Below are 108,923 nucleotides of genomic sequence, written 5' to 3'. Positions count from 1 at the left end.
CAAATAACTTCCATTCCAAGTCGCTCAACCCCTCAAACCTACCTGCCATTTTCCTTCTTCTTTGTTCTGTCTATTTCTCCTTTACGTTGATTCTAGCTCAGATTTTTATATTAGTGGGATAGGCTCGGCATTGAGAAATTTTTCGTAGGTCATTTGCTCTGTTGGCGCAATCCCAAATAATGCTTTACAGCGATCTGTCCACACCAATTCATTTTGGGGGATATTCCAGAACCACATCCCTAAATCGGCGGCTTCAGTTGCCATCCGCGTCTGCTCTTCCCAAAAGCGATCGCTAGTATAGATCGATGTATCGCTGCCGTCGGCGTGCATGACATCCCGATCGATTGCCCCTGGAATATTGGCGGCGAGTTGCTGGAATCGGGAATGGCTCTGTTGCAGAGCGATCGTAGTAGCAGCTTGCTCTTTATCCATCTGCTGGAATTTCAGCTTACTTTGCCTCACTACTAATAGCAACGCTACCAGCAATAAGACAGCAATAACTGAAACGATCGCCAAGGCAACAATTAGCATGAGGAATTGCTCTTTTCGTGCAAGAGGTTAATAATCGCGGACACCAATACTTCTGGCTCGACGGGTTTGCTGAGGTGACGGTCAAATCCAGCTTGGCGCGATCGCTCTTCATAAGTTGCACTAGCATAGGCAGTAAGCGCGATCGCGGGAATATTGCCCTCAAGCTGCGATTTCATCTGCTGCACCAACTCATAACCATTGCCGTCTGGCATGGCAATGTCAGAAATTAAAATGTCTGGTTTGAACTGGCTCAAGCTTTCCAGCGCCGCAGCAATTGTAGTTACCGCTTGCACTTCTGCTCCTGCTTCCTGCAACACAAAGGTAATTAGATCGAGCATATCAGGTTCGTCATCAACCGCAAGCACGCGAATTTTGTCAAGCTTGCCTGGGAGGTTTGGCTTTTGTGGCATCGCAGGCGCACTTAATAGCGGCAATCGCACCGTAAAAGTTGCTCCTTGCCCGATGCCTGCACTTTCTGGGGCGATCGTCCCTTGGTGGAGTTCGACCAAGTGTTTGACGATCGCAAGCCCCAATCCCAACCCATCTTTCGAGTTTGTATTTTTCTGCCCTTGGCTGAATCGCTCGAATATCTGAGGCAAGAACTCAGGTGCAATGCCTTTTCCAGTATCGCTGACACGCAGTTGCACTTGCTCGTCTACTTGTTTTAGCTCGATCTCAACTCGCCCCTGCTGTGGTGTGAACTTAATTGCATTAGTCAGAAGATTCACAACAATTTGCTGGAGACGGTTTAAGTCACCGGAAACTAGAGGTTGTCCTACGATCTGGGAATTTAGCTCAATATGTTTGGCTTGTGCTTGAGGTAGCACTATGTCAATCGCCGATTCAATTACCGTTGCTAAATTCACTGGCGCTAGCGTCAGATGCAAGCTACCTCTTACCATCCGCGAAATGTCGAGCAAGTCTTCAATTAGTTGCACCTGCGTTTGGGTATTGCGCCAAATCGTATCGAGTGCTTTTGCCTGCGTTGCTTCGTCAAACTTGCGGGTTTGCAGCAGTTTTGCCCAGCCTGCGATTGAGTTAAGGGGCGATCGCAGTTCGTGGGCGATGACGGCAACAAAATCATCTTTACTGCGGTTTGCCTCTTCTGCTTCCGCGCGTGCGGCTTCTGCTGCTGCTAACAACCGATTGCGCTCAATTTCATCTCGTTTGCGCTCGGTAATTTCCTGCACCATAATATTGATGCCGAGGATCTGTGCGTCTACTGCAATCAACGGGTAATAGTTGACTAGCCAGTAGCGCTCTATATCTGGTTGCGCTGGAGTTGTCCCCTGAACTTCAACATCCAAAACGGGGATGCCTGTTTGCAACACTTGCTCGAAGATCTGTGCTTGAACTGCTGCAAGTTCCGGTAAAACTTCTTGTACGGTTCTGCCCAAATGTTCGGACACAGACAAGCCATTAATTTGTGCTAGGCGCTCGTTTAGTTGTACGAATCTTAGTTCTCGGTCTAAAAAGCACAAGCCAATCGGCGCACTGGTATAAATCGCTTCTATTTGCGCTAATTGTTGCTGAATTGTTGCTTCATAATGTTTGCGATCGGTAATATCGATCGCTGCTAAAATCGCATAGTCTGGGCGCGGGCTGTTGCTGGAATCGAAAAATACTTTTTTTTGCACGCTCAACCACCGCACTTCGCCATTTTGCCAAACTACGCGGTGGTCGAGGGTAAACCACCCCGAACCTGCGGGATCGATGACCTGCTCGATGATTTGCGCTAGCATTGTCCGCTCGTCAGGGTGAAATGTGGCATGGAGGCGATCGCGCGTAACGATTGTTGCATCTGAGGAAATCCCGTATAAAGCAGCAGCTTCAGGCGAAAGCGCAACGGTATTTGAGGCGTAATCAAATCTTGCTAGGGCAACACCTGCTACTTGAATTCCTAATTGCAACTGCTCTTGAGATTCGCGCAAGCGTTGTTCGTCCCGTTTGCGATCGCTAATGTCACGAAAGTAGATTCCTAAGCCTTCGGAGGCAGGATAGGCATGAATTTCAAACCAATCTTCGCTTGGCTCGTACAATAGTTCAAAGTGGATTGCAACCTGCTGTGCCATTGCCCTGCGATAGTTTTGTTCGACGATTTGACCAACCGACCAAGGAAAAACTTCCCAGTGGGTTTTGCCCAAAAATTCTGCTGCTTCCTGATGTGTCAATTGGCGAATTACTTGGGTGGCAACTGGATTGGCGTAGACAATTCGCCACTCGCGATCGAGCATGATATAGGCATCGGTCATGCTTTCCCATATCTTGACAATCCGCTTATTTGCTTGGTGAAGCGCGATTTCAGCTTGTTTGCGTGCTGTGACATCTCGCCAAGATGCGACAATTCCATCTCCCAACTTAGCAACACGTAAGTCGTAAGCTCTGGTAAGACGCTCAGTGCCAAAGACATCGCTATAAATTAGGTCTTCCTTAATTAAGGGTTCTCCAGTTTCTACGACGCGGCAGTATTCCTGAAATAAGCCTGTCTCTCGGTGTGCTGGCAAGACTTGACATAGTGTTTTACCTAAGTCAGCCTGTGTCATCTGATTGCTTTCTAAGGCTGCGGCATTGAGGTAATCAAAACGAAAGTCGACAATTTGCCCCGATTCATCGCGCATCGCTGAGTAAATGCCAAAGGAGTCCAGCATATTCTCCAGCGACACCCGAAAGCGATCGTCACTTTGCCTCAGTTGCAGTCGCAGTCGCGCGTTCTCAATTGCGCTTCGCATCGTAAACTGCAATATTTCTGGGGTAAGACGCTGTTTGACTAAATAATCTTCTGCACCTAGCTTAATTGCTCGAACTGCGATCGCTTCGTTGCCTTGTCCTGTCACCATTACTACAGGCGGACGCTCGATATTACTCTGCGCGTGGAGCAATTCTAAGAACTGTAAGCCATCAGCATCAGGCAGCAAATAATCGATCAAAATGGCATCAATTTTTTGTGTCCGACACAGTTCTAGCCCTGTTAAGACTGAATCTGCTTCCAATAATTGGTAATTATAAGTTGAATCAGACAGCAGATAGCATTTATACAGTTCGCGATCGGGCAAGAAGGATTCAATCAGCAGTAGCGTTTGAACTGGGCGAGACATGAGCATACGTTAGAGACTGCAAGATGAAATTTTTAGCTGGAGTGCAATTAAGTTTTGTAAGCTGTATTGCTTTTTGAATCCGCAGGTGAAACTGTTTTTAGCTTGTTGGCATTATTGCAGCTAATGCTGGAATTGGGAAAAAGCGCTTCTGGTTTAATTAGACTTTTTGCAAAAGTAGGCAAGACTCAATAAAATTAACAATCCTATCTTCTTCCGAACTCCTCCTTGTCTTCCTTGTCCGTCGAATTATAAACTTATGCAAGATGTTTACTGATTGCCAGCCTCTAATTGGGCTAATTGCATAGGGATCGATTACACCCGCTCAGGATAAGAATATAACTTTAGTAGGAAGCCAAAGTATTTCTAGAGAGGTAGTAGCCGTTAAATTTAGATTTTATTAAGCTTTCAGCAAGCATAAACTAACGCCAGTGGCGCTAGTTCGTGTAGATTGTGTACGTGTTTAGGACTATTAAGATGCTATAAGTTCTTTACTACACGTTAAATCTAAATAGCAATACATCACCTTCCTGGACTACGTACTCTTTACCTTCGCTGCGAACCAAGCCTTTTTCTTTGGCTGCACTCATCGATTTATTTGCTACCAAATCTTTATAAGCCACAGTTTCAGCACGAATAAAACCCCGCTCAAAATCTGAGTGAATTACTCCTGCTGCTTGCGGCGCTAGCATTCCTGCGTTGATAGTCCACGCGCGAGTTTCTTTTGGTCCTGCTGTAAAATATGTCCGTAAACCTAAAAGCTCGTAAGTAGCACGAATTAAAGACTTCAATCCGCCTTCTTCTACACCTAAAGATGCAAGAAAATCGGCTCTATCTTCATCTGGTAATTCAACTAATTCTGCTTCTACTTGAGCAGAAACTACCACAACTTGAGCCTTTTCAACAGCCGCAATTGCTCTTACTTGTTCTACCCATTGATTACCAGTTGCTAATTCTTCCTCAGATACATTAGCTGCGTAAATTACTGGCTTATCAGTTAGTAAACCTAATCCTTGAATTACCTCCGATTCTTCCTCAGATAAACTTACTTGACGCACTGGTTTCCCTTCGTTCAAAGCTGCGCTTAATTTCTCTAAGACAGTTAATTCAGCTTGTGCTTCTTTGCTAGCGCGTGCTTGCTTGCGAGTGCGGTCTATTTTGCGTTCAATTTGACCTAAATCAGCTAAAGCTAACTCCAAATTGATGATTTCAATATCTCTTGCTGGGTCTACCGAACCTGCTACGTGGATAATATCGTCATTCTCAAAACAACGTACCACATGAACGATCGCATCTACTTCGCGGATATGAGACAAAAATTGATTGCCTAGTCCTTCACCTTGACTTGCACCTTTAACCAAGCCTGCAATATCGACAAATTCAATCCGAGTAGGAACAATTTGCGCTGAATTAGAAATATCAGCTAAAACCTGCAATCGCTCGTCTGGTACAGATACAACACCAACATTTGGTTCAATCGTACAGAAAGGGAAATTGGCAGCTTCAGCTTTGGCATTAGCCACCAAAGCGTTAAATAAAGTTGATTTTCCGACATTAGGAAGTCCGACAATTCCGGCTCTGAGCATAACACAAGTTCACAAATATATCTCCTGAGCTTAGGATATCAAAAGTAATAGAGCAATTTGTAATTCCAACTTTTCCTAGGTTTTCAGTGACCATATAAGCAGTAACAAAGAATTAACTGGTCACTGGTCACTGGTCACTGGTCACTGGTCACTGTTAAACAGGTCCAGGGATAGGTTGAGGTATTGGTGCTGGTACGGGCTGAGGTATTGGTGCTGGTACTGGTTCGGGTACTGGTCCTGGTACTGGTTGAGGTGCAGGAGTAGGTACGGGTTCGGGTGCTGGTCCCGGTATGGGTTCGGGTACTGGTGGCTGGGGATTTGGTTCGGGAAGTGGTCCGGGATTTGGATAGATCACGATCAGCTTACTTAAATAATTCCACTATTAAGGTTAAATAGCAACTGATAAATAAACATCCTTCAAAATAATTACATCGTGTTAGACCAAGCGAAAACACCGCTCCTTGATGCTCTTAAAGCATATATCAGTAGCAGCCATGCTCCTTTTTATACTCCAGGACATAAAAGAGGGCGAGGAATATCAGCAAAATTAGCACAGTGTTTTGGTACGAAAGTCTTTCAAGCTGATTTACCAGAACTACCAGAGTTAGATAATTTATTTGCGCCGCAAGGTGTCATTCAAGCAGCGCAAGAACTAGCAGCAGATGCATTTGGAGCGTCTTCTACTTGGTTTCTAGTTAATGGTTCTACTTGCGGAATTACAGCGGCAATTTTGGCTACTTGCACTGCTGGCGATAAGATTATTTTGCCGCGTAACGTGCATCAATCGGCGATCGCTGGCTTAATTCTTTCTGGAGCTACGCCAATATTTGTTAATCCCCAATACGACCCCCTCTTAGATATTACTCACAGCATGACTCTAGAGGGCGTAGAAGCTGCCTTAAAGCAACATTCCGACGCAAAAGCTGTGATGATAGTTTATCCAACTTATAACGGCGTTTGTGGAGATGTAGAAGCAGTTGCCAATCTTACCCACAAATATAATATTCCACTATTAGTAGACGAAGCACATGGCGCTCATTTTGCCTTTCACCCCCATTTACCCAAATCTGCTTTAACAGCAGGCGCAGACTTGACCGTACAATCAATTCACAAAACATTAGGAGCATTGACGCAAGCTTCGATGCTGCACGTTCATCCTAGTAGCAGGATTGATATCGATAGGCTAAGTAAATCGTTGCAGCTAGTTCAATCTACCAGTCCTAGCTACCTACTTTTAGCTTCTTTAGATGCAGCACGTCAGCAAATGGCTACACAGGGAAAACATCTCATGTCCCGCACTTTGCAGCTAGCTGAAATAGCTAGAAGTAAAATTAGTCAAATTTCAGGCTTGTCTGTTTTAGAACTGAATAATCCTATACCTGAATTTGTCGATTTAGACAAAACGCGGCTAACTGTTAATGTTTCTGGTTTGGGATTAACTGGCTTTGCTGCTGATGAGATTTTAGTCGAACTTGATGTCATAGCCGAACTACCATCTCTGCAAAACCTGACATTTATTCTCAGTTTGGGTAATACAGAAGCAGATATAGAGAAGTTGGTGCAAGCATTTACAACTCTGGCGACAGAATATAAACAAGATAAACAGATAGTGACAAGCCGCACCTACAACAACATTGCACCATTAGCAATTACGCCGCGCCAAGCGTTCTATGCACCTACAGAAACTTTACCAATAGAACAAACGTGCGATCGCATTTGCGGAGAATTAGTTTGTCCTTACCCTCCAGGAATCCCAATTTTAATGCCTGGGGAAGTTGTTACCGTTGAAGCAATTGCTGAACTGCAAAAAATACAAAACTTGGGTGGGTATATTAGCGGGTGTGCTGATTCTAGCCTTAAAACATTAGTAGTTATAACTGGTCACTGGTAACTGGTAACTGGTCACTGTCTAAGCTTAGGCGGCTTTATTAGCGGATGCGCCGATAGCAGCTTGAAAACCTTGCAGGTAATTCGTTAAACAAAAGCTAGATTATCCTCCTCAATTAAGACACTATCAGCTATTTGGGCGATCGCTTTATCAATTATTTCTAATCCCTGGTTGACTGTCTCAATTGTGCTTAATTGTCCGCGCAACTCCGCCGCACCGCTAAAACCTTTAGCGTACCAAGTCATGTGCTTGCGGGCTTGACGAACACCGCGATCGCCTTTATATTCCCATAAAGCCTGTAAGTGTTCTCTAGCGCATTCTAAACGCTGTACGGGTGTAGGTGGAGCTAATAATTGTCCAGTTTTGAGAAAATGGTCAACTTCCCCTACCAAAAATGGATAACCCAAAGTTCCCCGCGAACACATTACCCCATCTGCGGCAGTCACTTCCAAACACTTTACCGCTGCTTCCACTGAGAAAATGTCACCATTTCCAATTACAGGAATCGTTAGCACTTCTTTCACCTTGGCAATCCATTCCCATTTCGCTGCACCATTGTACCCTTGGGCGCGGGTACGTCCGTGAACGGTAATCATTTGCGCCCCCGCATCTTCCATGCGTTTGGCAAAGTCTATAATTGTAATTTCCCTGTCATTCCAGCCGATGCGAGTTTTGACTGTAACTGGGACATCTACAGCTTTGACAACTTCTCGCACAATTGCTTCTGCTACTTCAGGCTGACGCAATAAAGAAGAACCGCCGCCATTTTTAGTAATTTTATTCACAGGGCAGCCCATATTAATATCTACAGTATCCGCGCCTTCTCTTACTGCCATTTGTGCGGCTTCTGCCAAAAAATCAGGACGACAATCAAATAGCTGTATGCTAATTGGTCGTTCGTTGGCTTCTATCTCCATAATTTTCGGCAACTGCTTGACGTAATGCAAGCCCGTTGCATTCACCATTTCGGTGTACATCATTGAATCGGGCGCATAGCGACGCACTAGGCGACGAAATACTAAATCCGTTACGCCAGATAAGGGCGATTGTAATACTCTGCTTTTGACCTCAAAAGAGCCTATTTTTAGTGGTGTTGAGAGTCTTGCTTGCAAAGTAGGAGATAGAGCAATCATGGGGGTTAAGTAGCGGAAATCTAGCTTTTCTTATTTTAAGAGCGATCGTAGGCACAATGCATTAAACTTCTACGAACGCAGATGCACGCAGATACACGCAGATGAATTCCTGGTTGATTGCGGTTGCTATTAAGAATCTAAGCGCCAAACTTTGACCGTTTTATCGCCGCTACCGCTAATTAACATCGTTCCGTCAGGGTTGAATTTGACAGAATTTACATTATCCAAATGCCCTGTTAGAGTGCGTAGCAATCTACCATCTCTATTCCATAGCTTAATTGTGCGATCGTCGCTAGCGCTAGCAATTGTTTGACCGTCTGGGCTAACAGCGACAGAGTTAATATACCCTGAGTGTCCAGTCAGAGTATGCAGTAGTTTTTTATTGGGTAAATCCCACACTTTAATAGTTTTATCCCAACTACCAGAAACTAAAGTTTGTCCGTCTGGGCTAAATGCAACTGTTCTTACTCTATCCAAATGTCCTGTAAATGTATGTAAAAGCTCTCTGCTACGTAAATCCCATAGCTTAATTGTTTTATCTGAGCTTGTACTAGCCAGCATTTGACCGTTATGACTAATAGCTACCGACCAAACTTTGCCTTGATGACCGACAAGGTTATAACGCAATTGCCCTGTAGGTAAATCCCACACTTTAATTGTGCCATCTTCGTTACTACTAGCTAGTGTTTGATTGTCAGAACTAAGCGCTACTGACCAGACACGACCTGCATCTTTAAATACACTAGAACGAAGTTCGCCAGTAGGCAAATTCCAAGTATGAATTGCATTATCAGTAGCATAGCTGCTGCTGACAAGAGTGCGATCGCCAGCAGCTAGAGCAACGTCTAAAACATAGTCTGTATTTCCGCTGATGGTACGCAGTAGGTCGCCTGTAAGCAAGTTCCAGACTTTAATTGTTTTGTCTCCACTACTGCTAACAATGGTTTGACTATCAAAGCTAGGAGCAACTGACCAAACTACATCTGCATGACCTTGAAGAGTACGAACTAAAGATACATCTTTTAAAGCATTTTTCTTGATGGCGACAGCAGAAGCTAAAGACTTTTCAGCTTTTAAGCTAACAGCAGGCATTTGTAAAAGGTAGTATGTTGTAGCTATTAAAGCCAATACAGAAGTTACTCCTACTGTTAAGCCGAGCGATAACGTAAATCGATGAGCGTAGCTATTTTTAGCAGTATTGCGCTCTAATTTTGGCTGAACGAGCTTATTGTTGTGCCTTACAGCGATAGCTGGTTCCAATTTCTCAATTGGCGAGATGTGACGCGCAATTAGTGGCTGAAGTGCTTGTAAGGCTTCGCTAGCAGATTGATAGCGGTCTTTGAAGTGATAGCGTACCATTTTATCGAGAACGATCGCCAGTTCATTGCTAACTACGCTGTGTTGTTGCCACAGAATTTCACCTGTGTCTGAGTCTTCGCGTAAATCAGTAGGACTTAAACCTGTTAATGCGTACAGCGCAATTGTTCCTAAAGCATAAATATCGCTGCTAGGACGCGGTATTCCCCGTTCTTGTTCGGCTGGCATATATCCTGGCGTACCAATTGCGATCGTTGCACCTATACCTGTAGCAAAAACATTATAGGTTCTTTCTCTGTCTGTAACTACTTGAGTCCAAGCTTGCTTAACTGCGCCAAAATCAATCAAAACTAATTGGTCGTCGCTGTCTCTTCTAATTAAATTGCTCGGTTTGAGGTCGCGATGAATTAAGCCGTGACTGTGAATAACTTCTAAAATTTCTAATACTTCTTGCAGCAGTTGAATAACTTGGCGTTCCATCCAGCGACAACCAGGGTAAATCTCCATACTGAGAGAATGCCCTACAATTAATTCTTGGACTAAGTAAAATTCTCCATCTTCTTCAAAACGATCCAAAAGACGAGGAACGCGGTCATAATCGCCCAATTTTTCTAAAGCTTCTACTTCTCTAGTAAATAAATGCTGGAGATTTGGTAGCGATTTAGAGTAATTGCTAGTTGTCGGTAATAAATGTTTGATAATACAAGTAGGGCGATCGCTCAAGATAATATCTTCGGCTAGGTAAGTTTGACAAAACCCGCCTGCACTTAGAATTTGACCGATCTGGTAACGCTGATTTAATATCTTGCCTAACATAAGCTGACGCGCAAGCATACTACCGTTATATTGAGGCGAAAAGCCTATAAAACGGCATTTACTAAGGATAAATAGTTAGTTACATAGATGAGACTATTAATCTCTACGCTATCAAAGTAAATAGAACGGCAAATGATAAATATTTAGGTAATAGCGTTGAGTTTTCTTACAAACATCTACTATCTAATCGCAACTGGTTAGTGGTCACTGTAAAACTGGTCGCTGTTAAACCTGCCCAGCGATCAGATTTATACTCAGTGCTAGAATTACCGTATTGAAAAAGAAAGTGATAATTCCATGTCCTAAAGCTAATCGTCTCATCTCTTTTGACACGATCTGCACGTCGCTTACTTGACACGTCATCCCAATTACAAACGAAAAATATAGAAAGTCCCAGTAATCCGGCTGAGTGTCTTGAGGAAAATCCAAGCCTCCAACTTGCGGGGAATTTGCATCTTGGCGATCGCTCATGTAATATCCATGTGCGTAGTGCAAAGCAAATATTGTATGCATCAGTAACCAAGATGTGACAACTGTTAAGCCTGCAAGCCCTAAATGCAATGTCAATACTGATGCAGGTAGCCCTTTATTGTCTTTAAGCATAAATCCAATCGCTAAAAGGCTAATGCAAGCAGCAATAATTACAAGTGCCAAAATTGTCCAGCGCCCTTCATCTTCCATTTGCGCTCGACGACGCATCCGTTGGGGGGTAGCTTGATGAATTAGCAATCCTACCAAAACTAAAAAACAAATTGCCCCACAATCCCAAGCAACGATAACACGGGCTGACAAGCGCAACCAATCTGGGAGGAAGATAAATACTAATCCAGCAACGCCAATAGATGTCAACAATCGCGGTCGGGCAGCTAGGACCTTAAAAGACCTAATCTTAGAGGTAGAACGCACAGAATATCTCTATCAAAGCCAGATTTTAGTATATATTGTGTTCTATTTCTGCTAGCTAACCAAAAGAGCTAACTTTTAGCTCGTATCGAACGTACTTATTTTATCTCCCCAACTAGAAGGATGCAATTTCTATGTTCGCCAAGATAAAGATGTATTGATACGTGAGAAATGTGCCATGAAACGAGAGTCTGCAGGCGATTCTATAGTTAGTATTGTGCTGCCTGTATCTTTAATTTTTGGGTTAGTTTTATTACTCAGCCTCAGTGCGGGACAAACTAGCAGCGAAGCAATATCAGAAACCCCTTTAGAGTCGTGGTTAAAAATTATTGTCGATTATCTTGCCGCAGGTGCAGAAATTGCTGGCACTGTAGTAATTGGAGTTGCAGTCTTTCGAGGTATTTTTGCCTATATGCGTCAATTGCTGTATTACTCTAGGCAACATATTGATGCTACTGAATCTATCCGCCTAAAATTGGGACGAGTGCTAACGCTGGGGTTAGAATTTACCGTTGCTAGCGACATTTTACGGACGGCGGTTGCGCCTACTCGCCAGGATATTTTAAACCTGGGGGCGATCGTGTTATTAAGAACTTTGCTTAACTACTTTTTGGAACGCGAAATCCAGCAGGTAGAACAAAATCGTGCTAACAACAGGGATGATTAGATCCCTCTGTAGTCCTGCTTGTCCCACCAAATAACAGACTTATACCAGAGATCTAGCGATCGCGTCCATCAGGGTGATATCCACAGTCAAGTTTTGCTTGTTTGAGGTATCTTAGCCTTTTTGCCTCAGCCCAACCACTACCGATCCACTGTTTTTGTTCGGCTGTTAGGTCTGGTGCTTGCATAACTATAAGCTGCATCAAGTCTTCATAACTGATTTTATCTGGCACAGCGAACATATATTTAATGTCTTATTACTACTGTGTTTAGCTTTCCCAACGCAAGCGTCATAATTGCAGGCTTGGCTTTTGTCTTCTTACAATCTTTGCAATGCTATAAATTTTTAGTAAACAGCTTACAGTTAATCGTTTGTATTCTTATTACCACCTTAGTAAGCTCAAGCTCAATTAATTCTCAAATTCAGATAAAACATTCTCTTCATAAAAATCAATACGATCTTTACCTATCGTTTACCTAACTACTAACTTTCTTTAATAAGCTATTGAATATATAACTTAATAACTAAGTTAAGTGCGATCGACTACTGTAATGTCTGCAAAGACAATATTAACCAAATTATGGAGCGAACTAATTATCAGAACATTTTTGCCAACGTATTAACTATCTGCAACTTAATTTTATTAGTTCTAATTTCTTGGCAATTAACTCAACCATTCAAATGCAGCGTAGATAGTAATTTCTCAGCCGAGCGGTATGTCGTAATTAAATAATTTAGTTACTTACAACTAACGAAAGAGAAACTAAATTGAATTATGCAATTGTTTATCGTTGCTCAACTTCATTTGCAAGTGCAAAAACCAGTATAAAAAGGTAAAAGTAGGTAAAAAACTATGAAAAATTTTACAATTCTCACAAATGTACGGATGGCTTCAGACGTTGTTGATGGTCCAGGCTGGGCAGATGATGCAAATGATGCCAACGACAACAATAAACCGCAACATCGTTCTCAGTCTAAAGCAAAAACTGGCGATCGCAGCAAAAAAAACGCTGAGGTGTAGATAAAAATCAATCGAAGTTGTTGTCCAATCCCAGCTTGTTTTTATTTACCGATATCTGCTTGGAGGCGTTTGAGTAAATCGGGGTTGCTAGCTCCAGAAATGCGTGTAGGTTTAGCATCATCTTCTTGGCTGTAGGTTGTAGTGCTAAGACGACTTTGGAAGTATTGCGCGGATGTAATATACTGGCATTGGCTGGAAACGGAAAGGTAAAACCAATGGCGATCGCAGCTATGGGGTAAATAATTGCAGATATTACCTACCAAACTAGAGTCATGCGAATTGCTCTAGTAGTATATCTAGCTATAGACATTAGAACCGCTCCGGTTGAAAAACGACAATAAATAAGTAGCCCACAAGTACCACAGTCAGTAAAAGTAGGATGCCAATTGCCCAAGCTGCTTGGCGTTCTAAAGTACCGCTAGCTGCTGCATATATAGCTGGAGCAAACAGCAAATTCGCACACAGCAAGGCAAAAGCAATAAGCGGGAACTTCTGTTTGTACCACCGCTCCCAGATAAAACTAAATGTCCTAAGGATCGATCCCACACTACTAATTTGGCTCATTTTTTCTCCACTGCTCGTTTTCAAGCTAATCCCACTGCTGCAACTACCGAATCAATCGCTTTAATAGCTATAAATGGAGCTATGACACCACCCAATCCATAAATAAGGATGTTGCGCTGTAACAATCGATTGGATGTCAAAGGTCTAAATTCTACGCCCTTAAGCGCTAAAGGAATCAAAGCTGGAATAATCAAAGCGTTATATATCAGTGCTGACAAAATAGCTGAATTAGCACTTGCCAAACCCATCACATTTAGACTGCCAATTCCTGCTGCTGCAAACATGGCGGGAATAATAGCAAAGTATTTGGCAATATCGTTAGCAATCGAAAATGTCGTGAGTGCGCCGCGAGTAATGAGTAACTGCTTGCCTATTGATACAATGTCAATCAGCTTGGTAGGATCGGAGTCCAAATCGACCATATTTGCCGCTGCTTTGGCTGCTTGAGTACCTGTATTCATAGCTACGCCGACATTTGCTTGTGCTAATGCTGGAGCATCATTTGTACCGTATCCTGTCATTGCAACTAACTTACCTTCCGCTTGTTCGCGTTGAATGACTGCGATTTTGTCTTCTGGCGTAGCTTCAGCAATAAAGTCGTCAATTCCTGCCTCTTGGGCAATTGTTTCGGCGGTAATGCGATTGTCGCCAGTAAGCATCACAGTTTTTACACCCATGCGCCGCAACCGATCGAAGCGATCGCGAATTCCTGGTTTTATAATGTCTTTGAGATAAATTACGCCGTAGATATCGTTATTAAGAGCTACTGCTAAGGGCGTACCCCCTAACCGTGAAATTCGTTCGTATGCTGCATCAAGTTCAGTATTATTGCTATTAGCTATATTTCCCGTACTACGAGAACGGACAAAGCCCTTAATTGCATCTACTGCGCCTTTTCTTGCCTCGTCGCCATCTGGTAAATTTGTGCCGCTAATTCGTGTTTTGGCGCTAAATTCAATGCCTTCGGCTTGGCTGCGATCGCATGATACTGATGCTCCTAACTTTTCTGCTAGCATAACGATAGATTTACCCTCCGGCGTATTGTCGAATACGCTTGCTGCTAAAGCTACTTGCGCTAAATCTACTAGCGCATGACCGTTTACGGGAATCAACTCTTCTGCCAAACGGTTGCCTACCGTAATCGTACCTGTTTTACCCAAAACTAAGGTGTTAACATCGCCACACGCTTCTACCGCCCTCCCCGAAGTTGCAATTACGTTAAATTGCGCTACTCGCTCCATCCCAGCTATGCCAATTGCACTGAGTAAGCCACCGATTGTTGTGGGCATCAATGCTACTAATAAGGCAATCAACAACGTTACGCTAACTGGAGTATTGACATAGTTTGCAAGTGCAGGAATTGTTACTACGACAAATAAAAAGACTAACGTTAAGACTGCAAGTAATACAGTAAGGGCAATTTCATTCGGTGTTTTAGATCGTTTTGCTCCTTCTAATAAAGAAATCATCCGATCGATAAATCCTTTACCTGGATCGGAACTAATTTGAATAGTTAATTCATCTAAGCCAATTCGCGTATCACCTGTAACAGAGCTTGCTACGTCGTCCGAGCCTAGTTTGAGTACGGGAGTAGATTCGCCTATAATTGCCGATTCATCTACGGACGCGACTCCTGAAATTACTTCTCCATCGGCGGGGATTACTTTAACCACATCACCTCGATGCAGAGTAGTTGAAGATACTTCTTGGCTTGTACCATCAGGTAATAATTTACGAGCGATCGCATCTGACTTGATAGAACGCAAAACATCTGCTTGAGCTTTCCCGCGTCCTGCGGCGACTGCTTCAGCAAAATTAGCAAATACAACAGTAAAAAACAAAATTAAGGTAACTAAGCCATTAAAAAGCCGAAGATTGTTGCCGTGTGGACCAAATAAATAAGGGTCGATTGTGAGTAATGCAGTCACAATAGTTCCTACATAAACTACAAACATGACCGGATTTTTCAGCATCACGCGCGGATTGAGCTTGATAAAAGCTTGCTTAACAGCGTTTTGGTAAAGCTTTTGGGCTTTGATAGAATCCATTGGTTTAAGAGAACTACAGAGGAATCAAAACAAAAAAGTAAATACAGGAATTTATTAAAATTCTTCAAACACCAATTACGAATTACGAATTACGAATTACGAATTAGTTGAAAGGCTTCGGCGATAGGACCTAAAGCTAGAACTGGGAAGAATGTCAATACTCCCAAAATTAAGATTGTTCCGGCTGTAACTCCTGTAAATAGCAATGTATCGGTGCGTAATGTTCCAGGCGTTTCTGGTACTGGCTGCTTGTTTGCCATACTGTCGGCTAGTAGTAAGAGGGCAATAATTGGCAAGTAACGCCCTGCAAGCATACTCATACTGGTGCTTAAATTCCACCACAGTGTTGCATCTTTTAACCCCTCAAAGCCAGAACCATTGTTAGCCGCCGCCGAGGTATATTCGTAAATTACTTGGGAAATACCGTGAAAGCCTGGGTTGCTGATACCTGCTAGCGTGTCAGGAAAAGCTAGAGCGATCGCACTAGGAATTAAAACTACAATGGGGTGAACCAGTAAAATTACACTAGCTAGGACAATTTCTCGCTTCTCAATTTTGCGTCCCAAAAATTCTGGGGTTCTACCTACCATTAAACCTGTCAAAAATACCGTGAGAATTAGGTAGATAAATAAGTAAGCCGTACCCGTTCCCTGTCCGCCCCAAACCATCTGCACGAACATATTAAATAGAGTCGCAAAGCCGCCTGTAGGCATCAAGGCATCGTGCATTCCATTGACTGCACCGCACATGGTTGCAGTAGTTAAAACCGCCCACAATGCTGTTTGCGCCCAGCCGAAGCGAACTTCTTTGCCTTCTAGGTTTGGTTGTTGTCCGATTATAGTGTTAACTAACGGGTTGCCTTGATATTCACCGATAGCAGCGATCGCCACTAATACTGCAAAAATGATAAATACCATCCAAAACAGCAGCCATGCTTGCTTTTTGTTGTCTGCAAAGATGCCGTAGGTAATTATCAGCGATGCAGGAATGCACGCCATGAGGACAATTTCTAAGAGATTAGTAAAGGCGTTAGGATTCTCGAACGGGTGGGCGGAGTTGATGCCAAAAAAGCCGCCGCCGTTTTCTCCTAATTGTTTGATGGCTTCAAAATGCGCTACTGGTCCTCTAGCGATATACTGGGTTGCACCTTCTAACGTGGTGACAGTCGCTGGAGGGCTTAAAGTTTCTGGTACGCCAGCTACAAGTAGGGCGAGCGCGCTAATTAGCGATATTGGTAGTAAGATGCGCGTAATTGATAGCGTCAAATCTACATAAAAGTTTCCTAGCCTTCTACCTGTCAAGCCGCGAATAAAAGCTATACCTACAGCTAACCCCGTAGCCGCCGAGACGAACATCAAAAACCCCAGCGCTAGCATTTGACTTGCATAACTATAGGTAGTCTCGCCTGAGTAATGTTGCTGGTTGGTATTAGTGATAAAGGAAATTGTTGTGTGCAAGGCTAAATCCCAACTAGGCGCACTTAAATTAGTTGGATTTAAGGGCAAAACTCCTTGCAAAATGAATATTAGGTAGACAAAAATGCCCATGACCAGATTGCTGTAAAGTATTGCTCTGATATATTGCCAAAGCGTCATCTCTTCTTTTGGCTGTACTCCAGCTAATGCATAAATTACCTTCTCGACTTTCCCCATCACGGGATCGAGTAATGTTTTTTGTCCTAAAAATACTCTTGCTATGTATCTTCCGAGTATTGGGGCGATCGCTACTACTATTAGTAAAGTTAAACCAATCTGAAAAAAACCTTGCCACATAAGGAATCTGCGATCGCATATATATTATCTGTGACGATCTAAACAACCAATATAAGACAATCGTCCAGTTCCAAAGCAATTGACAAGAAATTTTATCTAATTGCAGCGAAACTCTTGCAAGAACGCGGTTAGTGGAGTTTTGAGCGATCGCACCCTAGACCTAATTGCCTTAGTCTATATATTCCTTTGGTAATGCCTAAAAAATGTATCCTAAGTTACAACACGTATAAAATTTTTTGTGGTAATCCTAACAATTGAGTTTACTAACATTCGGTAAACCGTAGGTAAAGACAATGGCAGTTGCAACCATTTCTGCCCTACTAGAAGCAGTTAGGAAGAATCTGTCCGACCTGACTAAAGCCTGCAATCTCAAGTAGATTGGGCTGTTTTTAGTCGCGATATTACCTATTTATTAGCCAGGGAAGGCTGACAAAGGAGAGTTTAAGTCAATGACATCGCACGAACCCCTAATTGTAATTGGTGGCATCAATCGCCGTAAATTTATTAAATATGGCTCAATAGCGCTTGGTACTGGCGTTCTAGCAGCCTGTTCGGGTGGTGGAGAACCTGCTGCTGATAGTGGTAGTTCCGGTGGTTCTAGTCCCGCTGCGGCTGGGGCTGATGCGATCAAAGTCGGAGTAATGTATTCTACAACTGGGACGATCGCCATTGTAGAAAAATCCTTGCAAGATGCGACATTTTTAGCACTCGATCAAATTAATGAAGGTACAGGACCCTGGAAAGGCGGTAAGGGAATCAAGGGTAGGCAAATCCAAAGAGTAGTAGTAAACCCCGACTCTAACTGGGATTTGTACAACCAAATGTCCAAGCGCTTGATTGACGAAGATAAAGTTTCCTGCGTTTTGGGTTGTTATACTTCAGCAAGTCGCAAATCTGTATTACCTGTATTTGAAGAGAAAAATGCTATTCTTTATTACCCAGTTTATTACGAAGGTAATGAATGCAGTTCCAATGTCTTTTATACGGGTGCTGCACCGAACCAGCAAATTACAGATTCAATTCCCTACGCTGTCAAAAACTTTGGCAAAAAAGGATTTTTCATCGGTTCGGACTATATCTACCCCAAAGAAAGCAACCGCATTGCTAAAGCCGAACTTGTCAAAGCAGGCGGTGAAGTTGTCGGGGACGAGTATGCTGCTTTAGGAACAACAGAATTTATCACCATCATTAATAAAATCAAGCAAGCCAAGCCAGATTTTGTCCTTAGCAATTTAGTAGGCGATAGTATTCCAGCATTCTACAGACAGTATAAAGATGCAGGCATTACCGCCGAGCAAATTCCGATCATGGCTTATCCAACAACTGAAGAGGAAATCCAAGCAATGGGACCTGAATATGCCGAAGGTCACTATAGCAGCTTCAACTACTTCCAAGCTGTAGATACGCCAGAAAACAAAGCTTTTGTAGAGCAATTTAAGGCAAAGTTCGGTCAAGACAGAGTAACTAACGGCGTAATGGAAGCAGCGTACTTGCAGACTTTCTTTATGGCGCAAGCAATGGAGAAGTTGCTAGATGAAGGTAAAGAAATTACCCCAGATAATTTGCGCGAAGCTACTCGCGGTCAAGTTTTCAACGCGCCTCAAGGTACGGTAAAGATTGATAATGATAATTATCACACTTACCTCTACTCAAGAATTGGCAAGTGGAAATCAGATGGTCAAGCAGAAATTGTTTTTGCTACTCCTGCTGCTGTCAAGCCGATTCCTTGGAGTCAAGCACTGTATAAGGGTCGCGTTTGCGTTCATTCAGTTCCCGACAAGCGTGCTGGCGATTCTATCAAGGAAACTAAGACTGATTTGAAAACTGAATACTTAAAGGTTTAAAACATAAACTGCAATCCCTAATTGGTACCAATTAGGGATGTTTAGTTATTTTGAAATTTATAGGGCAAAAAATTGCTAATAACCTTTATAGCGCAAGCAGCAGGAAAAGAATTTGATATAGTTCCATTTATCAATCAGTTGTTAAATGGAATTGGCATTGTCGGAGTTCTGTTATTAACTGGCTTAGGATTGGCGATTACTTTTGGAGTAATGCGAATTATCAACTTAGCACATGGTGAGTTCATCATGTTAGGTGCGTATACTACCTATTTGATGCAGTCCAATTTTAAAATGGATTTAGTGCTAACAATTCCTTTTGCTTTTTTAGCAACAGCTATTATTGGCGCAATTACAGAACTAACTATTATCAGGCGGCTTTACGGTCGTCCTCTGGAGACTTTGCTAGCAACTTGGGGACTTAGTATTGTGCTTCAAGGTGTAGTTAAGTTGATTTTTACCGCACAATTGAAGTATGTAAGAGCGCCTCGTTATATATCAGGAAATTTAAACTTATTTACAAGTGCTGATAGCGGTGCAAGTATCACAATTTCTTACTATCGCTTATTTATTATTGCAGTAGCACTTGCACTACTCGCTTTGACTGCATATCTACTTTACAGTACAAGTTTAGGACGACAAATTAGAGCCGTAACCCAAAATAGAGAAATGTCAAAATGTTTGGGTATTAATACTAGCTTTGTTGATATGGTAACGTTTGCTTATGGTTGCGGTTTGGCTGGTGTTGCTGGCGCAGTAATTTCCTCATTGAAAAGTGTCGCGCCGCCAATGGGACAAGATTATTTGGTAGATGCTTGGATGGTAGTTGTCACAGGTGGAGTAGATAAGATAATTGGCGTTTTAGCAGGTGCATTTTTGATCGGAGAATCTAATGCGGCGATCGCATTTTTACTCAACGATCCGATAGCGCGGGTGTTAGTCCTAGCTGCTGTAATCATCTTAATCCGCTATCGTCCTGAAGGCTTGTTTACAGTCCAAAAACGAGCCTAAGTCTAAGTTAAAAATCAATTAGGGAAAGGGAAAAGATGACAGACGTACTAGGTGGCGTGCGCCGCTCTACTATACCAGTTAAATTGTTAACAAGTACAGGAATTATCCTGCTCTTACTAGCAATTTTGCCTTTTGTACTAGGAGAATTTCAAACTGCTTTGATGGCAAAATTATTGCTATTTGGCGTTTTAGCAATTTCTCTAGACTTAGTTTGGGGATTTACAGGTATTCTTAGTTTTGCACATGGCGTTTTCTTTACATTAGGTGGATACGCGATGGCTTACTTTTTAAAGCTGAATTTATCATCAGCAGCGAATACCTACGGCGGGGAATTGCCTGATTTTATGGTGTGGAATGGCTTAAAAGAACTACCTTGGTTTATCGCACCATTGAAGTTTTTTCCCATAGCAGCGATCGCAATGATAGCCGTTCCTGCTGCTTTTGCCTATATTATCGGCTGGTTTATTTTTCGCTCCAAAGTTAGCGGCGTGTATATTACCATTATTACTTTAGCGATCGCATCAGCACTAACTACTTTTTTCGTCAGTCAGCAAGCTTATACAGGTGGTACAAACGGAATTACAGATGTATCTCGCCTAAGTTTTTTTGGTACTGACATTCCCTTGTTAGGTTTGTACTATATCATCTTGGCTTTTACCACATTTGTCCTTGCAGGTAGTTGGTGGCTAACACAGTCAAACTTCGGCTTAATCTTACGTTCCATCAAAGAAAACGAGCAACGCATTTCCTATCTAGGTTACGATGTAGCCAGTTTCAAGATATTTATTTGGACGCTTTCGGCTGGAATTGCAGGATTAGCTGGCGGATTATTCGTACCACTAAACAGATTTATTTCCCCAGTATATTTAGCCGTAGCTTTTGGTACGCAAGTAGTAATTTGGGTAGCAATTGGTGGAAGAGGAACATTAATCGGTCCATTAATTGCAGCTATTTTACTAGGTCAAGTACAAAACTATGCCGAAAGAGTAACTCAAGACTGGCAATTAATTGTTGGAGTCTTACTACTGGTTGTAGTTTTATTTGTTCCAGATGGGTTAATGAGTTTAATTCCCAAACGATTTAACTTAGCCAATCGAAGTAGAGTATAATCTACAACAAAACTGAGTATTAAATTGTGATAGCCTAAGCAAAAATAGTTGAAAACTAAATATGAATCCGATATTATCCGTTCAAGATTTAAGAGTAGTATTTGCCGGATTTCAAGCTCTTAAAGGCATCGATTTAGAAGTAGGCAAAAGAGAAATTGTCACCATTATCGGTCCTAACGGCGCTGGCAAAAGTACGCTATTAGACGCTATCGTTGGTAAATCTCCAGTAGCATCAGGTCACATTTACTATCGCGGTAAAGAAATTACCAATAAAAGTCGGTATGAAGTTGCACGAATGGGAATAGGACGCAAGTTTCAAAACCCAAATGTTTACAACGAATTAACTGTATTTGAAAACATTTTACTAGCGCTAAAAGGAGCGCATGGAGTAGTTGCAGCGATTAGAGCGAAACTAACTAGAGTAAAAAAAGCTAGAATTGAAGCGATTTTAGAGCGAATTGGTCTATTAGAGAAAGCTTATACTAAAGTTTCTTCCCTATCTCACGGACAGAAACAATGGGTAGAAATTGGTATGGTTTTAGCTCAAGATCCAACAGTAGTTTTGCTAGACGAACCAACAGCAGGAATGACTTCTGACGAAACGCATCTTACAGGCGAAATCATCAAATCTATTGCCGAAGATCGTTCAGTAATTGTAATTGAACATGACATGGAATTTGTCAAGCAAATAGCACAAAGACTTGTCGTTCTCCATCAAGGCGAGAAACTAATAGAAGGTTCAGTGCAAGAAGTTCAAAATAATGCAAAAGTTATCGAGGTTTATTTAGGTCGTGAACGAATCGATGTCGCTGCTTAAACTGACAAATGTATCTGCTGGTTACGGGCAAACTCCTGTTTTAACTAATGTCGATATGACAATAGATAAAGGAGATATTGTCTGTTTGTTAGGTCGCAATGGAATGGGAAAAACTACACTTTTGCGAAGTGTAATTGGTCTAAATAAAGTTATTAAAGGCGATATTGTTTTTGATGCTGACGATATCACTAACGTCCCAACTTATAAAAGGTCGCGCTATGGAATTGCATTTATCCCGCAAGGACGCGAAATTATCCCATATCTATCAGTTTTAGATAATCTCAAATTGGGATTAGCAGCAAGTCGCAAAAAGCTCAAAAAGATTCCCGACGAAATATTTGAGTTTTTCCCCATGCTCAAACAGCACCTCAAACGTCAAGGAGGACTGTTAAGCGGCGGACAACAACAGCAACTTGCGATCGCTCGCGGACTGATGTGCAACCCCCAAATCATGCTCTTAGACGAGCCTACAGAAGGCATCCAGCCATCAATCGTGCAAGAAATAGATGAAACCCTCAAACGCATCAACCGCGAGAAAGGCGTGACGCTATTAGTAGTAGAGCAGAAGATTGATTTTGCCAAACAATTAGCGCAAAAGTTCTTCATTATGGAGAAAGGAGCGATCGCAGCTAAAGGCAAAACTGCCGAACTAACCGATTCATTAGTAAGGCAGTATTTAACAGTTTAGTGACCGATCGCCCAAGGTCTTCCGCGATGTTGGTGGTTATGGTGAGAATGGTCGTGTTTTGCAGTGCGTTGGACTACACGCGGTTCTGCACTTTGCTCTACTCGCTGGCTTATAGCTGATGGCGTTTTGACTACTCCCACTGCTGAAATAATCCGTTTAGCTACAGCTTGACAACTTGGGCAAGGTATGGGGTTGCTTGCTTCTGCAATACTGCGTTTTTGCTCAAATACTCCGCAAGTTTGGCAGCGAAAATCGTAAAGAGGCATTATTTTATAGTTCCTGAATGACTGTCGCAACTAACTATCTATGTAGGCAAAACATTCCGCTCAAAAATTGCTGTAGGAAATGCGATCGTACAACAAGCATTAGGAATATCGACAATGCCGCTGATTCTACCTTCTATCGGCGCAGAACCCATCAAAAGATAAATCTGTTCGCCTGTATAACCAAATTTCTTGAAATACTCAATGGCATTTAAACAAGCACGACGATAGGCAACATGAGCATCTAAATAATACTGCTTGCCCGAAAACTCATCTACCGATATGCCTTCAAATACCAAAAACTCAGAATACTGAGGCTGAACGGGACCTGGTTTAAATATAGGGTTAACTAGCCCGTATTTTTCTACCCCACCCTTAATTATCTCGACGTGCAAATCTAGGTATCCAGCCATCTCAATTGCGCCGCAAAAAGTAATCTCTCCATCACCTTGCGAAAAGTGAATATCGCCCATCGACAGCTTCGCACCATCAACATAGACAGGAAAATAAACCTTTGAACCCTTAGATAAGTTTTTGATGTCACAATTTCCTCCATGTTCGCGGGGAGGAACTGTCCGACAAGCTTCTTGGGCTACTCGTTCAAATTCTCCGCCTTTAAGAGAACCCAAAATGGCATCAGATGGATTTGGCAACAAAGCTAAAGGTGGTACTCTGTCGGGGGCTGTTGCTACTAACTCCGCTTCGCGCTTATTCCAAGTATCTAGCAATTCATGAGAAGGAGCGCAACCAATTAACCCAGGGTGCGGAATTCCAGCAAATTTGACATCAGGGATGTGACGACTACGCGCATATATACCTTGCAAGTCCCAAATCGCTTTTTGAGCCGTAGGAAAATGCTCGGTCAAAAAGCCGCCGCCATTTTCTCTAGCAAAAATCCCTGTATAACCCCACTCGTATGTAGGTAGAGTTCCTACATCTAAAATATCTACTACAAGTATGTCGCCTGGTTCTGCACCGTTAACGTGAATCGGTCCGCTAAGTACATGAGGAATAGTTAAATTGACTGTGCGGATATCTTCGGGACTATCGTTGTTGTGAATCTGTCCATCTGTCCAGTCTTTACACTCAATCCGAAATACCGTTCCTGGATTAACAGATGCTACAGCCGGAATATCAGGATGCCAACGGTTGTGTCCGACTACATCCTGTTCCGCCATAGCTTTGTTCAAGTCAACTTTAAACAGAACTTCTGGCATAATACACTCCTGTTTGTTTGCTTGTGGCGATCGCTAGCCTAATTACAGACATTAAATTGCTGCTACTAATTTTTAGCAAGATTTTCTAAATTAGCAGCTACAAAAACTTAATTAACTATTTTTGGCTTGCTATTTTTTAACTAACAAAAATTTGTTCACGATCGATCAAAGCAAAAGCCTTAAAAATAAATTGTATTATTGAACACAAATTCATATACTTCGATTAATTTGTTTAATTAATTTCAACAAATCAGCAAAATTTAAATAATATTTAATATCATTTCCCACCAAAATATGCTTCAGATATTAGGATACAAGATTTGAATTAAGCGGCTTGCAGTCAGCTTTAAAAAATCAAGCCAAATAAATATAAAAATACAAAACCCTACTTTTATGACAAAAGTAGGGCTAAGATAAACTGCCGAAAAATACAAATTTATTACATTTGCTGCAAAACTTGATGAATAGTATCTGACGGTACTTTATCAGTTATTTCTACTGCGCCAATTTGAGTTGGTAGCACAAATCGTACCTTACCTGCTTTAACTTTTTTATCAGTTTGCAAAGCATCGACGATCGCATCAATATCAATTCCTGCAGGTAGCTTAGTTGGCAAGCCAGTTTTTTGCATCAAATTTACCTGCCGCTCTTGCGACTTTTCATCCCATAACTTCAGTTCTACAGCTATTTGTCCGGCGGCTACCATGCCAATTGCTACACCTTCGCCATGATTTACAGTACGATAACCTGTCAAACTTTCTATAGCATGACCGATAGTATGCCCGTAATTAAGAATTGCCCGTAATCCAGCTTCTTTCTCATCTTTGCTAACCACATCAGCTTTAGCTTGACAAGAACGTTCCAGAATAGTTTGCACTAGGCTTTCAGGAATATAGCGCATTTGGTCTAAGCGATCGCAATTCTCCATCTGTGCAAACAAATCAGCATCCCAAATTACACCGTACTTAATTACTTCTGCCATTCCCGCTCGAAATTCGCGGATGGGAAGAGTTTTCAGCACTTGAGGATCGATTAAAACTAGCCTTGGTTGATGGAATGCACCAATTAAATTTTTGCCCTGAGGATGATTGACACCAGTTTTACCGCCAATCGAAGCATCTACCATTGATAGCAAAGTAGTTGGTACTTGCACAAAGTTAATACCTCGCAGCCATGTAGCCGCCGCGAAGCCTGTCATATCGCCGACAACGCCTCCACCCAAGGCAACCATAGTTGAGGAGCGTTCTAGGCGGTTTTCTAGGGCTTTGTCGTAGACTTTTTGAATAGAGGATAAGTTTTTGTAGCGTTCGCCAGCGCCCAGAGTGCAGTTAGTTACGTCAAAGCCAGCATCTTTGAGAGAATTAAGCGCTCGTTCTCCATAATGGCGAAAAATTGCTGGATTAGAGACTAATAATACTTTTTTGCCCAAATTGAGACTAGCCATTTGTGCGCCTAGCTTGTCTAAGTTGCCAGGTGCGATCGCAATGTCGTAAGACTCGGATGGTAAATTTACTTTGATAACAGCAGACATATAACTTGGTGGCAACTCTGGGCTGTATTCTACTCTAACTAAGGTTTAATATCTTTAATAGTTGTAATGGAGCGATAAAAATGTTTGCTGTCTTTTCTTATATTTTGCTGCTTGGTGCTTTTTTTGCTTTAGCTGTAGGGCTGCTATTCGGTCTGCGTGCCGTTAAACTGATCTAAAAAAGTAGAAAAGCGATATTGGGCTGCGATAAGCAAGCAACAATCCGACAGCCTAATGTCGTCTAACAAATAATACTGCCAAGTAAGTTTTGACTGTTTACCCCAACGTGCGATCGCTTCAGAGGGTTGCTTGAGGTGTTGGCTGTACGGCGCTAGTTAAGGTATGAGATGTACCGCAATACCTAAAAGACAAAGAGATAGCCAGCCGTAGATAAATACAACGCAAATAAGTTTGGCGAACCTAAGACTCTCTTGCTTGATTACATCCGTTCTGCGTTCAACTGAGTGAGAACTAGAACGTACATTTTTATATACTCTTTTGACTTGGAAATCCTTTAAGTCTTCATTTTGTAGCACTTCATACTCTTTTTCTCCCCATTTATTGATGATAGCGATCGCTCCATCAATAGAAGGTTTTATAAGTATAGATGTAACAATACCAAGAGCAGGAAGTATTATACATACGCCCAACCTGAAATAGATATTTGAATTTCCCATTCCTGACGAGAACGCAATAATCAGGAACGATTGACAGGTTACATACCAACTTACTCGCTGTCCTAGCAGACTGTACTCGTGTCTAGTCTCTGTGCGGTAATATTGTAGCTTCGTCAAATTATCCATTTTCACCTTATAGCAACTGAGCTTTGCGTAGCAGATTGAGCAAGCATTTTCAATAATTAGTTTCTCTTCTTCAACATACTTTTAAACTAGAATTTGGTATTAATTAAGTCTTTATTGATGCTTGAGCAGCAAACTAAAATACATAGCAGTGACGGGCAACAAAAATTGTATAGCAATCGATAATTAGCGCGAACTCTATTCATCTATATTATTTAAAAAAGTAGTTGCAAGAATAAGCTATTTTAAAACAACCAAGTGTATATTTTGCTTGTTAGTTTTTTGCCAAATAAGTTTTAGCTCTTACAGGCTTGTCGTTGTTCAACTTCGATTTACTAATTTTGTAATAATTTATACAACAAAAAGTATTTATCTATCTTCATATAGATTTTTTAAGGCTGATTTATGTATTTATATTAATCAAAACATCTTAGTTGTAAACACTCATAAAACCTACCAATTAGTTTTTATAAACTTGTATTTGCAAGCACACAATAAGTTAAACATAATATCTCTCTGTAGTTATAAGTTAGCGCGAGTAATGGATAGTTAATTATTAATTCAAGAGCAAAGAATTCAGTATCATGCATAGGAAATAATAAAAGCAAATCTGCGCCAACTGCTCGAACTTAGGTAGCCAAAGTAGATGCAAATATTACTCAAGTCTTAATGGCAAGGAGAGTTAATGACTGCACAGAACTTACAATCGCAAAGACCAAAACCGCCGTTTCCCGAACAACAACAACAAGTGCCAGGACTAGAGTCACAAATGGACCCGAAGCCAGACTACGGCGAAAATTCCTATCGTGGTTCTGGCAAACTGCAAGGTAAAGCCGCCATCATTACAGGTGGCGATTCTGGCATTGGGCGGGCAGTAGCACTGGCGTTTGCCCGCGAAGGTGCAGACGTATTGATTGCTTATCTAAACGAAGAAACAGACGCTCAGGAAACCGTTCGCATTGTTGAAAAAGAAGGGCGCAAGTGCGTAGCTATTGCAGGTGATATCCAGCAAGAAGCGCACTGCAAACAGATAGTTGAACGGGCGCAAAGCGAGTTGGGCAAGATTGATATCTTGGTCAACAACGCTGCTTTTCAGATGACGCGAGAAAGTATTGAAGAGATCCCTTCAGAAGAGTTCGATCGCACCTTCAAAACTAATATCTACGCCATGTTCTACCTGTGCAAAGCCGCAGTACCCCACATGGAGCCAGGTAGCGCCATTATCAACACTTGCTCAATTAACGCAGCCGAGCCAAAACCGAAGTTACTAGCGTATTCTGCAACTAAAGCAGCGATCGTCAACTTTACTGGCGGGTTGGCACAGTCGCTAGCAGAAAAAGGCATCCGAGTTAATAGCGTCGCCCCAGGTCCGGTGTGGACACCCTTAATTCCAGCAACCATGCCTAACGAACAGGTAACGCAGTTTGGGCAACAAGTACCAATGAAGCGTGCCGCACAGCCAGCAGAACTCGCACCAGCATACGTGCTGCTTGCTTCTGAAGATGGTAGTTACATTTCGGGCGCAGTTATTCCGGTAACAGGCGGTCAGCCTGTTCTTCCCTAGCGCTTTGAATCAAAAACAAGAACATCCTAAATTCTGGGGCTTGTAGTTATGTTGCAGCTAAATCTGCCTTGACATTCACAAAGTTTTGCTGAGAACTGCTGGCAAATTAATCTAGTGAAGTAAGAGTAAATTTACAAAAACCTAATATGGAACAAAAAGATAACTTTAAAAAACCTTCACGCCGTCAAGTTCTCGGCGGAATATCTATTGGCGTTGTTGCAGCGCAAGCAGCACCAGTGTTGGCGCAAAAATCATCTACCCCAGCAAACCGACAGGAGACATCCAGCCAGGAAACACCCAAACAAGAAACGCCCAACCAGTCTGTTAAGCAGAACCCAGTTAATCAATATCCAAAACCGCCCTTTTCCAGGCAACCCCAGGAACCACCTGGACTTGCCAGCAAAATGACCCCGCGACCAGATCATGGTGAGACAAGCTATCAAGGTTCTGGGCGGCTAGTAGGACGCAAGGCGCTAGTAACAGGCGGAGATTCTGGTATTGGTCGGGCAGCAGCGATCGCATTTGCGCGTGAAGGGGCTGATGTAGCAATCAACTATCTACCCGTTGAAGAGCCGGATGCCCGTGAAGTAGTTCAACTAATTCGGGCAGCAGGAAGTAAGGCAGTAGCGATTCCAGGCGACATTCGCGACGAAAAATTCTGCAATCAGCTTGTCGCCCAGGCAGTGCGCGAACTAGGCGGACTAGATATTCTAGTTAACAATGCTGGCAAACAGCAGGCTGTGGACTCAATTGCCGATCTTACTACCGAGCAGTTTGACTCAACATTCAAGACAAACGTTTACGCGATGTTTTGGATTACCAAGGCTGCTATACCGCACCTTAGACCTGGCGCGAGCATTATCAATACTTCCTCAGTCCAAGCCTACGACCCTAGCGAGAACCTGCTCGACTATGCCCAGACAAAATCAGCGCAGGTTGCTTTTACCAAGTCATTAGCAAAGCAGTTGGCAAAGAGGGGTATCCGCGTAAATGCAATCGCGCCTGGACCTTACTGGACTCCGCTCCAAGTTAGCGGCGGGCAACCGCAAAGTGCGATCGTGCAGTTTGGTAGTGACTCACCGATGGGACGACCCGGACAGCCAGCGGAGCTTGCGCCTACTTACGTGCTACTGGCTTCGCAGGAGTCAAGCTACGCTACTGGGCAAGTGTACGGAGCGTCAGGCGGCAGCGGGAATCCTTAATGCTCGCTTATACTGATGCGATCGCGACAGCAACTAAGGGACACGAATGAACTGGTATCCAATCAAATTAACCGCTTACACCAACGCTTATGTTTTCGGCGGTCGTCTGATTCAGGAGCGACTCGGCAAGAAAAATCTCCCAGATGGTATTGTTGCTGAGACCTGGGAAATTAGCGACTATGAAGATAAAACTGGCACTGTCACTAATGGCAACTTTGCAGGTCGTACCCTCCACGATTTAGTAGAGACATACCCAGACGAGCTAGTAGGCGAAAACTGGCGCGGACCTCACTTTCCCATGTTGCAAAAGTTTATTAGTGCTTCTAGTCGCTTGCCAATTCACCTGCATCCCGACGACGAAACTGCCCAACGTCTGTATCGCAAACCGAACGGCAAAACTGAAGCATGGCATATTTTATGGACAGCGCCAAATGCAAGCATCTTGGTAGGGATAAAACCTGGTTTGAAGAGCGAGCAATTGTTTGATGCCTTCAAAAAGCAAGACTATGACGCAGTAATGCCACGCTTCCCAATTAAAGCAGGCGATACCGTTTACGTGCCTAGCGGTATCATACACAGCTTTGGACCTGACACTTTGATTTTCGAGGTCGAACAAACCTCTGACCTTTCCTCTGATGTAATGCCAATCGATATGCAAGGCAATAGCCGCAGTCAAGATGAATGGGAAAAGTGCATCAACACAACTCTCGACCAACTGCGTCCTCATTACCAGCCACGTCCTTTTGCTGGACTTTCGCGGCAAGAAGGGGATAACCGTTACCTAGTTGCCTGCGCTGGACCTTACTTCGCGCTAGAGCGCTGGACGCTGAACGCACCGCACGATGAGCCAGAACACCCCTGGCGTTGCCTGACGCTTTCAAATGTGGGAAAGCCAGTGCAAATTGAGTACCAAGGTGGAAGCGAGATGCTGGCTACAGGTGAATCATGCATTATCCCTGCGACCTTGAGCAAAGTGCGAATCGTGCCTACTCAGGAGCAGTCAGGCGCAGCAAGTTTGATTGCCTGTTACGTACCAGATTTAGAGCGCGACGTAGTTATCCCACTAAAAGAGAGCGGTTATTCAGATGAGGAAATCCGCGCGTTAGGTGAAGTTGACATTCTTTAGGTAGTCGCAACGGTGTAATTAATCCTATTTCTGCTGAACTAGCAATAGAGGTATTTTATGAAAGCAGTTGTTTTTCACGGTATTGGCGATATTCGTTTAGATAGCGTCCCCGAACCGAAGATTGAAAAATCAACAGATGCGATCGTGCGTCTAACGGCAAGTGCTATTTGTGGCACAGATTTGCACATGATTCGCGGTACTTTTCCAAACATGATTCCAGGGACAATATTAGGTCATGAAGGCGTAGGAGTAGTTGAGGAAATCGGCTCAAACGTGCGGAATTTGCAAGTAGGCGATCGCGTAGTTATTCCTTCTACCATCGGTTGCGGTTCCTGCTCCTACTGTCGCTCCGGTTACTACTCCCAGTGCGATACGGCAAATCCCAACGGACCTCAAGCTGGAACTGCTTTTTTTGGTGGACCTGAACCTACTGGACCTTTTAACGGTTTGCAAGCGGAGTATGCCCGCATTCCCTACGCCAATGTCGGGTTAGTCAAACTCCCAGATGGAGTAGATGACGATCGCGCAATTATGTTATCCGATATTTTTCCTACAGCTTATTTTGGTGCTGATATTGCGGAAATTACTCCTGGCGACACTGTTGCAGTCTTTGGCTGCGGTCCTGTCGGTCAATTTGCGATCGCTAGTGCCAAGCTGTTTGGCGCGGGCAGAATTATTGCTGTTGATACTATTGCTTCGCGCTTAGAAATGGCACGGATGCAGGGTGCAGAGGTAATTGACTTTAATGCTGAAGATCCAATCGAGATTATTCAGCAACTTACAGGCGGTATCGGAGTCGATCGGGTAATTGAAGCGGTGGGCGTTGACGCTACTCGCCCTCACAGTGGTCCTGCTGCCAAGCAAGCAAACCAACAAGCACAGCAATTTGAGCAAGAATTACAACAAATTGCCCCGCAGGCAAACCCACAGGGCGACAACTGGCATCCTGGCGATGCACCATCTTTAGCTCTAAATTGGTGCGTTCAAGCACTAGCAAAGGCAGGAACATTGTCAATTATTGGTGTTTTTCCCCTAACCCATAAATTTTTCCCAATTGGGATGGCAATGAACAGAAACCTGACAATAAATATGGGTAACTGCAATCATCGCAAATATATTCCTACCCTTGTTGACATGGTACAAAATGGCACTGTAGATCCAAAGCAAGTGCTAACCCAGGTAGAACCACTTATTTCTGTTATTGATGCTTACAAAGCCTTCGATGCACGCAAACCTGGATGGGTAAAGGTAGAGTTAAAACCAGGAGCTTAATCGACTTGTAATAGATGGGGAACGAGGAGAAAGAGATTGTAATTGCTATTTAGCCAGCTTGGTAGGGTGCGTTTTGAAAACGCATCCTACTGCTTCCTTTGGAAAGTTAAATAGTCATTGAGCTTATTAGGCGAGATATAAGCTGCAAGTCTTATATCTCGCAGCTTGAATTAACTAGCCAAAACAGTTGTAGGGGTATCTTCGCGATCGCTCGTGTTAGCTGGCAATTCCCGATTTTGAGCTAAAAACTCCTCTAACTGACTTTCTATTTGATCGCGCACGATTTGGCGGTATTCCATAAAATGCTCGATATGGGCGCAAGCAGCTAGGTAATGTTCGGCTACGCCTGGGTTGCGCTTGATAATGCTAAACAAGTGATGCCAGAACTTCCAGCGCGTACTGCGTTTGATTCCTTGTCGCCAAATAATAATTGCTAAGGCTTTGACAACTACCCACTCTGGCATTTTAAACGGTGCTTTCCAACTAGGCGCACCCATCATCAGAAAACATTGGTAGGTACGATCTAAATATTTCTCAGGTTCGTACAGAGCACAGAATGCTTCAATATATTCTCTAGCAATATCTTCCAACGGACGAGTAGGAATAAAGTTCATCAAAGTCGTCTGGTTAATATTACCGTCTTTATCTTCCCTAAGCCTGCCTTCTTTACTCAAACGATGCCATAGTGCAGTATTAGGCAATGCTTGCAACATTGCAAATGTGGTAGAAGGGATATGTGCAAGTTCGGCAAAACGGACAATGCGATCGCCTGCACCTGCTTTTTCGCCATCAAAGCCAATAATAAACCCAGCCATCGGGCGCAATCCTGCTTTAATAATTGCTTCTACTGATTCAGTTAAGGAACTGCGCGTATTTTGAAACTTTTTAGTCAATTGCAAGCTATCTTCATCTGGTGTTTCAATACCCAAAAATACTGCCGCAAAGCCGCACTCAACCATCAATTCCATCAATTCGGGATCTTGCGCCAAGTCAATTGAGGCTTCAGTATCAAAGCGGAAAGGATATTGATGTTCTTGCATCCAACCTTTTAACTCTTGCAGCAATAATTTGACATTGCGCTTGTTGCCAATAAAGTTGTCATCTACCATGAAAACACCGCGCCGCCAACCCAAGTTGTAGAGTGCATCTAATTCAGCAAGTAGTTGTGCTGGGGTTTTTGTGCGTGGTTTGCGTCCGTAAAGCACAATAATGTCGCAAAATTCGCATTGAAAAGGACATCCGCGCGAAAATTGAATCGACATCATATCGTAGGCTTTAAAATCTAGCAGATCGAAGCGAGGTACTGGCGTAGTTGTCACATCCGGTTTTTCTGTTGCTCGGAATATCCCTGAAGTCTCCCCGCGTTGCACTGCTTCGATAAACATGGGCAGAGTAATTTCCCCTTCATCTAAAATGAGGAAATCCGCGCCTGCTTTTTGTGCTTCTCTAGGTACGGATGTCACATAAGGACCACCAACTGCAACTAATTTGCCTCGTTGTTTGGCAGCTTTAATTTGATCGATCAGGTCGTCTTTTTGCACGATCATCGCGCTAAAAATGCATATATCCGCCCATTCCCATTCTGCTTCTGTAACGGCGCGGATATTGCGGTCTACTAACTTAAATTCCCATTCTTGGGGCAATATAGCTGCAACTGTAACTAATCCTAATGGAGGAAGTAGAACTTTGCGGTTTACCAGTTCTAAGATTTTTTCATAAGACCAAAATGTTTTAGGAAATATTGGATAAACCAGTAAAACTCGCATACACTGTTAACCTCACACTATATAGTTGTTAGACTAGCTTAAATTTATCAACCCCGACTTAAAATTCGGTTTTCACCAAAAAGTAATTTTTGCTTAAATTGCTTTGTATTATAGACTAATCAAGCCTTCGGCAATCGGTCAACGCAGTATTTTCAAGATGAGTATTTTTTAGATTAGACTGCAAGGCAAACTAAATTGTTCTCGATTTTTCTATTTTTAAACGCTAGCGATCGCTAAAATCGATTGCTAGCGTTTAAATGTATCAATTTATACGAGTATTGATTTTCAACTTAAATTCGTCAAACTTCATGACCTCTGCATCCGGCTTGAGCGTATCAAAACGATAGCTAATAACGCTACCAGTAGCAGTATCTAAAATACTAAATGCTGTAATGTCGTTACTGGCAAGATAAGGTAGTTTTTGACCGTTTTTGTCTAAAAGGGGTGCTATAGAAGGTGCGATCGCTTCTAGCCCATTAGGATCGCCTGTGGCTGCATAATTATCATTACCTTCTGGTACATCACGCTGCTTATCGCCTAGTGCAGCACCGTAGGAATTACCAACATTAGAAGTTTCTAAAAAATGCATCCCGCTACTACTAATAAAGCGGTTCCATAAATGAGAATGTCCGTAAAATACTAATTGCGCGTTAGCAGCTTCTAACAACGGCACAATATCGCGGATGATGTAATCTTGCTCTAATGGGTACTCGTAGCGTACAGATTTACCTGGCTCAATTATTTGCACTGGATTGGTGTAAGCAGGAACAATATTATCTCCCAATGAGTGCGGCGGATGGTGCAACATCACAACTTTGTATTTTGCTTGTTGAAACTGAGGACTATTTAGTTCTTCCTGTAGCCAACTGTATTGAGGACTTCCCACAGAAATATCCTCAAATATATGCTGTCCGTATCCCCACTCATTAGGGTTATTTATGTCTTGTTGGCGTTCTTGATATTTGCCTTTAGCTGACTTATCTAGGCTAGGAGTACGCCAGATATTAGTTGCATAAAGTACAACTAAACGCACGTCGCCAAAGGTAACAGCATAGTATTTTTTGCCACCCTTCTCGCTTTGGGGTAGGGTAAATATCTCTTCGTAGGTATCGGTATTAAATGAATAATCTTTGACAAAGGCGCGATCGCCTCCAGCACTATGCTCCGCGCGATCGCTTTTTTGCTTAAGTAACTGCGCTATTGCAGCTTGGCGGGGATAAGCATCGCCAAATTCATCATTCAAGCTACCAGTTTTTTGATAGCGTCCCATTACTTCATGATTGCCGATCGCTGCATACAATGGAGCGTGTTGGATAATTTCGCCGCCAGTATAAGTAGTTTTGAGATTATTTTTCTCTAGTTGAAACTTAGCACGACCTTGAAGACAAGGAAAAAATGCGCCACCTCTATTATCGTCAAACCATTCTGACGCGCGATCGGGAATATTTACCAAATCTCCCGCGAAAAACACCGCATCTACTTTCCCTACAGTTTCGACTACTTTTTGCAGATTAGCCGCTGTCATTGGTTTAAGCTGGTGATCTGAAGTAAGTAAAATCTTTAATGGCTTCCCTGCTGCTGGTTTTGCAGCTAAGGTAAATTCACCGCTACTTACACTTTTACCGTCTTCTCTTACACTTGTTACTCGATAAGGCAAGCGGATATTAGAATTAAGCTGAGTAACTTCTGCTTCGTGTCGCCAAATGTTGCGAATAGTCGGCTGTTTGTATTGAATATCTACTACAGATTTTTGGTCTTCACGAGTGCGACTGAGTTTAGTTGTTGTAGCGATCGCACTTTGATTAAAATCTTTGCCATAACTAACAGTATGCCTAGATCCAGCAAACTCAGTAAACCAAACAATCCTTACTGAATTTTCTGTTGGTAGTTGCAAAAATGGATCGCTAAGTAGCTGAGGTACAGAAGTCATAAGTGTTTGTTCAGCCGCAGTTGACTTCACTACGATAATGCAGATTGCAGCCAGAAATGCAACCACAAGCCAGCGAGTAATGCTGTTAAAGTTAAGCATTATTTATTACTTAAAGAGCTACTTATTGCTTTCCTTCTTCAAGATTTGCTGCATTCGTTCCTCACTCCATTCTTCGGGTTCAATAATGGCAATAGGAGGTTTTTGTTGCATTCGATCTACATAAGCATAAAATGCTACTGTATCTTGTCGATGAGCAAGCACATAAGTTCGTAACTCTTCATCAGTCATTGCAGAAAAATTTGGGTTATTCATCGAACTGTTCTCCTACCACTGCGGTCAATTTCTATTTCAAGTGATTTGCCTGCCAAAATTACTATATTGCTAGTGCGCTCGTCAATTCTTACTAAGTTTATATTGATATAGCTATTAGTAAGAAACACGCTGTCTCGAAACAAAGCCAAAAATTGTGCTTGGGTAGGCATTACTTATTTTAAGTGCGATCGCTCTAGGTACAGACTACTATTTATACAATGCGATCTTTAAAATCCTTCCACCCATAATATTTTCTTATTTGGCTCCATCTCTTTTCTACAATCAAATAACACCAATCTACCTACTATGATGAGTCTACGGTGCTAACCAATGACTCCGCAAGCCATACAGTATTAGGTGTTTCATATAAGGGTTTTGTTAAATCGGAACGTTGGGATTTGAACCCAAGACCTCCACTACCCCAAAGTGGCGCGCTACCAAGCTGCGCTACGCCCCGTCATCAGACAAACTATATTAACACAATATCAATGACAAAGTATTAGTTATTCTAAAAAACTTGCAGCATTTGCGCGGCATTTACTAAATCTGTTACTGCTGTTTCCATCCAGCAACCTTCCGCGCCACGTCTAGTATGCAAGATAAAGTGTAAACTGTAAGCATGAGGATAGCCTGATACTTCCATCCACATTAATTCACTTTGGGCTTCGCAAGTTATTTTCTCTTCGTCCATCAATTCACTTGCCATCTGACTCATGGTGTCTGCTATTTGCGCTGATAACCGACAAAAATCATGCAACTCGGCTTGTGTAAGTTCGATCGCCCAATCATCAGTACCAACCAAACCCTTGAATTCTGCTGCATCCGGATTCCAGCCAATCCGCCAACCTTTACCAGTTTTTAAAACACGCGCCATCAAAAATTAAAAATAGAGGTTGTAATTAATGTAGAGACGTAGCAGTGCTACGTCTCCAAACACCCAGGAACATTAAGTATGTACTGTTGCACCAGAATAAATCAAACCCCTTTGCATATCCAGAGTTAAAATTGCCCCATCGCGAATTACTTTGGTTGCGTGTTTCACGCCGACAATTACAGGTACGCCAAGCCGTAAACCAATAATTGCTGCATGGCTAGTCAGGCTGTCATCTTCAGTAACAATACCTCCAGCTTTGCGAATTGCCTCAATAAAGTCTGCACTCGTGCGCGGTGCTACTAAAATTTCTCCTGGATTAAAATTGCCCACATCTATAGCGTTATGAGCTACCCTAGCTCTACCGCTTACAGAACCTAATCCTAAGCCTACACCTTGACCTAGTACCGCTGTTACTACCTCAACTTTAATCAAATCTGTCGAACCTGCTACGCCTTGCAACGCGCCTGCACTCATTACTACCAAATCGCCCTCAGAAAGTAATTGCTTTTCTTGAGCGACATTAATAGCAGCTTGAAATGTTTGCCCTGCTGAAGGCAAATCTAACACCAGTAAAGGTTTTACACCCCACACAAGTTGCAATTGCCTGGCAACATCTACGTGTGGAGTTACTGCCAAAATTGGGTTTTTGGGGCGGAACTTAGAGACATTACGCGCAGTAGAACCAGTTTTAGTCAAAGTCATAATTGCCGCTGCATCCAGTTGTTCGGCAATTTGCCCTACTGCTTGACTGATGGCATTGGGAATCGAGTGACGAGTCTCTTTGACGCTAGCATGAGTTACTCCAAGTCCCTGTTCTCGTTCTATGCGCGTAGCTATCCTTGCCATTGTCGCTACAGCTTCAACAGGATGTTTGCCTACAGCCGTTTCGTTAGAAAGCATGACTGCATCTGTGCCATCAATAATGGCATTTGCCACATCTGACACTTCAGCGCGAGTAGGGCGGGGACTATGCACCATACTATCGAGCATCTGCGTTGCTGTAATAATCGGGATGCCTAAGCGATTTGCGGTGGCAATTAGCCGCTTTTGTAGTATGGGTACATCCTCAGCAGGCAATTCAACGCCTAAGTCACCTCTAGCTACCATTACACCATCGCTGAGAGCTAGAATTGCCTCCATTTGCTCGATCGCTTCGTGCTTTTCAATCTTGACAATTACTGGTACTTGTTTGCCTGCATTAGATATTAGTTCTTTGATTTCTAGTACGTCTTGAGGATTGCGAACAAATGATAGCGCGATCCAATCTACACCTTGATCTAACCCAAAGATCAAATCTTCTCGGTCTTTTTCAGTCAACGCCCTAATAGATAAATAAACGCCAGGAAAGTTAACACCTTTATTATTAGACAGCGTGCCGCCAACGACAACGCGACAGTGCAGTTCTTTATCCGCACGATTTATTTCCTCTACAACCATTTCTACTCGCCCGTCATCGAGGAGAATAGTTGCGCCGCAAGGGACTTCTTCTGCTAGTAAATCGTAAGTAACGCAACTAATATTTTGCGATCCAATCACAAAGTCACTGGTTAAGGTAAAGCGATCGCCTTTTTTGACTTCGATCGATCCATTTTCAAATTTCCCCAACCGAATTTTCGGTCCCTGCAAGTCTTGCAAGATCCCTACTGGTTGATTGAGTTCAAAGGCAGTTTGCCTAATCAACCTCACGCTACGCTGATGATCTGCATGGCTACCATGAGAAAAATTCAACCGCAGCGTAGTTGCACCTGCTTCAATCAATGCCTTTAACACCTCTGGGCTACTGGTGGCTGGACCTATCGTGGCGACAATTTTTGTCCGGCGTTGAGAATCTTTTGGTTGCATTTAGGCTAATGAAGAATATAGGGTAGGGCGAAGATTTGCTTCGCAATTATATCGTTATTGCGCTACCTCTTTAGAAGTAACTAAGATGACTTAGGCGACACAAAACTTTATTATTTGATTAGGCTTACTATAGAATACGCGATCGCTAATTTACAAAGGAGTTCAAAATGCTGATGTCGGAGGCACAGAAGCCACTGACAGTTCCGAGGGAATTCTTGAGTCCCCCTGGCAACCCCAATCCAACTTTGCTAATGTTTATAGCTGCGGTCTGTGCGATCGTGCTATCCAATTTTGGTTACTGGCTTTGGGAGTGGCCCCACTGGTGTTGTTTTGTGACCAATACGATCGCTTTGCATATCTGCGGCACAGTAATTCACGATGCTTGTCACAATAGCGCCCATCGCAATCGGACAATTAATGCCATATTAGGACACGGTAGTGCGTTGTTATTAGCTTTTGCTTTCCCTGTATTTACGCGGGTGCATCTGCAACATCACGCTCATGTCAACGATCCCGAAAATGACCCCGATCATTATGTTTCTACTGCTGGACCTTTGTGGTTGATTCCCGTTCGTTTTCTCTATCACGAAGTATTTTTCTTTAAGCGCCAGTTGTGGCAAAAACATGAATTATGGGAATGGTTCTTTAGCCGCTTGTTAATTGCTGCTATTTTTTATGTTTCCATTCAATACCACTTTTTGGGATATATTCTTAACTTCTGGTTTATTCCTACAGCCATAGTGGGCTTGGCTTTAGGGTTCTTTTTTGATTATTTACCCCATCGCCCCCATCAAGAACGCGATCGCTGGAAAAATGCCAGAGTCTACCCTGGTAAAGTTTTAAATATTCTGATCATGGGGCAGAACTATCACTTAATTCATCACTTATGGCCCTCTATTCCTTGGTATAACTACCAAAACGCTTATTATGCTACTAAGCCATTATTAGATGCCAAAGGCTGTCATCAAACTTCAGGGTTGTTAGAAAAAAGACAATTTTTGAGCTTTCTGTATGACGTTTTTATTGGTATTCACTCGCACAAAAAAGAGACGATCGCTTCACCAGTAGAACCAGGAAGCGTCAAGGGCGCTTAAACGCGCAAGGGGAAAGGTTTTTTGTCCTTTACCCTTTGCCTACCAGGGCTTTAATTAAAGTAATTAAAAAATTGGGGAAGGCGATAGCACAATTGGTTGAGGTAAATTCCAATCAGGGCGTAAATGTCTTGCCTCGCGCAAGTAGGTATGGCAAACTTTGCCACCAGAAGTAGGAATATTTACCAAAATCAAAAAGCGGATGCAACGCTGCAAGCTACCTTCAACGTGCATCTGCTGCACGTCTAACATGGGTACGTTGTCCCAGTAAGGACGGTGGCGGGCGATCGCAGCCGGAAATATAGCATCTAAATCGCGGGTAACGGAGAAAGTTGCGCTAATAATTTCAATCGGATCGATTTGATTGCGCGTTTCTGTCTCATCCAAAAGTTCCGTTACTGCTTCTGTAATTGCCTCAATTGTATTTTCAGTAACAGTTGTTGCCCCGCGAATTGCTCTAAGTCGCCACTCCACGCCCAAGCCCCCCTTAAATTAATATCAGTTTTTACTTTTTGTTGTTATGTTATCCATTTTCCAGTTTAATGAGGTGTCAACGCGCTATCTAATTTTGGAGGTTTCCTCCAAAATCCGCGCGTCAATGTAACTTACGCTTCACATCTGTACTGAAATTATGGTCTATATAGCCATAACGGTAGTCCGCTAGTGGATAGCTCAAACTCTAACCAATCAAGCCCCATCGCCAAACCTGATAATTGACGGTTGTTTAGAATTTGGGGAAGAATCCTTTGTTCGGTGCTGCTATTAGATAGCAAGCGCGTCAATAGTGGTTTGCGTTCTTCCAAGGTGTAGCATTTTGTTTTCTCAGGGTCAAGTCCGACTAATTCTGCAGCCCAGCGACGAGCATCTTCTTCTGTTCCCAAGCGATCGACAACGCCTAACTCTACAGCTTGTTGTCCGGTAAAGATGCGCCCGTCAGCAAAGCTTCTTACTGTTTCCAACGTTAAGTTTCTAGCCTCGGCGACTGTTTGCACAAATTGTTGGTAGCTAGTATCAATTAATTCCTGCAGAATATGCTCTTCTGGCTCAGTTAATTGGCGATCGAATGCCAAAATGTCTTTATAAGGACCAGATTTGACTACTTTAAACGATACGCCAACTTTATCTAACAAGCGCTCTAAGTTATTGCCCCGCAAAATTACGCCAATACTGCCTGTAATTGTGCCTGGATTTGCCATAATATGTTCTGCACCCATGCCAATGTAAACACCGCCAGATGCGGAAATATTGCCGAAACTAGCAACAATTTTGACTTTGGAGCGCAGACGCTTCAAGGCGCTATAAATTTCTTGGGAATCTCCTACCGTACCGCCAGGGCTATCGATGCGGAGTAATAAAGCTGGAAACCGCTTTTCCTCAACTGTTTTTAGTGCTTCTAATACTTGTTTGCGAGTCGCACTACCGATCGCGCCATTTACTTCAATCCGAGCAATTTGTTTTTGAAACCGAGGCTTAAAGGGCCAAACCATGTGCAGTCAAACCAGAAATTCTTAAATAATAGGATGCAGCAAATTTGCTGTCTTTCTCTAGTTTGCCTTATTTACACCCCTCTAGTTTGGTAACGCAGCTAGCAGAACCTTAATAAAAATACATAATTAGATAGAATTGAAGGAAATGCCTTGCCCGAACTTCCATGCAGCTAAAAGATACCCATTTGCGATCGCCTCTATTACTCATTGCGCCCTTTTTCCTCTGGGGGACGGCAATGGTAGCAATGAAAGGAGTAATACCCCATACAACGCCTTTATTTATGGCAGGAGTGCGTTTAGTACCAGCCGGAATGCTAGTTCTGGCGTGGGCAGCGATCGCTGGTAGACCCCAGCCGAAAAGTTGGCAGGCTTGGCTGTGGATTGCCTTATTTGCTTTAGTAGACGGGGCAATGTTTCAAGGCTTTCTCGCCGAAGGATTAGTTAGAACTGGGGCGGGTTTGGGGTCTGTGATGATTGATTCTCAGCCATTAGCAGTGGCTTTACTATCATTATGGTTATTTGGCGATCGCATTGGCTTATGGGGTTGGCTAGGACTCGCTATCGGCGTAACTGGCATTAGTTTGATTGGCTTGCCCGATGCTTGGATTTTGAACTTGTTAAATCAAGATGCGATCGCCATTGTGGGCAGTTGGCAGCAATTATTTACCAACGGTGAATGGTTGATGCTATTAGCGGCGTTGTCGATGGCTGTAGGGACGGTATTTATTCGCTTTGTCTGCCGCTACGCCGATCCGGTAGTAGCGACGGGCTGGCACATGATTTTGGGCGGCTTACCGCTATTTGTATTGTCTGGTAGCTGGGAATCTGGGCAATGGGCGCAAATCGATTTAACTGGGTGGCTGGCGCTAGGATATGCGACTATATTCGGGAGTGCGATCGCTTATGGCTTATTTTTCTACTTCGCTGCTAGCGGTAGCTTAACAAGTCTGAGTTCGCTAACTTTCCTGACACCTGTATTTGCCTTATTATTTGGCAACTTGTTTTTAGGCGAATTTCTCAGTCCTTTGCAGTGGATGGGAGTTAGTTTGACATTGGTAAGTATTTATTTAATTAATCAACGCGACTTCTTGGCTGATTTAGGTAACAAAGTTACAGATATTAATCCCGACTCGCGGCGCGTTCTCGACTCTTCTGCTGTAAATGTCTCGATTAAAAAATCAGAACCAGAAGTTTTGTAATCTGCCCGTATCCACATCCATGCTAAAGCTATAGACTTTTTAACAAGTGAAAAGTCTATATTGGGCATCAAATAATGAATGAAAGCACTGCTTCTACTGTAGTTTTGCCTGCACTGCCCCTACCCCAGTGGAAAGACACTTACTACACGCTGCATATGTGGACGCAAATTGTGGGCAAAATTCGGCTGACACTTAGTCCGAAGCTAAACCACTGGTGGCAAGTACCGCTATATGTAAATGCACGCGGACTTACTACATCGACGATTCCTTACCAACAGCAAAATTTTGAAATATTATTTGACTTCATCGACCATCAATTAGTAATTCATACTAGCAGTGGAGCGATCGCCCATATAGCCTTAGAACCCAAATCTGTAGCTGAATTTTACCAAGAATTGATGGCTGTATTGCAGTCTTTGGGAATCGAGGTAAAAATTCGCGCCCTCCCAGATGAAGTACCAAATCCGATTCCCTTTGCTGAAGATCGCCAACATAGTTCTTATGACAGGGAATATGTCGAGCGCTGGTGGCAAATACTCATGCAAACAGACAAAATATTTAAAGAGTTTAGAGCGCGATTTATTGGTAAATGCAGCCCCGTACATTTTTTTTGGGGTAGTTTTGACTTAGCAGTGACGCGCTTTTCCGGAAGACGCGCCCCAGAGCGCGCCCAAACAGATGCTATTACGCGTGAAGCCTATTCCCACGAAGTAATTAGTCACGGTTTTTGGACTGGTAGCGGTCCTATTCAAGCACCAGCTTTTTATTCTTATACTGTGCCAGCGCCACTAGGGTTAGATAAAGAGCTAATTCGCCCTCATAATGCATTTTACAGTGCAGAAATGTCAGAATTTATATTGATGTATGACGATATGCGCCAAGCAGAATCGCCGCAGCGGGTACTACTAGAATTTATGCAGAGTACATACGAAGCGGGAGCAAACCTAGCTAACTGGGATCGTCAAGCATTAGAGCGTTGAGTCTTAACAAGAAGATACTGGCGCATTCATAATTATTTAGGAACAAGCTTGACGCTTTTAAAGTACGAATTATTTTGACTACTAATTCTCAAAACATCCTCAAATTACTATTTGTCTCTACTCCAGTTGGACCTTTAGGTACAGGAGTAGGCGGCGGAGTTGAACTAAGTTTGTTTAATATCGCTCAAGAAATGCTGCGGCGCGGGCATACTGTGCAAATTGTCGCGCCTATTGGTTCTAAGTTTCCTCAACTGCCGATAGTCGAAATTCCTGGTAACGTGCAGATTATTGCCCAAAGTCAGGAACGCAATACGCCGATTATGATGCCCGATAATTCCCTGCTAGCAAATATGTGGGAATACGCGCGGCAAGTCCAAAACGAGTATGACTTAATTGTTAATTTTGCTTACGATTGGCTGCCGTTGTATCTGACACCTTTTTTTGGCGTTGCGATCGCCCATTTTATTAGTATGGGTTCTTTGTCTGAAGCGATGGACGAAATTGTGACTAAAGTTGCTAGCGATTTTCCTGGAACGATTGGCTTCTATACACCTTCTCAGGCGGCAACTTTTAACCTCCAGCAATGTCCTTGTTTGAGTAGCGGGATCGATTTGTCTTTATATCAGTTTTGCCCAGAACCCGAAAATTATTTAGCTTGGTTAGGTAGAATTGCCCCAGAAAAAGCCTTAGAAGATGCAGTCGAGGCGGCGCAAATTGCGAATACGCCGCTAAAAATTATGGGCAAAATGCAGGATGAGGATTATTGGCAACAAATTTGTCAAAATTACCCCGATGCACCAATTGAATACTTGGGGTTTTTGTCTACTACGGATATGCAGCAGCAATTACGCCAATGTAAAGCATTGTTAATGACTCCCCGTTGGGTAGAAGCTTTTGGCAATGTAGCAATAGAAGCGCTAGCTTGCGGCGTTCCTGTTATATCTTATCAGCGCGGAGGTCCAGCGGAGATCGTCCAAGATGGTAAGACGGGGTTTTTGGTGGAACCCGACAGCGTTGCTGGGTTAGTTGAGGCGATCGCCAATTTATCAAAAATCGACCGCTACACCTGCCGCCAGAGTGCGGAAACAGAGTATTCTGTAGAGGCATTAGGCGATCGCTTCGAGCAATGGTTTAGAGACATCATCAATACACCTGTTGCCCAAGTATAGTATTTCATCTGCGTTCATCTGCGTGCATCTGCGTTCGATCAAAATTTCCCCACCATTTGCGGACGAACTAACAATAATTGCTAGATTCAGCCGCCACCAGTGGGGAAGCAAGTAAAAAGTTTAGAATTTTAGTGTAACAAGCTAAAAAATTTAGCCGCGTACACATTTATCACAACAGCTTCTTAACCATGTTCAGCCTTACGACATTGACTGAATAATGTAATCAAAGTAAGGTGCTGCTTCGGCTGCATCTTCAGCGCTCATCAAGTCTAAAGCCGCCGTTTTCAAACAGCGAATAGACTCTACCATCCCAGGTACGGGAACGCCTAAGGAATTATACATTTCGCGCACGCCGATTAAACCGATTTTTTCGATTGGTTCTTTGTCCCCAGCCAATACGCCATAAGTAATTAGGCGCAAGTACCAACCGTAATCGCGCAGACACAAAGCTCTTTGCCGTTCGCCATAAGCGTTACCGCCAGGAGCAATAAAGTCAGGGCGCTTTTGCCAAAGCTGTTTGCTGGCTTGTTGGACAATTTTTTTCTCGTTTTCAGCCAGGGTAGCGGCAATTCGCATCCGCTGTTCGCCTGTCTGTAAAAACTCTTTGATGCTCTTGAGTTCGCCTGTGCTAGGGTAGCGAAGCTCGTCGTCGGCTTGAAGAATAAGTTGGCTAACTACACTCATGTTAATTTTGCTAACTGAATATCATTTGTAGTTTAACTAAGTCTACGTACACAAATAAAGAGAATTTAACACTATGTCTTTAACTCCGTTGTCCGATCCCCATGCTCCAAGTCATCAAGATTGGCAGCAAGGCAAATTAATAGAGTTAGATATTAACGATTTGAGCGATTCTGGCGATGGTGTGGGACGCTATAACGATCGCGTTGTATTCGTACCGGATACAGTTCCAGGCGATCGCATTTTAGCTCGGCTCGTCCGTGTCAAGGCGCAGTACGCCCACGCCAAGATACAAGAAATTTTAGTTCCATCTCCCCACCGCATCCGCCCTAGCTGCATTGTGGCTGATAAGTGCGGCGGCTGTCAGTGGCAGCATATTAACTACGAATATCAGCTAGAAGCGAAGAAAAATCAAGTTATTCAAGCTTTAGAACGCATTGGCGGGTTTACCAATCTACCTGTACAACCCGTCCTTTTACCGCCTGTGGCTTTAGGCTATCGCAACAAAGTTACTTATCCATTAAGTAGATCCTCTCAGGGACAAGTGCAAGCAGGTTATTACCAAAAAGGCACTCACCATTTAATTAATCTCAATCAATGTCCGGTGCAAGATGAACGCCTAAATCCGCTGCTCAAGGAAATAAAGCAAGATATTTACAAGCGGGGATGGTCAATATACAACGAAAGCCGCCATCAAGGCAAGTTGCGTCATTTGGGGCTAAGAATTGGTCGGCGTACTGGGGAAATGCTGCTAACTTTGGTAGTTACAGACTGGAATTTACTTAATATTACAGAGCAAGCCCAAGAATGGTTGGATAGATATCCGCAATTGGTAGGTGTGGCGCTTAATTGCCAGAGCGATCGCACTAATACTATATTTGGGCAAGAAACTCGTTGTATTGCTGGGCAGCCGTATTTGTTAGAGGAATTTGCTGGTTTAGAATTTCAGATTTTGCCCGATACATTTTTCCAAGTATATACAGAGTCGGCTGAGGCTTTGCTAGAAGTAATGAAGCAACAACTCAATTTGCAAGGACATGAGGTGTTAGTCGATGCTTATTGTGGTATTGGCACGTTAACTTTGCCGTTGGCGCAATATGTAAAACAGGCAATTGGGTTAGAAGTGCAATTAGCTGCTGTAGAACAAGCTAGAGTCAACGCCCAGCAAAATCAGATTACCAACGCAACATTCCAGGTAGGAACGGTAGAAGAGTTATTACCGCAGTTGAATGTGGCTCCAGATATAGTTTTGCTCGATCCCCCGCGTCAAGGATGCGATCGCGCAGTTATTGATACTTTAATTCAAACTGCGCCGGAATGTATTGTCTATGTTAGTTGCAAAAGCGCTACTCTAGCTCGCGATCTCAAGTTGCTATGCCAATCAGGTAAATATGAGTTGACTTATGTCCAACCTGCGGACTTCTTTCCCCAAACGGCTCACGTCGAATGTGTAGCCTTCGTGAAGAAAGTATTTGGGGATTAATGCAAGCAATGCTAAGATAAAAATAGTCTGCAACGAATCAGTCAGACAAGTCTACAAAAGTAGATAATTCTAGTCACCGGACAAGATATCTACTACAAACACTGGCAGATACCCCTGGTTTACCATGCTTTTGCCATTTAGAAATTTAGTTAATGACTGCATATTTAACATTCAATTTTGGCGAAGAACAAAACGCCCAGGGTTTTTATTACTTCTGCTCAAATATTTGCTATTTGCAAGATTTAGTAAAGCATGATAGATATGCAGTCATGTTGCATACCAGTACGCTAGCAAATTAATGTCTCGCCAAAAGCTACGGGGTTGTTGTAGTGATTACCATTTCACCGCGTCCAGTTGGGCGCAATTGCGGAACTATTAGCTTTGCTTCTACTTTGTACCTTTGTCCAATTCTAGATTTACTACTAGCAGACGTGCCGGATAAATGGCACGCCGAGCTTAGATTAGGACTCCAGGAAGCTTTGGTAAATGCTGCAAAACACGGCAATAATCTCGATCCCAGTAAAGTTGTGATCGTCCGCTTTTTTATCGTTGACGATCATTACTGGTGGGAAATTTGCGATCAAGGTTGCGGTTTCAATCCTCCAACTGAGTATAACTGCGATCCCACAGAATACCTACCGCCAGAAGTGTCGGAAAACGGTCGCGGGATGTGCATTCTTAAGACTATTTTTGACCAAGTGGAATGGAATTCAGCAGGGACAGAGTTGAGGTTGGGTAAGCAAGTTTCGCGTTTTCGTTTCCCGTTGGTTCATTAGCGAACGCAGATGCACGCGGATGGACAAGGCAGTGCGTTGGGGAGACAGCGCTGTGGGCGGGTTTCCCGACTTGAGGCGACTGTCGTCGGCTTTGCCGACTTGTAGCACCTGCCGCGCATGGATATACGATTATTTGTCTGAGGCTTGAGAGCCGTGTGTAGGGCAGGGTGGGGCAGAAATAGAACGATCTAGCCAGCCTGTTGCTTGTTGCAGTCTTAAGAGGGCTTCTTCGGGGTTCTGCTTTAATAGAAATACTAGGGCGGCGGCAGTTTGTTCGCTAGCGCGAGCTTTGCGGTTAGACTTTAACTTATGCCAGTCGTTGGGGGAGATAGTTAGCCTCTCCATCAAAGCTTGAGCCAATTCTAGGGTACTGAGGTCGTTAATGTTAGCAGTCTTAACTGTTTTGGTACTTTCAAGCATAAGATTGGGCATAAATGTTGATTAGTCCTACTGTATCAAGCTTAATATGCAACCGCCTCCAGAGTCGTCAGCCTCAGATGCATCAGTAGATATCGCTCAAAGTTTGGCTGAAGTAGAATCAGCCTTAGTTGCTCTTAAACAGCGTTACGCGCAGGTAGAGAGCGATCGCCTGCGTCAGGCAGAACTTAAAAACAGAATTGACGAAATTGGACCTCAAGTAGCCAAAAACAAGTCAGCGCAACTAAAAGTAGAACTAAAAGAACTTGAAGCGCAGTTAGAAGCAATTGAAGTTAATTTAGAAAGCCAGCTATTTACAGTAGACATTTTCAAAGAACCATTTTGGCAAGCAGTCAGGTTTGGCGGACTCGGCATTGTTGTAGGCTGGATCTTGAAATCTTGTGCCAACTAAAATAGTTTTGAGTTTTGAGTTTTGAGTTTTGAGTTGAAAACTTGGGTTTTCAATTTATTTAACCTTTACCCTTTTTGATAATGACCAGAAGAATTGTAGATATATTGAAAAACGGTCAACCAGATGAATCGCTGACTATTCAAGGCTGGGTAAGAACAAAACGCGATTTGAAGGGATTCGCCTTTATAGAAATTAATGATGGCTCTTCGCTCTCCAATTTGCAAGTCGTGTTAAATGCCGAAATGCCTGAGTATGAAACATTACTCAAACAGCTAAATACAGGCGCTTCTGTCGAAGTAGATGGGGTGTTAGTACCTTCGCAAGGAAAAGGACAAAGGATTGAGTTGCAGGCAAAAACAGCTAAAGTTTACGGAGAAGCCGATCCCGAAACCTATCCATTGCAAAAAAAACGCCACTCTTTTGAATTTTTGCGGACAATTGGACATTTGCGATCGCGTACTAATTCTTTTGGCGCGGTTTTTCGGGTAAGGAATGCTTGCGCGACTGCTATCCACCAGTTTTTCCAGGAAAGAGGATTCTTGTGGGTACATACGCCTATAATTACGCGCAGCGATTGTGAAGGTGCGGGGGAACTATTTACCGTTACAAGCTTTGACTTAAATAAAGTTCCCAAAACAGAGCAGCAAGACGACGTAGACTATGCTCAGGACTTTTTCGGTGGAAAAGCTTACTTGACTGTCAGCGGGCAGCTAGAGGCTGAGATTATGGCGATGGCATTTAGTAATGTCTACACTTTTGGTCCTACTTTTAGAGCCGAAAATTCCAATACTTCTCGGCATTTAGCAGAATTTTGGATGGTAGAACCAGAAATGGCGTTCTGCGATTTGCATGGCGATATGGATTTGGCTGAGGCGTTTTTGCAGCACGTTTTTAAGTACGTGATGGAAACTTGCTCGGAAGATATGGAGTTTTTTAACCAACGGATTGATGATTCTGTACTCGCAACGGCGGAAAACATTATCAATAACGAGTTTGAACGCATAACATATACAGATGCGATCGCTTTGCTAGAAAAAGCACCTGTCAATTTTGAGTATCCTGTAAGCTGGGGCTTAGATTTGCAATCAGAACACGAACGCTATTTAGCCGAACAGTTATTTAAGAAGCCTGCGATCGTAACTGATTACCCTACGGGGATCAAAGCTTTCTATATGCGTTTGAATGATGACCAAAAGACAGTTAGGGCTATGGATATTTTAGCGCCCAAAATTGGCGAAATTATCGGCGGTTCCCAGCGGGAGGAACGTTTAGATGTATTGACGCAAAGAATGCAAAGTCAAGGGTTAAATCCAGATGATTTGTGGTGGTATTTGGATTTACGCCGTTTTGGTACAGTTCCTCATGCTGGCTTTGGTTTGGGGTTTGAGCGCTTGGTACAGTTTATGACGGGGATGGGTAATATCCGCGATGTTATTCCCTTTCCTCGTACTCCTTTGAGTGCTGACTTTTAAAGCGTTCTGCTTAGAAATTTATAACTATTGCTAACAGCAGGTAGAAGCTAATCTATGTCTGCTGTTTTTTTATGGCAAACGTTTTATTAAGCTAAAACTTACGTATATTTACTGTTGATAGCAAATAATGACTATGTAACTCTTGAAAAATTTAAGTATTTTCATGTATAAACTGCCTAGATTGTATTAAGCGATCGCTACTTACAGGTAGCAACAAATTTGCTATATTTAAATATTATTTATTAGCATCTGTCTTCAGAAGCAAAAATGCTATATGTACATTTATATAGCTTTAACTGATTATGAATACGATTGCAATTTCGGGAATCGCAGTTAAAGCCCAAATTTATGAAAGCGATAATTCCCTTGTTTATCGCGGTATCCGAGAGCAAGATAATCGAGCAGTTATTCTCAAAGTTTTAAAACTCGACTATCCTTTACCACAGGAACTTGCTAGGTACAAACAGGAATATGAGATTGCTAGTGCTTTACAATTTCCTGGCGTTATTCAAGCTTATAGTTTAGAGAAGTTTGACAATACTTTAGTAATTGTGTTTGAAGACTTTGGCGGCGAATCTTTAAACTTAATTATAAATAGACAATCTCTAACCTTAAAACAATTTCTAGAAATTGCTATAAAAATTACCAAAGTTTTAGAACAAATTCATGCTGCAAACGTTATCCATAAAGATATTAATCCAGCTAATATTGTTTTTAACCCAACCACAAAAGAACTTAAAATAATTGATTTTGGTATTGCTACTTCTTTAGCTTCCGAAAACACCAGTATCAAAAACCCTCATGTTTTAGAAGGAACTTTAGCTTATATATCGCCAGAACAAACTGGCAGGATGAACCGTTCTTTAGATTATCGTACTGATTTTTATTCGCTAGGAGCAACTTTTTACGAACTACTTACTAATTCTTTGCCATTTGTGTCTCAAGATGTAATGGAATTAGTGCATTGTCATATAGCACTTACGCCAGTACCTCCACACAAATTTACTCAAACAATTCCTTTAGCTATTTCGGCTATTGTTATGAGATTGTTAGCAAAAACAGCAGAAGATAGATATCAAAGTGCTAGGGGAATAAAAACAGATTTAGAAAGATGTTTAGAGCAATTAGAGACTAAGGGTACTATCGATGAATTCCTGCTTTGTACATCTGATATATCAGATAAGTTTCAAATTTCTCAAAAACTCTATGGTAGAAAGCAGGAAGTTCGAGCATTAATAGCAGCTTTTGAGAGACTATCTACAAATGCATCAAATAAGCAGCTACAAAATTTGAGTAATCTATCAGCTAGAAAAGGTGAAATAGTTTTACTATCAGGTTACTCTGGTAGTGGGAAAACTACTTTAGTTCAAGTTTTATACAAACCAATTACTAAGCAAAAAGGATATTTTATTTCTGGCAAGTTCGATCGGTATCAGCGCAACATTCCTTATAGTGCGATAGTTAATGCTTTTTCTAATCTAGTGCGACAATTACTGACGGAAAATGAAGCTCAACTTCAGCAATGGCAACTAAAAATAACTGCTATTTTAGGTAATAACGCTCAAGTTATTATTGATGTAATTCCTGAATTAGAAAAAATCATAGGTAAACAGAAAGCAGCGAGTGAATTACCACCTTTAGAGTCAAAAAATCGCTTTAACTTAGTTTTTAAAGAATTTATTTCTTTATTTACATCAGAGCAGCCATTAGTTTTGTTTTTAGACGACTTACAATGGGCAGATACAGCCTCATTGAAACTGATCGAACTATTAGTTATATCAGAAGACTTCCAGCAACTATTACTAATTGGAGCGTATCGTTCTAACGAGGTAAATAATACTCATTCTCTAACATTAACACTTGACGAAATTATACGGAAAGAAGTGAATATAACTGATATAGAGCTTACTCCTTTGCAGTTAGAGGATGTAAATCAGTTAATAGCCGATACGCTGAAATGTAACGCAGGAAACTCCTGGGCGCTTACCGAACTTGTAACTGCAAAAACTCAATGCAATCCGTTTTTTGTCAATGAGTTTTTGCGATCGCTTTACATAGAAAAGCTACTATATTTTGACTATCAGCAAGGTAAATGGCAATGGGATATTGACAAAATTAGAGCGCAGCATATTACCGATAATGTAGTAGAACTAATGGTAATTAAAATTAAAAAGTTACCAGTTTCAGCCCAAAAAATGCTACAGATAGCTGCGGCGATTGGTAATATATTTGAACTGCAAACGCTAGCTATGGTTGCAGAAAAGTCAGTCTTAGAAACTGCCGATCTTTTATACGAAGCGATCGCACTTGGTTTAATTATACCTCTAGCTGACAATTATAAAACAATTAGTGTAGACACATTAGGTTTAGCGCCAGCTAATTGCGAGTGCAATTATAAGTTTGCCCACGATAGAATTCAACAAGCAGCATATTCTTTAATTGCTAAATCAAACAAGCCATTAATTCATTGGCAAATAGGAAACTTATTGCTCCAAAATACGCATATTTCAGATAGAGAAAAGAAAATATTTGATATTGTTAATCACTTAGTAATAGGCAGCAATGTAATTAATAAGTCAGAAAAAATTGATCTAGCTACCTTAAATTTGGTTGCAGGTAGGAAAGCTAAAGCAACAGTAGCGTATAATCTAGCACTTAATTACTTCAATACTGGAATAGAACTATTAGGCAATAATTGGAACCAATATAAACTATCGCTAGATTTGAATTTAGAAGCAGCGGAAGCAGCTTATCTGTGTACGGAATTCGAGCAAATGGAAAGTTTAATTTCTGTAGTTATGCAGCGAGCGCAAACTCTACAAGATAAAATCAGAGCTTACGAAATTAAAATTCAAGCTTATAAGACTCAAAACAAACTCAAGGAAGCAGTAGATACAGCATTAACAGTATTACCTCTATTAGGAGTAAAGCTAGTAGAATCGCCGCGAAAGTTAGATATAGCTTTGAGTTTATTAAAAACCAAAATAGCTTTATTAGGAAAACGTCGCCAAGATTTAATTGAGCGATCGCTGATGAAAGATCCCGATAAAATAGCAGGAATGCGAATTATGGCGAGCGTTGGAATTGCAGCTTATTTAACTGCTCCTCAACTTTACTTGCTAATTATTTTTAAACAGGTAGAGCTATCTTTAAAGTATGGCAATGACTCCGTTTCTCCTTATTCTTATGTTAATTATGGATTGATATTAAGTGGGATTTTGAAAAATACTCAAGCTGGCTATAAATTTGGTCAAATTGCTTTAAACTTATTAACGAAAGTAGATGCTAAAGAGTTAAAATCTCGAACTGAATTTATATTTAATACTTTTATTAGTTATTGGTACGAGCATATCAGCCGAACTTTAAAACCTTCTTTGCAAGTTTATCAAACTAGCTTAGAAATAGGAGATATAGAATTTGCTGCTCATGCGACAAATGGCTATACTTTTTTTGCTTATATGATTGGGCAAAACTTAATAAAGTTAGAGAAAGAAATAACTAAGTACAGCCAAATATTACATAAGCTAGGACAAGAAACATCTTTGCAGCAAAACAAAATATTTAGACAAGCTATAACTAACTTGCTCGGCGGTAATAGCGATCTCTCTCAACTCAACGGTGCTATCTATAATGAAGAAAAAATGCGATCGCATCACGAACAAGTAGGCGATCGCACTGCACTATTTTACTTGCATTTCAATAAACTTATTCTTTGTTATATATTTGGCAAGTACGATTTAGCAATTGAAAATGCTGTGTTAGCAGAGCAATATTTAGATGGAGTTGCTGGTTCTCTATTTGTAACTTTCTTTTGTTTTTATAACTCATTAGCGGAACTTGCAGTATGCGATCGCTTAGACAAAGTTGCTCAAAAACGTACTTTAAAACAAGTAGCAACTAACCAAAAGCAAATGCAAAACTGGTCGCAAACTGCGCCAATGAATTACTTGCATAAATTTTATTTGGTAGAAGCACAATTGTATAAACTTAAAGGCAAAATTGAACAAGCAAGCGAATATTACGATCGTGCTATAGATTTAGCCAAAACGCATAAATATATTAATGAAGCAGCAATCGCCAACGAACTTGCAGGCAAATTTTATTTAGAGTATAAAAAAGAAGCGATCGCCAAAGCTTATATCCAAGAGGCTCATTATTATTACTTGCGTTGGGGTGCAAGTGCTAAAGTGCAAGACTTAGAAAAAAGCTATCCCCAATTTTTCTCTAGAGTGCTGGGATCTTCAGAAAAACTAGCAAAAACGTCAAATAAAAGCACTTCTAACAATACAACATCAGAAGCTTTAGACTTAGCCACAGTAATTAAAGCTTCTCAAGCAATTAGTAGCGAAATTTCTTTAGAACTAATTTTAATTAAACTAATTAAAATTGCAGTTGAAAATGCTGGAGCGCGTTCGGGATTACTAATATTGAAAAACGAGCATAGTTTATTAGTAGAAGCTTCAGTGTCAACAGATAATCGCATCATAGTCAGCCAAGCTTTACCTATAGATAGTAGCGATCGCTTGCCACAATCAATCGTTAATTATGTATCTAGAACTTTAGAAAATGTGGTATTAGATGATGCTACTACTGAAGGAATTTTTAGTGAGGATCTGCACATTGTTCAAAATCAACCTCTTTCGGTATTATGCATTCCTATCCAGTCGCAAGGAAGTTTGCGAGGCATTTTATACCTAGAAAATAACTTGACAAAAGGAGCCTTTACACCAGCAAGGATATCAGTTTTAAACTTATTATGTTCGCAAGCTGCAATTTCTATAGAAAACGCTCAGTTGTACGCCAAACAAGAAAAATATTCACGGGAACTAGAAATCAAAGTATCTCAGCGTACTCAAGAACTACAGCTTTCACAATCGTTGTTATCTGGAGTATTGAATAGTTCAATCGATGGTGTAATGGCTTTTAAATCAGTTAGAGACGAGCGGGGAAAGATTATTGATTTTGAGTGGTTGTTAATCAATTCTACAGCAGAAGCAATAACAAGACGCGATCGCCATTCCCTAATTGGTAAGCGTTTGCTAGCAGAAATGCCAGGAAATCGTCACGAAGGCTTATTCGATTTATACGTTCAAGTAGTAGAAACTAACCAACTTCAAGAACGAGAACTATATTACGAGCATGAAGGTGTTGAAGGTTGGTTTCAGATTGTTGCTGTCAAACTAGACGATGGCTTTGTCGTAACATTCCGCAACGTCACCGAACGCAAACAAGCGGAAGTTGCAGTTCAACAAGCCAATCGAGAATTACAACGCCTTGCTACTGTAGACGGTTTGACTCAAATTGCTAACCGTCGATATTTTGACGAATACCTATCAGCAGAATGGCAAAGGCTAGCGCGAGAAAATTCCCCACTTTCTTTAATTGTGTGCGATGTTGACTACTTCAAACGCTACAACGATGCTCTCGGACATCAAGCTGGAGATGAGTGTCTGCGTTGTGTTGCTGGTGCAATTAGCCGCGCCGTCAAACGTCCCGCCGATTTAGTCGCTCGTTACGGTGGCGAGGAATTTGTCGTCATTTTGCCAAATACTGACGAACAAGGAGCAGTTACAGTAGCTCAAGCCATAGCACAAGAGTTGCAACAAGCCGAAATTAATCATCCTCAATCTGCTGTGAGTCAGTACGTCACCCTAAGTATAGGCGTAGCTATTACAATTCCCACTCCAGAATATTCGCCTGAAGTCTTGTTTGCTGTTGCAGATAAAGCGCTGTACGAAGTCAAGCAGCGAGGAAGAAACCGCATAATTACCAAAAACTTACTGCGAGGTTACATCCTCAAGGAAAAATAAGCGATCGCTTCCAACCCCAATAAACCATTTCCGCGTTCAATTTTGCCAGTAAGTCGAGATAAATGGGTGTATCCCCAGCAGGAACCTAGAAACGATAGACCTTTTGCATAAGTCCGTGATTTTTAGAGATGGGAGACAAGGTTTGGCAAGGGGGACAAGGAATAAAATTACCAATTTTTAGCCCTATCTCAAACTTTCATTCCTTCGCGTCCTAAACGCTTCGCGAACGTGGTTCGTTTTTCCATCTCCTCAGCATAACCCCTATCCAAATCAACACGAGAAAAAGGGTTAACCTGACTTAACTAGGTTAACCCTTTCATTTTTGGGAACGCGCAAAAAGTTAAATTACTTTTGCACAACCAATTTGACATTGGCGTTTTGCAAACCACGCTGCTTGACTTCTGATAGAGTCTTGTTTACAGCATACTTTTGGTTAATTGAGTTGATTAACTCAGTTTGATTGTGCTTCTTAGCTACGCCCCAGAGGTCAGCAATTAGGTCAAAAGAACCATCACTATTGCGCGACCAACCTAAATCGTATTCGCCTTCTAATACTGCAACTAAGTCTGCACGAACTCTTTGACCGTTGTAACCGCGAACGTCAGCTTCAGTCTTCGTGTTAATACCCAAGTCGCGTAAAGAAGCCTTGAGGATTTCGGCATCAGTGATCTTGGTGCGTAGGGTGCTAAAATGGGACATTTGGGTTTCCTCCTGGGAAATTTGAATTAAAACGACAACAGTTTGGGCTAAGTGCAGCCGCGCTTCTTAAGGGTGGGAAAACCTACGCGGCTATTCGGTCTAACTGCTAGCAACTTAGGCTAGCCTTTCCTCCTGTGGTAGCAGGAGAAAGCTTTTAAAACTCCATACGCTGATATTCAGCTACGGAGGCTGCTGCTGGTCTAGCACGCTGTCTTGCCCAATCTCTCAAGGCGGTTACTTGTTCTGTCATGGTCTTCGACAGAGGCAGCGTGGACTTAATGGCAGCAATAATATCTAATTGGGTGAATTCTCGATCTTGAGCAAAAGCTTCGTACATCGCGGCAATCAATGCTTGCTCAATTTCTGCACCTGAGAACCCATCGGCAACTTTCGCTAATTGGTCTAAGTCGAAACGGGTAACGTCCCGCTTGCGCTTGACTAAGTGAATGTTAAATATTTCTTTGCGTTCGTCGGCAGTCGGCAAATCGACAAAGAAAAGTTCGTCAAAGCGTCCTTTACGTAAAAACTCTCCTGGCAGCCTTTCAACTCGGTTAGCTGTTGCCATTACAAATACTGGCGAAGTTTTTTCTTGCATCCAAGTCAGGAAAGAACCAAAAATTCTGCTAGATGTACCGCCATCAGAGTCGGCGGAACCTGTACCGCCAGCAAATGCTTTATCTAATTCGTCGATAAATAAGATTGCTGGAGAAATCGATTCAGCGGTTTTTAGCGCATTACGCAGGTTAGCTTCCGAGCGTCCTACCATAGAGCCATCATAGACTCTACCCATATCTAGGCGCAATAAGGGCAAACCCCACAGGCGAGAGGTAGTTTTGGCAATTAACGACTTACCGCAACCAGGTACGCCCAAAATTAACATTCCTTTTGGTTGAGGCAACCCGTACTCTCTAGCTCTTTCTGTAAAAGCGTTAGAGCGTTGCTTGAGCCAATGCTTGAGTTCTTCTAGTCCGCCAACGGCTTCGATAGTTTCGTCTTCTTCGATATATTCTAAAATGCCGTTGCGTCTAATTAATTGCTTCTTCTCTGATAAAACAATATCTACTTCGCTTTCTGTCAGATTGCCTGTAGTTACTTGAGCTTTGCGATAGACTTTTTCTGCTTCGTCTCGCGTCAAACCTAGTGCTGCTTTTAGTAACTTTTCTCTAGCTTCAGTAGTAATTCTCCGCCCTCTGCTTTGCTCTAATTGCTTGGACAAAACTTGATTTAACTCAGTCATGTCAGGTAAAGCAAAGTCAAGTACAACAACTTCCTTTTCTAGTTCGATAGGGACTTGCTGAACTGGAGACATGAGCAAGATTGTTTTTTGCGTCCCTTTGAAACTAGCGATCGCATCTCTTAGCCATCGCGTTGTTGCTGGCGAGTCAATAAAGGGATGTAGGTCTTTGAAGATAAATATTCCTGGTTCTCGCTGTCTAATTGCCCACTCGATCGCTGCTTCCGGCGATACCGTGTTGTGCTGAGTCACGTTGCGGGGCTGACCGTACTCTACTATCCCGTGTGTCACCGTCCACAGGTAAATGCGTTTCTGAGGTCTTGCTTGGGCAATTGTCGCGATCGCACTCTCTGCCCGTTCTTCCTCAGATGTCACAAGGTAGATTAAGGGGTATTGAGCTTGAATCAGAATATTTAGCTCTTCTTTCATGACCGTCAACCTACTTGGAACCAAATAAACAAAGTGAATAGTTTGGATTTTTGAAGCTACGCCCCAAAATTTGAGTTGTTAACAGGTTACTAGCTGTTCTTGACCTGCCGCGCCTGGCGTTACTTGAGCTACAGTCAACTGTTCTTCACTTACTACTCCAGGCTGATTCTTGAGAGCCACCATTTCGCCATCTTTAACTACTACTGAGGTTGCACATTCAGGGCAAGCGTGTACTTGGTGAGTGCGACCGTGAGCGGCGGATTCTGCTGCTTCAACCATTTCTGGATGATTTAGGTAGAACACAATTGCCTTTTCTGCTAAATCTGACATTGGCTCGGAATCAATCGCTGCTCTGATTTTGAGTTTGCGATGCAGTTCTGGAGATAAATAAAAAGTAACCTTTTGCTTAACTTGCATATTACGTTTTCAGACTTTGTACCCGGGTATGTTTATCAGATTACTCACCCCTTCGCCTGTTGTCAAGACAGTAAAACGTTATGACAGCAATATTGTTACAAAGCTTAATGAATAAGTTGAGCAAGGGAAGTACATTCAAATAGGTTATGGGGGTCACAAACCTGATAAATTGAGCGAGTATCAAGCGAGTAAGCACTGGTTAAGATGAAAGTTTTAATTATTGGTGGCGATGGGTATTGCGGCTGGGCAACAGCACTGTACTTATCGAATCGGGGTTACGAAGTCGGGATTTTGGATAGTTTGGTACGGCGGCATTGGGATTTACAATTAGGTGCGGATACCTTAACGCCAATTGCTTCGATCCAGCAAAGAATTGAGCGTTGGCACGATCTGACAGGAAAATCAATTGACTTATATGTTGGCGATATCACCAACTACGAATTTTTAGACAAATCGTTGCAGGAATTTCAACCAGAAGCGATCGTGCATTTCGGCGAACAGCGATCGGCTCCATTTTCGATGATCGATCGCGAACACGCAGTTTTGACGCAAGTAAACAACGTTGTTGGCACGTTGAACTTGTTGTATGCCATGCGCGAGAAATTCCCAGATTGTCACCTAGTCAAGCTAGGCACAATGGGCGAGTACGGTACGCCAAACATTGATATTGAAGAAGGCTACATTACCATCGAACACAACGGGCGCAAGGACACATTGCCTTATCCCAAGCAACCAGGTTCGATGTATCACCTCAGCAAAGTCCACGATAGCCACAACATTCACTTTGCTTGTAAGATTTGGGGCTTAAGAGCTACCGATTTAAACCAAGGCGTAGTTTATGGCGTACTGACAGAAGAAACAGGCATGGACGAGTTGTTAATCAACCGTTTGGACTACGATGGCGTATTTGGTACAGCATTAAATAGATTTTGCATTCAAGCTGCGATCGCACATCCTTTGACTGTATATGGCAAAGGTGGACAGACGCGCGGCTTTTTAGATATTCGCGATACAGTAAAGTGCGTGGAACTTGCGATCGCATCACCTGCCGAAGCTGGTGAATTTCGCGTATTTAACCAATTTACAGAATTATTCAGCGTCGGCGATTTAGCCGGTATGGTGCAAAAAGCGGGTACAGCACTAGGGTTAAAGGTAGAGATCGACAATATAGATAACCCCAGAATCGAAAAAGAAGAACATTACTTCAACGCCAAAAATACTAACTTGCTCAATCTTGGCTTGCAGCCTCACTTCTTGTCTGATTCATTGCTAGACTCGCTGCTCAACTTTGCCATTAAGTACCAAAACAGAGTAGATAAAAATCACATTCTGCCCAAAGTTGCTTGGCGACGGTAAACAATTTTCGTGAAAGTCCATGCGATCGCTTGTATTGTTGCTAATAGTTGTACTACCTGGTATTTCTGCCACTAGCCTTAGTACCTACTACCTAATGCCCGAATGGGTAGCGCTAGAGGCTAGTTTCCAGGCTGACAATCGGGTAGCCAAATCTCCATCTCCAACGCTGCAAGACCTATTTGTTGCCCAAGTAGCCGAAAATAGGCATCGAATTAATTGCTTCGCCCAAGGAGTAGGAGTATTGTTAGGTGGGACAATACCTGCTATTGGCATACATGGAATTTGTACCCAGCCCAGTAGAAAACAGTCTAATTCTGGTGGTACTGTGTTATAGACTATTTACTTTTACCTCAAAACACCGCGTAGCGGTAGCCCCCAGACCTTATTTTCTGTATGCGAATTGCCTTATTTACTGAAACATTTTTACCCAAAGTTGATGGAATTGTAACGAGACTGCGACATACTGTAGAGCATTTGCAGCGCAGTGGCGATCGCGTAATGGTAGTAGCTCCTGATGGGGGCATAACAGAGTACATGGGAGCTAGAGTATATGGCGTTACTGGTTTTCCTTTGCCATTGTACCCTGAGTTAAAAATGGCATTGCCAAGACCTGCGATCGGTCAAGCTTTGGAGGAATTTCAGCCCGATATTATTCACGTAGTTAACCCAGCAGTTTTGGGACTGGCTGGGTTGTATTATGGCAAAGTTTTAAAAATTCCCTTGGTAGCGTCTTATCACACGCATTTACCCCAGTATCTCCAGCACTACAAATTAGGAATGTTAGAAGGCTTGTTGTGGGAATTGCTCAAATCTGCTCATAACCAGGCGCAACTAAACTTGTGTACCTCAACAGCAATGGTAGAGGAATTAACTGCTCATGGGATAGAAAGAGTAGATTTGTGGCAGCGCGGAGTAGATACAGAGTTATTTCACCCCGAACTTGCATCTAGCGAAATGCGATCGCATCTCAGCCAAGGATATCCCGATAGTCCGTTATTGCTATATGTCGGCCGTTTGTCAGCAGAAAAGGAAATCGAGCGCATCAAACCTGTATTAGAAGCTATCCCTGGAGCGCAACTAGCATTAGTTGGCGATGGTCCCCATAGAGCGTCTTTAGAACAGTATTTTGCTGGTACGCCTACTCACTTTGTCGGCTACTTGACAGGTAGAGAATTGGGTGCGGCTTTTGCTTCAGCCGATGCATTTATATTTCCTTCCCGTACTGAGACATTAGGATTAGTATTGCTAGAAGCGATGGCGGCGGGATGTCCTGTTGTAGCGGCAAGTTCTGGAGGAATTCCTGATATTGTTACTTCTGGGGTAAATGGGTTTTTGTTCGATCCGCAGACAGGAGATGAAGGAGCGATCGCCGCAACGTGTCATCTGCTAGAACAAAAACAAGAACGAGAAACTATCCGCAGCAATGCCCGACTTGAAGCCGAACGCTGGGGATGGGCAGCAGCTACCCGCCAGTTGCAGAACTACTATTGTCAGGTAACAGAGCAAAGTTTAGCAGTCAGCTTAACCCGTTAATTTCGCCACCTTACAAAAATTCCCCCTAGTGGTTTGCTAAGGGGTAAAAATTTTGCTTAATTTCAGTATCTAAATAACAGGAGTAACAATAGCTTCATTGCTGCTCGTCATTGCCAAACATATTATTACCTATGCCTAGCTGCTGTTTGGAGCGCTTGAGTTGTTTCCATAAAGCGCGAATTTTTTGATATGACTCTTCTGGTGTAAGTTTGCCAGCAGTTTCTAGATTGCAGATGTAACTTACCTTTTGGGCAAATTCTTGCAGATTCGCATTAAAAACTAAGTTTTCTGGCTTAACTTGACCGTGATAGCGGCTGCGCGGGTAGAGAAAATTTGCTTTGTTGTCCATTATTCCTCCTGGTTTTTAAAGCCATATATTTTTTATTATTGGAGCAATGACTAACATCAAGATAGGTTTAAATACTTATAACTGAAATAGTTGCTCTAATTAAGCATATTTACTAAACTAACTCGGTTTTAGTTTTCTCTTAACCTAGATTTAACTATTGTGTTCTATAATCTTGCAGACAATGCTTGCTAATAAGTATAACTTTAACAGTTTACTAACAGATGCGCCGTATTGTTAAATACCTACTTAGATATGTCCAAGGAAATAACAGTTTGACTATTATTAGTATCAAAATTAACCAACAAAATCACTGAGGACTTGAGCTAACATTAGCTAGGTACAGCCCTCTAGACCTGTTATTTTCTGGGGACTAGCTTAATGATAGTGGCTTTGTCAGTGACATTGAGACTAATTCTGTTATTGCGAATAGGAGCAGCTTTAGTAGCCATATTACCAACATCATTGAGAGTATAAATAGTAGCACTGCGAATAGGCGTGACTAGATTTACCTGAGTGGGTATCGGTGGCGGATTTATTTCTCTTACGGGAGTGCGACTGCGATCGCCATTAGAAATTTCATGCCACAAAACTAAATAAAAACTACCATCGCGCTTTTGCAGTAAAAGATCGTGGACGTATTCTGTGCGATCGTACTTAGGCGGCGCTTTGAAGGTTAGTTTATAGTTGACTGCTCTGGGAACTATCCTTGCGCCTTGCGGATCTTTAAGCACGCTGATGATATTTTTTAAAGCCGTATAGGCAGGTTTTGGAGTCAAATTATTGCGTAGTATGCCATAATTGCCTTCAGAATTGCCGCGATCGCTCCATTCATCAACCAACTCGTAAGAGCAAGTACGAGTAACGCCATTGCGGAAATATTCTAGGAACAAACGCGGGATGTATTTGCCGTGTACCTTTTCAGAAATGCCATTTTTCCCTTTGGTAGTAAAGTAGCCTGTTTCCGTTGCTGCCATCGGCTTGCGTCCAAAAGGCGGAGCATACACGTCAAAAGCGTAAGGATGGTTGTCAAGATTTACTGACGGGAAGTTGCTATGCCAGTAATATTTTTCAATAGTGTTGTACTGAAAAGGATTGTTAAACGGATTGCCACCAGAAGGGTAAGGGTGAAAGTTGCCCCAATCTACATCAGCGCTGAGATCGCCTAAAGGTGATTTATTTTCGTAATTATAAGTACGTCCCAAAGAAGGACCAATAACTTTGACTTTAGCAGTAGCGCGATCGCTCTTTAAAGCTTTGTAAGTATCTTTAGTCAGGCTGCGAATATAGGGAACCCAGTATCGAGAGGAGTTAGGATCGTCGTTAAGTTTTTCTTTATCGCCTTTGCGCCAGTAGTATTTTTGGAAATTTAGGTCAATTTCGTTAGAGATTTCGACAGCATCAATAGTATTAGTCCCAACTTTTTTGACAAAATCGACAACTTTATAACCTGGTTCTGTAACCCAGTAGGAAGAATTAGGGGCAACTCCTACATTTGGATTCATGATGTAAGTTGTCTTGATACCTTGACGCGCCAATTGTCTCATTTTGCGAATTACATCTGGGCTTGCACCACCGTCGCGGATGTGTCGCACGCCTAAAGCTACTAATTTTTGCCTCACAGCATCATACTTTTGCCCGTAAGGAGTATCGCCATAACTCCAGTGAGTATTAAGACAAATACTATCTACAAAAGAGTAAGCAGACTTTGCCGCTTTAGCAGGTGTTGTTTTGCTAGCTGGCTTTGGTGGTGTAGGGGGTTTGGAGTTGGTGGGTGCTTCGGCAAAACAGCCAAAGGTATTGAGAAGTAAAGTTAAAAGTAAAAGTAGTTTTAAGTTGGGCGATCGCATCATTCTTCGTCCTCATCTGGATCTGGCATTTCAAACTCTGATAAATGTTGCGGTGGGATGGCGGCTATGATGGCATCGATGACTTTGGCTACGGGGATAATTTCTAGACTGACATCGGGATAATTTTGACCTTTAGGCACAATCGCGCGTTTGAAGCCTAGTTTTGCTGCTTCTTTTAATCGCAATTCCATCTGCGAGACGGGGCGAATTTGTCCGCCCAAACCGACTTCGCCAATTAACACAGTACGCGGATCGACGACGCGATCGCGAAAACTAGCTACTACAGCGATCGCTACTCCCAAATCTACCGCAGGTTCTTCTACATTCAACCCACCTGCTGAAGCGACATAAGCATCCAACTTAGATAGAGGAATACCCACTCGTTTTTCTAACACAGCTAAAATTTGTAATAGCCTATTATAGTCAACGCCTGTAGTCGAACGCCGAGGCGAACTGTAGCTAGTAGGACTTACTAAAGCTTGTAATTCTACTACAATCGGGCGCGTACCTTCACAAGCTACTACTAGGGCTGTGCCTGGGGTACTTTCATCGCGGCTACCTAGAAATAACTCTGAGGGGTTGGAAACCTCCCTCAGTCCTCGTTCTAGCATTTCAAACACGCCAATTTCGTGAGTTGCGCCGAAGCGGTTTTTTACCGATCGCAGCAAGCGGTGAGAAGCAAAGCGATCGCCTTCAAAGTACAATACTGTATCGACCAAGTGTTCTAATACTTTCGGACCTGCGATCGCGCCTTCTTTGGTGACGTGTCCGACTATTAGCAGTGTAATATCCTCGCGCTTTGCCACTTTCATCAAAGCTGCGGTACATTCGCGTACTTGAGCGACAGAGCCAGGCGCAGATGCCATTGATGGCAAGTAGATTGTTTGAATACTATCAATCACTGCGACATTTGGTTTAAGCGATTCTAATTCCCGCAAAATTTCTTCCAAATCCGTTTCTGGCAATACATAGAGATCCGCCCCTACACTTTTATTTGTCCCATTATTTGATTCTGTCTGCACTTCTGGTTCGCTAGATACTCCCAAACGCGAAGCTCTAAGCTTAACTTGTTGCCCTGATTCTTCCCCACAGACGTAAAGAATGCGATACTGTTCCGCTAGGCGGTTAGATACTTGCAACAGTAAAGTAGATTTGCCAATACCAGGATCGCCGCCAATTAGCACTAGAGAGCCAGGAACGATGCCACCACCTAATACTCTATCTAATTCTCCGTACCCAGAAAACCAGCGCTCTTGATCGCGATGGGTAATTTGAGCGAAAGTTAAAGATGCTCTTGGTTTTGCTGGTTTGTTTGACTTCCCGTTGCTAGTTCCAGATTTTACTCCTCCTCGACTGGGCAAAATAGAGGCAGAAGTTTCAATTTGTTCTTCTAAGGAATTGTAAGTTCCGCAGCCTGGACACTTGCCAAACCACTGCGGGGATTCTGTTCCACATTCGTTGCAAACGTAGTATGTTCTAGTTTTGGGCATTGTTAGTTGTTAATTCTTAAAGAATGTTCATATATGGAAAATCTTAAGAAAGCTTGAAATCCAGTATTAGTAATGCTCTGAGCTTCTTAAAAACGTTAGATGAGATGATAATCTTAATGGAACTAGATTAAAAATTAACGATTGGAAATTCCACTTAAGGAGAGTAAAAGAAATTGGAAAATCATAAAGAAAAAATCCTCGTAGTGGACGACGAAGCCAGTATCCGCCGAATTTTAGAAACTCGGCTTTCTATGATTGGTTATGATGTCGTGACAGCAGCCGATGGCGAAGAGGCTTTAGATACTTTCCGCAAAGCCGAGCCAAACTTAGTGGTTTTAGATGTCATGATGCCCAAGCTTGATGGTTATGGTGTCTGTCAAGAATTACGTAAAGAATCAGATGTACCAATTATTATGCTAACAGCCTTGGGGGATGTCGCCGATCGCATCACTGGCTTAGAGCTAGGTGCAGATGACTATGTGGTTAAACCGTTTTCACCAAAAGAACTAGAAGCACGCATTCGCTCGGTATTGCGGAGAGTAGACAAAACAGGAGCTTCGGGAATTCCCAGTTCTGGTGTGATTCATGTTACCAACCTGCGAATTGACACAAATAAGCGCCAAGTTTACAAAGGCGACGAGCGTATCCGCCTAACAGGAATGGAATTTAGCTTGTTGGAATTGCTAGTTAGTCGCTCTGGCGAAGCTTTCTCGCGATCGGAGATTTTGCAAGAAGTTTGGGGATACACACCAGAAAGGCACGTTGATACTCGCGTAGTAGACGTACATATTTCTCGGTTGAGAGCCAAGTTAGAAGACGATCCGAGCAATCCCGAACTAATACTGACGGCAAGAGGTACGGGGTACTTATTCCAGCGGATTATCGAACCAGGAGAAGAGTAAGAATAGTTTTGAGTTTTGAGTTTTGAGTTAAGTATAGAAATAGATTTTTAATTTAAAACTTGAAACTCTACGTTTGATTATGGCTTCATCAGATCGAAATGCGGTTTTGCGGCGATTACCTCTTGTAGCTGGTGCGTTAGGAGGGGTTTTGCTGCTTGTTAACCGCTTATTAACGCCAGAAATTACCGATTCTCAAGCGCGGGCTGATGCGTTAGGGGTAATTTTGAGTGCTTTGTTAATTTTGACTGGTTTATTGTGGCAGCAAGTCGCGCCGCGATCGCCTGATGCTGTAGAGTTAATTGGCGAAGAGGGTTTTGAACTTGCCCCCGATTTGCCCCAAGAGGTGAAAAATGAGCTTGCTTGGGCATCGCATTTATTGCTGACAAATACTGTAACGCGCAGTCTAATAGTTGTTTATCAAGGTAATGTGCTGCTCAGGCGCGGCATTTTGGGCGCAAATAAAGAAGTTAAACCAGGGGCGATTTTGCAGCGGGTGTTAGATAAACATAAGCCTATCTACTTAGTTGGGCTGAAAACTTATCCAGGCAAAATTGAATTTGACTATCTGCCAGAAAATACTCAAGGAGCGATTTTGCAGCCGATAGGCGATCGCGGGGCTTTAATTTTGGGGGCAAATGCTCCCCGCAGTTATACTCTCCAAGATCAAAACTGGGTTAGTGGCATTGCCGACAAGTTAGCTGTTACCCTAAGCAATTATTTGGTAGATAAAGATCGCGCATCTGTTGGGAGTTAAAACCTTTATGTTGCTTCTCTATTGGTTACTTGTGGCTTTTATGGTTGTAGGAATAATCGGGGCTGTAGTTCCTGGTATTCCTGGTACTAGCTTGATCTTGATTGCGATTTTGATTTGGGGGGCGGTGCAAGGCTCTTTAGGTAGTATAAGTTTGCCTTTGATAGTGGCGATCGCTGTTTTATTATTGGGCATCGGCATCGATTTTTTGGCAACTTTTTGGGGTGCACAACGCGCAGGTGCAAGTAAATGGGGGCAAATAGGTGCATTTGTAGGCTTAGTAGTAGGAATTTTAGGTTTGTTGCCTGCTTTGCCTATAGGTGGTCCTTTGTTGGGGATTTTGCTCGGTCCATTGTTGGGAGCAATCTTGGGTGAGTATTTATACAGACGAGATTTTCAGCTAGCTTTTAAGGCTGGATTGGGAATAGTTGTCGGCTCGTTGGTAGGAAATTTGATTCAGGGGTTGCTAGCGATCGCAACAGTTGGAGTATTTTTATTTGCAACTTGGGGACAGGTATTTGCTAGCTAATCGAACACCTGTAGCAAGCTAGATGATTTGAATATAAGTATTTAACCCCAGCTTGCGCCTGCGGTTATTTTGCAGCTAATTCTTCACTAAAACTTGATAATAATTTTCTTGATAGAAGTGTGAAACTTTATATATTGTCTCTTACCTTATGTAAGTACACGTAAATAATGTCAAGAAGCAATCTACTTCCTGATAGCTATTTAAATCAGTTTGTTTTTTACTTAAACTCAATTCTTATCTAGGAAAATTAGTTATGCAATCTGAATTAGATAAAGTTTTGTCAGAGCTTTATACCAGTAATAAAAAGCTAGCCGAACAATTATTAGAAAGACAAGTAATATCTGCAAACCAATTAGAAAAATTATTGGGAGACGAGCAATTACCGCTAGGTCAACTTCTAGTTGAAGAAAAATTAATTTTTCAATACGAGCTAAAAAAAGCTTTATTAGAACAGCAATTTAGTGGTAGAAGATTGGGAGAAATTTTAGTCGATCAGCAGGCAATCTCTGCCGAACAGCTAGAGAAAATTTTGAGGAAGCAAGCTTGGCAATTAGAGCAAATTAGTCTAAATAACAGTCATTACTTGTTGTCGGTATTATTTGGCGAACTCACCTTATAACAATATAAAGTATTGTGTTTTTACAATTAGGTACTAATATATGATTTGCTCAAATTATTCTGACTTTAGAACTGATGGCACTACAATTCAAATGTTTCCAAACTCATCATCGTCAGCTTCAGAGATAGACAAGCAAATTGCCATACAACTTATCCAAGCAGCAGTAGAATTAATCAAACCTTCCATAAAAGAAGGACATTTAGAAGAACATATTTCCAAAAAATTCACCAAAGTACACGAAGCGATCGTGTCTGCATATTTGGGCAGCATTATTGATTAGATAAATCGCTTTGATTCTCAATGCGTTGTAAAGCTTGTACTGTTGGATACCGATCGATTTCATATAATGTTTGTCGTTCTAACAAACGCTCAATACTATTAAATCCCAAAATACGAACTGTAACCTCACCAATATCGTTTAAAGGAACAATAGTAATTTTGTCTGAATTATCTAATACAAAATGCTCAGACCATAAATCGATGCGTGGATTAAAAAATCGACTGAAAATATTACGAGCTAGCGGCATTACAATAGAGCCAACATCACTTCCTTTATTCCTGTTACAACTCATGCAAGCATAGGCTAAGTTAACTGCGTTTGTTGGACCACCATGTTTCTCGCTAATGATATGGTCTACCTCACAACCAAAATATGTGTCATCTTCATGTATTAGGCAGTATTCACAAAGGTTATCAGCGCGTGCAATGACTAAGCGCCGGAGGTCTGCATTGATATAAGTGGTACTCAAGGCTACTGAATAGAAAGATACTTTCTTGCACGAGCTTTAGCTAAACGCATTAAATGTTCTAGTTGCATATAACGATCCAACTCAGATAATTCATCTGGTGTTAGTCCCGTTGTCTTTTCCCGCCGCAAGAGATCGGCGACACGTTGTTTTGTTTCTTCTGAAGGGCGAAAAGCAACAATATTGTCTGGAGTTGTACCTGCTGCAATAAAGTCAATCAATTCCTCGTATGCTTTTAATAAAGTCATGATGTTACATCCATTGCAACTAATTAACGGATTGATAAAATGTGAAGCGATCGCAGCCATTCTATTCCAGTCATTTTATTTTTTTGTATAGTCTCTAAATGTCAGTTATTATACATAAACTTCATACCGTACAGCTACTAGCTAATTGATACGTGCGATTGTAATTACTCGACTATCGCTCACAGACAGCTTAAAAGCTTGTTCTTTGGTTTCTTGTAGAGACATAGTGTGTTTACTATCGATTCATTTCAAACCCGATCTAGAAGTTTGTGCGGTTGTGGTGGTAGTTCAATATAAATTGAGTCACCAGAAGCTACCTTACCGCCAATCATAACAATTGCCATAACTCCAGCTTTACGAATAAGCTTTCCTTGTTCGTCACGCCCTAGTACCGCCGCCATTAATCCTGACTGAAATCGATCTAATTGGGTGCAGGGATTTCGCAGCCCTGTTATTTCAACTATTGCTGTGTCGCCTATATGTAGTTTCGTGCTAGTTGGTAAACTAAGTAAATCGATACCGCGTGTAGTAATATTTTCACCCATTTGTCCGGCTGATACTACAAAGCCAGACGCTTGCAACTCGTCATGTAGTTCTGCATGAATTAAATGCACTTGACGTAAATTGGGCTGGGTTGGGTCAACTGCTACGCGCGAGCGGTGTTTGACTGTTTTGCCTAGATGTGAATCGCCTTCAACGCCAAGTCCTGTTAAAAGCTGAATACTCTTTTGATTTTGCTTGGTGAAAGTGTGTGCTGGGCTGCGACTGACCGCTACTACTACACCATCCATTTATATGCCTCACTTGATCGTAATCAATTACCACAGCAAAGTTGAGATACCTGCAAGTATAGGACGACGACCTACCCGCCGATGTCCTAAAAGCACTTTTTTAACCAAATCGTCAGCAGTTGGACGAGTTGATAATTTCGGTGGTTTGCTCAATTTTTCTGCTAGTTGTGCTTGTAAATCGGAAGGCGCACGCGGCGGAAATACTAAGCTAAGAGAAACATTCCCTTGCTGTGCTAAAGTACGCGATTGAGATTCTGCCCAAGTCCACAGCGCCCCCTGAGTAGCGCTAAAATACCCCAAATTCGGCAATCCTATTCGCCCATTTTGACCTAGAAATATACCAATTCTACCTTCGCCAGTAGCTTGCATTGCAGGCAAAACGCTTTCAATTATCCCGATGGGAGATATGACGTTTACTTGCATCATTGTTGCTATGCTGTCAAAAATTGCGGCACAGTGAAATAATGCAGATGGTGGCTCTAATTCTTGCAGTTGTTGTAAAAAAAAGTTTTGTAAATCGCAGTGTTGCCATACTAATTCTTTATTTTGCGATCGCGCCCACGCCATCAACTCCTCTGGCTTGGATCTTGTTAGCGCCACTACACGCCAATCTAGCCGCAGCAAACTTAAAACTACATTTCGACCCCAAAAGCCTGTCGCACCTGTCACCCAAGCTGTTTTCATGGCAACAGGAAGTCTTTAATTTCTTGAGTTACGCGATCGCGTTCTACATCTAACAAAATAATATGGTCTGATTTCTCTAACCAACAAAGCTTTTTATAGCTCGAACCAAGTTGCTGATAAATTATTCTCGCGCCACTGGGATCGACAACTGTATCTTTATGCGACTGAATAATCAATGTCGGTTCCTTAATTTGCGGTAATAGTGGCTTAATTGCGTTAATTAATTCCAATGCACTTTTAACTGTCGGTAGATTAAAAGTTTTAAAAAAAGCAGCTTCTTCAGCAGCTTTGCACATTTGTCTATCTCGAATTGGCAACTTTAAGCGCGGTACATCGTTAATTAACCACCCTACAGAAGCTAGATAAGTCTCTGGTTTTAATAAGTAATACCACTCGTGCTTGATTGCTAAAAAAGGACTAAGTAAAACTAACTTTTCTAGAGGGTTTGTAGCTGCTAAATACAAAGCCAAAGGACAACCAGTAGAAAATCCAACTACAGAAATACTGGAGTATTTTGAACTAAGTTTTTGATAAGTTTCTTCTATATGTTCGTACCATTCCCGCCATTTAGAAGCAGGCATTTTAGCCATAATCTCCGCATGACCTGGATAATTTATACCTTGCACAGTTAAACCGCATTTATACAAGTATTCTCCTAATAGCTGCATCTCATATACACCGCCACCTAAGCCATGTAACAGCAGGCAAGCGCGATCGCCTTCTGTCTCTAATAAAAATGGTTGATTGCTTAATTTCATCTTTTTACCATTGTTCCTACAGCAAAATATTCGTTGCGTTGGAGTGTTTCTAGTTCCCAGCCGTAGGGTTTTGCCCAATCTATTAGCTGTCGGGCTGGGCGCAATACTAATTTCCAAGGTTGTTGATTTAAATCGACTAAACTTTCTTGCAATAGTTTCAAGTCTGGATGATGTTCTTCAATGGTAAATACCCATCTTGCACCTGGTTGAGTAATAGTTGAACCATTTATTAAAACTGTTTTAATTTGGTCATCTTCAGTCAAAATATCGAAAAATCCAGAGGAAACTAATATATCTACTTTTTTACTCGCAAATTCTGTCAAATTAAATGCATCGTTGCGTTTGAAAATAATATCTTTGCGCCCTTGGGCAAGTGCTTTAGCTTTTCCTTGATTAACGGCTTCTTGGTTGTAATCGCCAGCAATAATACTTGCGCGATCGAAAGGTAATAAAAATAAGTAAGAACCAACACCAGCCGCTAAATCGAATACTTGAGGACGATTGTATTGGGCGATCGCATCTTGAAGTTGCCCGACTAACATTCGGCGGCGCGATCGCACTCCATCCCAAACTTTATTTGATAAGTATATTTTGTCAATTAACACCCCTAATGGTGTAATTCCTTGAGGTTTATTTTCATATACATATTCCAGCATTACACCAGAATCAAAGCCAGTCCTCCAGCCTAAACTAATGCCTTTGCTAAGTTTGCCTACAGTTTTGAGTAAAAAACGTAAAATTTGATATTTCATTGCTTTGGGGGGTATTTAACGGTATTCAAGCTTACATTTCCACAACCAATCAACCGTTCTCGCTAAACTTGACATCGAATTGAAAATATGCGGCGATATACGTACATAGTCTCCTCGTTGGGCGGTAATAATCCGCTTTTTATAGCCATCTTTAACAATTGATTCTGCTTGTCCCAATCCTGGATCGAAACAAACAAGACCAGACCACCGTTCGGGACAAGATACAACTTTCCAACCCATTTCTAACAAGCGTTCGTGCAAATAATCGCGTCTTTGTCTTACACCTTGGCTTATATTTTCCCAACCAGAAGCTTGAAAGTATTTGAGATTAGTTTCAAATCGGGCTATAGCTTGCGGAGAAGCCCAACTTAACTCCCAACCACGCGCAGTTTTACTCATCCCCGATTGAACTAGAGGCGGTTGATTTAATCCTAGCCAAGTAGGAAATGGTGGAGATAATCGGCTTAAAACTTTAGGACTTAGCACTAATAAAGCCAATCCCAAACCAGAAGCTAACCATTTTTGCGTCCCCGCGCACCAAAAATCAATTTCAGGACACCAACTTGGTTTAACTCCCGCCGATTGAATTGCATCAACACAAGTCCAAATACCTTTAGCATTTGCTTGCTGTACTACTTGCTGCCAAGGTTGTTCTATGCCTGTTGTAAAGTCAACTGTAGAGATGCTGACCATTTTTACAGGTTTATCCCAAGGTTGCGTCCAATCTTGCACAGCTTGCGCTTGAACGCCAAAGCGGTCTAAACTTTGCCAGGGTAAAACGTTCGCTGGAAAGTCATTGGCTGGATACAAGATAGTGTCGCTATTTTGCCAGGTTAGACTATGGGCGGCGATCGTTAGTGCCACACTGGTAGAAGGTACAAAGGCAACTTGTTCGCTATGTGTGCCTAACCATAAAGCAACATCTTCTCGTAGTTTCTCGACTCTTTTTACCCAGTTTGGGAGGAGAATGTTGCCCATTAGTTCGGGGGCGATTAGGCTATGCAGATAACTCCGTAAAGTTAGAGGGGCAAGTCCTGCCCAGTTTAAGTAAGTAATTCCAGGAATCATTAGATTTCTTGCGCGAATTAGGAAGCGAACGCAGATGGACAAGGCAGTACGCCCAAAGCGGCTGTGCCGACTTGTAGCACCTGCCGCGCAGATGAACGCAGATGTTGCTACTGTTAGGCTGTTTGGGTGTTGGTAATGTCGCGGATAGAACGGAAGATCCGCAGCAGAATTGTTAAGCCGCAACCGATGCACATTCCAGGAATAACGTATTGCCATACTGGAAACCCGAAAGCCGCAACAATACAGCTAAGGGCGATAATTGCGAGTCTGTCGGTTTGTCCGCATGGTCCTACTGATTGCGTTTTGCTTCCTGCTACTAAGCCGAGTAAGCCGAAGGTTTGTACCCAGCTTGTGAGGATAATTAGGGCAATAATCCAACTAATTTGACTGTAGGGAAATAAACCTAAAATAATGAGCAAATCGGCAATTTCTCCAGGTAGACGGTTGAGATACGCCCCTAATGGTGATGTTTTGTTAAATTCTTCAGCAACTAAGCCGTCTAGGGTACTAAGAGTCATGCGGAAGGCGATCGCAATTACCGCCCCCATCCACCAACCTTGATACAAGCAGTAAGCTATTAATACGCCAGGAATAATTGTCGAACATGATAGCCAATTAGGTGATAGTTGGCTAATACCAGGAATCTTTCTTAGCCAGTTGCGAAAGGTATATTTAGCTTGGTATAAGCCTAAGTCGAGTTTAGGAGTCATAAAAATAGTTCTTGTTTAAGTTGAGTAACTAACAAATTTAAGTCATTACTTGTATAAGGTTCGCCAAAGGTCACTTCCAAATGTCCAAAAGGCTTCCACAATGGCGCATCTACTGACCAAGCCTCTTCAGTTCCGGCTAAATGTGCGGGGACAATTGTCCAACCTTCTTGTATTAGTAGTTTTAATAGTCCGCGTTGAAGTTGGCAGCTTTTGCGGCTACCACTGGGATAAAACAAAATCCAGCCAGAATTAGCAGCTTTAAGACGACTTCGCCACTGCCTTAATTCCATCACGCTGAGGCGATCGAAAGCTACAGCTTGACACAGTAATGATGCTGCTAATGCCCGATTAATTCGACCAAAAAAGTAATCTGCGGCTGCTAATACAACAATTTGATGTCTGATTTTGGCGGGTATTGCTGCAAGTAAAGTGACAGTATCTAAGTGCGATTGATGATTAGCTACAATGGCAATGCGATCGCCTTGAGGAATTTGCCCTTTTACAGTCAGCCGATATTGCAGGCGTAATAGTGTCACTGCCAGCCAACTACCAAAAAACCGCAAAGTATCCCAAGTCAAGTCTGGTACGCGGGGATACCTCCCCAAACGTTTAATTAAAGGATCTGCCAAGTCAGCAGCAGGTGCATACTCAAATTTCATAGCGGCTTACCCTGATAAACAAACGGTTCTGGAGTTAAAGGCGATCGCCCCTGTGTCTGATTTAAAATAACTTTGCGGACTGCATGAGAAACTGGGTTAGTTTCGCGGCTTAAGTCTTGACTATGTAAGTTGTAAGCCCGTTGTTCTTCTTGTACTGCGCGAATATCTTCAGCAAATACTTGGCGAAATGTACCTTTATCTAAAATTGGGTGCAACAATTTCAAAATCCAAGGTATTCCCCATACATGGCGAAAGTAAAACGTCGAGTATACCCAAGTTCGCTGCGGTGCAGTAGGAACGTAAACTACAAATAAATAAAATGCCCCATCCTCCGACCACAGGTGAAAATAAGGGTATTCGTACATTACATGAACGCGATTTTTGCCTGGATGAGATATTAAGGCTGCTAGTAATCTAGGCGTATCTACTTCATAGATTGCTGATACTGTGCGATCGTCACTATCTAGCGATAATAGTTTAGGATTTGCCCAAGGTTGGGCGCTTTGATGCAAGTCTGCATGAAATAAGTCTGTAGCATTTTCGGTAATATAGCTAAAATGACAGCCAATCTCTCCTTGCATAGGAATTGGATGATATTGCTGACTTTGGGATGGATGAATTTTTGGTAAGAGAACTGAATCTGCTAATTGCGCCTCTCCCAAAAATACCCACAACCAGCCGCCATATTCTCGAACTGGGTAAGACTTGAGGCAAAATTGCTTACTTACATTTTCCATCCCTGGAATTTCAGTACATTGACCATTAGCTGCAAATTTCCAGCCGTGATAACTACAAACAAGTTTATTCCCGACGCGGCGACCAAATTCACTTAAGCGCACTCGTTTGTGAGGACAAGCATCTTCAAATACACTGAACTTACCATTGCGCTTGACAACAACTAATTCTCGCGTTCCCACTTTAGCTGATTTAATTCCATCGCGCGGAAAGCTTTTAAGATGGGCAACTATCCACCAATAATTGAGGTTAATACTGCACTGGCGTACATCTTGCATTAGTAGCCAAAGCCTCCATAAAAAAAGCGGACTGTATGGAAAAATACAGGCGCAACCCACAATAAACTATCAATGCGATCTAAAATTCCGCCATGTCCAGGTAAAAGTGCGCCAAAATCTTTGATACCTAAATCGCGTTTAAAGGCACTCATTACCAAGTCGCCAATTTGACCGCCAATACCAACTATTAAACCAACTATTCCTACTAACCACCACTGGAAATGAGGAAAAGCGATTTGCCAATTTAGAAATGCGATCGCAATACTCGATATCAAAGCTAAAATCGACCCTTCAACTGTCTTTTTAGGCGATATCTCCGTCCAGGTAGTTTTGCCGAATAATTTGCCCCACAAAAAAGCTAAAGCATCGTTAAATTGAGTTGCCAGCACCATAAATAAGACATAGCCTAAGCCATATCTCGATTGACTTAAAAAGCTAATATGCGCCATAAACCAACCAAAATAAATTAGCCCAATTGCAGCCAAGGAAATGTTTTGAATTGCTCCTTTAGATTGATTGGTAAGTATTGGTAAAGCTGTAATTCCTGCTATTCCCCAAATAGGTAATGCCATAAATAGTCCATATTGACTAAAAGCAGCACACAAACCCAAACCAATAATTAATACATCCACTACAATACAGTAAGCCCGATGCTCGTAAAGCCCTGTACCGCGTGCAAATTCCTTGAATCCATAAATAGAAACTAGAGTAATTGCGATCGCCCAAGCGCCAGAACCAAGCCATAAAGGTATAAAAATTATCGGTAACAAAACAGCCCAAGTTAAGTAAGGTTTCTTTGCTACTTCTAAAGGCTTTAGCCAAATAAAACCACCTAATAATAAATAAACAACTCCAGCCAAGCTAGAATAAAAAGCTAAAGGAATAAAGTTATGAGTAATATTATTAGTAATTAGTTCGAGCGGGTGAAACGAACGAGCGATCGCATTTATGCTGTTCATATTTAGACTTATCAATATTGCCTGAAATTGCAGATACACATTGTCAGCAGTTGCAATCAAATACAAGCAATGTATTACAAATTCCAGATACACTATAAATTTAGTTGATAGTTATTTAACTAATATATTTAAGTTACAGCTATATACTTGCAAAGATTATGCCAATATCTACAGCTACCACCATAACACTTGACAAATAAGCAGTGACATGATAGGGGTCAAAAATGATAAAACATAAACTAGCTGTAAAAGTTTATTAGCAAAGGTTAACTATACATCTGCGTTCATCTGCGTTTATCTGCGTTCGCTTCTCCATCATGGTAAGCAACACAGATGAGCAGTACACTAGCTTACAAAACACTTAAGTAGGTTTGCTCAGAATTCATAGGCAAAACTCTTAACTTACGGTTTTTTAAGTCTGGCTCTAACCCCAAGACTTCCATAGGCGTTACGCCTAATAAAGCATACGATACTTCAGTCAGTTCAAGGCAGTCAAAAGTTCCACAGCGATCGCTTATACAAATTTCTACATCCCGAAAAATTCGCCCTTGTCTGACTCCAGCAGCAGTCTCAACAGCAGCTTCCCCACCTTGAACCAAGCCCAATTGAGTAATAATGCTACAAGGTAAGCAAAGCAACGTTGCGCCCGTATCAACTAATACGTTATCTAGTAGACAAGTACGCACTTCTTCACTAGATATAAATCCTCGCTCTGCTAGAACGCGATCTATGCGATTTGCTACAGTGAGAGTGGCGATTACTTGCCCCATTTGCTTACTCTGAAAATTTGGTATTAATAGCTTACTCATTTCAGCAAAATCCTCAAAATTACTAACTTTTAGAGTTAGAACTATTTATACAAAGTAGTAGTGAAATTATTGCTCAGATTATCCCAACCAGGATTCTAGATCGCCAACACTGGCAAAATCCAACAAAGCCTCAGCCAAAGCCTCCAACCGTTCAACACTCAAAACATTGACTTTTGCTGTTATTTCAGGCGATAAACTACCTAACTTCCGAGTAAGCAGCTTGATAACTATTGCTCTTTCTCCATCGGTGCGACCTTGAATTAAACCCTGTTCCAGTCCTTGTTCCAGTCCCTCAACCCGACCTTCACGTAAAATAAATTGGTACATCGTAGATTCGCGCATCACTGGACTCCTCATCAATTGTCGGATCGTCTGTGCTTCTAATTCTAACCCCGCCAAGATACTTGTCGCTGCGGTTAAATTAGTCTGCTCTCTGGGGTCAGTTATTTTCTCTAACTCTCTTACTACCTGCGCTAACACGCTTTCCTTATCTGAGGCGCGGCTTAATACCGCTAATGGTAATAATCCTGGCGTACTTAAAAACACCTCTACAGGTTGTTCCCATAAGCGAATTACACGAAACTGGTGTGTCATTACAGCAGTTACATATCTATCTTGTCTGACTAAATCCGAACTCGTCCTTTTCAGGTAAATTACTACTTGTTGAATATCTCTTTCGGGAAATTTCCTAGTTAAGCGCAAGTAATAATCTGCCATGCGAAAGGGCATGGTTTCATCGCCGATAGTTTGAAACTCAGTATGCAGGATAATACCTCTAGATTGCAGCAACATTACTGAATCTGCGCGGATGGGTTCGACGTTAAGTTCGGTGGGATTGATGGTAGTTAGAGTAATTGATTCACCTAGTAACCAAGCTGCAAAATCAGTAGAATATTGTTCGATTAAAAATTTGGAGATGTTATCAATCACAGGCAGAGCATCAAAGATAAAGCATCATTACTTTATCCTATGGATGTTGATATACGGCTGTTACTGATGCCCTAGAATGCAGAGTTGTTTTTACCTACAACAATAAATAACTTGCAGATGGTAGCGATCGCTTTTACCCTCCCCCGCAAATTACTCCAATGTCCCAATAGTTAATACCTGTGGCGGGGTAGAATCAGGCGGATAAATTAAATCTAACTGTACCTCGCGGCGGCTTGAAGGCTGCATCTTTAAGGCAAGCAGGGGATCTATTACTTGCCCCACACGATGCCATAAATGCACGTAGCGCGTCTGTGGTTTTCCGTTGTCGTCAGTGTAGCGCAGGCGAACTGTACCCCGAAAGAAAGGAAAATCTAATGATGGTTGACGAAAGCGCACGCCTTTTTGACTCAATTTGTCTTCTTTTAACGGTGTAGCCAGGGTTAAAGTTACCGTTCGGGCTTCTTTATTTGAGTTAACTAATGGAATAGAAAGATTGTAGAGAACTCCATAATTACCATGCGCCTCGTAAGCGGTATCTGGGTAGCGGGCTAACATCTTGGCTGTTTGGACTTGCTCTGTTCCCAACCTGCCGCCTCTGAGAGTATTTATACCATAGGAAATAGCTTGCCCTGGAGCGGGAATTGTTAGGTTTTTAGCTTGAGGATTGTCTGTAAGTATTGCTTGCCATTGCGCTCCTTGCGATATACCTGCTACTCTGCCGTAAATTAGTTTACCGCTAGTTTGTTCGGGAGGTGTTGGCGTTTTGTCGCGCGGACTTGAAAGGCTACCTGCAAGTAGTAATTGCTGCCATTGAGCTAAGGTAGGTTTAGGATCGCTTGGTTGTGCGGCGAACATCGCTAAACTTGCTATATAAACTTTTCCGTTACTATTTAGCTGCATTAAAGTCGATCGCCCGTTGACTGCTTTAGCCAAATCGCGCACTGGAATCGGCGCATTCAAGAGCATTTTGCTTTCGCCTGGTGCAAGAATTAGCTTTTGAGGAAACCCAGCTTGACGTACGCCTCTAAGTACATCGCTTACAGCGCGATCGCCTGGTCCTGAATAAACTTTACCATCGTTGTTTTCTAAATAAGCTGGCAATGTCACATAAGGCGCATCTTGCAGTAAATAACTTGATGCTGCCAAAACATTAATAGTTACAGGCTTTTTACCAGGATTATTCGCAATTATCCCTAAATATAGAGTACGTGAATCTTTGGGATAGTAGCTGAAATGGTGAGCAAATAAATCAAAACGCCCTTGCAGTGGATAGTTAAGGTGGGCTGTTGGTACTTTTTTATCAATTGAGGGAAAAGTCGAAAGTAAAATACCGTCAGACTTAACGCCTTCAGGACTATTGCTATTAAATACAGGAATATTATCTAGTTTGCCTGGTAATGGGCGCACTTGTTGGGATTGAACAACCTCTTTGTATGTCGTTTGGCTCACAACTAGCGAGGAAGACAGCAAAATAGCTAGAGATGCGATCGCGCCTATAGTAAATTTAGATTGACTAATGCTCATAATTCCCAAGTATGGTATTGATAGTTAGTACATTTGCTTTTCAACTTTCAAAAAGTAGAAGCAAAATAATATAACTTTGTTGCTCTCACTTTTTGCATGACTTCTGATTCTGCCCTGCCTGAAGTAGTTACTGGCAAAACTCCTGCCACTGAAGAAGATGTAGTTGCTGAAGAAACTCCTGCCACTGAAGAAGCGGTAAAGGTTAACCTACAAGTGCGCTTTAAAAGCGAGGCAGATCGGCTACTGTTAATTTTGCCCACCGAAGCAGAATTTCCCTCATCGGCAGATAGTTGGTCGGAACTTTGGCAGCAAATGAAGCATAGACTAAATGCAGGCGATCGCTTTTGGCAACCAAATACCAAAGTAGAACTCTTTGCTGTCGATAGATTATTAGACGCACGACAACTGCAAGCGATCGCCGATGCTTTAACTCAAGCCCAACTGCAAATGCAGCGCGTCCATACTAGCCGCCGTCAAACTGCTGTAGCTGCGGCTACGGCTGGCTACTGCGTCGAACAACAAGCCGCTGTATCTACACTAGAGCGATCTCCTGCTCCCGCAGTTGCACCCCTGGTAGAGCCATTATATTTGCAAATGACTATTAGATCCGGTGTAGAGATTCGTCACTCTGGTACAGTAATCGTATTGGGAGACATCAACCCAGGTGGTATCGTAGTTGCAAAGGGCGATATTCTAGTTTGGGGTCGCTTGCGGGGAGTTGCTCACGCGGGCGCTGACGGTAACGCTAAATGTTTAATTATGGCTTTACAAATGGAACCAACTCAGTTAAGAATTGCTGATTCGCTCGCCAGAGCGCCAGCAAGTCGCCCCGAAAGGTATGAGGTTGAAGTTGCTTACATTACCCCTGATGGAATTCGCATTAGCAAAGCTGCCGATTTTTCTAAGTCCCAGTTTCTACCACAGTCATGAGTCGCATTATTGTCACCACTTCCGGTAAAGGCGGGGTGGGTAAAACCACCGTTACAGCAAATCTAGGCATGGCTCTAGCTCGTTTAGGGCAACAAGTCGCTTTATTAGATGCGGATTTTGGGTTAAGAAATCTTGACCTGTTGCTTGGCTTAGAAAATCGCATAGTTTATACTGCGATTGAAGTCTTTGCTGGCGAATGCCGTCTAGAACAAGCTTTAGTCAAAGATAAACGTATTCCTGGACTTGCTTTGTTACCTGCGGCGCAAAATCGCACCAAAGAAGCAGTTAGTCCCGAACAAATGACCGAACTTGTAGACTCATTGATTAAAACCTTTGATTACGTTTTAATTGATAGTCCAGCGGGAATTGAGATGGGGTTTAAAAATGCGATCGCTCCAGCAAAAGAAGCATTGATCGTTACTACCCCAGAAATATCCGCCGTACGCGATGCCGATCGCGTTGTCGGATTATTAGAAGCTCAAGGCATTAAGCGCATTAACTTAATTGTCAATCGCCTGCGCCCTGCTATGGTACAAGTCAACGATATGATGTCAGTGCAAGACGTGCAAGAAATTCTCGCAATTCCTTTAATTGGCGTAGTTCCTGAAGACGAGCGCGTAATTGTCTCTACTAATCGTGGCGAACCTTTGGTTTTAGCTGAAACCCCATCTATGGCGGGTATGGCGTTTGATAATATCGCTCGACGCTTGCAAGGAGAGACAGTAGAGTTTATCGATCTAAGTGTTCCTCCAGAGAATATCTTTTCTCGCATCCGCAAGTTATTGTGGACAAAGATTATTTAAGCAACTTTTCTCATCCTGCTCCTACTGCTATGATTAGCGAACTTTTAGATCGGCTTTTCCCCGTACCTCGTAATAGTGAAGACACCAGTCGCGCTGAAGTCAAGCGGCGGCTACAACTTGTAATTTCTCACGATCGCGCCGATTTAAATCCAGAAGTGCTGGAAAGAATGCGGCGGGAAATTGTCGAAGTGGTTTCGCGTTATGTGGAACTAGAAGCGGATGGGTTAGAGTTTTGCTTGGAAAATAATCAACGGGCTACGGCGCTAATTGCCAATTTGCCAATCCGCAGGGTAAAGGAAGTGGAACCGAGTAATTAGGCGCAATTTTGCTTGTGGGGAGAGCGGATCTATGTGCGCGGAAGCGCTATTACTTACTCTTGGTGAGAGCGTCCGCTGATGTATAAGGTAGTAGCGATGGCAATTCCTGGAATTGTTAGCACAGCAACTAAAGGAGTTTTTGCCCAATCAATAGCACTACGTCTTGCTGATAAGGAACACGGCGATTTGGCAGTAGCAACAGCAGAAAATAGAACAGTGCTAGCGATCGCGCTGGTAGCTGCTAGGGTAGCTAAAGATAATTTTCTATTCATAATTGCTGCAAATAAGATTATTGTAGGGTGCATTTTGAAAACGCACCCTACTTGTAGTTTATTGTAAGTGCGATCGCTTTAGATTTTGGCTTCTTCCTTAACTAACTTCTCCCAACCCAAATCTTTAAGATTGGTGTTGCGACGCAAAGGACGAGTTACCAATTCTAAGATGTCACGCGCGTTGGTAAAGCCGTGAATTTGAGCAAAGGTAAATTCAACTGACCATTTGGTACTGATTCCCCGCGCTTCTAAAGGGTTAGCATGAGCCATTCCAGTAATTACTAAATCCGGTTGCGTTTCTTTAATTCGCTGAATTTGGTTGTAATTATCTGGTTTTTCGATAATTCTCGGCAAAGGTACTCCCATTTCTTGGCAAGTATGCTCTAACAGCGTCAATTCTGCCGCTTGATAGCGCTTATCCATGTAGGGAATCCCAATTTCCGGTACAGTCATACCACAGCGCACTAGAAACCGCGCTAAAGAGATTTCTAGCAAGTTATCGCCCATAAAGAAGACAGATTTGCCACGAATTAATTGCAAATAATCTTCCATACTTGCCCAAATTTGCGCTTCTCTTTCATCTAAACCTTTGGGTGTAATCCCCAGCACCGAGCAGATTTTTTCAATCCAGGCGCGAGTTCCATCAGGACCAATTGGAAAAGGTGCGCCAATTAACTTGCACTTGCGACGGCGCATTAAAGTTGTTGCAGTACGGCTAAGAAAAGGGTTGACACCTGCGACATAATACCCTTCTTCAATAACTGGTAGTTCAGTATAACGCTTTGCTGGGAGCCAGCCAGATACTTTAATACCTTGCTTTTTGAGTTCCAAAGTTAGCTGCGTAACTACCGGATCGGGTAAAGAACCAAATAGAACTAATGGCGTATGGTTGACATACTCTGATTCATCAGCAGCAACATCTTCCTTCTTTTTGCCAAAATTGAGTAATGATGCGATCGCATTGCGTTCTTTTTTCTCTGACTCCACGACTGGCGCTTTTTCAGGACAACGCGCCGCCATTGCAGCAAGTACCGTATCTTCCCCTTGCGTAAAAGCGTAGTCTAAACCATTAGCACGCGCAGTAACGATAGGAATACCAATTTCCGCTTCTAACTTCGGTGCTAAACCTTCCAAGTCCATCTTGATAATTTCTGTTGTGCAAGTGCCAATCCAGACAATTACACTAGGATTGCGATCGCGCTTTATTTGCAAGCACAACCGTTTCAACTCTTCATAGTCGTTCAACTGCGCGGAAATATCGCCTTCTTCCAATTCCGCCATTGCATAGCGGGGTTCAGCAAAAATCATCACCCCCATAGCATTTTGTAAAAAATAGCCGCAAGTCTTTGTCCCAATTACCAAAAAGAAACTATCTTCAATCTTTTGGTACAGCCAAGCTACACAACTAATCGGGCAAAAAGTGTGATAGTTACCAGTTTCACACTCAAAATTTAAAGCTTCGCTTTGAGCTACGGTCATAAACTTATAATTCTCCTTTCAAACTCTGAGGATTGGCAAATTCAGTATTTATGGGCTAATTAAAAGGAAACAGGCGTGAAATATCTTGGTCGCTATTTAATTGTTGCTCTGGGTTAGATAGCTGCTCAAAATCTAAGTTAGGTTCGCTACCTATATCCAAAAATTTATCGTCAAAATCGTCAGTATTGCTAGCTGGGATTGCTTCGTCTATCGTCAATTCGCTGAGAGACATAATAGTGAAGGCTTCTGCTTCTTCATCCACGACTGAAGATTCTACAAGCATTACATTGCTCTTTTGTTCCTCTGGTATTGAGATAACATCATTAGTTAGATTTACCTGTTGGTTAGCAGCATTACCCAATAGCATTGGGTCAAAGTTCAAACCCAACACATCAATCAAAGCATCTACATCGGGATTGAGTTGAGAAAAAGGCAGCATCAACTGAGCTAATTGCGGTTCTAAAGCGCTAATTACTCCCAAAATGAGGTAAGAAGCCGGACGTTTACCACCATCAGGAGTAGCAACTGTATCTGAGTGCAAATCGATCCAAAAGCGATTGCTCTGAAAAAACTGCACCCATTTATGCCTCAAAGCATCTTTTAAACTATCAAAAAAAGCCATTTCTCTGCCTTATTCTCGGACTACAGCAATCCCAAACTACACAAAAAATCTACTTGCTCTTACCTTGGCGTACTAGACGCTACACTCCGTGAAGGCGGTTAGTTTAAAAAATCTTCCTAGTTACACAAGGCTATACCATCATCAAATCTAATTCTTCCTCTGCTGTAGGAGCTTTTGGCTGAGTAGGATTGAGGTAGAAATCAGATAGTAAAGAGAACAATTCGCGATCGGGAGCATCATTAGGTACAACGCCCTCTGGTCTTGCTAGAATTTGATCGGCAATTGATAGATAGTAATCGCAAACGTAGTTCAACGATGGATCTGTCTCTGCCATTTCAAACAAAGTTTTCCCTTTAACGCGAGATACACGAATATCCTCAATCAAAGGCAACACTTCCAATACTGGCATAGGTACAGCTTCTATATACTTTTCGATCAAATCGCGTTTAGCAGTCCGATTGCCAATCAACCCTGCTAAACGTAAGGGGTGAGTACGAGCTTTTTCCCTAACTGAAGCAGCAATGCGGTTAGCAGCAAATAAAGCATCAAAACCGTTGTCAGTCACGATCAAGCAATAATCAGCATAGTTTAAAGGTGCAGCAAAACCGCCACATACTACGTCACCTAGTACATCAAACAAGATGACATCGTATTCATCAAAAGCATTAAGTTCTTTGAGCAGTTTGACAGTTTCGCCGACGACATAACCGCCGCAACCTGCACCCGCTGGAGGTCCGCCTGCTTCTACGCAGTCAACACCGCCATAGCCTTTATAAATTACATCTTCTGACCAAACATCTTCGTAGTGATAATCCTTCTCTTGAAGCGTATCGATAATGGTGGGAATTAGGAACCCAGTGAGCGTAAAAGTGCTGTCATGCTTAGGATCGCAGCCAATTTGTAATACTTTCTTACCGCGTTTTGCTAGTGCAACAGAGATGTTACAGCTAGTTGTCGATTTGCCGATGCCACCTTTTCCGTAAACTGCAAGTTTCACTTTATTTTTGGCTCCTATCGTTGCTTACCGAATGTTCAGATCGAAGTAGGTAGTTCCTACTAGCCTGTTTGAATTTAATTTTTTAGTCTTTGCATGAATTATTGTCGAACTTCGCCAGAAAATAAAGGGGACTAAATAACAATACTTAACTTAAAAGTTTAAAAGTGAGTCCATATAAAATAATTAAGCGTTTAAAACCGCTTAAATCCTTATATAGGCTTTTATATTCTGATTTTTCTGTTTTTGTGTAAGTTTATTTATAAAATAAGTAACAATAAACAAAAACCTCAATCCTGAGATTTAGGGCAATAGCGATCGCTCAATTCCCTAGCAAACAACTAAAATCGGCAGTTAGAGCCTACCTAGATCGACTAAGAAGATATCTATTAGGAATAATTACTTAGATACAACTAGCGATCGCAACTCTGTTTGGGAAGTACAGAGGCGATCGCTGCACTCTATGTTAAAAATAATAAATTTTATCTAAATCGTTGTTTCATCAAGAAACATCATCCTCTAAATCTTCGATTTCCTGGAGAGATTGCCAACCAGCTTGCCACTGTGAAGAATCTTTAAGTAATTTAGCATTGAGCCAAAAACGTACAAGCGGATCGCAAGCCGCGACCAATTCTGCAAATACCCATTTACCTTGATTTTTGCGGTTGACAACCTGAAAATGCCTCCAACCGTCTACTTTCTGCTGCGCTGTCCACTTAGAACCAACTAAATAAGGAAACTTCTGCTTCTTTTGCATGATATTTAGAGCAAATCCTGACTCGAATAAGAAAAACTACCAGGCAGCATTACCAAAGTTTTCTCAGCTATACTCAAACTATTTTTACACCTTTATATAAAACTCTTTTTAGAACTTATGGATGCTTCGCGTTGCATGATTTTAGTAGCTAAGTCTCCTCAAGACTACCAAGCATTTCGTATTAGTCCGAGAGACACCAACCGACTAGCAATTATTTTTGATACTGCAACGGCGAATATTTCTTTGACTGTTTGTGTAGAAATTTTCGATATTGGTGGTAAAACGCCACCAAACCGCCATCAATTGGCAGTAGAAATGTTTTTTATTATTAAAGGTGAGGGTAAAGCAAGTTGCGACGGTAAAACAGTACCAATTCGTGCTGGCGATAGCCTTTTAGTTCCTCCAACGGGAACTCATGTAATTGAAAACACTGGTACAAGTCGCTTGTATGCACTATGTATTATGGTTCCCAACGAAGACTTTACCGAACTTATCCGTAGTGGAACGCCAGTAGATTTAGATGATGAAGATGTAGCTGTATTGTGTCGTCGTACTCCAGCCCTATTAACCCATTAAAAACAGAGGTAGCGATCGCCACCTCTGTTTTGCTGAGAAATTGTAATCTTAACCAATTAGTATCTGGTAGTAGTAGTGCGATTTGCTGGATCTGGATCGGCATAAACAGTTGTATGCTTAGGCTTGCGGAAAAAGTTTGCTAAACCAATCAAACCGAGCAGACCTAACCAACCCCAATTATTATTATCGTTTCTTGTTTCTTGGAAAGGAGTAGTATCAACTGTAGGTGCGTTAGATTCTGGGCTAGTTTGAGTAGTTGGAGCGGTGTCTGTCTGAGCAGAAGCAGGTAAAGATAAAGGCATTACAGCTAAACTTGCCGCAACTATACTAGCTCCTACAACTTTGGTTAATTTAGAATTCTTCATGACTGTACTTCCTATATTTTCAATACTTTGGTTGTTTGTGATGTGAATTGTTTCGTTAGTGCGATCGCGCTCTGGATTGGCAAACAACTTTCACAAACCAAGTTATAGGTTTTTTCACTTATAAGAATCAATCTTTGGAATAAACTTCGATAACAGCGAAGTCTTCCTTGAGAAATAGAGTTTTTGCGTTTATGACATAAAAAATAAGGCAAGTTAAGAACCTGCCTTATTTTTAGATATTTCCAGAATATTTAACAATCCTGTCTTACAAAAATTGTTGAACCCTTATTTGCTGACAGATGTAGGGACAGAAAGATAATTATTTTGAAATGCTATCTTCCTTGTCCCCTTGTCCTTTGTCTCTTGAAAACAAGCTACTGAACAGAAAGTAATTCCTTATCCGTCACAGCGCTAGAACTAGCTTCTGGAGTATCTGCCTCCGAAGGCGGTACGACTTGCCAAAACTTAGATAAGTAGTTTGACCAATTAGCTAGAATTTGTTTGGCTTTGGGCGATCCAGTACGTTCGGCGTGCAGTTCAATTAATTGCTGCAATTGTTGTTCGCCAGCCGATGACTGATTTATACGTTGCAACTTGACAATTTCTGGATTGACTAATTGGGGGAAATTGCCATCTTCATCTAAGAAGTATGCCAAACCACCAGTCATTCCCGCGCCTACATTGCGCCCGACTTTGCCTAGAACGACAATTACACCGCCAGTCATATACTCGCAGCAGTGATCGCCAGCACCTTCAATTACTGCTGTACCTTTAGAGTTACGAACAGCAAATCTTTCGCCAGCTAAACCGTTGGCAAATAAGAAGCCTCCAGTTGCGCCGTAAAGACAGGTATTACCAATAATTACGTTTTGCTCTGGTTTATAGGTAGCATCTGTTGGTGGTTGAATTACAATTTCTCCACCATGCATTCCTTTCCCGACATAATCGTTGGCTTCGCCTTGCAGCTTGAGAGTCATATTCGGTAAGTTAAACGCGCCAAAGCTTTGTCCGACACTACCTGTAAAGTTAAGCTCAATTTGCCCAGCAAAACCATTGTTGCCGTATTGAGATGCAATTTGACCTGATAATCTTGCCCCAATTGTCCGATCTGTATTTACTACATCGTATGTTTTAGCTACATTACCTGAGTTGCTAATGGCGGCTTGAATATCCGCATCCGCTAGCATTTGGTCATCTAACACAGCACCATTGCTATGAACTGGTTCGTGGTTTAGCCAAGTGCGATCGCTCTTAGTATCTGGCAACTGCGTCAAGCAATTGAGGTTAAAATCTGCTGTTTTTGTCAGCTTCATCCCATCTTTTACTTTTAGTAAATCGGCACGTCCAATTACTTCGGTAAGCGAACGATAGCCAAGTCTAGCTAACAAACTGCGGACTTCTTCAGCAACAAAGTAGAAGAAATTGACAACGTGTTCCGCCATCCCAGGAAAACGCAAGCGTAAGTCTTCTCTTTGGCTGGTTACGCCCACAGGGCAGTTATTTGTATGGCATATCCGCGCCATAATGCAGCCTTCCGCAATCATGGCGATGGAGCCGAAGCCGAACTCCTCTGCGCCCATCAACGCGCCCATAATCACATCCCAGCCGCTCTTAAAGCCACCATCGACGCGCAGGGTAACGCGATCGCGCAATTTGTTATCCATCAATACGCGATGCACTTCTGTAAGTCCCAATTCCCAAGGACTACCAGCGTGTTTGATCGAACTTAAGGGCGATGCACCTGTACCGCCGTCGTGACCGGAAATTTGGATAATATCAGCATTAGCCTTAGCAACTCCCGCAGCTACCGTACCAATCCCAATTTCTGCAACCAACTTCACCGATACCTGCGCTTTGGGGTTAATTTGGTGCAAGTCAAAAATTAACTGCGCCAAGTCCTCAATCGAATAAATATCGTGGTGCGGTGGTGGTGAAATTAGCGTTACTCCTGGCTTAGTGCGGCGCAACATGGCAATGTAAGGACTAACTTTTTTACCTGGTAGTTGTCCGCCTTCTCCTGGTTTTGCTCCTTGAGAAATTTTGATTTCTATTTGCTTGGCACTCATCAGATACTCTGGAGTTACCCCAAAGCGTCCTGCTGCAACTTGTTTGATGGCGCTAGAAGCAGTATCGCCATTTTTTAGCCCTTTCAAGTGCGGCAATATTTCTGATGTGCCTTCTGCCGTAACATCATCCAATACTTTGTAACGAACTGGATCTTCGCCACCTTCACCAGAATTAGATTTACCACCAATCCGGTTCATAGCGATCGCTAGTGTCTCGTGGGCTTCTCTTGATAGCGCCCCTAAAGACATTCCTCCAGTGCAGAACCGTTTGACAATTTCTGTTACTGATTCTACTTGGTCTAAAGGAATAGATTGGCGATCGCTATTTAAATCCAACAAATCGCGCAATGCTGCGATCGGTTTATTTTCCAGATGCTTCTGATAAGCTTCGTAGTGGTCGTATTGTTTGGCTTTTACTGCTTTATGCAATACTTTGGCAAGTTCTGGGCTATTGCCGTGATATTCTCCGCCAGGACGGTATTGGACAAAGCCAAAGTTTTCTAACTTCTTGCTTGTTAGTTCGGGGAAAGCGCGTTGATGGAAAGATAAAACTTCCTGCGCCAGTTCCGAGACACTCAAGCCGCCTAATCTAGATGTTGTGCCATAGAAGCCTAAGTTTAACAAGTCTTGACCAATACCGATCGCCTCAAAAATTTGCGCTCCTTGGTAACTTGTTACTAGCGAAATCCCCATCTTCGATAATATTTTTAGGATTCCACCTTCTACAGCTTTGCGGTAGTTAGCTAGCGCTTTATCTAAGCTAATTGCTGCTATTTTGCCCCGTTCCATAAATTGTTGTGTCTTGGGGTCAGACCACCAACTGCGGACGGTATCTAATGCTAAATACGGGCAAACTGCGCTAGCACCGTAGCCAATTAAGCAAGCAAAGTGATGGGTACTCCAACACTGGGCGGTATTTACAACCAGGGAAGCCTTCATCCGCAATCCTTCACCGATTAAATGGTGGTGGACAGCCCCAACTGCAAGTAAAGGCGGAATATAAGTATATTCTGTGCTTAATCCTCGCTCTACCTTGTCGCTGAGAATTAATATTTTTGCCCCTGCGCGCACAGCATCGGCGGCTTGCTGACACAGAGATTTTACCGCAGCAGCTAAACCGTTGGGACCTGTGGCAATTTCAAATAGCGTTGTTAAGTCAGCCGTTTTAAATTGCGATCGCCCAATTGCCTCCAATTCACGCTCTAATAATACAGGTGTGTCTAATTTCAGCCTTTTCGCGTACTCAGCCTTAGCTTCTAGTAAATTACCCCGTTCGCCTAGCTGCACCTTCAGCGACATTACCAAGCTTTCCCGCAAAGGATCGATAGCTGGATTAGTTACTTGAGCAAACCGCTGTTTGAAGTAGTCGTAGAGCAAATGCGGCTTTTCTGACAGCACTGCTAGCGGGATATCATCGCCCATACAGAAAGTAGGTTCTTTAGCATCGCTAGCCATTGGTTGGATTACCATTTCGACATCTTCTGTCGTGTAGCCAAAGGCAATTTGGTGGCGTAGTAAAGTTTGCCTATCTACTTGGGGCGCGATCGCTGTTTGCGCTTCTGGTAACGGTGTAGTATCTAATGGTTGCAAACTAGGAGAACTATTATCTGCTTGGGATTCATCAATTTCTAGCTTGACTCTATGCTGCTGCAACCACTCTCCATAGGGATGCTGTTTGGCTACGCGCTGTTTGATTTCCCAGTTTTTTAATACTTCTTGGGTTTCTAAGTCTACAGCGATCGTTTGTCCTGGTCCTAATCTACCTTTTTCAATAATATCGGCTTCTGGTAGGTCTACAACTCCAGCTTCAGACGCAACGACAATATAGCCATCTTTGGTAATGGTATAACGAGCAGGTCTTAAGCCATTACGGTCTAGAGTTGCCCCTACTTTTTTTCCATCGCTAAATACTAATAACGCCGGACCATCCCAAGCTTCTTGGATGCCGCTATAGTATTCATAAAAATCAGTAATTTCTGGATATCTATCTAGCTCTGGCTGATTTTGGTACGCTTCAGGAACCATAATCATCAAGCTTTCTAACGGGCTGCGTCCAGACCTTACTAACAATTCCAGCACGTTATCTAAAGTAGCTGAATCGCTGTTATGAATGTGAACTAATGGTTTTAGTTCTGCTAATCTCTTTTCCCATACTGGATGATTCAAGTCGGCTGTACGTGCCATCATCCAGTTAATATTACCTAGCAGAGTATTAATTTCGCCATTATGCCCCAACAGACGCATCGGCTGCGCTAAGGGCCATTTGGGCATAGTATTGGTACTAAAACGGCGATGGTAAATGGCAAAGGCACTTTGATAAGCAGGGTCTTTTAAATCTAGATAAAAATCTCCTAGCACTGCCGATCGCACCATACCTTTATAAACGATCGTTCGGCTAGAAAACGAGCAGAAATAACAAGTATCGGCTTCTTGCAGATCGAGGCTGGCAAAGGCTTTAACGCTTCTTCTGCGACCAATATATAGTTGGCGTTCTAAATCGTCGCCTTTTTGCATTGACGCTACGATAATTTGCTCTATGCGCGGCTGATTTTCTTTAGCTTGAATTCCTAATATGTTTGGCTGTACTGGGACTTCTCGCCAGCCCAATACTTTTATTTGTTCTTCCGTTAAAATCTTCTCAATTGTTTGCTTAATCTTATTTGCTGCTACATCCGCTTGAGGCAAAAACATCATGCCTACAGCCATATTCTCTGTAGGGAGCATTTCCATACCTTGTTCGGCGAACCAGCCTTGCAACAATTCCCAGGGAATTGCAGTCATTATCCCTGCACCATCGCCTGAATCTTGGTCAGCACTACATCCACCCCGATGTTCTAAACAAGTCAGGGCAGATAAAGCTTTGTCTACTATTTGATGATTTGCTTTATTTTCGCGGTTGGCAATTAAGCCTACACCACAAGCATCTCTTTCTTCCACTAACCATCGTGGTTCCATATACTGACTCAAACTATGTGTATTATTTTCGGTAGAAACTTCTGTATTTAAATTCTGCTGGCGGTTCATGTGCTGGTTATCCATAGGCTAGTCCTAATTTGTTCAATTTAAGATAAGTGAAAAATATAACAAGCGTTGTAGCTAATTTTGCTTGATAATTTTAGTGACAATGCTCCTAACGCAGCTAAAACCTATCCATCAGAAGCTTTGAGTGTATCTAGCTGTAAGGTGAGCCTGTTTGCCGGAAATTATTCGGTAAAAAATGTCTGCGGGCTAACTCTTATTTTCGAGTAGATATACCATTTAGGTGCAATCGATAAACTTTGCCAGCCCATCTTTAACTTTGCCAGTATTGTGCAACAGCAGTGACGACATTCTACAATTTCCAAGTTACGCGCGATCGCACTCGGTAAAAACTGTGATGTCAACCAACTAACTTGCGCCTATTTTCGCGCGGGTTAACTTCCCGTTTCAGCACGACCGTTTGTCTAACTCACCCTATTAATTTAATTACTAAGCAAGACTTAGAAAACCGATAAGTGCCAATTAAAGCATCAAGTTAATCTATATTATGACGTTAATGCTGTAAATAAAAGTCATTAATCTTTAATATTTACCAAAAAATTCCCCTCTCTCGCCTCACTTATGTTAAAGGATTCGCTAGTTAAATTGTCTGTTAATTTCCTCAAGCCAAGAAATGGCGATCGCTTGAATATACTTTTTTTACTGTTACTTACAACTTTCTGGCTGATACCTCTTGCCACTGCGCGATCGCAAACAAGATCGCAACTAGCTCCAGCAGATACATTGTCTAATCGTTCTGGCACAGCAATTGTCTTTAATAATCGCACTTTGCCTATTGCCTGGAGTTTGTGGGAGCAAAACGGTAAGGATATTGTCGGCATAAGCGACACGGGTTTAGCTCAATTAGGCATAGATTTATTAAATACGAACGATCCAGCCAAACAACCGATTCAATGGTTTTCCGAGCCAAAAACGACACCTATTGTCCTTGCTGCCAAGTTAAATGCAGGCTATCGCTATCTCAATATTAGCAATTTTGCCCAAAAGTCTGGCTGGCAAATGGCGGTTAACGGTAATACCTTAGAAATTACTTCACCAGCTACCAAAGTCCAAGAAGTACGTATAGGCAAACAAACATGGGGCGATCGCATTGTTGTAGATTTAGATCGTCCTACAGCTTGGCAAGTCAGTCAACAGCCGCCACCACCTAAACCGAAAACACCTACAGGCGAATTAATTACAATTGTTAAGTCTCAAGTTGCCAAACAAGAATGGCTAATAGCAATTGATGCTGCTTTAGAGCCAGTTGTAAGAAGTCGCTTCAATTCTCAGCAAAGCTTAAAATCTATTCTCTCGCCTCAAGTAGCTAAATTAGAAACAACAGGTAATTTAACTAATATTCGCCTGAGACTTCCTGTAGGCGTAACGCCGCGTGTCAGCACAATAACTAACCCCAATCGCTTAGTTATCGATATTCGCCCTGACTCTATGGTAGAGCGCAATATATTATGGACTGAGGGTTTGCGCTGGCGACAGCAATATGTAAATTTAGGCAACGAGAGATTTCCAGTAGTTTGGTTGGAAGTTAACCCCAAATCTAATCGTCTCAGTCTTAAACCAATTTGGAGTCAAGCTAATAGCCTTGTCGGTACTGCTCCTTTAATTAAAACAGCCGAGCGTCATACTGCTGTTGCAGCAATTAATGCTGGTTTCTTCAACCGCAAAAATCAATTACCTTTAGGGGCAATTCGCCTTAACGGACAATGGCTATCAAGTCCAATTCTCAATCGTGGAGCGATCGCCTGGAATAATGTCGGTAAAGTCAAAATTGGTCGTCTCAGCCGCCAAGAAACAGTAACTACAACTACAGGGCAGCGTTTACCAATTACAACATTTAACAGCGGCTACGTGCAAACTGGAATTGCCCGTTATGCATCAGCTTGGGGTGCAAACTATACGCCCTTAACTGATGGCGAAATAATTGCGATCGTGCAAAATAATTCTGTTACTGCTCAATTACCAGGCGGTAAAGCAGGCGAAGCAGCTTTTCCCATACCTGCTAACGGTTATTTACTCGTTTTTCGGGGCAATACCAGTAATACATTGCTGCCTATAGGCTCAATTGTCAGGCTAACAAGCGCAGAAGTTCCGGCTGATTTTGCCGCTTATCCGCAAATTTTGGCAGCAGGACCAGTTTTAGTCCAAAATCGTCAAATTGTCCTCAATGCCAAAGCGGAAGGATTTAGCGATGCCTTTATTCGAGAAAAAGCTATTCGTAGCGTAATCTGTACGACATCTTCTGGCAATCTGTTAATTGCTGCCGTTCATAACCGCGCTGGTGGTGCTGGTGCTACTTTGGCAGAAGCCGCTAAAGTTATGCAGCAATTAGGTTGCGTTGATGCCCTTAATTTTGATGGCGGTAGTTCTACAAGTCTTTACTTAGGAGGGCAATTGCTCAATCGTTCGCCTCGTACAGCAGCGCGAGTCCACAATGGCTTAGGAATTTTTCTGCAAATGCCGTAACTCAGGTTAGATTTGCGTGTTTCAGCGTACTTTGAGGGCAAGCGACAAAAATCGCCTTTCCACAAATGTTATTTAAAGCAAATGTAAATTTACTATAAATAGTTGGTATATAAGAGTCAAAGATGTGCATTATTGGTCCCCAAAATCAGAAATATTTTGTTATGTTTGGCTAGGGTTAATTTCATCACCAGCTTTTGGTCTTCAAAGATTGAGTTCTTGACAGTACACTGAAGCGTTTACCAATTTTAAGGAGAGATATTAATGGTTCAGAAAGTTCAAGAAGTTTCCCAAGAACCCGCACTAACCTTACCTTCAACTGTCGCTCATAAAGGCGTTGCCGCTACAGAATTACGCCCTTGGGGAGCTTTTACAGTTTTGGAAGAAGGGCGAGGCTACAAAATTAAGCGCATCGAAGTCAAACCAGGTCATCGCCTCAGCTTGCAGATGCACCATCACCGCAGCGAACACTGGATTGTCGTCTCTGGTACAGCTAAGGTTACTTGTGGCGACGCGGAAATCATCTTAAGTAATAATAAATCTACCTACGTACCTCAGTGTACGAGCCATCGTTTGGAAAATCCTGGTGTCATTCCTTTGGTCTTGATTGAAGTCCAAAATGGCGAATACTTGGGCGAAGATGATATCATCCGCTTCCAAGACGACTACGCCCGTTAAGAAAGGAGAAAGGGGAAGACATAGTTAATATTTCTCCTTCGTCTACATAGATTGCAGAATCCCTCGTTGTTTAGATAGGCAGCGAGGGATTTGAGCTAAAATAGTATAGTGCCGATCGCCTAAGACCTTGTGCAATGATTAATCTCAGTCCTGCGGCAGTTAGAGAAATTAACCGCTTAAAATTAAAGCTAGCTAACCCAGAAATGTTGTTTCGCCTGCAAGTGCAATCTGGTGGTTGTTCGGGGTTGGTATATCACATGGGGTTTGATGCTGCTAATTCTAGCGATCGTATTTATCAATGCAACGGTCTAAGTGTTGTCGTAGACGAGCAAAGCCATAGATATGTCGAAGACCTCAACTTAGATTATTCTGAAGACCTTATGGGCGGCGCTTTTCGCTTTCACAATCCCAAAGGCGTGTCTGTTTGCGGTTGCGGTAATTCTTTTGCTGTTGAAATGTAGGCGTGGCGTAGAGACGTAGCAGTGCTACGTCTCTACGACATTGCTACGTCTCTACAATTAATGTTGACGTTGACATGAATCTAATAAAATAGCTATAATCAGAATTTGTAAAAACTTAGAACAGCAAAAATTATAACGTGCTGTAACTCATGCCAACTATACAGCAACTAATTCGTACCGAACGGCAAGTAGCCAGTAAGAAAACAAAGTCTCCAGCTTTAAAGCAATGCCCGCAACGCAGGGGTGTTTGCACTAGGGTCTACACAACCACACCGAAAAAACCAAACTCAGCACTACGTAAAGTAGCTAGGGTGCGTTTGACATCTGGGTTTGAGGTTACAGCATATATTCCAGGGATTGGTCACAACCTGCAAGAACACTCAGTAGTAATGATTCGTGGCGGTCGGGTCAAAGACTTACCAGGAGTAAGATATCACATTATTCGGGGAACTCTAGACACTGCAGGTGTTAAAGACCGTCGTCAAGGTCGCTCTAAGTACGGCGCTAAACGTCCAAAACAAGCTTAAACTTGGTAATTGAATGCTTGAGTAAGGCATTGAGGATAAAAATAACCTCAGCCTTACTTAACGTTAGATATAGATGAGTAACATTTATAGTATGTTGGTTTCGCCAGCGAAAAGCTTTATGAGTGCTGTAAAGAAGCTGAAGCTGCAACCATAAAAAAATTGTTGCGGTCAAATTGCCAAGGATATTGCTCGGCTTACAAAGCTAAAACTCATTGTCAGGACTAGAGCAGTGAAAGTGCGCTCCTCGCGCCATCATCCCCCCATCTAGTCAATATACATAATCTTGAAGGCTTAGATATGTCTCGTCGTACAGTTATCCAAAAACGTCCCGTTCCTCCTGACTCGGTTTATAACAGCCGTCTTGTTAGCATGATGATGCGGCGGGTAATGCGTAGCGGTAAAAAGTCAATCGCTGCGGGTATCGTTTACGATGCTATGAAGACTATAGAAGAACGTACAGGTGGCGATCCGTTAGAAACCTTTGAAAGAGCAATTCGTAACGCTACACCTTTAGTAGAAGTTAAAGCGCGTCGAGTTGGCGGTGCAACTTACCAAGTCCCAATGGAAGTACGTACAGAAAGAGGGACAACTTTAGCAATGCGCTGGCTGATTCAATTTTCACGGCAACGTCCAGGAAGGACAATGGCAAGCAGACTTGCTAACGAGCTAATGGACGCAGCCAACGAAACAGGCAACGCAATTCGCAAACGAGAAGAAACCCACCGGATGGCAGATGCAAATAAAGCATTTGCTCACTATCGATACTAAATTTTGCGGACGGTTTTCCGTAAAAGTATAGAATCTTAACAGACAGTAACATAGAAGTAACTGCGGCAAAAAATCAAGGAGGCAGCTAGCTGTGGCACGTACCGTCCCGCTGGAGAAAATACGCAATATCGGGATTGCGGCGCATATTGATGCGGGCAAAACAACGACAACCGAGCGTATCCTGTTTTATTCGGGTATAGTTCACAAAATTGGTGAAGTCCACGAAGGAACAGCAACAACTGACTGGATGGAACAAGAGCGGGAGCGAGGAATTACAATTACTGCTGCTGCTATTTCCACCAGTTGGAAAGATTACGCTATTAATATTATCGATACACCAGGTCACGTAGACTTTACGATCGAGGTAGAGCGTTCGATGCGAGTATTAGACGGAGTAATCGCCGTTTTCTGCTCGGTAGGCGGCGTGCAGCCTCAGTCTGAAACCGTATGGAGACAGGCAGATCGTTATAAAGTACCGAGAATTGCTTTTATAAATAAGATGGATCGCATGGGCGCAAACTTCTTTAAAGTTTACGACCAAATGCGCGATCGCTTAAGAGCAAACGCAGTGGCGATTCAACTGCCAATTGGCGCTGAAAGCGATTTGCGGGGAATTGTTGACTTGGTGAGGATGAAAGCCTATATCTATAACAACGATCAAGGCACAGATATTCAAGAAACGGAAATTCCTGACGAAATGCAAGCCCAAGCGCAAGAGTTCCGCGCTAAGTTAGTCGAAGCTGCTGCCGAGACAGATGAAGTATTAATTGAAAAATACTTTGAAGGCGAAGAACTCACCGAGGCAGAGATTCAGTCAGCATTGCGTAAAGGCACAATTGAAGGCACAATTGTCCCCGTTCTTTGTGGATCGGCATTTAAAAATAAAGGCGTGCAACTACTGCTAGATGCAGTTTTAGACTACTTGCCGTCGCCTACAGAGGTTCCACCAATTCAAGGGTTGCTACCAAACGGTGACACGGTAGAACGCCATGCTGACGACAACGAACCATTGTCAGCTTTGGCATTCAAAATTATGTCTGACCGTTACGGGCGCTTGACATTTATCCGCGTCTACTCTGGTGTGTTAAAGAAAGGCAGCTACGTTTACAACGCGACTAAAGACAAGAAAGAACGAGTTTCTCGTTTAGTGCTAATGAAGGCTGACGATCGCATAGACGTAGACGAATTACGCGCTGGGGACTTGGGAGCAACTCTAGGTCTGCAAGACACCTTTACTGGGGATACGATTTGTACTGAAAGCGATCCTGTAATTCTAGAATCGCTATTTATTCCTGAACCTGTAATCTCCGTAGCTGTAGAGCCGAAGACCAAGCAGGACATGGATAAACTATCCAAGGCGCTGCAATCGCTTTCGGAAGAAGACCCAACCTTTAGAGTCAGCGTTGACCATGAAACCAACCAGACTGTAATTGCTGGGATGGGCGAACTGCACTTAGAAATTCTTGTAGACCGAATGCTACGGGAATTTAAAGTAGAAGCGAACGTAGGTGCGCCGCAAGTAGCTTACCGCGAAACAGTCCGTAAAGCAGTTAGGGCTGAAGGCAAATTTATCCGTCAAAGTGGCGGTAAAGGTCAGTACGGTCACGTCGTGATCGAACTAGAACCAGGAGATCCAGGAACGGGATTTGAATTTGTTTCCAAAATCGTCGGTGGTGTCGTACCCAAAGAGTACATCGGACCTGCGGAACAAGGCATGAAGGAAACCTGCGAATCAGGGATCTTAGCAGGCTATCCAGTAGTGGATATCAAAGCCACCTTGGTAGATGGTTCTTACCACGATGTAGACTCGTCAGAAATGGCGTTTAAGATCGCAGGTTCAATGGCAATCAAAGAAGCCGTAATGAAAGCTGCTCCTATATTGCTAGAACCAATGATGAAAGTTGAAGTAGAAGTTCCTGAAAACTTCCTGGGGGATGTGATGGGCGATCTCAACTCTCGTCGCGGTCAAATTGAGGGCATGGGATCGGAACAAAGTCTAGCTAAAGTAACTGCCAAAGTTCCCTTGGTAGATATGTTTGGTTATGCTACCGATATCCGCTCGAAAACCCAAGGTCGGGGTATCTTTACAATGGAATTTAGCCATTACGAAGAAGTACCTCGCAACGTAGCTGAAGCAATTATTGCTAAGAGCAAAGGGAACGGTTAAAAAAGCCAGTGAGTTTTAAGCCAGTGAGTTTTAAATTAGAATAAAATCGTTAAAACTCAAAACTCAGTTCATTCCTCGGCTCTTGTTAACAGTAAATTCAACACTCAACACTTAAAAGTAATTCAATGGCACGCGCAAAATTTGAAAGGAATAAACCCCACGTCAACATCGGTACAATCGGTCACGTAGATCACGGTAAGACCACGCTGACCGCAGCAATTACAATGACATTGGCGGCTTTAGGTCAAGCTCAAGCTCGTAAGTATGCTGATATTGATGCTGCTCCCGAAGAAAAGGCTCGCGGTATCACCATTAACACCGCTCACGTTGAGTATGAAACCGAAACTCGTCACTACGCTCACGTAGATTGCCCAGGACACGCTGACTATGTAAAAAACATGATCACAGGTGCGGCGCAAATGGACGGCGGGATCTTAGTTGTATCCGCTGCTGATGGTCCGATGCCCCAAACCCGCGAACACATCTTGCTAGCCAAGCAGGTAGGTGTTCCTAACCTAGTCGTATTCTTGAACAAGCAAGACATGGTAGACGATGAGGAATTAATGGAACTTGTAGAGCTAGAAGTAAGAGAACTTCTCAGCAGCTACGATTTTCCTGGCGATGATATCCCCATTGTCAAAGGTTCGGGATTGCTAGCATTAGAAGCAATGACAGCTAATCCTAAAACTCCAAAAGGCGAAAATGAGTGGGTAGACAAAATCTACGAACTCATGGATGCTGTAGACTCATACATTCCTACCCCAGAGCGAGATGTAGATAAGCCTTTCTTGATGGCTGTAGAAGACGTATTCTCAATCAAAGGTCGCGGTACAGTAGCTACAGGCAGAATCGAGCGTGGTAAGGTCAAAGTCGGCGATTCTGTTGAGCTTGTTGGCATCAGAAATACTCGTAACACCACTGTTACAGGGATTGAGATGTTCAAAAAGAGCCTTGACGAAGGTATGGCTGGAGACAATGCTGGCGTACTTCTACGCGGTATTGAAAAAGAAGACATCGAGCGCGGGATGGTAATTGCTAAACCAGGCTCGATTACACCTCACACTCAATTTGAAGGTGAAGTGTACGTACTCAAAGAGAAAGAAGGCGGTCGCAAGACTCCATTTTTCCCAGGATACCGTCCTCAGTTCTACGTGCGAACAACCGATGTAACAGGTACAATCAAATCCTTCACATCTGACGATGGCAGCACAGCCGAGATGGTAATGCCAGGCGATCGCATCAAAATGACTGTAGAACTCATCAACCCAATTGCGATCGAGCAAGGAATGCGTTTTGCAATTCGTGAAGGCGGTCGTACTATTGGTGCGGGTGTCGTCTCCAAAATTGTCAAGTAGTTTAAAACTACTAACTAACTAGAGCAGAAAAGTAGTACCAACAAGGTACAATGCTTTTCTGCTTTTTCGCCTGATTTATATAAACTTGAACCTAGAAAACTAAAAAATGGCAACTCTTCAGCAGCAAAAAATTCGCATTCGCTTACAAGCTTTTGACCGCCGTTTGCTCGATACATCTTGCGAAAAAATTGTCGATACGGCAAATCGGACTAACGCTTCAGCAGTAGGACCAATTCCTCTACCGACAAAACGCCGGATCTATTGTTTATTGAGATCGCCCCACGTTGATAAAGATGCGCGGGAACACTTTGAAACTCGTACCCACCGCCGGATTATCGACATTTATCAACCTTCTGCTAAAACAATTGATGCTTTAATGAAACTCGACTTGCCTTCAGGTGTAGATATCGAAGTCAAGCTATAAAAACTAAATTTGCCTTTTAGAAAAGCTCTAAAAGGCAAATTTATTAGCAGTATAAATATCAGAAATTCGCTACAGTTAAGACACGTAGTTACCGTTTCAACCCTTCGCCGATGACATCCTCTTCCCAAATTGCGGTGCGAGAACTTCCATTATTTCCTTTACCGGAGGTAGTGCTATTTCCTGGTAGACCTTTACCTTTACATATCTTTGAGTTTCGCTACCGGATCATGATGAACACGATCTTAGAAAGCGATCGCCGTTTTGGAGTATTGCTGTTCGATCCCGTACGCAAAGAAGTTTCTAATATAGGTTGCTGTGCGGAAATCGTGCAATACGAGCGGCTGCCAGACGATCGCATGAAAATGTTAACTTTAGGTCAGCAGCGGTTCCGCGTTTTGGAGTACGTACGCGAGAAGCCTTATAAAGTAGGCTTGGTAGAATGGATTGAAGATCGTCCCCCCCAACAGGATTTAAGACCGCTAGCGACTGAAGTAGAACAACTCCTGCAAGATGTAGTGCGTCTGTCAGCAAAACTTACCGATCAACGCATAGAATTACCGGAAAATATTCCTAATTTGCCTACAGAACTATCCTATTGGGTAGCAAGCAACCTTTATGGTGTGGCAATAGAACAGCAAATGCTGTTAGAAATGCAAGATACAGCAAGTCGGTTAGAGAGGGAAATAGAAATTCTTACTTCTACCCGCAACCATTTAGCAGCCCGTACGGTGTTGAAAGACACTTTTAACTAAATTAATTGCTGGTAGGGAAACCTTCAATGTCTTTGCTTGTCTCTGTTGTTGCCTGTCTGTAAGGAAAGGAACGCAGATAAATGCAGATAAACGCAGATGCAATATGGAAATTTATGCGGTGTTGCGGGTTTAGTTATTTAGTTGCTAGTTTTTGGTTAGCGATAAGACATTGTAGCTACCGAAGATTTTCAGGATTTCTGTGTGCATGGCAAGCTCGGCGATCGCAGCTTGGACTGATGGAGAGGTAGTATTGCCTTCAAGATCTATAAAAAATAAATAATCGCCGAGCGATCGCTTGCTGGGGCGAGACTCAATTCTACTGAGGTTAATACCTCGTTTGGCAAAAACTTGCAAGGGTTGTACCAATGCACCAGGAATATTTGCTCTGGTACTAAAAGCAAGGCTAGTATGACTGCCTATTGTAGACTCTGATAAAGCTAGCACCCAAAACCGCGTACAGTTTTCGGCATAATCGTTGATCGAGCTAGCTAATATCGGGATATTGTAAAGCTGGGCTGCTCGCGGCGATGCTACAGCACCCGCGTTTGAGCCTTCACCGAGCTTTTGTAGTGCTTCAGTTGTGGAATTAGTAGGAATTAACTCTACCCTGGGCAAAAACTGCTCTAACCATCCCTGACACTGTGCTAAAGCTTGGGGATGAGAATACACAGTTTCGATGTTGGCTAAAGAGTCGGCATGAGATAACAAAGTATGAGCGATCGGTAAGACCAGAGCGAGGTTAATGCGTAAAATATCTAGCTGCCAGAGCATATCTAAAGTAACGGCAACGCTACCTTCAATAGAGTTTTCGACTGGAACTACAGCTAAATCGACTTGATGGGTAGCGATCGCTTTTAGGGTTTTAGCAATACTAGGATAAGGGCATAGAATAGGTTCTTGTTTAGTCTGTTGGTGCAAGATATTGGCGTAGGCAACAGCAGCTTGTTCTGAATATGTGCCAGATGGACCTAAATGGGCGATGGATATTGTCATGAATTAAAGAGGAGATTTATAAGTAAAAGAAAAAAGAACCACAAAGATGCATTCACGTGGTGTTGCGAAGCGTCTAGTATGCGAAGAAGGATGGAAGTTAGAGCTAGTTGCTTGAGTTATAAATAATTTTTGCTTATAAAGTGCTTTTTTGAGCGAGATTTTGTTTGAGTCCAGATAATTTTTCTAACCAAATTAAAGCAATTCCGGTGATGGCTGCGATCGCTAGCCACGCTACTGCTAGCCCTACAACTTCGCTTAAAAATAAGCGCGTAGCTTGGCGTAAAACTCCCCCAATCGCCCAACCTATAGGTAAGCCAACAGTCCATGCTCCAGCACTTATCAATATCCATAAGCTAGCTTTTTTTAGGTGCTGCCTGAGTACAAACCACTGCCCGATACCTAGCAAAGCGCCTACTTGCAAGCCGTTAATCAAGCCAAAGATAACTCTTGGCTCTAGGCGCAACGTGCGCGGAGCCATCCAACCTATTGCACCAAAATGACTTGCACCAATCAAGCCCCAACTAATAACACTTACAGGTATCCACCATAGAGCTATTGTTTGAGAACGTTGCCTGAGAATTAAACCCTGCGCTAATCCGACAACCGCGCCACCAATCGCTCCTTCGTAGACTCTGATATAAGGTCTAACATCGACTTCAATCAAACATAAGCTTACTAAAAAACTGCCAAAGGTAACTAACAACCATTGCAACCAAAAACCGCAGTCAGTTTTCAGGTATTTTACGATTGAGGACTGAAGATCAGGAGAATCCATGAGGGTGCGATCGCATAACTTATTTGCTTGGCTTAGAAGGTGAAAATAAAGCTTGAAAAACATCTCGGCGTTCTTGGGGAGATTCTGGCGCTATATATCCCCACAAGCTTTCCCAGTAAAAGAAGGATACCCCACTATAACCGCGATCGCGCACCAATTGAACTTGGCTTTTTATTTGCTCGATAGCTACGGGATGACTCAAAGAGCCTGTTAATATACCAATACCTACAGGAATTTTTTGCCGAGCAACTAAGAGCGAACTTTGTTGTAATTCAGCTATAAAAGTTTGGCGACTTGTGCGATAAACTTGACAAACTAATTCTTCAATCAAACCAAGCTCCACCCACCTGCGCCAGTCTTGCAAAGTAGCTCTATAAGCGTAATATTGAGGATTGGGTGATAGCGTAACCAAACAATTAGGCTTAACAGCTTTAACAGCTAGATAAATTTGCTGCATAAACTTTGTCAGTTTGTCTGCTCGCCAGCGCAACCATTCTGCGTCTACAGGGTTACTAGGAGGGCTTTTACCTTGGTGTTCTTGTTTGTATAAGTCAATAGTAAAAGCATCGTAACTAAACTCGTTAGGCAAGCCAAAATGGTCGTCAAGCTGAATGCCATCGACATCGTATTTAGTTACCACCTCAACAATTAAATCGCGGATAAATTGCTGCACTTGGGGGTGGAAAGGATTAAGCCATACGCCTTTATTGACAATTGGGGGGTCGACTTGTTTGAGTTTAGGATTGCTAGCTTTGGGTAAAGTTGGCTCGTTTTCTTCAGCTTGAAAAACCTTGCTGCGATCGCGACGGCTAGTTAACCAGTCAGGATGACGCTTAACCAATGCCGAGGAAGCTGGAGCCATAAAACCATACTCAAACCAGGGTATAACTCTTAAACCTTGGCGATGCGACTGTTTGACAATTTCCGCCAAACTATCTTGCCTTAATCGTAAAACTTGCAACCATAAATCGCGATCGCGTCCAATTACCTTTTTGGCTACAGCACTAGGGTAAAACGTCGCTCCCCGATTCCAAACTACAGGATAAACAGTGTTGAACTTTAGCCTAGCTAGCTGATTTATTGCTCTATTGATGCCCCAAGGAGTATATAGCACTGCACTACTAACATTAGTTAGCCAAACACCGCGTATTTCTGTGACTTTAGGGGCTACGCTCAAGCTGGGGGAAGTTTGAGCGCAGGTAAGCGCGATCGCAATTCCCAAGCACAGCAACAACATTAACCAGCGATTGAGTCTCTTTAACAAAATTTACAAACTATTGATATTTAGACATTTCGATCTTCAACCTTGTACTACCCTTACCTTTAGACGGAGGCTCTCTATACATACAAATTTTTACAATTATTCATAACTAAATAAATATCGTTAGCGATCGCAATTACTTGCCAGAAAGATATTAAGATTAGCAAACAGGTTTAAATAACTACTCATGCCTACTAGGTTTACTGCCTCTCAATCGGTAGAAATTGTGGTTCCAGAGCAGCCAGTTGCAATTTGCCACTACTTGCGTCAGCCTCAACGTTTAGTTCATGCCCTTGTAGACCCCACTCGTATAGAGACGCTAGGGGAAGAGCATTTTCGCCTCAAGATGCGTCCTTTAGAGTTTATGACGTTGAGTATTCAGCCGACGGTAGACTTAAAAGTTTGGGCAGACGCTAACGGTACTGTGCGCTTGCAGTCTGTAGCTTGTGAAATTCGTGGCGTTGAATACATCAATCAACGCTTCGGTTTAAACCTGCAAGGATATTTATCCCCCCATCAAATCAACGGACAAACATGGCTAAAAGGTAACGCCGATTTGGAAGTCCAAGTCGATTTGCCGATGCCTTTTGCCATGATGCCTAAGCCAATTTTAGAAACAACTGGCAATGGTTTATTGAAAAGCGTATTGCTGACAATTAAGCAAAGATTGTTGCATCAACTTTTAGCCGATTACCGACTCTGGGTGAGCGCTCAATCCGAGCAAGCAAATTTGACAAGTCAAGTTCCGCTAATATCATCAAATACCCAAATTATTTAAGGCTAGGAGATAAGTGGGTCAGGGGGAGCGCATCCTAATGCCTTGCTCGTTTTCAGCAAAATTTTGGCAACAGCGAAAGGATAAGCGATGTAATGGAGAAGGACCAAACTCTTGCAACGCTTGAAGGTGTCTATTAGTGCCGTAACCTTTATTAGCAACTAAATCGTACATCGGGTACTTATTAGCCAGACGAACGATTAAGTCATCGCGCCAGACTTTGGCAACGATGCTAGCAGAGGCAATAACTAGCGATTTCTCGTCTCCCTTGACAAAAGTTTGTTGAGGTACAGATAAGTCTTTAATCTGCTGATTGCCGTCAACTAAACATAGATCGGGCTGTACTTTGAGTTTGAGTACAGCCCTTTTCATTGCTAACAAAGTTGCTTGCAAGATATTAATTTTGTCAATTTCAGCAGTAGAGGCAAAGCCAATATTCCAATCTAAAGCGATCGCACAAATTTTTTGCGCTAACTTAATTCGACGAGAACTAGACAATTGCTTGCTATCGCGCATCTGTGCTAATACCAACTCAGACAAAGCTGAAGTAGGCAGAACCACCGCTGCCGCTACTACCGGACCAAATAAAGCTCCTCTACCTACTTCATCAACACCAGCGATCGCCTTAGCAGCAATTGAAGTATCAAACTCTAAACCTATATATTCCTTTTTCACGAGCGAGACAGATCCCCCTGTGGTCCCCCTTATAATTACGAATTACGAATTACGAATTACGAATTATTGAAGTGCCTCAAGCATTATCTTCAGTAGCAGAAGAACGACGGCGACGGCGACGAGTTGCTGGTTCTTCGCTAGCCAATTCACTTTCTGGAGTAGCTACAGCAACAGGCAAAGGTATAGGGCTAGGCGTTGCTGATGGCTCTTCAGGTGGTTCAACAGGTAAGGTTAGTTGCTCGGAATTAGTCGATTCTATTGCTGGTTCGGGCGATCGCTCTTCTTGTTCTACTTGCGTATTAACTACTGCTACAGGGTCAATAGTATGAGTTCTTGACGCTTGTCCAGGCAAAACAACATTAATAAGTGCCGATTTGGGGTTCTTGACTTGGCGATTTAACAAGACCAAAGGCGATACACCCATTACTGCATATACGTCCTGTTGCTCTGAAGTCATTTCTACAGTCACGATCTCTGGGGGCGTAACTACAGGTTTAATTGGTTCTGGCTTGACTGGCTTACTGCGTTCTGCTCTTTCTACCCAATTAGCTTTATTACCTACAGCAACTTCTGGTGTTTGCGGTAATTCTGGCTCCAAATCTATTCCTGCTTCCCGTTCGCTCACAAGAGTTAAATTACGATCGCTACTTACCCGCTCCCGCTCGTTTGGTGCGCCCTCATCCATACCCATACGGCTGTTCCGGCGGCGGCGACGGCGGTTGTTAGGCTCTCCTAATTCTTGATAGCTGGGATGGTTGATTAAATTTAAAGCAGAATTACGCTCTTCAAACTCAAAATTAAAAGTTTCTGCTGGAGTTTCATAAGTTTCGCGCTGTTCTGGAATGCGCGGCATCGGCGTACGAAATTCTCGATTTGGCGTAACTGGAGATCGCTCTGGAACTTCAGCAATTACTACTCTTTCCCGACTATCTCGATTGGTTGTTGCCGATACTTCCCGTTCGACGCGCTCTGTCTCTCCTGGTAAATGTGCTAAATGCCCTAAGCCACCACAGGTAGGACAAGTGCTACCAAATAATTCGTAGATATTTTGTCCTTGGCGCTTGCGGGTAAGTTCTACCAACCCTAATTCTGACAGTTGAGCAATTTGCGGTCTTGCTTTATCAGCTTTTAGCGCTTTATTAAAGTGTTCCAAGACTTGCAGTTGATCTTTGCGCGATTCCATGTCAATGAAATCTACTACAATCACCCCAGCAATATTTCGCATTCTCAATTGTCTGGCAATTTCTGTTGCAGCTTCGCAGTTCGTCCACAAAACTGTTTCTCTAGCTGTTGCCGAGCGCGTAAATGAACCTGAGTTGACATCAATTACAGTTAGTGCTTCTGTCGGCTCGATAATTACGTAACCTCCCGAAGGTAAATCTACTCGCGGCTTTAAAGCTTCTCTAATTGCAGCATTAATGCGGAAGTATTCTAAAATTGAGGTGCGATCGCGGTGATGGTCGATCAACACTCCTTGAGGAGCTTGTCCGCCACTCCAGTTGACTAAATACTGCTTGACTCGCTTCAACCCAGTGCTGGAATCAACTACAATCCTATTTACATCTGCGCCGTACATATCCCTAAGTACGCGCTGAATAAAATCATCGTCGCGGTTTAGCAAGGCTGGCGCTCTTGTAGATTGAGCTTCTTGCCCAATTGCCTCCCACTGCTTTTGCAGCATTTCCAAATCTTCAATAATTGCCTCTTCTGGTTTGCCTTCTGCTTCAGTGCGTACTAGCATCCCCATTCCAGAGGGCTTAATCAAAATTGCTAAAGCTCTCAAGCGGTTGCGTTCGTTCTCGCTTCTAATCCGCCGCGATAAGTTCACGCCTCGGTTAAACGGCATCAGTACGACATATCGCCCTGGTAAAGTTATATTACCCGTCAGCCTGGGTCCTTTATTCCCTGTCGGCTCTTTCATTACCTGAACTAAAACTTTCTGTTGCGGTGTTAGCAATTCTGTAATTGCCCCTGCCGTACGTTTTAGTCGTAAAGGTCCTAAATCGGTAACGTGAATAAATCCATTGCGTTCTGAGTCCCCTATATTGACAAATGCGGCATCTATCCCAGGTAGGACATTTTCTACGACTCCGAGATAAACATCGCCGATTTGATGATGACCTGTGGCTACTACAAGTTCTTGAATTTGATCTTCGCTAAAAACCGCAGCGATATGATGCTGCTCGGCGATAATAATTTGTTTTGGCATTCAATTTCCTCAAATTCGGCAGCGCCCAAGGCTTTGAGGATGGTTCTCTCGCTTTTGCAAGCCAAAGTGGTGCTGCTGATAATTCCATTAGGGTTTAACTTATGTTCAAAAGCAAAAAGCTACAAACGCTGATTGCCCAAGAAGCGCGGGCTAATTGCTGCATACTATGGTAGACATCTAATTCAACCATTTGTAGTCAATCTTTGATGCAGTTTCCCAACCTATATGCGTTCGGGAATGCAATCTTCAGGGCAATGAAAAATCAAAGCGCTTGCTATTGGTTACTTAGCTACTCGAAAGCAACAAACAATAAAGAGTTCCTGATTCGCCTTAGTTTCTATGTAAAAGAATCGTCGGGACAGTTCTGCAATTATTTTTGCTTCAACCTGCGATCGCTAGGTGAGTAAGCTACAGCACGCAATCGGGCGCTAAAAAACTGCTATTGATTAAATTCTAGCCTAAGCTGTGAAAAAATCAATTAGATAGCAAATCCAAGTTTTTACTATCGACTATTTAAAACTCAAATACAAGCCGATCGCGGTGGATCTGCAGCAGTTCAATTTCTCCTAGTGCAGTTACTTGTGCGAGCATAAACAACAATTGCTCTGGGCGCAATTGAGTACCATCATTTTGACAACTGCCCACATAGCGTAGCACTACTGTTTGGCGATCGCTCATTGCAACTACTTCTAAGGAAAACAAGCGATCGCACAAATTCACCATCTGCTTTTTCCCCGACTTAGTTGTATGCTCCCACCAAATAGCATCTTGAGCTTGAATCGCGTCTACCCAAGTTTGCCATTGAGTTAGAGATACATCTTCAGAGGTTGCTATAGTCAGCAAATATTCAGCTTTTGCTAAAAACTTAGCTGCTGCTGAAGCCTTAAGATCTACTGTTTCCACGCGATAGACTGGTAAATTTGCTGGTAAATGTGCGCTCAACTGTTGTTGAAAAGCTGTTAAATCGACTTCTTGGGTTAATTCAAAATCAATAATTTCCCCAGAGCTAGTTACGCCCAAAGGTAAAGCCATAGCGATCGCCATGCGGGGGCTAGGATGAAAGCCACCACTAAAAGAAATTGGCAAAGCCGCCCGTCGTAGCACGCGATCGAACAAGCGCAGCAAATCGAGGTGACTAATCAA

The 108,923-nt window shown here is 42.5% G+C and carries 103 protein-coding genes, 1 tRNA gene and 1 pseudogene (1 of these 105 only partly in view); 44 read left to right on the top strand and 61 right to left on the bottom strand.

The window, feature by feature from the left end; genetic code table 11:
- Positions 1-105 precede the first annotated feature (105 nt).
- The 4 genes from UH38_RS06295 to UH38_RS06280 form a co-directional block, all read right to left on the bottom strand.
- Positions 106-531: a hypothetical protein gene (locus UH38_RS06295; protein ID WP_045053774.1), complete on the bottom strand. Its 426-nt coding sequence runs from the start codon at positions 529-531 to the stop codon at positions 106-108.
- The gene (locus UH38_RS24695; protein ID WP_052672276.1) at positions 525-3,626 is read right to left on the bottom strand and encodes a hybrid sensor histidine kinase/response regulator; all 3,102 of its coding nucleotides are present in this window, start codon (positions 3,624-3,626) and stop codon (positions 525-527) included. Before UH38_RS24695 ends, UH38_RS06295 begins: the two co-directional genes overlap by 7 nt.
- A 491-nt stretch (positions 3,627-4,117) precedes the next feature.
- On the bottom strand, positions 4,118-5,209 hold the full coding sequence (gene ychF / locus UH38_RS06285) for a redox-regulated ATPase YchF (RefSeq protein ID WP_045053773.1): 1,092 nt from the start codon (positions 5,207-5,209) through the stop codon (positions 4,118-4,120).
- A 154-nt stretch (positions 5,210-5,363) separates the two neighbouring features.
- Entirely contained in the window at positions 5,364-5,564 is a 201-nt protein-coding gene (locus UH38_RS06280; RefSeq protein ID WP_045053772.1) for a hypothetical protein, read from the bottom strand.
- Between the two features lie 78 nt (positions 5,565-5,642).
- Between UH38_RS06280 and UH38_RS06275 the strand changes: the two genes are divergently transcribed.
- The gene (locus UH38_RS06275) at positions 5,643-7,100 is read left to right on the top strand and encodes an aminotransferase class I/II-fold pyridoxal phosphate-dependent enzyme (protein WP_045053771.1); all 1,458 of its coding nucleotides are present in this window, start codon (positions 5,643-5,645) and stop codon (positions 7,098-7,100) included.
- 83 nt (positions 7,101-7,183) lie between these two features.
- Here UH38_RS06275 and dusB read toward each other — a convergent pair whose 3' ends face one another.
- From dusB to UH38_RS06260, 3 genes are all read right to left on the bottom strand, one after another.
- Complete coding sequence (gene dusB / locus UH38_RS06270) at positions 7,184-8,230, bottom strand: tRNA dihydrouridine synthase DusB (protein ID WP_045053770.1); 1,047 nt, start codon at positions 8,228-8,230, stop codon at positions 7,184-7,186.
- A gap of 129 nt (positions 8,231-8,359) precedes the next feature.
- Entirely contained in the window at positions 8,360-10,363 is a 2,004-nt protein-coding gene (locus tag UH38_RS06265; protein WP_045053802.1) for a serine/threonine-protein kinase, read from the bottom strand.
- Positions 10,364-10,588: 225 nt separating this feature from the next.
- On the bottom strand, positions 10,589-11,215 hold the full coding sequence (locus tag UH38_RS06260; RefSeq protein ID WP_052672275.1) for a DUF1345 domain-containing protein: 627 nt from the start codon (positions 11,213-11,215) through the stop codon (positions 10,589-10,591).
- A gap of 229 nt (positions 11,216-11,444) precedes the next feature.
- Here UH38_RS06260 and UH38_RS06255 point away from each other — a divergent pair, with 229 nt between their 5' ends.
- Entirely contained in the window at positions 11,445-11,933 is a 489-nt protein-coding gene (locus tag UH38_RS06255; RefSeq protein ID WP_045053768.1) for a DUF1622 domain-containing protein, read from the top strand.
- Between the two features lie 52 nt (positions 11,934-11,985).
- Here the strand turns inward: UH38_RS06255 and UH38_RS06250 are convergent, their stop codons facing one another.
- Positions 11,986-12,171 carry a hypothetical protein gene (locus UH38_RS06250; protein ID WP_045053767.1) on the bottom strand — a complete coding sequence of 62 codons (186 nt, stop codon included), beginning with the start codon at positions 12,169-12,171 and terminating at the stop codon, positions 11,986-11,988.
- Between the two features lie 612 nt (positions 12,172-12,783).
- Between UH38_RS06250 and UH38_RS26660 the strand changes: the two genes are divergently transcribed.
- Positions 12,784-12,951: a hypothetical protein gene (locus tag UH38_RS26660; RefSeq protein ID WP_160295931.1), complete on the top strand. Its 168-nt coding sequence runs from the start codon at positions 12,784-12,786 to the stop codon at positions 12,949-12,951.
- A gap of 41 nt (positions 12,952-12,992) precedes the next feature.
- Here the strand turns inward: UH38_RS26660 and UH38_RS06245 are convergent, their stop codons facing one another.
- The 4 genes from UH38_RS06245 to kdpA all read right to left on the bottom strand — a co-directional run bounded on the left by UH38_RS06245 (position 12,993) and on the right by kdpA (position 17,335).
- Positions 12,993-13,214 (bottom strand): potassium-transporting ATPase subunit C, encoded by a 222-nt coding sequence (locus UH38_RS06245; protein ID WP_052672274.1) that lies wholly within the window; start codon positions 13,212-13,214, stop codon positions 12,993-12,995.
- A 46-nt stretch (positions 13,215-13,260) separates the two neighbouring features.
- The gene (locus UH38_RS06240; RefSeq protein ID WP_045053766.1) at positions 13,261-13,515 is read right to left on the bottom strand and encodes a potassium-transporting ATPase subunit F; all 255 of its coding nucleotides are present in this window, start codon (positions 13,513-13,515) and stop codon (positions 13,261-13,263) included.
- 20 nt (positions 13,516-13,535) lie between these two features.
- Positions 13,536-15,563: a potassium-transporting ATPase subunit KdpB gene (kdpB, locus tag UH38_RS06235; protein WP_045053765.1), complete on the bottom strand. Its 2,028-nt coding sequence runs from the start codon at positions 15,561-15,563 to the stop codon at positions 13,536-13,538.
- 89 nt (positions 15,564-15,652) lie between these two features.
- The gene (kdpA, locus tag UH38_RS06230) at positions 15,653-17,335 is read right to left on the bottom strand and encodes a potassium-transporting ATPase subunit KdpA (protein ID WP_045053764.1); all 1,683 of its coding nucleotides are present in this window, start codon (positions 17,333-17,335) and stop codon (positions 15,653-15,655) included.
- Positions 17,336-17,784: 449 nt separating this feature from the next.
- Here kdpA and UH38_RS06225 point away from each other — a divergent pair, with 449 nt between their 5' ends.
- The 5 genes from UH38_RS06225 to urtE all read left to right on the top strand — a co-directional run bounded on the left by UH38_RS06225 (position 17,785) and on the right by urtE (position 22,801).
- A complete protein-coding gene (locus UH38_RS06225; protein ID WP_045053763.1) occupies positions 17,785-19,179 on the top strand; it encodes an ABC transporter substrate-binding protein in 1,395 nt (464 codons plus the stop codon).
- Between the two features lie 72 nt (positions 19,180-19,251).
- On the top strand, positions 19,252-20,187 hold the full coding sequence (gene urtB, locus UH38_RS06220) for an urea ABC transporter permease subunit UrtB (protein ID WP_045053762.1): 936 nt from the start codon (positions 19,252-19,254) through the stop codon (positions 20,185-20,187).
- 35 nt (positions 20,188-20,222) lie between these two features.
- Complete coding sequence (gene urtC / locus UH38_RS06215) at positions 20,223-21,296, top strand: urea ABC transporter permease subunit UrtC (RefSeq protein ID WP_045053761.1); 1,074 nt, start codon at positions 20,223-20,225, stop codon at positions 21,294-21,296.
- A gap of 61 nt (positions 21,297-21,357) precedes the next feature.
- Positions 21,358-22,113 carry an urea ABC transporter ATP-binding protein UrtD gene (gene urtD, locus UH38_RS06210; protein WP_045053760.1) on the top strand — a complete coding sequence of 252 codons (756 nt, stop codon included), beginning with the start codon at positions 21,358-21,360 and terminating at the stop codon, positions 22,111-22,113.
- Positions 22,100-22,801 (top strand): urea ABC transporter ATP-binding subunit UrtE, encoded by a 702-nt coding sequence (gene urtE, locus UH38_RS06205; RefSeq protein ID WP_045053759.1) that lies wholly within the window; start codon positions 22,100-22,102, stop codon positions 22,799-22,801. Before urtD ends, urtE begins: the two co-directional genes overlap by 14 nt.
- On the opposite strand, the gene UH38_RS06200 is transcribed toward urtE, so the two are convergent.
- The 3 genes from UH38_RS06200 to aroB form a co-directional block, all read right to left on the bottom strand.
- Positions 22,798-23,067: an FmdB family zinc ribbon protein gene (locus tag UH38_RS06200; protein ID WP_045053758.1), complete on the bottom strand. Its 270-nt coding sequence runs from the start codon at positions 23,065-23,067 to the stop codon at positions 22,798-22,800. The two genes, urtE and UH38_RS06200, sit on opposite strands and share 4 nt — an antisense overlap.
- Before the next feature lie 38 nt (positions 23,068-23,105).
- The gene (gene fmdA, locus UH38_RS06195) at positions 23,106-24,281 is read right to left on the bottom strand and encodes a formamidase (protein ID WP_045053757.1); all 1,176 of its coding nucleotides are present in this window, start codon (positions 24,279-24,281) and stop codon (positions 23,106-23,108) included.
- 439 nt (positions 24,282-24,720) lie between these two features.
- Positions 24,721-25,812, bottom strand: coding sequence for a 3-dehydroquinate synthase (gene aroB, locus UH38_RS06190; RefSeq protein WP_045053756.1), 1,092 nt, complete (start codon positions 25,810-25,812; stop codon positions 24,721-24,723).
- A gap of 80 nt (positions 25,813-25,892) precedes the next feature.
- Here aroB and petL point away from each other — a divergent pair, with 80 nt between their 5' ends.
- The gene (gene petL / locus UH38_RS27840; protein ID WP_045053755.1) at positions 25,893-25,988 is read left to right on the top strand and encodes a cytochrome b6-f complex subunit PetL; all 96 of its coding nucleotides are present in this window, start codon (positions 25,893-25,895) and stop codon (positions 25,986-25,988) included.
- A 156-nt stretch (positions 25,989-26,144) separates the two neighbouring features.
- Here the strand turns inward: petL and UH38_RS24690 are convergent, their stop codons facing one another.
- A complete protein-coding gene (locus tag UH38_RS24690) occupies positions 26,145-26,612 on the bottom strand; it encodes a hypothetical protein (protein WP_052672273.1) in 468 nt (155 codons plus the stop codon).
- Between the two features lie 682 nt (positions 26,613-27,294).
- On the opposite strand from UH38_RS24690, the gene UH38_RS06175 reads away from it, so the two are divergent.
- The 4 genes from UH38_RS06175 to UH38_RS06160 all read left to right on the top strand — a co-directional run bounded on the left by UH38_RS06175 (position 27,295) and on the right by UH38_RS06160 (position 31,773).
- Positions 27,295-28,173, top strand: a complete 879-nt coding sequence (locus UH38_RS06175) for an SDR family oxidoreductase (RefSeq protein WP_045053754.1) — start codon at positions 27,295-27,297, stop codon at positions 28,171-28,173.
- A gap of 146 nt (positions 28,174-28,319) precedes the next feature.
- Positions 28,320-29,375, top strand: coding sequence for an SDR family oxidoreductase (locus UH38_RS06170; RefSeq protein WP_045053753.1), 1,056 nt, complete (start codon positions 28,320-28,322; stop codon positions 29,373-29,375).
- Positions 29,376-29,421: 46 nt separating this feature from the next.
- Positions 29,422-30,501: a type I phosphomannose isomerase catalytic subunit gene (locus UH38_RS06165; RefSeq protein WP_045053752.1), complete on the top strand. Its 1,080-nt coding sequence runs from the start codon at positions 29,422-29,424 to the stop codon at positions 30,499-30,501.
- Positions 30,502-30,558: 57 nt separating this feature from the next.
- The gene (locus tag UH38_RS06160; RefSeq protein WP_045053751.1) at positions 30,559-31,773 is read left to right on the top strand and encodes a zinc-dependent alcohol dehydrogenase; all 1,215 of its coding nucleotides are present in this window, start codon (positions 30,559-30,561) and stop codon (positions 31,771-31,773) included.
- Positions 31,774-31,943: 170 nt separating this feature from the next.
- On the opposite strand, the gene UH38_RS06155 is transcribed toward UH38_RS06160, so the two are convergent.
- The 7 genes from UH38_RS06155 to pyk all read right to left on the bottom strand — a co-directional run bounded on the left by UH38_RS06155 (position 31,944) and on the right by pyk (position 38,497).
- Complete coding sequence (locus tag UH38_RS06155) at positions 31,944-33,539, bottom strand: B12-binding domain-containing radical SAM protein (protein WP_045053750.1); 1,596 nt, start codon at positions 33,537-33,539, stop codon at positions 31,944-31,946.
- A gap of 262 nt (positions 33,540-33,801) precedes the next feature.
- Positions 33,802-35,568, bottom strand: coding sequence for a metallophosphoesterase family protein (locus UH38_RS06150; RefSeq protein ID WP_045053749.1), 1,767 nt, complete (start codon positions 35,566-35,568; stop codon positions 33,802-33,804).
- Between the two features lie 18 nt (positions 35,569-35,586).
- Positions 35,587-35,781, bottom strand: coding sequence for a DUF6887 family protein (locus UH38_RS06145; protein WP_045053748.1), 195 nt, complete (start codon positions 35,779-35,781; stop codon positions 35,587-35,589).
- Positions 35,778-35,951 carry a DUF6888 family protein gene (locus UH38_RS28100; RefSeq protein ID WP_200892311.1) on the bottom strand — a complete coding sequence of 58 codons (174 nt, stop codon included), beginning with the start codon at positions 35,949-35,951 and terminating at the stop codon, positions 35,778-35,780. Before UH38_RS28100 ends, UH38_RS06145 begins: the two co-directional genes overlap by 4 nt.
- A 213-nt stretch (positions 35,952-36,164) precedes the next feature.
- Positions 36,165-36,238: transfer RNA gene (locus UH38_RS06140), tRNA-Pro, on the bottom strand.
- Between the two features lie 51 nt (positions 36,239-36,289).
- The gene (locus UH38_RS06135; RefSeq protein ID WP_045053747.1) at positions 36,290-36,655 is read right to left on the bottom strand and encodes a DUF1818 family protein; all 366 of its coding nucleotides are present in this window, start codon (positions 36,653-36,655) and stop codon (positions 36,290-36,292) included.
- A 72-nt stretch (positions 36,656-36,727) separates the two neighbouring features.
- Positions 36,728-38,497, bottom strand: a complete 1,770-nt coding sequence (gene pyk, locus UH38_RS06130) for a pyruvate kinase (RefSeq protein ID WP_045053746.1) — start codon at positions 38,495-38,497, stop codon at positions 36,728-36,730.
- Between the two features lie 167 nt (positions 38,498-38,664).
- Between pyk and crtR the strand changes: the two genes are divergently transcribed.
- Positions 38,665-39,591: a beta-carotene hydroxylase gene (crtR, locus tag UH38_RS06125; RefSeq protein ID WP_045053745.1), complete on the top strand. Its 927-nt coding sequence runs from the start codon at positions 38,665-38,667 to the stop codon at positions 39,589-39,591.
- Between the two features lie 63 nt (positions 39,592-39,654).
- Here crtR and aroH read toward each other — a convergent pair whose 3' ends face one another.
- The gene (aroH, locus tag UH38_RS06120) at positions 39,655-40,062 is read right to left on the bottom strand and encodes a chorismate mutase (protein WP_045053744.1); all 408 of its coding nucleotides are present in this window, start codon (positions 40,060-40,062) and stop codon (positions 39,655-39,657) included.
- A 155-nt stretch (positions 40,063-40,217) separates the two neighbouring features.
- Positions 40,218-41,075 carry a signal peptide peptidase SppA gene (gene sppA / locus UH38_RS06115; protein ID WP_045053743.1) on the bottom strand — a complete coding sequence of 286 codons (858 nt, stop codon included), beginning with the start codon at positions 41,073-41,075 and terminating at the stop codon, positions 40,218-40,220.
- A 164-nt stretch (positions 41,076-41,239) separates the two neighbouring features.
- Here sppA and UH38_RS06110 point away from each other — a divergent pair, with 164 nt between their 5' ends.
- The 3 genes from UH38_RS06110 to UH38_RS06100 all read left to right on the top strand — a co-directional run bounded on the left by UH38_RS06110 (position 41,240) and on the right by UH38_RS06100 (position 44,423).
- Positions 41,240-42,274 carry a DMT family transporter gene (locus UH38_RS06110; RefSeq protein ID WP_045053742.1) on the top strand — a complete coding sequence of 345 codons (1,035 nt, stop codon included), beginning with the start codon at positions 41,240-41,242 and terminating at the stop codon, positions 42,272-42,274.
- Between the two features lie 74 nt (positions 42,275-42,348).
- Positions 42,349-43,254: a DUF5996 family protein gene (locus tag UH38_RS06105; protein ID WP_045053741.1), complete on the top strand. Its 906-nt coding sequence runs from the start codon at positions 42,349-42,351 to the stop codon at positions 43,252-43,254.
- A 74-nt stretch (positions 43,255-43,328) separates the two neighbouring features.
- The gene (locus tag UH38_RS06100; protein ID WP_235355097.1) at positions 43,329-44,423 is read left to right on the top strand and encodes a glycosyltransferase family 4 protein; all 1,095 of its coding nucleotides are present in this window, start codon (positions 43,329-43,331) and stop codon (positions 44,421-44,423) included.
- Between the two features lie 198 nt (positions 44,424-44,621).
- On the opposite strand, the gene UH38_RS06095 is transcribed toward UH38_RS06100, so the two are convergent.
- Complete coding sequence (locus UH38_RS06095) at positions 44,622-45,107, bottom strand: allophycocyanin subunit alpha-B (protein ID WP_045053740.1); 486 nt, start codon at positions 45,105-45,107, stop codon at positions 44,622-44,624.
- 73 nt (positions 45,108-45,180) lie between these two features.
- Here UH38_RS06095 and rlmD point away from each other — a divergent pair, with 73 nt between their 5' ends.
- Positions 45,181-46,587 carry a 23S rRNA (uracil(1939)-C(5))-methyltransferase RlmD gene (rlmD, locus tag UH38_RS06090; RefSeq protein ID WP_045053739.1) on the top strand — a complete coding sequence of 469 codons (1,407 nt, stop codon included), beginning with the start codon at positions 45,181-45,183 and terminating at the stop codon, positions 46,585-46,587.
- A 329-nt stretch (positions 46,588-46,916) separates the two neighbouring features.
- Positions 46,917-47,363, top strand: coding sequence for an ATP-binding protein (locus UH38_RS06085; RefSeq protein WP_045053738.1), 447 nt, complete (start codon positions 46,917-46,919; stop codon positions 47,361-47,363).
- A gap of 129 nt (positions 47,364-47,492) precedes the next feature.
- Here the strand turns inward: UH38_RS06085 and UH38_RS06080 are convergent, their stop codons facing one another.
- Positions 47,493-47,795, bottom strand: a complete 303-nt coding sequence (locus tag UH38_RS06080; protein ID WP_235355096.1) for a DUF6439 family protein — start codon at positions 47,793-47,795, stop codon at positions 47,493-47,495.
- 34 nt (positions 47,796-47,829) lie between these two features.
- Between UH38_RS06080 and UH38_RS06075 the strand changes: the two genes are divergently transcribed.
- The 3 genes from UH38_RS06075 (at position 47,830) to UH38_RS06065 (ending at position 55,474) form a co-directional block, all read left to right on the top strand.
- Positions 47,830-48,192: a hypothetical protein gene (locus tag UH38_RS06075; RefSeq protein ID WP_045053737.1), complete on the top strand. Its 363-nt coding sequence runs from the start codon at positions 47,830-47,832 to the stop codon at positions 48,190-48,192.
- Between the two features lie 77 nt (positions 48,193-48,269).
- Complete coding sequence (asnS, locus tag UH38_RS06070; RefSeq protein ID WP_045053798.1) at positions 48,270-49,664, top strand: asparagine--tRNA ligase; 1,395 nt, start codon at positions 48,270-48,272, stop codon at positions 49,662-49,664.
- A 302-nt stretch (positions 49,665-49,966) separates the two neighbouring features.
- Positions 49,967-55,474: a diguanylate cyclase domain-containing protein gene (locus UH38_RS06065; RefSeq protein ID WP_052672272.1), complete on the top strand. Its 5,508-nt coding sequence runs from the start codon at positions 49,967-49,969 to the stop codon at positions 55,472-55,474.
- 345 nt (positions 55,475-55,819) lie between these two features.
- Here UH38_RS06065 and UH38_RS06060 read toward each other — a convergent pair whose 3' ends face one another.
- The 3 genes from UH38_RS06060 to UH38_RS06050 form a co-directional block, all read right to left on the bottom strand.
- A complete protein-coding gene (locus UH38_RS06060) occupies positions 55,820-56,173 on the bottom strand; it encodes a DUF1257 domain-containing protein (protein ID WP_045053736.1) in 354 nt (117 codons plus the stop codon).
- 154 nt (positions 56,174-56,327) lie between these two features.
- A complete protein-coding gene (gene ycf46 / locus UH38_RS06055) occupies positions 56,328-57,836 on the bottom strand; it encodes a stress-responsive protein Ycf46 (protein ID WP_045053735.1) in 1,509 nt (502 codons plus the stop codon).
- A gap of 78 nt (positions 57,837-57,914) precedes the next feature.
- A complete protein-coding gene (locus tag UH38_RS06050; RefSeq protein ID WP_045053734.1) occupies positions 57,915-58,253 on the bottom strand; it encodes a hypothetical protein in 339 nt (112 codons plus the stop codon).
- 204 nt (positions 58,254-58,457) lie between these two features.
- Between UH38_RS06050 and UH38_RS06045 the strand changes: the two genes are divergently transcribed.
- From UH38_RS06045 to UH38_RS06035, 3 genes are read left to right on the top strand one after another with little or no spacing between them, the layout of a single operon-like run.
- Positions 58,458-59,609: an NAD-dependent epimerase/dehydratase family protein gene (locus UH38_RS06045; RefSeq protein ID WP_045053733.1), complete on the top strand. Its 1,152-nt coding sequence runs from the start codon at positions 58,458-58,460 to the stop codon at positions 59,607-59,609.
- Positions 59,610-59,628: 19 nt separating this feature from the next.
- Entirely contained in the window at positions 59,629-59,943 is a 315-nt protein-coding gene (locus UH38_RS06040; RefSeq protein WP_045053732.1) for a hypothetical protein, read from the top strand.
- Between the two features lie 59 nt (positions 59,944-60,002).
- Entirely contained in the window at positions 60,003-61,142 is a 1,140-nt protein-coding gene (locus UH38_RS06035) for a glycosyltransferase family 4 protein (protein ID WP_045053731.1), read from the top strand.
- 94 nt (positions 61,143-61,236) lie between these two features.
- Here the strand turns inward: UH38_RS06035 and UH38_RS06030 are convergent, their stop codons facing one another.
- The 3 genes from UH38_RS06030 to radA form a co-directional block, all read right to left on the bottom strand.
- Positions 61,237-61,491 (bottom strand): DUF7219 family protein, encoded by a 255-nt coding sequence (locus UH38_RS06030; RefSeq protein WP_045053730.1) that lies wholly within the window; start codon positions 61,489-61,491, stop codon positions 61,237-61,239.
- Positions 61,492-61,847: 356 nt separating this feature from the next.
- Complete coding sequence (locus tag UH38_RS06025) at positions 61,848-63,341, bottom strand: hypothetical protein (RefSeq protein ID WP_045053729.1); 1,494 nt, start codon at positions 63,339-63,341, stop codon at positions 61,848-61,850.
- Complete coding sequence (gene radA / locus UH38_RS06020; RefSeq protein WP_045053728.1) at positions 63,338-64,828, bottom strand: DNA repair protein RadA; 1,491 nt, start codon at positions 64,826-64,828, stop codon at positions 63,338-63,340. The genes UH38_RS06025 and radA overlap by 4 nt, the downstream gene beginning before the upstream one ends.
- Before the next feature lie 173 nt (positions 64,829-65,001).
- Between radA and rpaB the strand changes: the two genes are divergently transcribed.
- From rpaB to UH38_RS05995, 5 genes are all read left to right on the top strand, one after another.
- Positions 65,002-65,730 carry a response regulator transcription factor RpaB gene (rpaB, locus tag UH38_RS06015; protein WP_045053727.1) on the top strand — a complete coding sequence of 243 codons (729 nt, stop codon included), beginning with the start codon at positions 65,002-65,004 and terminating at the stop codon, positions 65,728-65,730.
- 79 nt (positions 65,731-65,809) lie between these two features.
- Positions 65,810-66,484: a cofactor assembly of complex C subunit B gene (locus UH38_RS06010; RefSeq protein ID WP_045053726.1), complete on the top strand. Its 675-nt coding sequence runs from the start codon at positions 65,810-65,812 to the stop codon at positions 66,482-66,484.
- Between the two features lie 7 nt (positions 66,485-66,491).
- Positions 66,492-67,010, top strand: coding sequence for a DUF456 domain-containing protein (locus UH38_RS06005; protein WP_045053725.1), 519 nt, complete (start codon positions 66,492-66,494; stop codon positions 67,008-67,010).
- A gap of 253 nt (positions 67,011-67,263) precedes the next feature.
- The gene (locus UH38_RS06000) at positions 67,264-67,629 is read left to right on the top strand and encodes a hypothetical protein (protein WP_052672271.1); all 366 of its coding nucleotides are present in this window, start codon (positions 67,264-67,266) and stop codon (positions 67,627-67,629) included.
- Between the two features lie 40 nt (positions 67,630-67,669).
- Positions 67,670-67,909 carry a hypothetical protein gene (locus UH38_RS05995; RefSeq protein ID WP_045053724.1) on the top strand — a complete coding sequence of 80 codons (240 nt, stop codon included), beginning with the start codon at positions 67,670-67,672 and terminating at the stop codon, positions 67,907-67,909.
- On the opposite strand, the gene UH38_RS05990 is transcribed toward UH38_RS05995, so the two are convergent.
- The 14 genes from UH38_RS05990 to UH38_RS05925 all read right to left on the bottom strand — a co-directional run bounded on the left by UH38_RS05990 (position 67,899) and on the right by UH38_RS05925 (position 79,280).
- Positions 67,899-68,378 (bottom strand): HNH endonuclease, encoded by a 480-nt coding sequence (locus UH38_RS05990; RefSeq protein ID WP_045053723.1) that lies wholly within the window; start codon positions 68,376-68,378, stop codon positions 67,899-67,901. The two genes, UH38_RS05995 and UH38_RS05990, sit on opposite strands and share 11 nt — an antisense overlap.
- Positions 68,379-68,380: 2 nt before the next feature.
- The gene (locus tag UH38_RS05985) at positions 68,381-68,623 is read right to left on the bottom strand and encodes a hypothetical protein (RefSeq protein ID WP_045053722.1); all 243 of its coding nucleotides are present in this window, start codon (positions 68,621-68,623) and stop codon (positions 68,381-68,383) included.
- A 248-nt stretch (positions 68,624-68,871) separates the two neighbouring features.
- Entirely contained in the window at positions 68,872-69,414 is a 543-nt protein-coding gene (locus tag UH38_RS05980; protein WP_045053721.1) for an MOSC domain-containing protein, read from the bottom strand.
- 27 nt (positions 69,415-69,441) lie between these two features.
- Positions 69,442-70,098 (bottom strand): SDR family NAD(P)-dependent oxidoreductase, encoded by a 657-nt coding sequence (locus UH38_RS05975; RefSeq protein WP_045053720.1) that lies wholly within the window; start codon positions 70,096-70,098, stop codon positions 69,442-69,444.
- A complete protein-coding gene (locus UH38_RS05970) occupies positions 70,095-70,856 on the bottom strand; it encodes an alpha/beta hydrolase (protein ID WP_045053719.1) in 762 nt (253 codons plus the stop codon). The genes UH38_RS05975 and UH38_RS05970 overlap by 4 nt, the downstream gene beginning before the upstream one ends.
- Positions 70,853-71,608: a class I SAM-dependent methyltransferase family protein gene (locus UH38_RS05965; RefSeq protein ID WP_045053718.1), complete on the bottom strand. Its 756-nt coding sequence runs from the start codon at positions 71,606-71,608 to the stop codon at positions 70,853-70,855. Before UH38_RS05965 ends, UH38_RS05970 begins: the two co-directional genes overlap by 4 nt.
- A 15-nt stretch (positions 71,609-71,623) precedes the next feature.
- Positions 71,624-72,892 carry an aminotransferase class V-fold PLP-dependent enzyme gene (locus UH38_RS05960; protein WP_082065317.1) on the bottom strand — a complete coding sequence of 423 codons (1,269 nt, stop codon included), beginning with the start codon at positions 72,890-72,892 and terminating at the stop codon, positions 71,624-71,626.
- Positions 72,790-73,386 carry a CDP-alcohol phosphatidyltransferase family protein gene (locus UH38_RS05955; RefSeq protein ID WP_045053716.1) on the bottom strand — a complete coding sequence of 199 codons (597 nt, stop codon included), beginning with the start codon at positions 73,384-73,386 and terminating at the stop codon, positions 72,790-72,792. Before UH38_RS05955 ends, UH38_RS05960 begins: the two co-directional genes overlap by 103 nt.
- Positions 73,383-74,045: a lysophospholipid acyltransferase family protein gene (locus UH38_RS05950; protein WP_045053715.1), complete on the bottom strand. Its 663-nt coding sequence runs from the start codon at positions 74,043-74,045 to the stop codon at positions 73,383-73,385. Before UH38_RS05950 ends, UH38_RS05955 begins: the two co-directional genes overlap by 4 nt.
- Positions 74,042-75,058, bottom strand: a complete 1,017-nt coding sequence (locus UH38_RS24685; protein ID WP_052672270.1) for a Rieske 2Fe-2S domain-containing protein — start codon at positions 75,056-75,058, stop codon at positions 74,042-74,044. Before UH38_RS24685 ends, UH38_RS05950 begins: the two co-directional genes overlap by 4 nt.
- Positions 75,058-76,017, bottom strand: coding sequence for a phosphatidate cytidylyltransferase (locus UH38_RS24680; protein WP_052672269.1), 960 nt, complete (start codon positions 76,015-76,017; stop codon positions 75,058-75,060). The genes UH38_RS24685 and UH38_RS24680 overlap by 1 nt, the downstream gene beginning before the upstream one ends.
- 350 nt (positions 76,018-76,367) lie before the next feature.
- A complete protein-coding gene (locus UH38_RS05935; protein ID WP_045053714.1) occupies positions 76,368-76,826 on the bottom strand; it encodes a pepsin/retropepsin-like aspartic protease family protein in 459 nt (152 codons plus the stop codon).
- Positions 76,827-76,904: 78 nt separating this feature from the next.
- Entirely contained in the window at positions 76,905-77,756 is an 852-nt protein-coding gene (locus tag UH38_RS05930) for an Rpn family recombination-promoting nuclease/putative transposase (RefSeq protein ID WP_045053713.1), read from the bottom strand.
- Between the two features lie 150 nt (positions 77,757-77,906).
- A complete protein-coding gene (locus tag UH38_RS05925) occupies positions 77,907-79,280 on the bottom strand; it encodes a DUF3370 domain-containing protein (RefSeq protein ID WP_045053712.1) in 1,374 nt (457 codons plus the stop codon).
- Positions 79,281-79,376: 96 nt separating this feature from the next.
- Between UH38_RS05925 and minC the strand changes: the two genes are divergently transcribed.
- Genes minC through minE form a run of 3 tightly spaced genes read left to right on the top strand, consistent with a single transcriptional unit; the run spans position 79,377 to position 81,330 of the window.
- Positions 79,377-80,210, top strand: coding sequence for a septum site-determining protein MinC (gene minC, locus UH38_RS05920; RefSeq protein ID WP_082065316.1), 834 nt, complete (start codon positions 79,377-79,379; stop codon positions 80,208-80,210).
- Positions 80,207-81,013, top strand: a complete 807-nt coding sequence (gene minD / locus UH38_RS05915; RefSeq protein ID WP_045053711.1) for a septum site-determining protein MinD — start codon at positions 80,207-80,209, stop codon at positions 81,011-81,013. Before minC ends, minD begins: the two co-directional genes overlap by 4 nt.
- Before the next feature lie 29 nt (positions 81,014-81,042).
- On the top strand, positions 81,043-81,330 hold the full coding sequence (minE, locus tag UH38_RS05910; protein ID WP_045053792.1) for a cell division topological specificity factor MinE: 288 nt from the start codon (positions 81,043-81,045) through the stop codon (positions 81,328-81,330).
- 53 nt (positions 81,331-81,383) lie between these two features.
- On the opposite strand, the gene UH38_RS26200 is transcribed toward minE, so the two are convergent.
- The 5 genes and pseudogenes from UH38_RS26200 to UH38_RS05885 all read right to left on the bottom strand — a co-directional run bounded on the left by UH38_RS26200 (position 81,384) and on the right by UH38_RS05885 (position 85,454).
- Positions 81,384-81,602 (bottom strand): hypothetical protein, encoded by a 219-nt coding sequence (locus UH38_RS26200; RefSeq protein WP_144405627.1) that lies wholly within the window; start codon positions 81,600-81,602, stop codon positions 81,384-81,386.
- A 78-nt stretch (positions 81,603-81,680) separates the two neighbouring features.
- The gene (locus UH38_RS05900) at positions 81,681-83,081 is read right to left on the bottom strand and encodes a ferredoxin:protochlorophyllide reductase (ATP-dependent) subunit N (protein WP_045053709.1); all 1,401 of its coding nucleotides are present in this window, start codon (positions 83,079-83,081) and stop codon (positions 81,681-81,683) included.
- Positions 83,082-83,433: 352 nt separating this feature from the next.
- Positions 83,434-83,703 (bottom strand): annotated as a pseudogene (locus UH38_RS28095) (DUF5331 domain-containing protein); the annotation flags it as partial.
- 130 nt (positions 83,704-83,833) lie between these two features.
- Positions 83,834-84,700, bottom strand: a complete 867-nt coding sequence (gene bchL, locus UH38_RS05890; RefSeq protein ID WP_045053708.1) for a ferredoxin:protochlorophyllide reductase (ATP-dependent) iron-sulfur ATP-binding protein — start codon at positions 84,698-84,700, stop codon at positions 83,834-83,836.
- A gap of 499 nt (positions 84,701-85,199) precedes the next feature.
- Positions 85,200-85,454 carry a TIGR02450 family Trp-rich protein gene (locus tag UH38_RS05885; RefSeq protein ID WP_045053707.1) on the bottom strand — a complete coding sequence of 85 codons (255 nt, stop codon included), beginning with the start codon at positions 85,452-85,454 and terminating at the stop codon, positions 85,200-85,202.
- A 117-nt stretch (positions 85,455-85,571) separates the two neighbouring features.
- Here UH38_RS05885 and UH38_RS05880 point away from each other — a divergent pair, with 117 nt between their 5' ends.
- Entirely contained in the window at positions 85,572-86,030 is a 459-nt protein-coding gene (locus tag UH38_RS05880) for a cupin domain-containing protein (protein ID WP_200892309.1), read from the top strand.
- A gap of 56 nt (positions 86,031-86,086) precedes the next feature.
- On the opposite strand, the gene UH38_RS05875 is transcribed toward UH38_RS05880, so the two are convergent.
- The 3 genes from UH38_RS05875 to UH38_RS26190 all read right to left on the bottom strand — a co-directional run bounded on the left by UH38_RS05875 (position 86,087) and on the right by UH38_RS26190 (position 91,844).
- Positions 86,087-86,395 carry a WGxxGxxG family protein gene (locus tag UH38_RS05875; RefSeq protein ID WP_045053789.1) on the bottom strand — a complete coding sequence of 103 codons (309 nt, stop codon included), beginning with the start codon at positions 86,393-86,395 and terminating at the stop codon, positions 86,087-86,089.
- 374 nt (positions 86,396-86,769) lie between these two features.
- The gene (gene gltB / locus UH38_RS05870; RefSeq protein ID WP_045053706.1) at positions 86,770-91,500 is read right to left on the bottom strand and encodes a glutamate synthase large subunit; all 4,731 of its coding nucleotides are present in this window, start codon (positions 91,498-91,500) and stop codon (positions 86,770-86,772) included.
- A 164-nt stretch (positions 91,501-91,664) separates the two neighbouring features.
- Positions 91,665-91,844 (bottom strand): hypothetical protein, encoded by a 180-nt coding sequence (locus UH38_RS26190; protein WP_144405626.1) that lies wholly within the window; start codon positions 91,842-91,844, stop codon positions 91,665-91,667.
- A gap of 241 nt (positions 91,845-92,085) precedes the next feature.
- Here UH38_RS26190 and UH38_RS05865 point away from each other — a divergent pair, with 241 nt between their 5' ends.
- The 9 genes from UH38_RS05865 to UH38_RS05825 all read left to right on the top strand — a co-directional run bounded on the left by UH38_RS05865 (position 92,086) and on the right by UH38_RS05825 (position 101,092).
- Positions 92,086-93,963 carry a phosphodiester glycosidase family protein gene (locus UH38_RS05865; protein WP_235355093.1) on the top strand — a complete coding sequence of 626 codons (1,878 nt, stop codon included), beginning with the start codon at positions 92,086-92,088 and terminating at the stop codon, positions 93,961-93,963.
- Positions 93,964-94,224: 261 nt separating this feature from the next.
- Positions 94,225-94,638, top strand: a complete 414-nt coding sequence (locus tag UH38_RS05860; protein ID WP_045053705.1) for a cupin domain-containing protein — start codon at positions 94,225-94,227, stop codon at positions 94,636-94,638.
- Between the two features lie 134 nt (positions 94,639-94,772).
- Positions 94,773-95,099, top strand: a complete 327-nt coding sequence (locus UH38_RS05855; protein WP_045053704.1) for a HesB/IscA family protein — start codon at positions 94,773-94,775, stop codon at positions 95,097-95,099.
- A 149-nt stretch (positions 95,100-95,248) separates the two neighbouring features.
- The gene (rpsL, locus tag UH38_RS05850) at positions 95,249-95,626 is read left to right on the top strand and encodes a 30S ribosomal protein S12 (protein WP_045053703.1); all 378 of its coding nucleotides are present in this window, start codon (positions 95,249-95,251) and stop codon (positions 95,624-95,626) included.
- A 297-nt stretch (positions 95,627-95,923) separates the two neighbouring features.
- On the top strand, positions 95,924-96,394 hold the full coding sequence (gene rpsG, locus UH38_RS05845; protein ID WP_045053702.1) for a 30S ribosomal protein S7: 471 nt from the start codon (positions 95,924-95,926) through the stop codon (positions 96,392-96,394).
- A 91-nt stretch (positions 96,395-96,485) separates the two neighbouring features.
- Entirely contained in the window at positions 96,486-98,561 is a 2,076-nt protein-coding gene (gene fusA, locus UH38_RS05840; RefSeq protein ID WP_045053701.1) for an elongation factor G, read from the top strand.
- A 125-nt stretch (positions 98,562-98,686) separates the two neighbouring features.
- Positions 98,687-99,916, top strand: coding sequence for an elongation factor Tu (gene tuf / locus UH38_RS05835; RefSeq protein WP_045053700.1), 1,230 nt, complete (start codon positions 98,687-98,689; stop codon positions 99,914-99,916).
- Positions 99,917-100,022: 106 nt separating this feature from the next.
- Positions 100,023-100,340, top strand: a complete 318-nt coding sequence (gene rpsJ, locus UH38_RS05830) for a 30S ribosomal protein S10 (RefSeq protein WP_045053699.1) — start codon at positions 100,023-100,025, stop codon at positions 100,338-100,340.
- 110 nt (positions 100,341-100,450) lie between these two features.
- A complete protein-coding gene (locus UH38_RS05825) occupies positions 100,451-101,092 on the top strand; it encodes an LON peptidase substrate-binding domain-containing protein (protein WP_045053698.1) in 642 nt (213 codons plus the stop codon).
- Between the two features lie 144 nt (positions 101,093-101,236).
- Here UH38_RS05825 and pheA read toward each other — a convergent pair whose 3' ends face one another.
- The 3 genes from pheA to UH38_RS05810 all read right to left on the bottom strand — a co-directional run bounded on the left by pheA (position 101,237) and on the right by UH38_RS05810 (position 104,124).
- The gene (gene pheA, locus UH38_RS05820; protein ID WP_045053697.1) at positions 101,237-102,085 is read right to left on the bottom strand and encodes a prephenate dehydratase; all 849 of its coding nucleotides are present in this window, start codon (positions 102,083-102,085) and stop codon (positions 101,237-101,239) included.
- Between the two features lie 133 nt (positions 102,086-102,218).
- Entirely contained in the window at positions 102,219-102,860 is a 642-nt protein-coding gene (locus UH38_RS05815; protein WP_045053696.1) for a hypothetical protein, read from the bottom strand.
- A 19-nt stretch (positions 102,861-102,879) separates the two neighbouring features.
- A complete protein-coding gene (locus UH38_RS05810; RefSeq protein WP_200892307.1) occupies positions 102,880-104,124 on the bottom strand; it encodes a glycoside hydrolase family 10 protein in 1,245 nt (414 codons plus the stop codon).
- A 184-nt stretch (positions 104,125-104,308) separates the two neighbouring features.
- Between UH38_RS05810 and UH38_RS05805 the strand changes: the two genes are divergently transcribed.
- Entirely contained in the window at positions 104,309-104,899 is a 591-nt protein-coding gene (locus UH38_RS05805; protein WP_045053694.1) for a DUF1997 domain-containing protein, read from the top strand.
- An 18-nt stretch (positions 104,900-104,917) separates the two neighbouring features.
- On the opposite strand, the gene UH38_RS05800 is transcribed toward UH38_RS05805, so the two are convergent.
- The 3 genes from UH38_RS05800 to UH38_RS05790 form a co-directional block, all read right to left on the bottom strand.
- Positions 104,918-105,571, bottom strand: coding sequence for a ribonuclease HII (locus tag UH38_RS05800; protein ID WP_082065315.1), 654 nt, complete (start codon positions 105,569-105,571; stop codon positions 104,918-104,920).
- Between the two features lie 76 nt (positions 105,572-105,647).
- Complete coding sequence (locus UH38_RS05795) at positions 105,648-107,780, bottom strand: Rne/Rng family ribonuclease (RefSeq protein WP_045053692.1); 2,133 nt, start codon at positions 107,778-107,780, stop codon at positions 105,648-105,650.
- A gap of 513 nt (positions 107,781-108,293) precedes the next feature.
- Positions 108,294-108,923 carry the end of a TIGR03960 family B12-binding radical SAM protein gene (locus tag UH38_RS05790; protein ID WP_045053691.1) on the bottom strand. 1,986 nt of this gene lie beyond the right edge of the window, so the window shows 630 of its 2,616 coding nt (coding positions 1,987-2,616); the start codon falls outside the window, past its right edge; it ends in the stop codon at positions 108,294-108,296.

The organism is Aliterella atlantica CENA595 (assembly GCF_000952155.1).
Classification (GTDB): domain Bacteria; phylum Cyanobacteriota; class Cyanobacteriia; order Cyanobacteriales; family Chroococcidiopsidaceae; genus Aliterella; species Aliterella atlantica.
This window is presented reverse-complemented; position numbering and strand designations above follow the sequence as displayed.

Bases quoted from the DNA above. Each gene is read 5' to 3' on its own strand.
- UH38_RS26660 (WP_160295931.1), top strand. From the start codon at position 12,784: ATGAAAAATTTTACAATTCTCACAAATGTACGGATGGCTTCAGACGTT.
- UH38_RS06105 (WP_045053741.1), top strand. From the start codon at position 42,349: ATGAATGAAAGCACTGCTTCTACTGTAGTTTTGCCTGCACTGCCCCTA.
- UH38_RS06035 (WP_045053731.1), top strand. From the start codon at position 60,003: ATGCGAATTGCCTTATTTACTGAAACATTTTTACCCAAAGTTGATGGA.
- UH38_RS06000 (WP_052672271.1), top strand. From the start codon at position 67,264: ATGCAATCTGAATTAGATAAAGTTTTGTCAGAGCTTTATACCAGTAAT.
- UH38_RS06265 (WP_045053802.1), bottom strand. From the start codon at position 10,363: ATGTTAGGCAAGATATTAAATCAGCGTTACCAGATCGGTCAAATTCTA.
- UH38_RS06005 (WP_045053725.1), top strand. From the start codon at position 66,492: ATGTTGCTTCTCTATTGGTTACTTGTGGCTTTTATGGTTGTAGGAATA.
- UH38_RS06135 (WP_045053747.1), bottom strand. From the start codon at position 36,655: ATGGCGCGTGTTTTAAAAACTGGTAAAGGTTGGCGGATTGGCTGGAAT.
- UH38_RS05995 (WP_045053724.1), top strand. From the start codon at position 67,670: ATGATTTGCTCAAATTATTCTGACTTTAGAACTGATGGCACTACAATT.
- UH38_RS05935 (WP_045053714.1), bottom strand. From the start codon at position 76,826: ATGAGTAAGCTATTAATACCAAATTTTCAGAGTAAGCAAATGGGGCAA.
- UH38_RS05965 (WP_045053718.1), bottom strand. From the start codon at position 71,608: ATGAAATATCAAATTTTACGTTTTTTACTCAAAACTGTAGGCAAACTT.
- UH38_RS05900 (WP_045053709.1), bottom strand. From the start codon at position 83,081: ATGACCGTAGCTCAAAGCGAAGCTTTAAATTTTGAGTGTGAAACTGGT.
- UH38_RS05860 (WP_045053705.1), top strand. From the start codon at position 94,225: ATGGTTCAGAAAGTTCAAGAAGTTTCCCAAGAACCCGCACTAACCTTA.
- UH38_RS06200 (WP_045053758.1), bottom strand. From the start codon at position 23,067: ATGCCTCTTTACGATTTTCGCTGCCAAACTTGCGGAGTATTTGAGCAA.
- UH38_RS06170 (WP_045053753.1), top strand. From the start codon at position 28,320: ATGGAACAAAAAGATAACTTTAAAAAACCTTCACGCCGTCAAGTTCTC.
- UH38_RS06150 (WP_045053749.1), bottom strand. From the start codon at position 35,568: ATGCTTAACTTTAACAGCATTACTCGCTGGCTTGTGGTTGCATTTCTG.
- UH38_RS06295 (WP_045053774.1), bottom strand. From the start codon at position 531: ATGCTAATTGTTGCCTTGGCGATCGTTTCAGTTATTGCTGTCTTATTG.
- minE (WP_045053792.1), top strand. From the start codon at position 81,043: ATGATTAGCGAACTTTTAGATCGGCTTTTCCCCGTACCTCGTAATAGT.
- UH38_RS06110 (WP_045053742.1), top strand. From the start codon at position 41,240: ATGCAGCTAAAAGATACCCATTTGCGATCGCCTCTATTACTCATTGCG.
- sppA (WP_045053743.1), bottom strand. From the start codon at position 41,075: ATGGTTTGGCCCTTTAAGCCTCGGTTTCAAAAACAAATTGCTCGGATT.
- UH38_RS06030 (WP_045053730.1), bottom strand. From the start codon at position 61,491: ATGGACAACAAAGCAAATTTTCTCTACCCGCGCAGCCGCTATCACGGT.
- aroB (WP_045053756.1), bottom strand. From the start codon at position 25,812: ATGTCTGCTGTTATCAAAGTAAATTTACCATCCGAGTCTTACGACATT.
- UH38_RS24690 (WP_052672273.1), bottom strand. From the start codon at position 26,612: ATGGATAATTTGACGAAGCTACAATATTACCGCACAGAGACTAGACAC.
- UH38_RS05795 (WP_045053692.1), bottom strand. From the start codon at position 107,780: ATGCCAAAACAAATTATTATCGCCGAGCAGCATCATATCGCTGCGGTT.
- UH38_RS05955 (WP_045053716.1), bottom strand. From the start codon at position 73,386: ATGACTCCTAAACTCGACTTAGGCTTATACCAAGCTAAATATACCTTT.
- UH38_RS06045 (WP_045053733.1), top strand. From the start codon at position 58,458: ATGAAAGTTTTAATTATTGGTGGCGATGGGTATTGCGGCTGGGCAACA.
- UH38_RS26200 (WP_144405627.1), bottom strand. From the start codon at position 81,602: ATGAATAGAAAATTATCTTTAGCTACCCTAGCAGCTACCAGCGCGATC.
- fmdA (WP_045053757.1), bottom strand. From the start codon at position 24,281: ATGCCAGAAGTTCTGTTTAAAGTTGACTTGAACAAAGCTATGGCGGAA.
- UH38_RS06175 (WP_045053754.1), top strand. From the start codon at position 27,295: ATGACTGCACAGAACTTACAATCGCAAAGACCAAAACCGCCGTTTCCC.
- UH38_RS06040 (WP_045053732.1), top strand. From the start codon at position 59,629: ATGCGATCGCTTGTATTGTTGCTAATAGTTGTACTACCTGGTATTTCT.
- UH38_RS05815 (WP_045053696.1), bottom strand. From the start codon at position 102,860: ATGGATTCTCCTGATCTTCAGTCCTCAATCGTAAAATACCTGAAAACT.
- tuf (WP_045053700.1), top strand. From the start codon at position 98,687: ATGGCACGCGCAAAATTTGAAAGGAATAAACCCCACGTCAACATCGGT.
- rpsG (WP_045053702.1), top strand. From the start codon at position 95,924: ATGTCTCGTCGTACAGTTATCCAAAAACGTCCCGTTCCTCCTGACTCG.
- UH38_RS06080 (WP_235355096.1), bottom strand. From the start codon at position 47,795: ATGCCCAATCTTATGCTTGAAAGTACCAAAACAGTTAAGACTGCTAAC.
- pyk (WP_045053746.1), bottom strand. From the start codon at position 38,497: ATGCAACCAAAAGATTCTCAACGCCGGACAAAAATTGTCGCCACGATA.
- minC (WP_082065316.1), top strand. From the start codon at position 79,377: ATGACTTCTGATTCTGCCCTGCCTGAAGTAGTTACTGGCAAAACTCCT.
- UH38_RS06250 (WP_045053767.1), bottom strand. From the start codon at position 12,171: ATGTTCGCTGTGCCAGATAAAATCAGTTATGAAGACTTGATGCAGCTT.
- UH38_RS24685 (WP_052672270.1), bottom strand. From the start codon at position 75,058: ATGCAAGATGTACGCCAGTGCAGTATTAACCTCAATTATTGGTGGATA.
- UH38_RS06075 (WP_045053737.1), top strand. From the start codon at position 47,830: ATGCAACCGCCTCCAGAGTCGTCAGCCTCAGATGCATCAGTAGATATC.
- UH38_RS05880 (WP_200892309.1), top strand. From the start codon at position 85,572: ATGGATGCTTCGCGTTGCATGATTTTAGTAGCTAAGTCTCCTCAAGAC.
- urtD (WP_045053760.1), top strand. From the start codon at position 21,358: ATGAATCCGATATTATCCGTTCAAGATTTAAGAGTAGTATTTGCCGGA.
- crtR (WP_045053745.1), top strand. From the start codon at position 38,665: ATGCTGATGTCGGAGGCACAGAAGCCACTGACAGTTCCGAGGGAATTC.
- UH38_RS05885 (WP_045053707.1), bottom strand. From the start codon at position 85,454: ATGCAAAAGAAGCAGAAGTTTCCTTATTTAGTTGGTTCTAAGTGGACA.
- UH38_RS05950 (WP_045053715.1), bottom strand. From the start codon at position 74,045: ATGAAATTTGAGTATGCACCTGCTGCTGACTTGGCAGATCCTTTAATT.
- UH38_RS05960 (WP_082065317.1), bottom strand. From the start codon at position 72,892: ATGGCAATACGTTATTCCTGGAATGTGCATCGGTTGCGGCTTAACAAT.
- urtE (WP_045053759.1), top strand. From the start codon at position 22,100: ATGTCGCTGCTTAAACTGACAAATGTATCTGCTGGTTACGGGCAAACT.
- UH38_RS05875 (WP_045053789.1), bottom strand. From the start codon at position 86,395: ATGAAGAATTCTAAATTAACCAAAGTTGTAGGAGCTAGTATAGTTGCG.
- UH38_RS06165 (WP_045053752.1), top strand. From the start codon at position 29,422: ATGAACTGGTATCCAATCAAATTAACCGCTTACACCAACGCTTATGTT.
- UH38_RS05985 (WP_045053722.1), bottom strand. From the start codon at position 68,623: ATGACTTTATTAAAAGCATACGAGGAATTGATTGACTTTATTGCAGCA.
- UH38_RS05925 (WP_045053712.1), bottom strand. From the start codon at position 79,280: ATGAGCATTAGTCAATCTAAATTTACTATAGGCGCGATCGCATCTCTA.
- UH38_RS24695 (WP_052672276.1), bottom strand. From the start codon at position 3,626: ATGTCTCGCCCAGTTCAAACGCTACTGCTGATTGAATCCTTCTTGCCC.
- UH38_RS06160 (WP_045053751.1), top strand. From the start codon at position 30,559: ATGAAAGCAGTTGTTTTTCACGGTATTGGCGATATTCGTTTAGATAGC.
- UH38_RS06240 (WP_045053766.1), bottom strand. From the start codon at position 13,515: ATGAGCCAAATTAGTAGTGTGGGATCGATCCTTAGGACATTTAGTTTT.
- radA (WP_045053728.1), bottom strand. From the start codon at position 64,828: ATGCCCAAAACTAGAACATACTACGTTTGCAACGAATGTGGAACAGAA.
- UH38_RS05855 (WP_045053704.1), top strand. From the start codon at position 94,773: ATGATTAATCTCAGTCCTGCGGCAGTTAGAGAAATTAACCGCTTAAAA.
- UH38_RS06010 (WP_045053726.1), top strand. From the start codon at position 65,810: ATGGCTTCATCAGATCGAAATGCGGTTTTGCGGCGATTACCTCTTGTA.
- UH38_RS28100 (WP_200892311.1), bottom strand. From the start codon at position 35,951: ATGCCTACCCAAGCACAATTTTTGGCTTTGTTTCGAGACAGCGTGTTT.
- rlmD (WP_045053739.1), top strand. From the start codon at position 45,181: ATGTCTTTAACTCCGTTGTCCGATCCCCATGCTCCAAGTCATCAAGAT.
- pheA (WP_045053697.1), bottom strand. From the start codon at position 102,085: ATGACAATATCCATCGCCCATTTAGGTCCATCTGGCACATATTCAGAA.
- UH38_RS06155 (WP_045053750.1), bottom strand. From the start codon at position 33,539: ATGCGAGTTTTACTGGTTTATCCAATATTTCCTAAAACATTTTGGTCT.
- UH38_RS06065 (WP_052672272.1), top strand. From the start codon at position 49,967: ATGAATACGATTGCAATTTCGGGAATCGCAGTTAAAGCCCAAATTTAT.
- UH38_RS05970 (WP_045053719.1), bottom strand. From the start codon at position 70,856: ATGAAATTAAGCAATCAACCATTTTTATTAGAGACAGAAGGCGATCGC.
- UH38_RS05980 (WP_045053721.1), bottom strand. From the start codon at position 69,414: ATGGATGGTGTAGTAGTAGCGGTCAGTCGCAGCCCAGCACACACTTTC.
- ychF (WP_045053773.1), bottom strand. From the start codon at position 5,209: ATGCTCAGAGCCGGAATTGTCGGACTTCCTAATGTCGGAAAATCAACT.
- UH38_RS06025 (WP_045053729.1), bottom strand. From the start codon at position 63,341: ATGATGCGATCGCCCAACTTAAAACTACTTTTACTTTTAACTTTACTT.
- rpsL (WP_045053703.1), top strand. From the start codon at position 95,249: ATGCCAACTATACAGCAACTAATTCGTACCGAACGGCAAGTAGCCAGT.
- UH38_RS06145 (WP_045053748.1), bottom strand. From the start codon at position 35,781: ATGAATAACCCAAATTTTTCTGCAATGACTGATGAAGAGTTACGAACT.
- rpsJ (WP_045053699.1), top strand. From the start codon at position 100,023: ATGGCAACTCTTCAGCAGCAAAAAATTCGCATTCGCTTACAAGCTTTT.
- kdpA (WP_045053764.1), bottom strand. From the start codon at position 17,335: ATGTGGCAAGGTTTTTTTCAGATTGGTTTAACTTTACTAATAGTAGTA.
- UH38_RS05805 (WP_045053694.1), top strand. From the start codon at position 104,309: ATGCCTACTAGGTTTACTGCCTCTCAATCGGTAGAAATTGTGGTTCCA.
- petL (WP_045053755.1), top strand. From the start codon at position 25,893: ATGTTTGCTGTCTTTTCTTATATTTTGCTGCTTGGTGCTTTTTTTGCT.
- urtC (WP_045053761.1), top strand. From the start codon at position 20,223: ATGACAGACGTACTAGGTGGCGTGCGCCGCTCTACTATACCAGTTAAA.
- UH38_RS05825 (WP_045053698.1), top strand. From the start codon at position 100,451: ATGACATCCTCTTCCCAAATTGCGGTGCGAGAACTTCCATTATTTCCT.
- minD (WP_045053711.1), top strand. From the start codon at position 80,207: ATGAGTCGCATTATTGTCACCACTTCCGGTAAAGGCGGGGTGGGTAAA.
- UH38_RS06255 (WP_045053768.1), top strand. From the start codon at position 11,445: ATGAAACGAGAGTCTGCAGGCGATTCTATAGTTAGTATTGTGCTGCCT.
- UH38_RS06225 (WP_045053763.1), top strand. From the start codon at position 17,785: ATGACATCGCACGAACCCCTAATTGTAATTGGTGGCATCAATCGCCGT.
- UH38_RS06095 (WP_045053740.1), bottom strand. From the start codon at position 45,107: ATGAGTGTAGTTAGCCAACTTATTCTTCAAGCCGACGACGAGCTTCGC.
- UH38_RS05975 (WP_045053720.1), bottom strand. From the start codon at position 70,098: ATGAAAACAGCTTGGGTGACAGGTGCGACAGGCTTTTGGGGTCGAAAT.
- UH38_RS24680 (WP_052672269.1), bottom strand. From the start codon at position 76,017: ATGAACAGCATAAATGCGATCGCTCGTTCGTTTCACCCGCTCGAACTA.
- UH38_RS06050 (WP_045053734.1), bottom strand. From the start codon at position 58,253: ATGCAAGTTAAGCAAAAGGTTACTTTTTATTTATCTCCAGAACTGCAT.
- UH38_RS06060 (WP_045053736.1), bottom strand. From the start codon at position 56,173: ATGTCCCATTTTAGCACCCTACGCACCAAGATCACTGATGCCGAAATC.
- kdpB (WP_045053765.1), bottom strand. From the start codon at position 15,563: ATGGATTCTATCAAAGCCCAAAAGCTTTACCAAAACGCTGTTAAGCAA.
- ycf46 (WP_045053735.1), bottom strand. From the start codon at position 57,836: ATGAAAGAAGAGCTAAATATTCTGATTCAAGCTCAATACCCCTTAATC.
- gltB (WP_045053706.1), bottom strand. From the start codon at position 91,500: ATGGATAACCAGCACATGAACCGCCAGCAGAATTTAAATACAGAAGTT.
- dusB (WP_045053770.1), bottom strand. From the start codon at position 8,230: ATGATTGCTCTATCTCCTACTTTGCAAGCAAGACTCTCAACACCACTA.